This window comes from Streptomyces griseoloalbus (assembly GCA_014650015.1).
Classification (GTDB): Bacteria; Actinomycetota; Actinomycetes; order Streptomycetales; family Streptomycetaceae; genus Streptomyces; species Streptomyces griseoloalbus.
Window position 1 is genome coordinate 231375 of the sequence record BMUD01000007.1, and the last position, 114045, is coordinate 345419.

The window sequence follows — 114045 nt, forward strand, 5'->3', positions numbered from 1 at the left end:
CACCGTCCGCGTCGGGGCCCGCGCCGGACGGGGATGACACGCCACCGTCCGCGTCGGGGCCCGCGCCGGACGGGGATGACACGCCACCGTCCGCGTCGGGGCCCGCGCCGGACGGGGATGACACGCCACCGTCCGCGTCGGGGCCCGCGCCGGACGGGGATGACACGCCACCGTCCGCGTCGGAGCCCGCGCCGGACGGGGACGACACGCCACCGCCCGCCCCCGAGCCCGCGCCGGACGCGGACAGCACGCCACCGCCCGCGTCGGAGCCCGCGCCGGACGCGGACAGCACGCCACCGCCCGCGTCGGAGCCCGTGCCGGACGCGGAGGGTCCGTCCGTCTTCGACGCCGAGGTCCCCGCTCCGTCCCTCGACCCCGACGCGCGGGACGAGGACGAGGACGACTCCGTCGCCGAGGCGGCCCATGCCCGGCGCACGATGATCGGCCGCAGCGCCGAGGAGGTGGACCACGCGCCGCCGCGCGGCCGGTACGCCCCCGTCCCCGCCCCGCAGACCGTCGTGTCCCCCACGCCCCTGCGCTGGGCCGCCCCGGCAGCGGCCCTGGCGGTCGCCTCCGCCGTGGTCGCCATCAGGGCCCTCCGCAGACGCCACTGATCCTCACCACCACGGTCCGGGCCCGCCGTCCCGCCGTCCCGCCGTCCCGTCGTGGCGACGCCCTCTTGATCACACCAGTAGGGTCGTGGCGTGAGTAACGGAGACATCACGCTGACCGCGGGTGACGCGGAGGTGACCGTGCTGCCGGGCAACGGTGGGCGGGTCGGAGGGCTGCGGGTCGGGGGCGTCGAGCTGCTGCGGCAGGGGGACCGGTTCGGGTGCTTCCCGATGGTGCCCTGGTGCGGACGGATCCGTGAGGGCCGGTTCCGGGACGGTGCCGCCGTCCAGCAGATGCCGCTCAACGCCCCGCCGCACGCCATCCACGGCACCGCCCGCGACGCCGCCTGGCGCACCGCCCGCACGAGCACCGACGAGGCCGTGCTCACGTACGACCTCGTCGAGCCGTGGCCGTACCCCGGGCGCGTCACGCAGCAGATCGCGCTGACCGAGAACTCCCTGACGCTGACGATGAGCGTGGAGACGTACGAGTCGTCCTTCCCCGCGCAGATCGGCTGGCACCCCTGGTTCAACCGCTCCCTCGGCGACGGCGAGGACGTGCGGATCGACTTCGCGCCGGCCTGGCAGGAGGAGCGCGGCGAGGACCACCTCCCCACCGGCCACCGGATCGACCCCAAGCCCGGGCCCTGGGACGACTGCTTCGGCATGCCCGACGGCGTCGACGTCACCCTCACCTGGCCGGGACGGCTGGAGCTGAAGGTGACCAGCCGCGAGGAGTGGGTCGTGGTCTACGACGAGCAGCGCGAGGCCGTGTGCGTCGAACCGCAGACCGGCCCGCCCGACGGCCTGAACAGCCACCCGCGCCTGGTCACCCCCCTGGAGCCGCTGGAGGCCTCGACGACCTGGACCTGGACCCGCCTCTAAGCTGGCTGCCATGAGTGACGTCAACGCAGTAATGCCGCCAGGCACACGGGGCGCGCTGCTGCAGCAGATCAAGGACAAGGCCGTGGTGCACGGCAAGGTGACCCTCTCCTCCGGTCTGGAGGCCGACTACTACGTCGACCTGCGCCGCATCACCCTCGACGGCGAGGCCGCCCCGCTGGTCGGCCAGGTGCTGCTCGACCTGACCGACGGGCTGGAGTTCGACGCGGTCGGCGGCCTGACCATGGGCGCCGACCCGGTCGCCGCCGCCATGCTGCACGCCGCCGCCGCGCGCGGCCGCAGGCTCGACGCCTTCGTCGTCCGCAAGGCCGCCAAGGCGCACGGGCTCCAGCGGCGCGTCGAGGGCCCCGGCATCGAGGGCCGCCGGGTCCTCGTCGTCGAGGACACCTCCACCACCGGCGGTTCCCCGCTCACCGCCGTCGAGGCCGTGCGCGAGGCCGGTGCCGAGGTCGTCGCCGTGGCGACCATCGTCGACCGGGCCACCGGCGCCGACGAGAAGATCCGCGAGGGCGCCGGGGTGCCGTACCTCTTCGCCTACTCCAAGGACGAACTCGGCCTCGACTGACGTCCGGCGCGTCCGGCGCCGCGTCGGTCCCGCATCACCCGGCATAACGACTTGAGCTGCGCGGTCGACCAGCCGGACAAGTCTGGGAAGATGGGCCCGACAATGACGTCGCATCCAAGGTTCCAGGTCAGGGCCGACCGTACGCAGCACGCCAACCCGCACGCATAAGGAGCGGACAGATGCCCATCGCAACTCCCGAGGTCTACAACGAGATGCTGGACCGGGCGAAGGCGGGGAAGTTCGCCTACCCGGCCATCAACGTCACCTCGTCCCAGACCCTGCACGCGGCACTGCGCGGCTTCGCCGAGGCGGAGAGCGACGGCATCGTCCAGATCTCGACGGGCGGCGCCGAGTTCCTGGGCGGCCAGCACAGCAAGGACATGGTGACCGGCGCGGTCGCCCTGGCCGAGTTCGCGCACATCGTCGCCGAGAAGTACGACGTCAACATCGCCCTGCACACCGACCACTGCCCGAAGGACAAGCTCGACGGGTACGTGCGTCCGCTGCTCGGGGTCTCCGAGGAGCGCGTCAAGGCCGGCCGCAACCCGCTGTTCCAGTCCCACATGTGGGACGGCTCCGCGGAGACCCTCGCCGACAACCTGTCCATCGCGCAGGAACTCCTCGAGCGCGCCCGCGCCGCGAAGATCATCCTCGAGGTCGAGATCACCCCGACCGGCGGCGAGGAGGACGGCGTCTCGCACGAGATCAACGACTCCCTCTACACCACGGTCGACGACGCCGTCCGCACCGCGGAGGCCCTGGGCCTCGGCGACAAGGGCCGCTACCTGCTGGCCGCGTCCTTCGGCAACGTGCACGGCGTGTACAAGCCGGGCAACGTCGTGCTCCGTCCCGAGCTGCTGAAGGAGCTCAACGAGGGCGTCGCCGCCAAGTACGGCAAGCCGGCCGGCTCCCAGCCGTTCGACTTCGTCTTCCACGGCGGCTCGGGCTCCTCCCCGGAGGAGATCCTCACCGCGCTGGAGAACGGCGTCGTGAAGATGAACATCGACACCGACACCCAGTACGCCTTCACGCGTCCGGTGGCCGACCACATGTTCCGCAACTACGACGGCGTGCTGAAGGTCGACGGCGAGGTCGGCGACAAGAAGACCTACGACCCGCGCACCTGGGGCAAGCTGGCCGAGGCGTCGATGTCGGCCCGCGTCCTGGAGGCCTGCCGGAACCTGCGCTCGACGGGCACCCGGATCAAGTAACCGCCCGCAGCACGGGAGCCCGGTACCGCCCGCGGTGCCGGGCTCTTCCGTATGCTCGCCCCATGCCCGATGTCCGGCTGTCCTCCCCGCAGGGCAAGTGGATCCTGCTCACCACGGTGCTCGGCTCGAGCATGGCGCTGCTCGACTCCACCGTGGTCAACGTCGCCCTCCCGCGCATCGGCCGCGATCTCGACGCCGACCTCGCCGCCCTGCAGTGGACCGTCAACGCCTACATGGTCACGCTGGCCGGGCTCATCCTGCTCGGCGGGGCGCTGGGCGACCGGTTCGGGCGGCGGAAGGTGTTCGTCGTCGGGGTGCTGTGGTTCGCCGCGGCCTCCCTGCTGTGCGGCCTCGCCCCGAACGCCGGCGTCCTCATCGCGTCCCGGGCGCTCCAGGGCGTCGGCGGCGCCCTGCTCACCCCCGGCTCGCTCGCCCTCATCCAGGCCTCCGTCCACCCCGACGACCGGGGCCGCGCGGTCGGCCTGTGGTCCGGCTTCGGCGGGATCGGCGCGGCGGTCGGCCCGTTCGTCGGCGGCTGGCTGGTGGACGGCCCCGGCTGGCGCTGGGTGTTCCTGCTCAACGTGCCGCTCGCCCTGCTGTGCGCGCCCGTCGCCGTGCGCCACGTACCGGAGTCGGTGGGCGAAAGGGCCGAGGGCCGGTTCGACGTCCTCGGTGCCGCGCTCGGCGCGGTCGCCCTCGCGCTGGTGACGTACGCGCTGATCGAGGCCGGTGAGGGCTCCCTGGTCGTCGCGGTGGCCGCGGTCGCCGGGCTGGCCGCCGCCGTCGCCTTCGTCCTCGTGGAGAAGCGCCGCCCCGGCCCGATGATGCCGCTGGACATCTTCGCCTCCCGCCAGTTCACGGCCGTCAACGTGGTCACGCTGTGCGTGTACGCGGCGTTCGGCGGCTTCTTCTTCCTCGCCGCGCTCCAGCTCCAGGTCGTCGTCGGCTGGTCCGCGCTCGCCGCCGGCACGGCCCTGCTGCCCACGACCGCGCTGATGCTGCTGCTCTCCGCCCGCTCCGGCGAGCTCGGCGACCGGATCGGCCCGCGCATCCCGCTCACCGTCGGACCGCTGCTGTGCGCCGCCGGGATGCTGCTCATGCTGCGGGTCGGGCCGGGCGCCTCGTACGCCACCGAGGTGCTGCCCGCGCTGATCGTGCTCGGCTTCGGCATGGTCACCCTGGTGGCGCCGCTGACCGCGACCGTCCTCGCCTCCGTGGACACCGCGCGGGCGGGCCTGGCCAGCGGCATCAACAACGCGGCCGCCCGGGCGGCCGGCCTGGTGGCGGTGGCCGCGCTGCCGCTGCTCGCCGGGATGGGGCCGGAGGCGTACCGGCTGCCGGACGCCTTCGACGACGCGTTCCGGCGGGCGATGACACTGTGCGCGGGCGTCCTGGTGGTGGGAGCGGCCATCGCCTGGGCGACCGTACGCCGTCCCGCACCGGACTGCCGGCACCCGGAGTGCCATACGCACGGGAGCGTGGCCGTGCCACCGCTGGAGGCGGAGACGGAACCGCGGGGGGAGCGCGGGAAGGGGCCGGGGACGGAGACTCCGTGGCCTCCCGGCGCCGAACCACGCTGATGTACGAGACTGGACCCATGTCCATTCACGAGAACCTCCTCGGGGGACCGCCCCCGACCCACCTCCCCGACGACCCCGGGCCGCGCGAGCTGCTCGCCTCGGGCACCACGCCCTCCGACGTCGCCGCGCAGCACCCGACCTCCTCACTGGCCTGGGCCCGGCTGGCCGACGAGGCGTACGAGCGGGGCAGCGTCGTGGAGTCGTACGCGTACGCCCGGACGGGCTACCACCGCGGTCTGGACGCGCTGCGCCGCAACGGCTGGAAGGGCCACGGCCCGGTGCCGTGGGAGCACGAGCCGAACCGCGGCTTCCTGCGCGCCCTGCACGCCCTCGCCCGCGCCGCGCGGACGATCGGCGAGCAGGAGGAGTACGAGCGCTGCTCCCAGTTCCTGAAGGACTCCTCGCCGACGGCGGCCCAGGTCCTCGGCTGAGCCGTTTCCCGTTCCGGGGCCCGCCTGTGACCAGGCGGGCCTTGCGGCGGTGGGGGACGATTGCGCAGGATGCACCGTGGGGACCGGGGCCCCCGTGCCGGTAACGGCAGGGGCGGACCGCTACCCGGAGTACACAGCAGGAGACAGCGATGTCCCACGAGGCTCACGAGCCCGAGACCCCGCATCTCGACTTCCAGGGCACGACCCCTTACGAGGACTACGTCAAGGCCGATGTCCTCACCCACCTCCAGCACACCCTCTCCGACGATCCCGGCGAGATGGTCTTCCTGGTCACCACCCAGGTGATGGAGCTGTGGTTCACCGTCGTCGTCCACGAATGGGAGACCGCGGCGAAGGCGCTGCGCAAGGACGACGTACCGACCGCGGTCGACGCGCTGAAGCGGTCCGTGCGGGAGCTGGAGGCGCTGAACGCCTCCTGGAGGCCGCTGAGCGCTCTGACCCCGGCGCAGTTCAACTCCTACCGCGGTGCCCTCGGCGAGGGGTCCGGTTTCCAGTCGGCGATGTACCGGCGGATGGAGTTCCTGCTCGGCGACAAGTCCGCGTCCATGCTGGTCCCGCACCGGGGCGCGCCGCGGGTGCACGCCGAGCTGGAGAAGGCGCTGCACGAGCCGAGCCTGTACGACGAGGTGCTGCGGTTCCTCGCGCGGCGCGGGCACGCGATCCCGGACGACGTGCTGCGGCGCGACGTGTCGCGGCGGTACGAGCCGTCGCCGGAGGTGGAGACGGTCTGGACGGCCGTCTACTCGGGTGACGAGCGCGGCGAGGTCGCCCGGCTCGGCGAGGCGCTGACCGACGTCGCCGAGCTGGTGTGGCGCTGGCGCAACGACCACCTGGTCGCCACCCGCCGCGCGATGGGCGCCAAGACCGGCACGGGCGGCTCCGCCGGGGTGGCCTGGCTGGAGAAGCGGGCGCAGAAGAGCGTGTTCCCCGAGCTGTGGACGGCGCGGTCCCATGTCTGAACTCGTCGCCAAGGCGGAGAAGCTGGACGGGGCCGACGAACTGGCCGCCAGGCGCGCGCAGTTCGTGCTGGACGAGGCGGTGTATCTCGACGGCAACTCGCTGGGCGCGCTGCCGGCCGCCGTTCCCGGCCGGGTCGAGGACGTGGTGCGCCGGCAGTGGGGCGAGCTGCGCATCCGGTCCTGGACGGAGGGCGGCTGGTGGACGGCGCCGGAGCGGATCGGCGACCGGATCGCGCCGCTGGTCGGTGCGGCGGCCGGGCAGATCGTGGTCGGCGACTCGACCAGCGTCAACGTGTTCAAGGCGCTGGTGGGCGCGGTGCGGCTGGCGCGGCTCGCCGATCCGGACCGGGACGAGATCGTGGTCGACGCGACCACGTTCCCCACCGACGGGTACATCGCCGAGTCCGCCGCGCGGATGACGGGCTGTGCGCTGCGTCCCGTCGCGCCGTCCGGGGTCCCGGGCGTGCTCGGCGACCGTACGGCCGCGGTGCTGCTCAACCACGTCGACTACCGCACCGGACGGCTGCACGACCTGCCGTCGCTCACGGCCGCCGTGCACGCGGTGGGCGCGCTCGTCGTCTGGGACCTGTGCCACAGCGCGGGCGCGCTGCCGGTGGGGCTGGACGAGCACGGCGTGGACCTGGCGGTCGGCTGCACCTACAAGTACCTGAACGGCGGCCCGGGTTCACCGGCGTTCCTCCATGTCCGCGCGGATCTGCAGGACCGCTTCGACTCGCCGCTGCCGGGCTGGAACTCCCATGCGGAGCCCTTCGGCATGCGTCCCGCGTACGAGCCGGCGGCGGGCGCCGTGCGCGGGCGGGTCGGCACCCCGGACATCCTCTCCATGCTCGCCCTGGAGGCGGCGCTGGAGGTGTGGGACGGCGTCACCGTCGACGCGGTCCGGGCCAAGTCCCTCGCGCTGACGGACTTCTTCCTGGAGTGCGTCGAGGAGTACGTCCCCGCGGGCCGGGTCGCGTGCCTGACCCCGCGGGCGCACGGGGAGCGGGGCAGCCAGGTCGCGCTGCGCTGCCCGGATGCCGGGACGGTGATGGAGCGGCTGATCGGGCGCGGTGTCGTCGGGGACTTCCGTCATCCGGACGTGCTGCGCTTCGGCTTCACACCGCTGTACGTCGGCTTCGGTGACGTGGAGCGGGCGGCTCGGGTGCTGGGTGAGGTGCTGGCGGAGAGCGGGGCCTGAGCGGGCGGGTGGCGGTGGGAGGGCGACGGCCCTCCCACCGCCCTCCAGGAGGTTCACCGTGCGTGACATCCGCATGTCCGCGCATGTCACCGTGCTGATACCGTCCCGGCCAACGGCCGAATCCTTCTCGGGTCCGCCAAAAACGTTTCATCGCTGAGAGGTTGAGCATGACGGACGACGTCGCAGCCGCCCGGGCCGCCGCCGAGGAGGAGTCCGCCTTCTCCCACCCGGCCGTCGACCCCGACACCACCGCGGCCTACGGCGACGACCCGGACCAGCTGATCGACTTCTACGCGCCGCGCGGGGAGGGCGGGCCCGGCGGACCGGCGCCCGTGGTCGTCGTCCTGCACGGCGGCGCCTGGCGAGCCCCCTACGGCCGGCGCCACATCAGCCCGTTCGCCGCGTTCCTGGCCGGCCGGGGCTTCGCGGTGGCCAGTGTCGAGTACCGGCGCGGTGCGGGGCGGGGCGGCGGCGATCCGCTCGCCGGGCGGTGGCCCGAGACCTTCGACGACGTCGCCGCCGCGCTGGACGCCCTGCCCGCGCTGGTCCGGGAACACCTCCCGCAGGCCGACCCGCGCCGCGTGGTCGTCACCGGCCACTCGGCCGGCGGACATCTCGCGCTGTGGGCCGCCGCCCGGCATCTCCTCCCCGCCGACGCGCCCTGGCGCACCGACGGGCCCGTGCCGCTGCGCGGTGTGGTCGCCCTCGCCCCGATCGCGGATCTCGCGGTCGCCGTCAAGCTGGACGTGTGCGGCGGCGCGGCCCGCCAACTCCTCGGCGGCGATGACCACGTCGCGGAGCGCCTGCCCTACGCCGACCCCGCGCTGCTGCTGCCCACCGGTATCGCCACCACCCTGGTCCAGGGCCGCACCGACCTCGACGTCCCGCAGGCGGTCGCCGAGTCGTACGCGGACGCGGCGGCGAAGGCCGGCGAGGTGGTGGGGCTGACCCTGCTGGAGGACGTCGGCCACTACCCGCTGATCGACCCGGCGGCGGACGCGTGCGCGGTGGTCGCGGAGGAGATCGCCCAGCTCGCCTGGTGAACTCCCGCCGGGCGGCGGCCCGGTCATACCCCTCATACCTGAGAGCTACCCCGCGGGTGAGTCCCCCGGCGGGACGCGGGTTACGCACGCCGCTCCGTAACTTCCCTGTCCGAGAGCCCGAAAGCCGGGCGGACGGGGAGGGACGACCACCATGGGGCGGCAGCGCGGATCGGTAACACCGAGCGAACACACCGACACCGGCGAGCGTCCGGGGCGGGCCCGTGGGCGGCGGTGGCGGCGTGGGGTGCTCGCGCTGTGCGTCGCCTGCGCGGTGGCCGTGCCGCTGGCCGGGGCGGCCCGGCCCCGGGTTCCCGCGCCGTCGCCCGCCGTACTCGCACCGCCGGCCGCGGCGACCCTCGGTGCGACCTACGCGGCCAACCGGGCCAACGCCGGGCAGGCCGCCCGTATGGCCGCCGAGCACGGCGACCGGGGGCGGGCCGCGGCGGACCGTGGCCTGGCCGACCCCGCCCGGCAGCTGCTGGCCTTCGACGGCCGTGGCGCCGGGCGGGCCACCGAGGTGCTCGGCGATCTGGCGCACGCCGACCGGATCGCCGTCCTCGTCCCCGGCTCCGACACCGGCCTCGACACCTACGGCCGGTTCCGCGCCGCCGCCCTCGCCCTGCACGAGCGGCTGACCCACGAGGCCCCGGCGGGCACCCGCACGGCGGTCGTGGCCTGGCTCGGCTACGAGACCCCCGGCACCGTCAGCACCACCGTCGCCACCACCGGCCGGGCGGAGGAAGCCGCACCCGCGCTGCGCGACGTGGTCGGCGATCTGCGCGCCGTCGTCGGACAGCGGCCCGGTATCTCGCTCCTGTGCCACTCCTACGGTTCCGTCGTCTGCGCCCGGGCCGCCGACGGTCTCGACGTCGACGACATCGCCCTCGTCGGCAGCCCCGGCACCGGTGCCGACACCGCCGCCGACCTGCGCACCCGGGCCAGGATCTGGGCCGCCCGGGGCGCCGACGACTGGGTCGGGAACGTTCCCCACCTCAGCGCCGGCCTCTTCGGCACCACCGTCGGCTTCGGCACCGACCCCCTCTCCCCGGCGTTCGGCGCCCGCGTCTTCGCGGCCGGCGACGGCGGCCACAGCGACTACTTCGCTCCTGGTTCCCCGTCCCTGACCAACCTGACCCGGATCGTCCTCGGCGAGACCCGGGCGGTGACCTCATGAGCCGCCTGCCGGCCGCCATACGCGACACCGCCGCGCGCGTCGACGCGGCCACCCCCGACCGGCGAGACCGTGCCGTGGACGCCCTGCGCGCCGGCGCCATCCTCGGTGTCGTCCTCGGCCACTGGCTGGTGACCGCCCTGGTCGCGGACGGACGCGCCCTGCACACCGCCAGCCCGCTCCAGCACATGCCGTGGCTGGCCCCCGTCTCCTGGGCGTTCCAGACCCTCGCCGTGTTCTTCCTGGTCGGCGGCCATGTGGCGACCCGCTCCCACGCCTCGGCCCGGGCCCGTGGCCTCCCGTACCACCGCTGGCTGCGGGACCGGCTGGCCCGGCTGTTCACCCCGGTCGCCGCCCTCCTCACCCTGTGGACGGTCGTCACCGTCGCGCTGCTGCTGTCCGGGGCCGAGTTCACGACCACCCGCACCCTGGTGAAGCTCGCCCTGTCACCGCTGTGGTTCCTGCTGGTCTTCGCGGTCCTCACCGCCGCGACCCCGCTGCTGGCCCGGCTCCACCCGCTGTGGCCGCTCGCCGTCGTCCTCCACCTCGACCTGCTCCGCTTCGGCCTCGGCGCCCCTGACGCCCTCGGCTGGCTGAATGTGGCGGCCGGCTGGCTGGTGCCGTACGCCCTCGGTGCGGCGTGGACGCGCGGCGAGCTGGAACGCCGCAGGTCCGGCTGGATCCTGCTGCTCTCCGGTACGGCGGCCACGGCCGCGCTCGTCGCCTGGGGCGGCTACCCGGCGTCGATGGTCGGCGTCCCGGGCGCCGGGGTCTCCAACCTCGACCCGCCGACGCTGGCCGCCGTCACCTTCGGCCTCGCCCAGTGCGGGCTCGCGCTGCTGCTGCGGGAGCGGCTGCGCGGCGCGATGCGCGGGCCCCTCGCGTGGGCGGCGGTCGCGCTGGTCAACCTCTCCGCGATGACGATCTTCCTCTGGCACCAGACGGCTCTCATGGCGACCACCGCCATCGGTCTGCTCGCCGGCCGCCTGCCCGGCCTGCACACCGTCCCCGACGGCCTCGGCTGGGTCGCCGCACGGATCGCCTGGCTGCCGGTGCTCGTCCTCGCCCTCGCGGTGTGCTGGGCGGCGTTCCGGTCCTGGGAACGGGGAGGCGGGCGGCGCGGGCGGTCCCGGGTCGTCGCCGCCCACCGTCCGCCGGACCGGGGAGCGACGAAGGGAGTGCGGCATGTCTAGGCTGCACCGCGTGGTGGACAAGGGGGCGGAACCGGTCCGGCGGTGGCTCGGAGTGCTGCGGGACGACCTGTGGACCTGGCGGGCGGACCCGCTGCCGCCGTCGGTGTGGCTGCGCTGGTTCCCGCACGGGATCGTCTGTCTGGCCGCCCTCGGCGTGCTGCTCGGTGACGCGGCCCAGCTCAACGACAACGGCGGGGTCGACCCCGGGTTCGCCTTTCTGATCGCCCTGGTCCACGCCGGTGCGATGGTGTTCGCGCTGTGGCGTCCGATCGCGGCGTGGTGGCTGTCGATGGTCGCCGTACTGGTGGGCGCGTTCGCCGTGCGGGCGGTGATGGTCGCGGGCGGCGACACGTTCACCTGGCCCTGGACGGCCGCCGGGATCATCGCGCACCTGTTCGTCCTGCTGCTGCTCGCGCTGCGGGTCCGTACCCGGGTGTCCGTGGAGGCGCTGGCACTGACCGCGCTCGCCACCTACGTCGTGCAGGGCCCGGTGGGCGCGGTGAACTACCAGCCGACCGGTCAGCTCGCCGTCATCCTGTTCGCGGTCGTCGTGGTCCTCGGCACCGCCCTGCGCGGCCGCCGTGAGGCACGCGCCGAGCTGGAGCAGCAGACCACGCTCACCGCCGAGGAGCGGGCCCGGCGCACCATCCTGGAGGAACGCGGCCGGATCGCACGGGAGTTGCACGACGTGGTGGCCCACCACATGTCGGTGATCTCCATCCAGGCGCAGGTCGCCCCGCACCTGGTCCAGGACCCACCCGAGGAACTGAAGGAGAACCTCGCCGGTATCCGGCAGAACGCGGTCGAGGCGCTGACCGAGCTGCGCCGCGTGCTGGACGTGCTGCGCGCCGAACACCCCGCCGCCGGGGAACCCCCCGACGGCGCCGCCGCCCCGCACGCCCCGCAGCCCACCCTGGACCGGCTGGAGGCGCTGGTGGAGAACACCAGGGCCGCCGGACTGGGCGTGACCACCGAGATCACCGGGGAGCGGCGCCCGCTGCCGCCCGGCGTGGAGCTGTCGGCGTACCGGATCGTGCAGGAGGCGCTGAGCAACGTCCTGCGGCACGCGCCCGGCGCCACCGCCCGTGTCGCCCTCACCTACGATCCCCTGGGGCTGCGGGTGGAGGTCGTCGACACCGGGCCGACCCGCCGGGCCCCCGCGTCCCCCGGCGCCGGGCACGGGCTGCTCGGCATGCGGGAACGGGCGGTGATGCTCGGCGGCACCCTGACGGCCGGCCCCCGGTCCGGCGACGGCTACCGGGTCGACGCCTACCTCCCGGCCGCCTCGCCCACCGGTCCGGCAACCGACCCCGCCCCCGACCCCCAGGACGGCACCCCATGATCCGCGTACTCGTCGCCGACGACCAGCAGATGGTCCGGCAGGGCTTCACCGTGCTGCTCAACACACAGCCCGACATCGAGGTCGTCGGTCAGGCGGTGGACGGACTGGACGCGGTCGCGCAGGTCGCCGAACTCGCCCCGGACGTCGTCCTGATGGACATCCGCATGCCCGAACTCGGCGGTATCGAGGCCACCGGCCGCATCACCACCGCCACCCCGCACATCAAGGTGCTGGTGCTGACCACCTTCGACCTCGACGAGTACGTGTACGAGGCGCTGCGGGCCGGGGCGTCCGGCTTCCTGCTGAAGGACGCCTCCGCCGACCAGCTCGCCGAGGCGGTACGGGTGGTGGCGGCCGGGGACGCCCTGCTCGCGCCCGGCATCACGCGGCGGCTGATCGCCGAGTTCTCCCGGCTGGACGCCCGGCCCCGCCCCCCGCTCAGGGAACGCGTCGGCGGCCTCACCGAGCGCGAGACGGAGGTGCTGGCACTGATCGCCCAGGGCCTGTCGAACGCGGAGATCGCCGTACGGCTGGTGGTGGCCGAGCAGACCGTGAAGACGCACGTCGGCCGCATCCTGGTGAAACTCGGTCTGCGGGACCGCACCCAGGCGGCGGTGTTCGCGTACGAGTCGGGACTGATACGTCCCTCCGGGTACTGAGAGGTCGTCCGGTGTGGCCTGCGTAGTACCTGAGACGGACGCCCCGGAACCCGTCTCAGCGGGGACGACCGCCACCACCCGGTCGGCCTACCGTGTGAGCGTGACCGAGACGACTCACCCGCAGCCGCCGGCCCCGCCGTCCGGCGCCGGGGCCAAGACCTCCCGCAGCCCGGAGTACCGGCTGGCCCAGAACGCCCTGCGCGGACTGCGCCAGGACCTCTTCGAGGACGCCTTCGTCTACCGGCCGCTGCCACGCCGGCGCACGGACGGCCCGGTCGTCCGCAGGCTTCCCGCCCGGCTGCGGTCGGCCGCGGAACACCTCCCGCACGCGGTGGTGGGAGCCATCGCGCTGATCGCCCTGTCGGCCGGCGCGCTGAGCGGTGACAGCGCCGGCGGGGACATGTCGGCCCTGCTGACCGGCCTGCTGTGCGCGCTCCCGGTGCTCGCCACCCTGGTCCGGCCGGTCGGCGCGTTCTGGCTGTCGCTGGCGGTGACTCCCGTGACCGCCGTGCTCAACGGCGGCTGGGGCGACTGGCCGTGGATGCCCGGCGCGTTCACCTGCCATCTGGCGGTGCTGACCGTCGTGGCGATCCGCACCCGGCCCCGTACCGCCGCCTGGATGTGGTTCCTGACCGCCGTGTACGCCTTCCTCGCGGACGTCGTGTTCGGCGGCCCGTACTACTACACGAACAGCGCTCCCATGCTGGTGACCTCGGCCATCGCCCTGCTCGTGGTCTCCGTCTGGCACATCCGCCGCACCGCCGAGCAGGAGGTGACCGCCCAGCAGACGGTCACCGCGCACGAACGCTCCCGGCGCACCCAGCTGGAGGAGCGCACCACCATCGCCCGCGAGCTGCACGACGTGGTCGCCCACCACATGTCGGTGGTCGCCATCCAGGCCGAGGCCGCTCCCTACCGGGTGGAGAACCCGCCGCCCGAGCTGGAGCGTGCCTTCGTCACCATCCGGGAGAACGCGGTGGCCGCCCTCACCGAGCTGCGCCGGATCCTCGGCGTGGTCCGCGCCGAGGACTACGAGGCCCCGGACGCCCCGCAGCCCACCCTCGCCGACCTGGACGCCCTGCTCGTCAACGTGCGGGACGCCGGTCTCGAGGTGGAGAAGGTGGTGACCGGCGCGGTGCGGGAGCTGCCGCAGGGTGTGGAGCTGTCGGCGTACCGGATCGTGCAGGAGGCGCTGAGCAACAGCCTGCGGCACGCGCCCGGCGCGAACGCCCGCGTCGAGATCGGGTACGTCCTCGGCGGCCTCGGCGTGCGCGTAGTGAACGGACCGGCCCCCGAGCCGAGCCTGGTGAAACCCTCGCCCGGTGCCGGTCACGGCATCACCGGCATGCGCGAGCGGGTCACCATGCTGAACGGTGAGATGACGGCCGGCCCGACCGACGACGGCGGCTACGAGATCGCGGTGTTCCTGCCGGTCGCCGCGGCGAACGAAGGTGACGCATGACCATTCGGGTCCTGATCGCGGACGACCAGATGATGGTGCGCGAGGGCTTCTCGGTCCTGCTGAACGCCATGCCCGACATCGAGGTCGTCGGCGAGGCCGTCAACGGCCGGGAGGCGGTGGACCGGGTCCGTGACCTCGCCCCCGACGTCGTCCTGATGGACATCCGCATGCCCGAGCTGAACGGCATCGAGGCGACGCGGGAGGTCGTCGCCGCCGACGGCGCGACGAAGGTGCTGGTGCTGACCACCTTCGACCTCGACGAGTACGTGTACCAGGCGCTGCGCGCGGGCGCCTCCGGCTTTCTCCTCAAGGACGCCTCGGCCCGTCAGCTCGCCGACGGGGTGCGGGTCGTCGCGTCCGGGGAGGCGCTGCTCGCCCCCTCGGTGACCAGGCGCCTGATCACCGAGTTCTCCAAGCTGTCCGAGGCGCCGCGCCTGATGCCGTCCGCGCAGGCCGCGTACGGCGAGCTGACCGAGCGGGAGACGGAGGTGCTGGTGCTGATCGCGCAGGGCCTGTCGAACGCGGAGATCGCCGGGCGGCTGGTGGTCGCCGAGTCGACGATCAAGACGCATGTGAGCCGCATCCTGGTGAAGCTGGGCCTGCGGGACCGCACCCAGGCGGCGGTCTTCGCGTACGAGGCGCGGCTGGTGACGCCGGGCTGACCCTGGTCAGTGGACCGGGTGCCGGGCTACCGTCCGGTCATGGCAGCCCCTACCGACCTCGCGTTCGACCCGTGGGACCCCGCGTTCGTCGCCGACCCCTACCCCGCCTACGCCGAGCTGCGGGAACGGGGCCGGGTGCGGTACTTCGAGCCGACGAACCAGTGGCTGGTCGCGCACCACGCGGACGTCTCGGCGCTGCTGCGCGACCGGCGCCTGGGACGGACGTATCTGCACCGCTTCACCCACGAGGAGTTCGGGCGCACCGCCCCGCCCCCGGAGCACGAGCCGTTCCACACCCTCAACGACCACGGCATGCTCGACCTGGAGCCGCCGGACCACACCCGCATCCGGCGCCTGGTGTCGAAGGCGTTCACCCCGCGCACGGTGGAACGGCTGAGGCCGTACGTCCGGAACCTCGCGGACGATCTGGTCACCGCGCTGGTGGAGGCGGGCGGCGGTGATCTGCTGAAGGACGTCGCCGAGCCGCTGCCGGTCGCGGTGATCGCCGAGATGCTGGGCATCCCGGAGTCCGACCGGGCCCCGCTGCGCCCCTGGTCGGCGGACATCTGCGGAATGTACGAGCTGAACCCGTCGGAGGCGACGGCGGCGAAGGCCGTCAGGGCGTCGGTGGAGTTCTCGGACTATCTGCGCGACCTGATCGCCGAGCGCCGCGAGAACCCGGGCGACGACCTGATCTCGGGCCTGATCGCCGCCCACGACGAGGACGACGACCGGCTCACCGAGCAGGAGATGATCTCCACCTGCGTGCTGCTGCTGAACGCGGGCCACGAGGCGACCGTGAACTCCACGGTCAACGGCTGGTGGGCCCTGTTCCGCAACCCCGGCCAGCTGGCGGCCCTGCGCGCCGACCACTCCCTGATCCCCACGGCGATCGAGGAGCTGATGCGCTACGACACCCCGCTCCAGCTCTTCGAGCGCTGGGTGCTGGACGAGATCGAGATCGACGGCACGGTGATCCCGAGGGGCGCGGAGATCGCGATGCTCTTCGGCTCCGCCAACCACGACCCGGCGGTCTTCGCCGACCCGGCCCGCCTGGACCTGAGCCGCGCCGACAACCCGCACATCTCCTTCAGCGCCGGCATCCACTACTGCATCGGCGCGCCACTGGCCCGTATCGAACTGGCCGCGTCGATGGCGGCGCTGCTGGAGCGGGCCCCGACCCTGCGCCTGGCCGAGGAGCCGAAGAGGAAGCCGAACTTCGTCATCCGGGGGCTGGAGGGGCTGGCCGTGGAACTGGGGTGACCGCTGACAACGGCGATCACGGCGCGGTCATCGGGTGGCCGGTCCGTCAGTGCCGTGGAGTGACGGACCAGCCCCGTCAGGTCGTCATGTCCCTGCGCCGCAGACCGGCCAGTCCCGCCGCGACCAGAGCCGCCGCGAGAGCCGTGAGGATCAACACCGGGGGCCACTCCATGCCGCCGCCCGGAAGCTTCGGCAGATGACCGAAGGGCGACAGGTCCAGCACCGCCGGCGGCACGTCCAGCGCCGGACCGACCCAGCCGATCAGCAGCGCCGCGCCGGCCACCCCCCACGCCGCCGTCGCCGCCCGGGGCGCCACCCCGTACAGCAGGACCGCCAGCCCGCCGATCACCCACACCGCCGGAAGCTGCACCAGACACGCTCCCAGGATCGGGCCCGCCTGCTCGCCGTGGCCGAGGGCCAGGCCCACCCCGGCGAGCAGCATCAGCAGCACCGACCCGCCGAACGCCACCGCCAGATGCCCGGCGGCCCACCGCAGCCGTCCGACCGGTCCCGCGAGGACGGGTTCGGCCCGGCCCGAGGTCTCCTCGCCGTGCAGCCGCAGCACCGACGCCACGATGTACAGGGCGGCCACCAGCCCGAGCATGCCGACCATCGCCGCGAGGAACGCGTCCGTCAGCCCGGACTGTCCGCCCATCCGCTGGAAGATCTCCCGGGCGCTCTCGTTGGCGCCGACCAGATCGGCCGCGCCGTCCGCCATCCCGCCGTACACCAGCCCGGCGAGCAGGAACCCGGTGCTCCAGCCGAGTACACCGCCCCGCTGCAACCGCCAGGCCAGGGCTCCCGCACCGCCCAGCCGTCCGGCGGCCGGTCCGGGCCGGCTCGGCAGGAAGCTCATGCCGAGGTCCCGGCGCCCGGCGAGCGCGTACGCCACCGCGCCCTGGGCGAGCACCGCGCCCGCGAACAGCCCGAGCACCCACCACCGTTCACCGGCGAACGCCCGCAGGTTCTCCAGCCAGCCGATCGGCGACGCCCAGGTCAGCGGAGACGAGCCGTCGTCCGTCGCGGAGTCGCCCGCCGCCCGCAGCACGAACGCCGCCCCGAGCACCGCCGCCGTCAGCCCCCGCGCGAGCCGGGCGCTCTCCGTCAGCTGGGCCACGATCGCCGCCATCGTCGCGAACACCATGCCCACGCCCGCGATGCCGAGTCCGAACGCGAGCGCGCCCGCCGCGCCCTGCCCGGCCAGTCCGGCCGTCACCAGCAGCGCCAGCACCCCGTTGGCGACGGCCGCCGCGAGCAGCGCCGCCGTCAGAGAGGCCCTGCGCCCGACCGCCCCGGACGCCACCAGTTCCTGACGGCCGCTCTCCTCCTCGTCCCGGGTGTGCCGTACGACGACGAGCAGCCCGGTGACGGCGGCCAGCGCCCCCGCGTACACCCCGACCCGCCAGGCGGTCAGCGCGCCGAGGGAGTCGCCGAGGACCGGGCCGACCATCGCGCGCAGGGAGGAGTTGGTGGCCATCCGGCCGACCAGGTCGGCGCGCTCGGCGGGAGTGCCGTACAGCCCCTTGAGCGTGTTCGGCATGGACAGCACCATCAGCGCGTTCACCGCGACCCAGACCGGGATCATCACCCGGTCCCGGCGCAGCGCGAAGCGCAACAGGATCCCGGTGCCCGCGAGTTGGCGTGAGCTCGCGGGCCGTACGGCGAAGGTGGCGGCGCTCATCGGCCGGTCACCCCGCTCTCGGCGGCCTCGTCCTGGTAGTGCCGCAGGAACAGCTCCTCCAGCGTCGGCGGGGTGGACGCCAGCGACCGCACGCCCGACTCGCTCAGCGAACGCAGCACCGCGTCCAGCTTGTCGGTGTCCACCTGGAGCCGCACCCTGCGCCCCCGCACGTCGAGGTCGTGCACGCCGGGCAGCCCGGTGAGCCCGTTCGGCGGACCGGCGAGCTCGGCGCTCACGCTCGTCCGGGTCAGATGCCGCAGCTCGGCGAGCGAACCGCTCTCCACGGTGCGCCCCTTGCGGATGATGCTGACCCTGTCGCACAGCTCCTCCACCTCGCTGAGGATGTGCGAGGACAGCAGCACCGTCCGGCCGCGCTCCTTCTCCTCGGCGACACAGCGCCGGAAGACCGCTTCCATCAGGGGGTCCAGGCCGGACGTCGGCTCGTCCAGGATCAGCAGGTCGACGTCGGAGGCGAACGCGGCCACCAGGGCCACCTTCTGCCGGTTGCCCTTGGAGTAGGTGCGGCCCTTCTTCGTCGGGTCCAGCTCGAACCGCTCGATCAGCTCGGCGCGGCGGGCAGCGTCCAGGCCGCCCCGGAGCCTCCCGTACAGGTCGATGACCTCGCCCCCGGAGAGGTTGCGCCACAGCGTCACGTCACCGGGGACGTAGGCGATACGGCGGTGGATCTCCACGGCGTCGGTCCAGGGGTCGCTGCCGAGCACCCGCGCGGCGCCGGAGTCGGCGCGCAGCAGGCCGAGCAGGACGCGGATGGTGGTGGACTTCCCGGAGCCGTTGGGCCCGAGGAATCCGTGAACCTCGCCGGACCCGACGCTCAGGTCGAGCCCGTCCAGTGCGTGGGTCCGGCCGAAGGACTTGTGGAGTCCGGACACGGTGATGGCCTGGGTCATGCTTCGGAACGTACGCTCCTTTCAGAAATTTGTGAAGTTAAGGAAGCGTATAAAAGGCTGGCTAGACTGATCCATGGTGTGTGAGCAGGGGAGATGATCGGATCATGGCGGAACCGAGCGGGACGGCCCGGGACCCGGAGGCGGTCTCGCGGTTCGTGGAGCACTTCGCGGCCCAGCTGGTGGAGGCCGGGCTGCAGCGGATGCCCGCCCGGGTCTTCGCGGCCCTGCTCGCCTCCGACAAGGGGGTGCTGACCTCCGCCGAGCTGGGTGAACAGCTCAAGATCTCACCGGCCGCGGTCTCCGGTGCGGTGCGCTATCTGGCCCAGGTCCGCATGGTGTCGCGGGAACGGGAGCCCGGATCGCGCCGCGAGCGGTACCGGGTCCACGGCGACCAGTGGTACGAGGCGCTCACCAACCGCGAGGCCATCCTCAAGCGCTGGGAGGACGCCCTCCGGGAGGGCGTGACCAGCCTGGGCGCCGACACCCCGGCGGGCCGCCGGCTGGAGGAGACCCTGGCCTTCTTCGAGTTCGTCGACCAGGAGGTCGCGGCGATGATGGAACGCTGGCGGGCGCATCGGGAGCAGCGGTTCGGGCGCGGGTGAAGGGCGACCGGGGAGCGGGCACTCCCGCGTGACTGATCGGGTACTCAAGTGGTGACTGGTCCGCGTTGAGGGGAGGGCGCATGATGCGGCGAGAAGCCGCCGATTCCCGCGCCGTTCGACTGCCTGCCGGACACGGCCGGGTTCGAGGCCCCCTGACCCGGCGCGTCCGCTACCTCGCCGGCAGGACGAGGCCCCAGGCCGCCTCCCGCACCACCCACGTCCGCGTCCGCACCGGCCCCGAGACGACCGCGTCCGCCCGGTAGCGGAAGTGCGCGCCCGACACGGTCACCGTGCGGCCTTCGGCCGACAGCGGGGACGCCTCCGCGCCGACCGACGCCGGTCGTACCTCCACCCGGGCCGCCCCGGAGACACCGGGCACGACCGAGACGCCCTCCACCGGCTGCCCCAGGTCGACGAGCGTCTTCCCGTCGACCTCCACCCGCAGCCGTGCCGGTCCCGCCTCGGGCGCGGACACGATTCCGGACGGCCGCGCCGGCACCAGGGTCCGCACGAATGACCGGCACGTCCGCAGCCACGGATGCCCCGCCCCGTCGGCCGCCACCTCCCGCAACGGCGTCACGCCCCCGACCGGCGGGATCCGCAGGGTGCCGAGGACCACCCCGTCGCTGTCGTCCACCAGCAGGTCCATCCACCGCTCGGTCCCGTCCAGCACGGCCCGCGCCGCGGCCACCGCCCCCGTCGGCACCCCCAGCGACCGGGCGAGCGACAGCGCGGACCCCACCGGCACCAGCGACAGCGCGCAGTCGGCCAGTTCCCGCTGCCGGTGCAGCAGCCCCACCGCCCGCACCAGGGCCCGGTCGTCGCCGATCACCACCGGCCGTCGCGACCCGCGCCGCACCAGCGCCCGGGCGAACTCCTCGGGACCGTCCGGCAGGCACACCTTCGTACCCGCCGCACCGGCGCCGAGCACGTCTTTCGCGATGCGGACGGACTCGCCGTCCGTCCGACGGGCGACCGGATCGATGACCACCAGGAGCTGATCGGACGTCGCGGAAGTCGCCACCTCGGCCCTGCCTCGCTTCCTCGGGTAGCATCGGTGTGCAAGAGCCCCTTGCGCTATTGCGCCAGGGGCTTCGTCTATTCCGGGGCATCCGGTCCGACGGTTGGCGGCCAACGACGGTCGCGGTGCACGCGGCGGAGATCCTCCGTGTGCGCCCCTGACCTTGGACATGCCCCGCCCGGAAGGGGTGTACGCGCGTGCCCGCACTTGTGCTGCTCGGTGCTCAGTGGGGTGACGAAGGCAAGGGAAAGGCGACGGACCTGCTCGGTGGTTCCGTCGACTATGTGGTGCGCTACCAGGGCGGCAACAACGCCGGCCACACGGTAGTCGTGGGCGACCAGAAGTACGCCCTGCACCTGCTCCCTTCCGGAATCCTGTCTCCCGGCTGCACGCCGGTCATCGGCAACGGTGTCGTCGTCGACCCGTCGGTCCTGCTCTCCGAGCTGAGCGGTCTGAACGAGCGCGGCGTCGACACGTCCAAGCTCCTGATCAGCGGAAACGCTCACATCATCACGCCGTTCAACGTGACGGTGGACAAGGTGACCGAGCGCTTCCTCGGCAAGCGGAAGATCGGCACCACGGGCCGGGGCATCGGCCCGACCTACGCCGACAAGATCAACCGTGTCGGCATCCGCGTCCAGGACCTGTACGACGAGTCGATCCTGACCCAGAAGGTCGAAGCGGCGCTCGACGTCAAGAACCAGATGCTCACCAAGCTCTACAACCGGCGCGCGATCGCCGTGGAGCAGGTCGTCGAGGAGCTGCTCGGCTACGCGGACAAGCTCGCGCCGTACGTCTCCGACACGGTGCTGGTGCTGAACCAGGCGCTGGAGCAGGACAAGGTGGTCCTCTTCGAGGGCGGCCAGGGCACGCTGCTCGACATCGACCACGGCACGTACCCCTTCGTCACCTCGTCGAACCCGACCGCGGGCGGCGCCTGCACCGGTGCCGGCGTGGGCCCGACGAAGATCAGCCGCGTCATCGGCATCCTCAAGGCGTACACGACCCGCGTCGGCGCCGGCCCGTTCCCGACCGAGCTGTTCGACGAGGACGGCGAGGCGCTGCGCCGCATCGGCGGCGAGCGGGGTGTCACCACCGGTCGCGACCGCCGCTGCGGCTGGTTCGACGCGGTGATCGCCCGCTACGCCACCCGCGTCAACGGCCTGACCGACTTCTTCCTCACCAAGCTCGACGTCCTCACCGGGTGGGAGCAGATCCCGGTCTGCGTGGCGTACGAGATCGACGGCAAGCGCGTCGAGGAGCTGCCGTACTCGCAGACGGACTTCCACCACGCGAAGCCCGTCTACGAGATGCTGCCCGGCTGGTCCGAGGACATCTCGAAGGCGAAGTCGTTCTCCGACCTGCCGAAGAACGCCCAGAGCTACGTCAAGGCGCTGGAGGAGATGTCCGGCGCCCCGATCTCCGCGATCGGCGTGGGCCCGGGCCGCGACGAGACGATCGAGATCAACTCGTTCCTCTGAGTTCTCCCTCCGGGGAGCCAGAGATCAGATGGGACGGCCGGTGCGGTGACCTGGGCCGGCCGTCCCGCTCGGGGAGGATCCTCCCTGCACCCGTCATGAAAGAGGCGGGATGCTGCTGAGGTGACGGATATTCCGTGGCACCAGGCGTCGTACTCCGAGCAGGCGGCAAACTGCCTGCAGTCGGCGGCGGTGGACGGGGAGGCGCTGGCCGTCCCGCTCTGGAGTGAGCAGTGGCCGGGTCCGCGTGTGGGCCGCCAACTACCGTTGCCCGGACGCCGCGTACATCGACGCGCTTGCCGACGTGGCCCGGGAGCGCGGGCCGCGTTGGTGGGACGAGTACCGCATCGGACCGGTGCGGCTGGCTGCTCGTTGCGGCATCGCCGCTTCCACCGTCCACCGCATCCTCGTCCGGCACCACCTGCCCACTCCGGCAGTCTGCGACCGGGCCACCGGTGCACCTGTGCGACGCCACGAAAGCTCCCGGGCCGGCGAACTGGTCCACATCGACGTCAAGAAGCTCGGCCGTATCCCCGACGGCGGCGGCCACAGAGTCCTCGGCCGGGCGGCCGGCAGCCCGAACAGGGACCGCCGCAACGGCGCGGGATACGCCTACCTGCACACCGCCCTGGACGACCACACCCGCCTCGCCTACACCGAGGACCTCCGAGGAGAAGGCCGCCACCTGCGCGGCCTTCCTGCTACAAGCAACTGCCTGGTTCGCCCAGCAGGGCGTCATCGTTGAGCGGGTCCTGACCGACAACGCCTGGGCTCACACCAAGAACACCTGGCGTGACACCTGCCGCGAGCTGGGCATCAGCCCCCGGCTGGACGAGGCCCTGGCGGCCGCAGACAATCGGCAAGGTCGAACGCTTCCACCGCACCCTGCTCGAGGAGTGGGCCTACCAGCGGCCCTATACCTCAGACACCGAACGCCGGGCCGCGTTTCCCTACTGGCTGGACTGGTACAACTACCACCGACCCCACACCGGCATCGACGGCAAACCACCCGCCAGCCGCGTCACCAACCTGTCCCCGTGGCAACGATCAGTCGACTGTGACCACTTTCCCGGTGACCGCATCGACGAACACGTCTGAGTTCTTTGTTCCGACCATCCATACAGGAGTCCAGCTACCTTTCACCTGCTGTGCCAGAAGCACGGCGGCGCTTTCCTCTCCATGTGCATCGCGAACAATGGCGCGGGCCTCCTCCTCGGTTACTTCTGGTGCAGGCATTACCGGATCGGAGACGGGACGGTGGGTGAATCCCATGACTCTGCCGGCTCCTGTCACGCTGATGTCCAGGCGCATGGGCATCATCAGGCCGTCGCGATACCGCCGAAAGGTCAATTGGTACAGCGGTTCCTCGTCTCCGATGATGTCCAGGGACACGTCGCTTCCCTTGAGTGATGCGGGAAACCAGTGCTGCGCGAAGGCCTCGCCCTTTTTGCGGATTTCTTTTTGAGTCAGCCCACCGGGTTCCGAATGCATCTGGGAGGACCAGGCTTGCAGAAGCTGTTTGTTCGGCCAAGTTGCGATGAGGTGGCCCTTGTCGGTGGTGACCGTTACCTTGACCTGTGTGTCTGTGTACCGCTCTTCTTTTTGCTGCTGAATTTCGGAGCCCGGGAAAATCTCTTCGAGCACGTGGGCAATCCATGCGTCTGAGCCTTCCATCGCCTTCGCATGGCGCTCGGCGCGTTGCTGCGGTGCCACCGCGTCATCCGGTGTGATGCCGTAGGCAAAGGCCGCGGTGACAAGGGCTCCACCGGCGAGGGCAGTGCCGGCTGCCCAGAGGCTGTCCTTGAAGCGAGGGCGTCGCCACGCCAGGACGACACCCAGTAGGGCGCCCAAGGAGTTGGCGGCAAGATCCGTGACGCTGCACGAGCGGCCGAAGTCGCCTTCCGCCTGGATCAACTCCACGCCGGCCGAGGCCAGCCCAAGGAGGATCGCGATAGTGGCCGGCCGGTTGAAGGTCTTTGTCGCGCAGTATCCGAGAGGGGCGAAAAGCAGGACGTTGAGCCATGCGCTCACCGAGGTCAGGGCGGGCAGGAGTGAGCCGGTGTCACAGAAGCCGCTGACCCCTGCTCCCCCACCAGAGGGGAGCAGGGTGACCGCGATGGCGGCAGCGGTGAAGACTCCCAGTGACAGAGGCCAACCGGCTGGTTTTCCAGCCAGCCGCGCTGCGAGGAGCATGCCACCGCCGAGCAGCGTAGCCAGGAGGAGAAACCAGGGGATCAAGTCCGGGACGGCCTTGATGGATGCCTCGATCACCGTTGGATCTTTCTCGGTCGAATCAGCAGAAGTGCACGGTCGGGGTGTACCAGGGGCCCCCGTTGCTGGCCTTCATCTTGCCGGTGGCCTTGCAGTTATAGGCGTACTTTGCCTTGCTCTGACCGCCGAAGGAGTGGGAGACGGTCTGCCCGGCAGAGACCGACTTGTTGCCGCTGTACCAGGATCCCTCAACCGTCTCCTGGCCGAGCTGAACGGTTACCTTGCTGCCTCCAGTCTTCTTGTACTTGGTGGCGCCGTAGAAAAGGGTGGAGTTTCCGGTCACCTCGGAGCCGTCGAGGGCTTCGTAGTACAAAGTCCCGTTGCTCATCTCCGTTTCGGTGCTGGCAGCCCACGAGATCGAGATCAACTCGTTCCTGTAGGCCCCGCGGACCGAGTGGTGCGCGTCGCGTCCCGGTGACCCTCGTGGTCGCCGGGACGTTTCACGTACCGGGCGGGGGAGGCGCTCCCCATAACGGGCATATGCTGAGATTCGGTGCGTGCATCGACCGGAAGAAGGTGAGTGCGATGCGCGTGTTGCTCATGGCCACCCTGGACACGCAGAGGTCGAACGAGCTCATGAACGACGGGAAGATGCCCGAGGTGATGAAGGGCGTCTTCGACCGGCTCCAGCCGGAAGCCGCCTACTTCGGCCCGGTGCGGGGGCAGCGGACGGTCCTGCTGGTCTTCGACATGACGGACAGCTCGGAACTGCCCCCGGCCGGCGACCCGTTCTTCACCGAGATGAACGCCCGCGTCGAGGTGACCCCGATCATGAACGCGGAGGACCTGCAGAAGGGACTCTCGCAGCTGCGGTGACGCTCAGCTGAAAACGATCATCGACCCCTGCGCCAGACTCCGTGTCGCCGCCGCGTGCAGGCCCAGCCACACATGGCGTTCACGGGCGAAGGGGCTGGGATCGTACGGGGCCGGGACGGCCGGCTCCTCCAGATCCGTCGGGCCGTGCGGGGGCTCGGGCGCCGCCGGGGGGTTCGCCGGGTCGATGCCGAGGGACGGGGCGACCAGCTCCAGTTCCCGCAGCAGCGCGTGGGAGGAACCCAACGGGCCGCCGCCCGCGAGCAGTTCGTCGCTGGAGAGCGGCTGCGGGAAGTCGACGGGGACGTAGGCGCCCGCGTGGTCGTAGTGCCAGACGAGGTGCGACCGCTGCGCCGTGGTCTCGAACATCTCCAGCAACTGCTCGTAGTCGCCGCCCAGTTCGTCCACCGGCGTGACCGGCAGCCCGCACACCTGGAGTAGATACACGCGCCGCAGGAAGTGCAGCGCGTCGTAGTCGAACCCCGCGACCGGGGCCACCTCGCCGGACAGTCCCGGCATGTACTGGTACACCGGCACCGGTGGCAGCCCCGCGTCGGCGAGCACGGTGTTGTACTGCGCGAGTTCCTCGGCGAACGGATTGTCGGGCGTGTGGCACAACACGTCGACGAGCGGTACCAGCCACAGGTCACAGGCCAAAGAGGGCTCCTCACTCAGCACGGTCGTCGGGATGGTCGTCGTGGTCAGGGAAGCGTATCGGCGCCCGGCGGGGGCGACTCCCGTCGTGCAGGTCCCTTACCCATACCACCGGCCGTCAGCCCTTCGACGAGGGAGAGCGAGTGTGTGTTGTACGACTCGACGATCGCGCGGGCGGCATCGGCGTCACGACGCGACAACGCATCGACCAGATCGGTGTGTTCGGACCACAGCAGTCCCCGGAGATCGGGCAGCCGCCGCAGATGCTGCACCACACACACCCACGTCTGGACACGCAGCCGGTGCAGAAAGTCGGTGAGGTACGGGTTGCCGAACACGGACCCGAGTTCGCGCCAGAAGCGCAGGTCGTAGCCGATCAGCACGGTGACCTCCCCGGCGAGGGCCGCGCGCTGCGCCTCCTCGCCGCGTCTGCGCACCCCGGCGAGGGTGGCGGCGATCCGGGGCGTGTCCGGCTGGAGATGGGACATGTGGCCGACGGTCAGCGCGTGGAACATCCCGTCGGTCACCAGGCTGCGGGCCTCGATCATGCCGCGGAAGTCGTCGACGGAGTACTCGTGCACCCGGAAGCCCCGGTGCTGGTCGGCGTCGAGCAGCCCCTGCGCCGACAGGTCGACCAGCGCCTCCCGGACGGGGGTCGCGGACACCCCGTACTGGTCGGCGATCTCCTTGACGGTGAATTCCTGCCCCGGCTGGAGCCGCCCGGCCAGCACCTCGTCACGGAGCGCGTCGGCGATCTGCTGCCGCAGGGTGCTGCGGGTCACGGCGCCGTTGCCGCGGATGCCGGGCATGGTCGGGGCGTCTCCCTCGTCGCGTTCGAGTGACGTGCACACAAAGGTCCACGAGCACGCCACCTTACGCGGTCGGGTGGGTACGGGGCGTTCGGAAAGCGCGAGGGGAGACCCGCCTTGCGCCGTTCCGTCCCGGTCACGCCCTCGCCCCGGGCGGTTACCTCACGTAGCCGTCCGCTACCGAGAGAGCCGAGTCCAGCGCCGCCAGCCCTTCCTTCAGCTCCGCCTCGCTCGCATTGCACGGCGGCACCACATGGGTCCGGTTCATGTTCACGAAGGGCCAGACGCCGGCCTCCTTCGCGGCGGCGGCGAAGGCGGCCATCGGGGCGTTCGCCTCACCGGCCGCGTTGTACGGGACCAGCGGCTCCCGGGTCTCCCGGTCGCGCACCAGCTCCAGCGCCCAGAACATGCCGACGCCGCGGACCTCGCCCACGCAGGGGTGCCGCTCGGCCAGCTCCCGCAGTCCGGGCCCGACGACGGACGCGCCGAGCGTGGCCGCGTTCTCGACGACGCCCTCCTCCGCCATCACCCCGATCGTCGCGACGGCGGCGGCACAGGCCAGCGGATGTCCCGAGTACGTCAGCCCGCCCGGGTACGGCCGCTTCCCGAACGTCTCGGCGATCGCCCCGCAGACGGCGACACCGCCCAGCGGCACATATCCGGAGTTCACGCCCTTCGCGAAGGTCATCAGGTCCGGCACGACGTCGTACAGGCCGGCCGCGAACCACTCACCGGTCCGCCCGAACCCGGCCATGACCTCGTCCAGGACGAAGACGATCCCGTACTTGTCGCACAGCTCCCGCACGCCCGCGAGATAACCGGGCGGCGGCAGCATGATCCCGGCCGTCCCCGGGATGGTCTCCAGGACGATCGCGGCGACGGTCGACGGCCCCTCGAAGGCGATCGTCGTCTCCAGGTGTTCGAGGGCCCGCGCGCACTCCTGCTCCTCGGTCTCGGCGTAGAAGCGCGAGCGGTACAGGAACGGCGCCCAGAAGTGCACCACACCGGCCGTGCCGCTGTCGGAGGCCCAGCGGCGCGGGTCACCGGTGACGTTGATCGCCTGCTGGGTGCCGCCGTGGTAGGAGCGGTAGGCGGAGAGCACCTTGGGCCGCCCGGTGTGCAGCCGCGCCATGCGGAGGGCGTGCTCCACGGCGTCGGCGCCGCCGTTGGTGAAGAAGATCTTGTCCAGGTCCCCGGGGGTCCGCTCGGCGATCAGCCGCGCCGCCTCCGACCGCGCCTCGACGGCGAACGCGGGCGCGAACGTCGTCATCCGCGCCGCCTGCTCCTGGATCGCGGCGACGACCTTCGGGTGCTGGTAGCCGATGTTCGTGAAGACGAGCCCGCTGGTGAAGTCGAGGTAGCGCCGGCCGTCGTAGTCCCAGAAGTAGGACCCCTCCGCCCCGGCGACGGCGAGCGGGTCGATGAGCTCCTGCGCGGACCAGGAGTGGAACACATGCGCACGGTCGGTGGCCTTCACTGCGGCTCCGGCCTCGGGGTTCGGCTGAGGGGTCATGCGACCGAGGGTAGGTCTCGGCGGCGGCGCCGCGACATCGGCGGCCTGTCTGGGGTCGGGGACTTTCCGCGACAGGTTGTCGACAACCGCCGCACCGACCGGACCGAGCGATTGACAGGCTACTGTCGTCATGACAGGATGCTGTCATCCAGGACGAACCCATGAGGGAGCGGTCATGACCCGCAAGCCCGTCCACCTCGTTCTCTTCGACACATTCGCCGACTGGGAGACCGGTCACGCCACCGCGCATCTCGCGCTCGCCGGCTACGAGGTGCTCACCGTCACTCCGGCCGGGGAGCCCGTCACCAGCATCGGCGGGCTCCGTGTGCTGCCCCACCTCACGCTCGCGGACCTGCGGCCCGAGGACAGTTCGCTGCTGATCCTGCCCGGCGGCACCCGCTGGGACGAGGGCGACGACCTCGCACCCCTCGCCCGCACCGCCCGCGCGTTCCTCGACGCCGGTGTGCCCGTCGCCGCGATCTGCGGGGCCACGGCAGGGCTGGCCAGGGAGGGGCTGCTCGACGAGCGGGCGCACACCGGCGCCGCCGCCCCCTACCTCGCCCTGACCGGATACGCGGGCGGCGAGCGGTACGTCGAGGCCGACGCCGTCACCGACGGCGGTCTCGTCACCGCCGGGCCGACCGAGCCGGTCGCCTTCGCCCGCGAGATCCTCCGGCTGCTCGGCGTCCACGACGACAAGGTGACCGACGCGTGGTACCGGCTGTTCCACGACTCGGACCCGGAGGCGTACGTCACGTACGCGACGGCCCTGGCCGCCCGGTGAGCCGGGAGCGTCAGGATCTGCTCAGCCGGGGCGCGCTCGGTACCTTCCGGCTGAACGGCCAGTTCCTCGCGGTCGCCGAGGAACTGGCCCGGCCCGCCGGGATCACCGCCGCCCGGTGGCAGGTGCTCGGCGCGGTCCTCGGCGAGCCGCTGCCGGTCTCCGCGATCGCCAGGGCCATGGGCATCACCCGGCAGAGCGTGCAGCGCATCGCCGATCTGCTGGTGGAGCGCGGCCTCGCCGAGTACCGGCCCAACCCCGCCCACCGCCGCGCCAAACTCCTCGCCCCGACCGAGGAGGGCCGCGCCGCGATCAGCCGCATCGACCCCGGTCACGCGGCCTTCGCCGAGCGGCTGGCACAGGCGTACGAGGAGCAGTACGGGAAGGAGCGCGGGGAGGCCGAACTCGCCCGCGCGGTCCAGGCGCTGGAACGTCTGTCCGAGGTGCTCGACGCCCTCGGAGCGCCTGTTACGGAACCGTAGACAACGCCCAGCTCACCCGGCCCCGGCACCGCACTATCCTCGATCTGTTGCTCACTGCGGGGGGAAGGCGGCGCAGCGATGGAGAAGCTCGGGGCCGGGGATCCACAACTCATCGGTGCCTACCGGCTGCTCGCGCGGCTCGGTGCCGGCGGCATGGGGCAGGTCTACCTCGCCCGCTCCGACCGGGGACGTACCGTCGCCGTGAAGCTGGTCCGCGAGGAGCTGGCCCGGCAGGAGGAGTTCCGGGCGCGCTTCCGCCAGGAGGTGCGGGCGGCGCGGCAGGTCGGCGGCGCCTGGACGGCGCCGGTGCTGGACGCGGACACCGAGGCCCCCGTGCCCTGGGTCGCCACCGGATACGTCGCCGGGCCCAGCCTCCAGCAGGTGGTCGGGCACGACCACGGGGCCCTGCCCGAGCGGTCGGTGCGCATCCTCGCCGCCGGTCTGGCGCACGCGCTGAAGGACATCCACGCCGCCGGGATCATCCACCGGGACCTCAAGCCGTCCAACGTGCTCGTCACCATCGACGGGCCGCGTGTCATCGACTTCGGGATCGCGCGGGCGCTGGAGACGGTGACCGACGGCGGACTCACCCGCACCGGCGCGCTCGTCGGCTCGCCCGGTTTCATGGCGCCCGAGCAGGTGCGCGGCGACCGCATCACGCCCGCCTGCGACGTGTTCTGCCTCGGCTCGGTGCTCGCCTACGCCGCGACCGGCGCGCTCCCCTTCGGCACCGCCAACAGCGGTGTGCACGCCCTGATGTTCCGCATCGCCCAGGAGGAACCCGACCTGGAGCGCGTGCCCGAGGGCCTCGCCGACCTCGTACGGGACTGCCTGAAGAAGGACCCGGCGGTGCGGCCCACGCTCGACCAGGTGCTGGAGCGCACCGGCGCGGAGGACACCGTCGCCGCCGGCCGCTCCCGGGACCCCTGGCTGCCGGGCGCCCTGGTCGCACAGCTCGGCCGCCACGCGGTGCGGTTGCTCGACGCGGAGGACCCGCAGACACCGCAGCGGCCCACGCCCACCGCGGTATCACCGGCCCCCGTCGGCCCGGCGCCGGACGCGGCCCCCGGCCAACCGCCCGCCGCGCCGCCCGCCGCCACCCCCGAACACGCCCGGGCCGCCGACGACTCCGCCGTGCCGCCGCAGCCCTCGACACCTCCCGGAACGCCCGCCCCGCCCCCGCCGGGACAGCCGGGTGTGAACCATCTGCCCACCGTGGTCGTCGGCCGGCACACCCCCACCCCGCCCCCGGCTCCCGCTCCGGGCCCGTACGGACACCCCCAGCACCCCGCGTACGGCTACCCCTACAACGGCTACGGCTCCGGTGGGACCCCGCCGTACGGTCCGCCGCCGTTCGGGCCGAACCCGCCGTACGGACCGGCGCCCGAACCGCGCGGGGACAACCGTTCCAGCGTGCTGCTCGTGGTGATCGCGCTGGTCGTCGCGCTCGCCGCGGGCGGCACCGTGTACGCGCTAATGAGCGGCGGCGACGGCGGCAACCGCGCCGGAGGCGACCCCACCACGCCCCCGGCGCCCACCGCGCCGCAGAGCACCGGCCCCGCCACGCCCGACGCCGGGCAGCCGGCCGAGACACGGCAGCCGAGCACCTCCGCACCCGAGGACGGGACGATCCCGGCGGACTATCTGGGCAGTTGGTCCACCACCATCGACAACGCGAGCGGCGAGCACAGCCGCCGGCTGACCCTCCAGCAGGGCGAGATCGGCGACACGGTCATGTCCCTCGTCGCCGACGGGCCCACCGGGAACGGCACCTACCACTGCGTCTTCGAGGCCGAGCTCACCGCCGTCCCGGGTTCGGGGGCCCGCCTGGAGATCGGCCCGTCCTCCGTGAGGGTCGGACAGCCGCGCAGCGCCTGCACCCCGGGTTCCGCCAGCGACATCACCCTGCTGCCCGACGGCTCCCTGAAGCGCGTGAACTCCAGCAACGGCGAACAGCTCACGTACACGCGGGACTGACCGACGGGCGGGGCCGAGCCGGCGTTCGTCCACGGCCGTTGAACGTTCGGCGAACACCGGTGAACGTCGGTGAACGAGCGCGGGCGACGAGATCCGGCTGAGCGGCGACCCGAGCGACGGCGAGGGCCTCGCCACCCGTGCGAAGGGGCTGCACCGGCTGAACCCCGACGGTGAGCCCCCGTCCGTCGACGCCATCGGGCACGGGACGCGCTCCTGCCCGTACCGGGAGACGGGACGCGCTCCTGCCCGTACCGGGAGGTCGAGTACGCCTACACCTACGGGCGGCCCCCGGCGGACTCGCCGGCGGCGAGTCTCCTGACGTATCCCACGCGCGGCAACGGCCAGGACGTGATCCGCACCCACGGCCATCTGTGCCGGCCCCCAGGGGGGAAGGGAACTGTGCGCGCGGTCCACGCCGTGACGTGACGGTTCACCTCGGCTCCGGCGGGCGCTGCCGCGGCATGTTCGGGCGGGCCGGTCCCGGCGGCGCGGGAAACCGCCCGTGCGGCGCGGAGCCCTCGGGACGCCCCGCGCCCGCCATCGCCGTCTGCACGCCCAGCGGCGCGCCCCCGCTGCGGAACTCCACCATCCAGTCGGCCGTCTCGACCCGCACCAGCTCCGTCACGTCCTCCGAGAAGCGCCGCAGCACGGTCAGGCACCGCTCGGCCGCCTCGCTCGCCGTGCCCTCCGCCGGGCCCAGCACCTCGCGGACACACTCCGACGCCCAGTCGAACTGGAACGCCTGGAGCCGCCGCTGCACGGCCTGCGCGGTCGCCACGTCCCGCATCCAGCCGGACGTCATCCCGAAGAAGCGGTCCCCGGCCACACAGGCCATCCCGAGCAGCAGCGCCAGATACCCCCAGGGCGCGGCCCCGTCGGCCGCCCCGGTCACATCGAGCAGCGGCAGCGCGGCCCCGGTCAGCGCCCCCACGGCCGTCCCGGTCCGCAGCGCCCAGGCGCACCGGCGCTTCCACATCCGGTCCTCGAGGTACCAGGCGGCCGTGTCCAGCGCCCCGCGCTCGGCCCACCGGTACAGCTCGTCCAGCCGGGCCGCCGGCTCGCCCCAGTCCCCGAGCGGGAACTCCCGCCCGGCCGGATCGCCCGGCCGCAGCCCGGCCGCCTCCTCGCCCCGCCCGTCCTGAGGCCGACCCTCGGGCTGCATCTCCGGCTGACCCACCCGGTATCTCCCTACTGAACTGACCCCTGCCGACCCCGACCGATCCCCGCGTACTGTCCGTGTCCTGAGTGTGACGCCCGGTACTCGCGCGTCTGACCCTTCCTACCGCCCAATGGGTGGCGGCGTCGGGGGTTCGGACTCTTTTCCGCCCGGAAGGTGGCCTTGATCAGGTATAGGGCAACAACCGTGACTCACTCGAAAGAGTGCTGGGGCGACGGCTGCTCGGACCACGTAGGCTCATGCCGAACGGCAAAACCCGGACTGACGGACCCGATGGGCCGACGCAATGATCGACCAAGGAGCTGAATCGTGATCCCCGGTGGTGGCCAGCCCAACATGCAGCAGCTGCTCCAGCAGGCCCAGAAGATGCAGCAGGACCTGGCCAAGGCGCAGGAGGAACTGGCGCGTACGGAGGTCGACGGCCAGGCGGGCGGCGGTCTGGTGAGGGCCACCGTCACCGGATCCGGCGAACTGCGGGCCCTGAAGATCGACCCGAAGGCGGTGGACCCGGCGGACACCGAGACCCTCGCCGATCTGATCATCGCGGCGGTCCAGGCGGCCAACGAGAACGCCCAGAGCCTCCAGCAGCAGAAACTCGGCCCGCTCGCCCAGGGGCTGGGCGGCGGCGGCATCCCCGGTCTCCCCTTCTAAGACGGGCCGCGGGCCTTTACCGTACGTACTGAAGGAACACCAGGAAGGACGGCAGTCCGTTGTACGAAGGCGTGGTTCAGGACCTCATCGACGAGCTGGGGCGGCTGCCCGGCGTCGGTCCCAAGAGCGCGCAGCGGATCGCCTTCCACATCCTTCAGGCGGAACCGACGGACGTACGCCGGCTCGCGCACGCGCTCATGGAGGTCAAGGCGAAGGTCCGGTTCTGCGCGACCTGTGGCAACGTCGCGCAGGAGGAACAGTGCTCCATCTGCCGTGACGCCCGCCGCGACCCCGCGGTCATCTGTGTCGTGGAGGAGCCCAAGGACGTCGTGGCCATCGAGCGCACCCGGGAGTTCCGGGGCCGCTACCACGTCCTCGGCGGCGCCATCAGCCCCATCGACGGGGTGGGCCCCGACGACCTGCGCATACGGGAACTCCTGGCCCGGCTCGCCGACGGCACGGTGACGGAGCTGATCCTGGCCACGGACCCGAATCTGGAAGGCGAGGCCACGGCGACGTACCTCGCCCGCATGATCAAGCCCATGGGCCTCAAGGTCACCCGCCTGGCCAGCGGCCTCCCGGTGGGCGGCGACCTGGAATACGCGGACGAGGTGACCCTCGGCCGCGCCTTCGAGGGGAGACGACTCCTAGATGTCTGACGCCACGCTGCACGCGACCCACATGGACCCGGACGACTTCGCGGTCCAGATCGCGGATCAGATCGAGAGCTTCCTGGTCGCCGTCACGGAGGTCGCCAAGGGCGACGAGCCGGACTCGGCGGTCCCCTTCCTCCTGCTGGAGGTCTCCCAGCTCCTGCTGGCCGGCGGGCGGCTCGGCGCGCACGAGGACATCGTCCCCGACGAGCGCTACGAGCCCGACCCGGGCCCGGAGGCCGATGTGGACCAACTCCGGGAGAACCTCGCCCGGTTGCTGGAGCCGATCGACGTCTACTCCGAGGTCTTCGACCCGTACGAGCCCCGCAAGGCGCCCGTTCCGGCCCGTATCTCCGACGACCTGACCGACGTCATCACCGACCTCCGTCACGGCATGGTCCACTACCGCGCCGGCCGCACCTCGGAGGCCCTGTGGTGGTGGCAGTTCTCCTACTTCTCCAACTGGGGCTCCACGGCCTCGGCGAGCCTGCGCGCCCTGCAGTCGGTCGTGGCGCACGTGCGGCTGAACCAGCCCCTGGCCGAACTGGACGGCCTCGACACCGACCAGGGCATGGGCGACGACACCCTGGAATTCGAGGCGGGCAAGGTCATGGCCGAGGAGATCGGCGGGCCGCTGGGGATGCGCCCGGTCCAGTAGGCACCGGTTCGGGCGACGGCGGCCGGCCGCCGAGGCCCGGAGCGAAGGGCTGGACCATGCGCCCGCCGGGCGAGTCCGTCACGGACTCCGGCGGGGAGCATGGTCCAGCACGAGGCCGTTCCCCGCGGGTGAGGCGCCGCGGGGACGGCCGCCGCCGGTTCAGGCGTAGTGGTTGACGCTGACCGGCCACGTGCCGGTGTACGGCGTCCAGCCCTGGAGGGTGGCGGGAACGCCCACCCGCGTGTTGCAGTCGATCACCTGGAAGTGCAGGTGCGGCCCGCTCGACGCGCCCGTGCTGCCCGACCAGCCGACGACCCGGCCCTGCGGGACCCAGGTGCCGGGGTTGTAGAGCGCCCGGTTCAGGTGCGCGTAGTGGGTGCACCTGCCGTTCGAGTGACGGATGATCACCTCGATGCCGTTCTGCCAGTACGGGGACCAGCCGGAGGCGATGATCGTGCCCCCCTGCGAGGCGGAGACCTCGTAGTTCGCGGGAAGCCCGAAGTCCCAGGCGTACTCGTTGTACGGGCCGGTGTGGGAGTAGGTGCCCTCCGGGCCCTGCGTGACCAGGTAGGACTCGCCGGCCGGGTAGGGGAGCTCGTAGTAGTAGTCCGCGGCCGAGGCCGGGGAGGCGCCGGACAGCATGATCCCCGCGGACGCCAGCATCGTGAGCGCCACCGCGGCGAGCCGACGGCGGACCCTTGTCGTTCTCGTCACCACGCATCCCTTCGGAAGAAACGTCTGGAAGAACGTCTGAGGGCTCCATATTCATGTACACGTCAGTAAACGGAACGCGTGCTGCCGCAATAGGTACGCGAGGGTTGGCGGACCGGTCGCGGCGCCCGCGTCGATGCGCGGGCGGTGAGAACTGTGACGCGGGTCGCTTTCCCGAGTGGCCGGCGTCCGGTTGGGCATGAGCCCCTGCGCGAGCGGCCGGACATCTCACCATGCGATATCACGGAGGGGATTTTCGGACGCTCGTTAGACTGAGCCGACCGCAGCGGACACATGTGTGTGCGGACTGTGGAAAACGACGGACTGAGCGAGGAGCGCACGTGGGCCTTGTCGTGCAGAAGTACGGAGGCTCCTCCGTAGCCGATGCCGAGGGCATCAAGCGCGTCGCCAAGCGGATCGTGGAAGCCAAGAAGAACGGCCACCAGGTGGTCGCCGTGGTTTCCGCGATGGGCGACACGACGGACGAGCTGATCGATCTCGCCGAGCAGGTTTCCCCGATCCCTGCCGGGCGCGAGCTCGACATGCTGCTGACCGCCGGAGAGCGGATCTCCATGGCCCTGCTGGCCATGGCGATCAAAAACCTGGGGCACAACGCCCAGAGCTTCACCGGCAGCCAGGCAGGTGTCATCACCGACTCGGTCCACAACAAAGCCCGCATCATCGATGTCACGCCGGGCCGGATCAAGGCCTCGGTGGACGAGGGCAACATCGCCATCGTCGCCGGCTTCCAGGGCGTCAGCCAGGACACCAAGGACATCACCACGCTCGGCCGCGGCGGCTCCGACACCACCGCCGTCGCCCTCGCCGCCGCGCTCGACGCCGAGGTGTGCGAGATCTACACGGACGTCGACGGTGTGTTCACCGCCGACCCGCGCGTGGTGAAGAAGGCCCGGAAGATCGACTGGATCGCGTTCGAGGACATGCTCGAACTGGCGGCCTCCGGGTCCAAGGTGCTGCTCCACCGCTGCGTGGAGTACGCCCGCCGGTACGACATCCCGATCCACGTCCGCTCGTCCTTCAGCGGACTGCAGGGCACGTGGGTCAGCAGCGAGCCGGTCGTCCGAAAGACACAGCAGCAAGGGGACAAGCAGGTGGAGCAGGCTCTCATCTCCGGCGTCGCACACGACACCTCCGAGGCCAAGGTCACGGTCGTCGGTGTGCCGGACAAGCCCGGCGAGGCCGCCGCGATCTTCCGCACGATCGCCGATGCCGAGATCAACATCGACATGGTCGTGCAGAACGTGTCCGCCGCCTCCACGGGCCTGACGGACATCTCCTTCACCCTGCCGAAGACCGAGGGCCGCAAGGCCATCGACGCGCTGGAGAAGAACAAGGGCGCCATCGGCTTCGACTCCCTGCGCTACGACGACCAGATCGGCAAGATCTCCCTGGTCGGCGCCGGTATGAAGACCAACCCGGGCGTCACCGCCGACTTCTTCACGGCGCTCAGCGACGCCGGCGTGAACATCGAGCTGATCTCGACCTCCGAGATCCGCATCTCGGTCGTCACCCGCAAGGACGACGTGCCGGAGGCCGTGCGCGCCGTGCACTCCGCCTTCGGGCTGGACTCCGACAGCGACGAGGCCGTGGTCTACGGAGGCACCGGCCGCTGATGGCCGGAACCGCACGGCCCACAGGGGCCGGACGGCCGACGCTCGCGGTCGTGGGCGCGACCGGTGCCGTCGGCACGGTCATGCTCCAGATCCTGTCCCATCGGGCGGACGTCTGGGGCGAGATCCGGCTGATCGCCTCCCCGCGCTCGGCAGGCCGCAAGCTGGCCGTGCGCGGTGAGGAGGTCGAGGTCGTCGCGCTCACCGAGGAGGCCTTCGACGGGGTCGACGTCGCGATGTTCGACGTGCCCGACGAGGTCGCCGAGCGGTGGGCGCCCGTCGCCGCCGCGCGGGGCGCGGTGGTGGTCGACAACTCCGGCGCGTTCCGCATGGACCCGGACGTGCCGCTGGTCGTCCCGGAGGTCAACCCGCACGCCGTACGCAGGCGTCCGCGCGGAATCGTCGCCAACCCGAACTGCACCACCCTGTCGATGATCGTCGCCCTGGGCGCGCTGCACGCCGAGTTCGGCCTGCGCGAGCTGGTCGTCTCCTCGTACCAGGCGGTCAGCGGCGCCGGACACGCGGGCGTGCGCACCCTGCGCGAGCAGCTGTCCCTGGTCGCCGGCACGGAGCTGGGGACCACCCCCGGTGACGTACGGCGGGCGGTGGGGGACAACACCGGGCCGTTCCCGGAGCCGGTCGCGCTGAACGTCGTACCGTGGGCCGGATCGCTGCGGGAGGACGGCTGGTCCTCGGAGGAGATGAAGGTCCGGGACGAGTCCCGCAAGATCCTGGGCCTGCCCACGCTGCCCGTGGCGGTCACCTGCGTACGCGTCCCGGTGGTCACCACGCACTCGCTCACCGTGCACGCCCGCTTCGAGGGCGAGGTCACCGTCGACAGGGCCCGCGAGATCCTCGCCACCGCGCCCGGTGTCGTCCTGTTCGACAACCCGGCCGCGGGGGAGTTCCCCACCCCCGCCGATGTCGTCGGCACCGATCCGACCTGGGTCGGGCGGGTGCGGCGGGCCCTGGACGATCCCACGGCGCTGGAACTCTTCGTGTGCGGGGACAACCTGCGCAAGGGGGCGGCGCTCAACACCGCGCAGATCGCCGAACTGGTGGCGGTCGAACAGTGAAAAGTTCTGGATCACAGAGGATTCGTTTGTAGGATCTATGTAAGTCGTGAAAGCCGAGTTCTCGGTCCGGGGCCCTTGAAGGGGGCTGTCCGGCGGCCGAGGATGGCACAGAGATCTGCACGAGGATTTATCTCCCCGCCCTCCGCAACCAAGCGGAGGGCGGGGAGCGTCTTTGCGGTCACCCTTTCCGGGGCGTGGGGACGCTGTCTTTCAGACGTGGGGACGTCTGGAACCGGGCGTGGGGACGCCTGTTCATATGGGACACAGGGAAGAGCGGGACGCATGAGGGCAATGGATGTGCTGTCGGTGGTGCCGCCCGACGCGGACGCGCGTCCGGTGGCACCGGCCGCCGCAAAAGAGACGCCCGGCACGTACAACCCTTACGGGGGGAAGCGTGTCCAACTGACGTGGCTGAGGTACTCGACTTCACAGCGCCGCGTGGCACGGCCCTTCGGCCGCCCCGCCAGGCCCTCCGACCCCGCATGTCCGGCGTGTCCGGCGGCATGCCGGTGATCGCGCCCATGCCCGCAGCGCGGCCCGCCCGCATACCCGGTCAGCGCGACGGCGCCGACGACATCGTGGCGGCCGGCACCACCGTCGACCACCTCACCGAGACCTACCGCGCGCACTACCGCTCGCTGCTGGGCCTCGCGGCACTCCTCCTCGACGACACCGCCTCCTGCGAGGACGTCGTCCAGGAGGCGTTCATCCGCGTCCACTCCGCCCGCAAACGCGTCCGGGACCCCGAGAAGACCCTGGCCTACCTGCGTCAGACGGTCGTCAACCTCTCCCGCTCCGCGCTGCGGCGCCGCATCCTCGGCCTCAAGCTGCTCTCCAAGCCCATGCCCGACATGGCGAGCGCGGAGGAGGGCGCCTACGACCTGCTGGAGCGCGACTCCCTCATCAAGGCGATGAAGGGGCTCCAGCGCCGTCAGCGCGAGGTGCTGGTGCTGCGCTACTTCGCGGACATGACCGAGGCCCAGGTCGCCGAGACGCTCGGCATCTCGCTGGGCTCGGTGAAGGCGTACGGCTCACGCGGTATCGCGGCGCTGCGGCTGGCCATGGGGGCGCCGGCATGAGTGAGGGCAAGGACGCGCGGCGCGAGGAGCGCGAGCCGGAGGGCTCGCACTCGTCCGACGCCGTGCGGGAGTCCGCGCGGGGGGCCGAGGGAGGGTCCGCGCCCGAGCCGGGGCCTGAACCCGAGCCGGGGCCTGAACCCGGCCCGGCGCCTGAGCCTGAGCAAAGGCTGGGGCTCGTGGGCGGGTCCGCGCCCGAGACGAGGTCGGGGCCCGTGGGTGGGTCCGCGTCCGAGTCGGGGGCGGGATCCGAAGGCGGGTCCGGGTCCGAGCCCGCGAAGGGACCGGCGCGGTTGCGCGCGCTCGTGACGCCGCACGAGCAGGAACCGAAGCACACGCACACGGGGAACGGAACTGTGAACCACGGCCTGGACGAACAGAGCCCCGAAGGGCTCGACGCGGACGAGCTGGAACTGCGCACCCTGCTGCACCAGGTGGTGCGGGAGGTGGAGCCGACCGACGGCACCCTGGACTACCTGCGCCGGGCCGTCCCCGCCCGCAGGGCACGCAAGCGCCAGGCCCTCGTCGGCGTGGCCGCCGCCGCCCTCTTCATCGGCACCGCCGTCCCCGCCCTCGTCCACGTCTCCACCGCCACCGGCCCCGACGCCCATCCCTCCGCCGTCGGCCACGCCTCGCAGGCGCAGGGCGGCACCGGCGGGGGCAAGGCCCCGGACGGCGGCGAGAGCACCACGGGCAGCTCCTCCGACGAAGTCGAGGGGAAGGACAAGGGCGACAAGAAGGACAAGGACAAGAGCGACGGCGGGAGCACCGGCGCCGGCACGGGCACGACGGAGGGGGCCGGCCCCTCGGCCGGCACCGCGGCCGGCATCCCCGCCTGCACCGCCGCCCAGCTCGGCCCGGCGGTCGCGAGCAGCGCCGCCCCCGACTCCACGGGCGCGGTCTACGGCTCCTTCCGCGTCACCAACGTCTCCACCGCGAGCTGTACCGTCGACGGCGCCGGCTTCGTGACGGTGACCCCGCAGGGCGCGGCCGACGCCACCAGGGTGGGCCAGACACGGCATGTGGCGGGGGACGCGGCGGCCGGTCTGCCCGACCCCTCCCTGGAGGCGGCGCAACTGGCGCTCGAGCCGGGTTCGACGTACGAGGTGCAGTTCGCCTGGGTGCCCTCCGAGCCGTGCCCCACCCCGGGCGGCGACTCGGGCGGCGGCACCGGCGGGCCCTCGCCCGACCCGTCACCCACCGACAACCCGGCCACGCCGGGCGGTGCGTCCGCCGGTACGGACTCCGACAGCTCCATGACCACTCAGCTGGTCATGGAGGACGGTGCGGCCGACGGCAGCGTGGCGGTGACCTACACGGCGTCGACGGGCTCCAGCTCGGCCACCACGACGGTGAGCAACGCCTGCGCGGGCACGGTCTACTGGACGGGTCTGCTGGCCACGATGTGACGCGGCCGGGACCGCCCCGGCGTCAGACGCCGGACGGACTCGACCGCTCGCGCTCCCGCGTCTCCGCCTGCTCCTCCTCGGGGAGCAGGCCCAGCTCCGCGTCGCGGGCGAACTCCAGCTCGCGGCGCAGCAGGCGGAACCACATGAAGACCACGAAGCCGACGAAGGCGAACCACTCGGCGGTGTAGCCGAGGTTCTGGAACGCCTTCAGGTCCAGGCCAGTGCCGCCCGGCGCGGACGCCGGCACCGCCTTCATGCCCGAGTCCCCGCGGTTCAGCGTGACCCAGGCGTCGTAGACGTCGTACGGCACGAGGTTCACCAGGGACGCCCCGCTGATCGCGGCCGTCTGGCCGGCCGGCAGGCCGCCGCGGGCGCTGACGCCGTTGTTGCCCGGTGTCTCGGACGCCTGGAGCGCGCCGGTGACGGTGACCTCACCGGTGGGCGCGGCGGGCACCTTCGCCGGGTCGGGGGCGCCGGGCAGCCAGCCCCGGACGACGGGCAGCGCCCGGCCGCTGTCGGTGCGCAGCAGGGTCAGCACGTAGTAGCCGTCCTTGCCGTCCAGCTTCCGGTCGGGCACGAGCAGCTGTGTGTCGTACCGGCCGCTCGCGGTGGTCTGCTTGCCGGAGGTGGCCTTGGTGACGGGCAGCAGCCCTTCCAGCGGACTGGCCGCCTCCCGCCTGTCCGAGACGACCCGCGCCTCGGCGTCGCGATGGTCGTCGACCCGGTCCTCGAACCGGCCGAGCTGCCACGACCCCATGAAGATGCAGAAGGGGATGGCGAGCAGCACGAAGACGTTGATCCCCCACCAGCGGGGCGTCAGCAGGAACCGGTACACGCCCTCAACGGTACGGGTCCGCAGGCCGTTCCCGTCCCGCGGGGTCGGCCCGCCGCGGGACGGGAACGGCGCGGCCCGATGAGGGGTCCGGTGGCACATCCGATGGAAGTCCGATGGAAGTCCGATGGAGAGTCCGGTGGAAGATCCGGTGGAAGATCCGGTCGGAGTTGTCCACAGGCTGGGGACCTCGGCGGCACGATGGCCGTCGGGACGGGCAGTATGGGGTCATGACTGAGAGCAACAGGTCCGAGGCGCCGGCCCGGCCGGACCGGACCGAGGACATGCCCGACTGGGAGAAGCGCTTCCGGGCGCCCCGGGTGTCCCTGCCCGACTGGGCGCAGGACGCCCCCGACCGCTCCCTGTTCGTGTCGAACGCGACGGGGACGTACGAGCTGTATGCCTGGGACCGGGCGACGGGTGAGCAGCGCCAGGTGACGGACCGGCCCAACGGCACCACGGACGGGGTGCTGTCGCCGGACGGCGAGTGGATCTGGTGGTTCGACGACAAGGACGGCGACGAGTTCGGCGTCTGGCGCCGCCAGCGGTTCTCGGGCGGTGAGGACGAACTCGCCGCGCCGGGCCTGGACCCCTCCTACCCCGCCGGTCTCGCGCTGGGCCGGGACGGCCGCACGGCGGTAGTGGGCCGCTCCACGGACGAGGACGGTACGACGATCCACCTGGCCCGCACCGGCGAGGCGCCGGTGGAGCTGTACCGGCACCGTGAGTCGGCGGGCGTCGGCGACCTCTCGCACGACGGTTCGCTGATCGCCGTGGAGCACACCGAGCACGGTGACGCGATGCACTCCGCGCTGCGGGTGCTGCGCCCCGACGGCACGACGGTCGCCGAACTCGACGACACCGAGGGCGGCACGCGGGAGCTGGGCCTGGAGGTGCTGGGCTTCGCCCCGGTCGCGGGCGACACCCGGCTGCTCATCGGTCATCAGCGGCGCGGACGCTGGGAGCCGATGGTGTGGGACGTGGCGACGGGGGAGGAGACCGACCTCGCGCTGGAGCTGCCCGGCGACGTGAGCGCCGAGTGGTACCCGGACGGCACCGGCCTGCTCATCGCGCACGGCTTCGAGGCGCGCGGCGAGCTGTTCCGCTACGACCTGGCCGAGCGCCGGCTGGTGGAGATCCCCACCCCGCGCGGTGCGGTCTCGGGTGCGACGGTCCGGCCCGACGGCAGTGTGGAGTACCTGTGGTCGTCGGCCGCCGAACCGCCGGCGGTCCGTTCCACGGCGGGCGGTGTCGTCCTCGACCCGCCAGGGATGAAGTCGCCCGGCTCGGTGCCCGTGGAGGACGTGTGGGTGGAGGGCCCCGGCGGCCGTATCCACGCCCTGGTCCAGAAGCCGGCCGGCGCGACCGGTCCGCTCCCGACGGTCTTCGACATCCACGGCGGCCCCACCTGGCACGACAGCGACTCCTTCGCGGCGGGCCCGGCGGCCTGGGTCGACCACGGTTACGCGGTGGTCCGCGTCAACTACCGGGGTTCCACGGGCTACGGCCGGGCCTGGACCGACGCCCTGAAGCACCGGGTGGGCCTGATCGAGCTGGAGGACATCGCCGCGGTCCGCGAGTGGGCGATCGGCTCCGGCCTCGCCGACCCCGCCCGCCTGATCCTCACCGGCGGTTCCTGGGGCGGCTACCTCACCCTGCTCGGCCTGGGCACCCAGCCCGACGCGTGGGCGCTGGGCATCGCGGCGGTTCCGGTCGCCGACTACGTCACGGCGTACCACGACGAGATGGAAGCGCTGAAGGCGATGGACCGCACGCTGCTCGGCGGCACCCCGGAGGAGGTCCCCGACCGTTTCGAGGCGTCCTCCCCGATCACCTACGTCGACCAGGTCAAGGCCCCGGTCTACATCTCGGCAGGCGTCAACGACCCGCGCTGCCCCATCCGCCAGATCGAGAACTACGTCAAACGCCTGGAGTCCCGCGACGCGGTCCACGAGGTCTACCGCTACGAGGCGGGCCACGGCTCCCTGGTGGTCGACGAACGCATCAAGCAGGTACGCCTGGAACTCGACTTCGCAAACCGTCACCTCTCCCCCGCCCCCTGACCGGTGCCGCGGTGCCGCTGTGCCTGCTTACCGCCCGCAGCTGCGGGCAGTCGTGCCGCTGGGTTTGCCTCCCGCCCGGCAGTCGAGGTCCGCGGTGCCGCTGGGTTTGCCTCCCGCCCGGCAGCTGGGGGGTCCGCATCCCGCCCCGCAGTTGGGGGCCGCGGTGCCGCTGTGCCTGCTTACCGCCCGCAGCTGCGGGCAGTCGTGCCGCTGGGGCGGCACGGGTGGGCGCAGCGGCACCCCGCGAACGCGGTGAGTGAAACCCACCCCCAGCGGCCACGCCGTACACCCGTCGATCAGCGGGCCGCGCCCGCCCCCCTGCGCCGCCCCAGCAACTCCGCCAGCCCCCGCCGCGTAGCCGCCAGCACCACCCTGTCCTCCCCGCGGAGCACATACGTGTCGGGCAGGTCCCACACCAGCCCCGCCCCCGGCGCCTCCCCCACCGCCGCGTCCCCACGCCCCGCCGCGTCCCCACGCCCTGCCGTGTCCAGCGCCAGCACCCGCCACGCCCCCGCCCGGAACGCCTCCTCCACGGTCCGGCCCTCCAACTGCGCGAGGCCGCCCACGGACACCGCCGCGAACAGCAGCACCCGCCGCTCGACCGGTATCGCGCCCAGGATCTGCCGCCCCATCATCGCCCCGGCGAACGCGGGCGCCGCCAAGTGGGACACACTCCGGCTCCGGGTCAGCGCACCCGGGTGCGCGGTCCGCAGGGTGCGGTACACCGCCTTCGCGAAGTCGTCGTCGTACAGCCGCAGCACCGCCCGCAGATCGGGCCGCACGGACCGCGCGTACAGCACCGCCTCCAGATTCGTCGTGTCGACGCTGGTCAGCGCGAGCAGCGCATCCGCGCGATGAATCTTCGCGGCCTCCAGAACGCCCTCCTGCGTGACGTCCCCGACCACCACCGGCACCCGTAACCGCCGCGCCGTGGCCATCCCCCGGGCCTCCGGATCGGCCTCGACGCACACCACCGGAATGTGCAGCTCCCGCAGCCGCGTCAGCACCCGCGTCCCGATCTTGCCCAGCCCGAGCAGCACCACGTGCCCGCCCAGCCCGCGCGGCGGCTTCCGCAGCGCCGACGCCGTACGGAACGTCCCCAGCGCCTCCAGCACCGCCGCCAGCAGCACCGGCAGCAGAAGCAACCCCACCAGCCCCGACAGCAGTTGCAGCACCTGCCGCCCGGTGGACTCGTTGTGCGCGGGCTCGTTGATCGCGAAGAGGTCGAGCAGCGTGACGTACGTGGCGTGCAGCGGATGATCCCGGGTCACCAGCGTCAGTGCCACCGCGAGGGCGAACACGGCCGCCAGCAGCCCGGCCAGCGACCACCGCAACCGCCGCGAGAACAGCGACCCGAACGGCGGCACTCCGCCCCGCCGGGCCGGCAGCGGCGGACCGGAGTACGCCACCTGTTCCAGCACCACCGTGCCGCGTCCGGTCGCCGCCGCCACCGCCGCCGCGTCGGGCAGCAGTCGCGGGCCCTGATCGCCGCTGTCCTCCGAACCCTCCGCCCCGGCCGGGTCGTTGCTCGTCGCGGACAGCAACGCCAGTGTGCACAGCCCGGGATCGGCCACCTCGCCGGGACGCGGGGGCCGACGCTCCACCGCCCGCAGCAGCAGCCCTTCCGCGTCGACGACCTTGCTGGTGCCGACGAGCGCGGTGGCGACCAGCGCGGGCGCGGTCGTATCGGCGTCGGACAGCACGGTCGTGGCGATGTCGGCCTCGGCGCCCCCGCGCCCCGACGCCGCGTCTCCCGCCAACTCCGCCGCTTGGTCGAGGAGTTCCTCGATGTGCTGCCCCAGTCGCCGGTTGTAGAGCCGGAGCACGAGCCGCAGCCGGGGGTTGAGCCGGCGGGCGGTCAGGGCGGCACGGATATTGGTTTCGTCGTCGTCGTACACCAGCGCCAGCGCGGCGGCCCGCTCGACACCGACCGCGGCGAGCACGGCCTCCGTCGGCTCGGCGGCCTCCACCACCCGTTCCCCGGCGGCAGCGGCGCCGTCGGGGCCGCCGCTGCCCCGGTTCACGGCGGTCACGACCCGGTCCAGCAGGGCCGCGGAGGCCGCACGGGCCCGCCCGACCATCGGCTGCCGCACGCGACTCCCGGCCGGTGGTACGACGAGGGTGACCTGTTCCCGGTACACACCGCGCAGTTCGGCGGCGAGCCGGTGCGCCAGCCCGTCGTCGCCGCACACCACCATGTGCGTGGACGGGTCGTTGGGCAGGGCCGGATTCGGAAGAAGGCTCACCACAAGGGAAGAGACTGCCTCATCGTGGCGGGTGGTTCCAGGCCGGACCGCGGCCGTGCCTGAACGGCCGCGCTCCGCCCTCCGTACCCAAGGGACAGGGACCGAAGCGACCCCGCCCTCTCTCGCGCGCATCTCCGGAGGTGCACCCGGCCCGTGGCCATCACCAGAACACCCCCGCGCGGAACCGCCGGACCCGAGCCCGAGCCCGAACCCGGACCCGGACCCGGCCACAGTCCATCTCGCGAGGCCGGGGCCGACCGGGAAGCATCCCCCGAGGAGTCCCGTCACCTCACCTCCCCGCTCCTGCTCACCGCGGTCCTGCTTACGGCCGTGATGGTCCAGGACCCGGTCCGCCGCGCCCTGGCCGCCCCGGTGATGCAGAGCTGGATGACGGTGTTCGTGGCGGTGGTCGTCCAGGCCCTCCCCTTCCTGGTGCTCGGCGTCCTGCTGTCGGCGGCGATCGCCGTGTTCGTCCCGCCGTCGTTCTTCGCCCGCGCCCTGCCGAAACGTACGGCGCTGGCCGTACCGGTCGCGGGGGCGGCGGGGGCGGTGCTCCCCGGCTGCGAGTGCGCGTCCGTCCCGGTGGCGGGCGCGCTGGTGCGCAGGGGAGTGGCCCCGGCGGCGGCCCTGGCGTTCCTGCTGTCCGCCCCCGCGATCAACCCGATCGTGCTGACGGCGACGGCGGTCGCCTTCCCGGACGACCCCGAGATGGTCCTCGCCCGTTTCGTCGCGAGCCTGCTGGTGGCGTGCGCGATGGGCTGGCTCTGGCAACGCCTCGGCCGCACGGACTGGCTGCGCCCACCGGCCCGTTCGTCCTACGCCGGACAGAGCAGGGGCGCGGCGTTCTGGGGCTCGGTACGGCACGACGTGATGCACGCGGGCGGCTTCCTCGTGGTCGGCGCGATGGCGGCGGCGACGCTGAAGGCGGTGGTCCCGGAGGAGTGGCTGCGCGCGGCGGCGGGCAACCCGGTGCTGTCGGTGCCGGCGCTCGCGGCCCTGGCCGTCCTGCTGTCGATCTGTTCGGAGGCGGACGCGTTCGTGGCGGCGTCGCTGACCCAGTTCTCGCTGACGGCCCGGCTCACCTTCCTGGTCGTCGGACCCGTGATCGACCTGAAGCTGTTCGCCATGCAGGCGGGCACGTTCGGCCGTGCCTTCGCCCTGCGCTTCGCCCCCGTGACCTTCGCCCTGGCGGTGGCGGTCTCCGCCCTGACGGGAGCGGTGCTGCTGTGAGGCGCGACCCGCGTCGGACCGTCGGCCTCGACCTGAACCGCCAGGCCCAGGCGGCCCTCCTGTTCCTGCTCGGCGCGACCGTGCTGCACGCCGGCCTGACCGACCTCCACCTGCGCTACGTCAAGGCCGGCCTGCGCCCGCTGCTCCTGCTGTCGGGCGCGGTACTGATCGCGACGGCGGCGGCGACGATCCGGTACGCATGGCGCCGCGGGCCCCGGGAGCACGACGCGGAGCGGCACCGGGAACCCCGGATCTCCTGGCTCCTCACCCTCCCCCTCTTCGCGCTGATCCTGGTGGCCCCGCCGGCCCTCGGCTCCTACAGCGCCACCCACACCGGTACGGCCCTGCAGAAGCCCTTCGGCTTCCCGGACCTTCCCGCACGGGGGCCCCTGCGCCTGGGGGTGGGGGAGTACGCGGCCCGCGCGGTCTACGACGACGGCCGCCACCTGCGCGACCGCCCCATCGGCATCACCGGCTTCGTGGCCCTGGACCGCACCGGCACCCCGTATCTGGTCCGCATGACCCTCAACTGCTGTGCCGCGGACGCCCAGCCGGTCAAGATCGCCCTGACCGGCGAGATCCCCCCGGTCCTGCAACCGGACACCTGGCTGGAGATCACCGGCACCTACACCCCACGCCGCACCAGGGATCCCGTCAACGGCGGCCCGGTCCCGTACTTCCGGGTCACGCGCGCCGAACCGGTCCCGCCCCCGCCGGACCCGTACGACGCGACATAGGACGGCCGGGACGCGTACGGCCGGGACGCGTACGGCCAAAACGTGTCCGACTAGGACTGGTACGGCTGCTGCTGGGGGTGCTGACCGTACCCCTGCCCGCCCGGACCGCCGACGGCCTGCGCCTGAAGCTGCTCGGCCTGCTCCTTGGTCACCTTGTGCTCCGCGCCGCAGAAGGTGCACTGCGTCGCGTACTTCGTCGAGACCGGGAACAGCGGCACGAAGAACAGCGTGAACTTCGTGACCCGTTTCCTGAGCGTGTGCGCGGCGGGATTGCCGCACTGGGCGCACACCAGCGTCAGTATCGCGAGCTGGTACAGATACCCCTTGGTACCAAAAATGATCATGTCGTGTTCCTTCCCGAGCCACGGCCCACCGAACCCACCACACCAGACGGTGACGGCGGTCGGCAACGTGACCGGCCACAACACTGCCCCACCCGGCACGAACGCACCAGCCCTCCCGCGTCGGCGCTGGGCAGGCCGCCGGCCATCGGGGTGCTGGTCGTGGTCGTGGCCGGTGCGGGCTTCGGGTCGTACTGGTTCCAGCCGTGGAAGCTCTGGCAGGACGAGACCGTGCGGGAGGCCCTGCCGACGGCGGCCCCCCTCCAGCGCTCCGGCATCCGCGCCGGCCTCCACCTCGACCTCCTCGCCCTCGATCCCGGTGCCGGATCCGCGGACGCCGGCGAGTGGCGAGCTGATCAGTCACGAGCACGCCACCTCGGGCACGGTGAGGCTCGTACGGCTGCCCGATGGGTCCCAGGGAGGCAGCCGTGAGGCACGGTCGGCCGTCCGGTGCGGTCAGCCGCCCGGCGCGGTCCCCGGACAGACCTCCACCGCCATGACCGCCGTGGCCTCCACGAGGGACACCCTCATCTCGCCCGTGTCCGTCTTCAGCACGACCACGCCGCGCTCGACGCGTAGGGGCTCGCCGCACTCCGTGCCCGACGGGGTCTTCACCAGGAGCTGGGGTTTGTCCTTCACCGGCCCGTACCAGGTGAAGGCGACGCCCGCCACCAGCAGCGCGCCGCACGCCATGGTGAGGACCACGCCCCGGCGCATCGCGCGCAGGGCGCGCCCGGCCTCCACGTGGTCCCCGGCGTACCGAGCCGCCACGCCGGCGCCCGACTCCAGCACCAGCGGCGTCGCCACCGGCGTGCCGTGCGCGGCGCGCAGCAGGTACAGCGCGCCCACGGCGCCGCACACCAGGGACAGCAGGAGCATGCCGCCCACCAGCGCGTCGTAGGGGGAGGCGAGCTTGGTGACGTCCGTACGGCCCTTGACCAGGCCGAAGCCGAGCAGGCCGACGAAGAGCCCGGCGAGGCCGTTGCGCCAGGCCAGCGCGGCCTCCCGGACCTTCGGCAGTTCTTCGGCCAGCGCCCGCCGCATCCGGTGGGCCGCCGCACGGTCCGCGGCGATGGCGGGACGGCCGGGGGTGAGCCGCGGGCCGGTCGTCACAGATCCTCCAGCCTCACGTTCCAGTAGGCCCCGCAGCCCTCTTCGTCGGCCGGACGCCCCTCGTGCTCGGTGGTGCAGGTGCACATCACGGCGATCTCCCGCACCCGCGGACCCCGCCGGGGGCCGCGGAACGCCCGGGGCCGGTACGTGAAGGTGAAGGAGCAGCCGCAGCGGGGGCAACTCCCGCTGAGCACCGTCGTGTCGTCGTCCACGGACAGCGCCTGCGCCTCCCGCGTGAAGTCACGCGCGTAGTCGTCGGCGGTCACCTCCCGGTACGCCACACCGGCCCCCGCCGTCGCGTGGTCGGTGTCGGTACTGGTCGAGACGCTCTCCCCCGGCATGCCGGCCTCCTTGTGCGCGCTTGCACGGACGGGGCACAGCATGCCCGGTCCGCCCCTGTCCGGCCGCCCGGTTGCGGCGGTCGCGCGCCCAACACCCGAAAGACGCCCGCGCGGTGACCCACTCGTACCGCGAACAGGGCGCCGCCGGGCGGAGTTGGGGCGAAAACCGGGTGCGGGGGTGACGATGCCGCCGGTCCGGCCCCGCCAAGGGCGCGCAGTGGGCATGATGGCCCGGGGAGGGAACGGAACATGAGTGACGTCACTACCGGACCGCTGCCCGTCCGGGCCGAGGCGGTCCTGTCCCGCACGGAGACCTGCTCGGTGCCCACAGCACCCGAGGAGTACGACGGCCTTCGCGGGCCCGCACTCGACCGCGAGATCGAGGAGATCGACGCCCTCCTGACCGAGGGAGCGGCCACGGCCGACGCGCGCCCCGGGGACCTGGCCGTGGCCGTGGCCCGGCTGGAGGCCAGGCTGGGCGCGCTGCTCGCCATCAGGGCCGTACTCGGCGACGACGAGGCGGACCGCGTCAGGGCGCAGGCCCTGCTGGCGGCGGCACGGCAGAACGACGTGCTGACGGAGCAGGCACGCGTCACCGCGCGAAAGCACCTGATCCTGCTGCTCGCCCGCCGCTTGAGCGGGGTGTCGGGGTTGTTCTCCGACTCCCTGGACGAGGCGACCTTCATCGAGATGATGCGGGTGGGCAGGCCGGGGAGTCACGGCGGCCCCGGGTACGTCGAGGACATCCTGCTGCTGTACCGGCTGGCGCATGAAGCCGGCCTCGGGGACGAGCTTCCGGCCCCGACACGGCGACTCATGGACACCCTCGCCCGGCTCACGACACTCCGGATGGACGACAGGGAGGCGGTGGCCGAGTTCGCGGAGGCGATGCGGGCGAGCTCCGTCCACCTCCCTCCGCAGCTCCGCCATGTCATGGAGAACGCCGCCGCCCTGATGCGAACGAGCGCGGGCTCCCACTCCCTCACCGGGCACGAGCAGTCCGGCTCGCAGGAGGACGGCGACGCCCTCGTACCGGAATTCCTGGCCCTGCTGGAGGCGACGTTCCCCCAGGCCGTGCGGGGCGAGGAAGTCCCCGGCATCATCAGCCGGCTGTCACGGCCCGGCTCCCCGTTGTCGTCCCGCATGGTCGCCGTGATGCTGCGGATCTCGCTGGCCCTGCGCACCAGGGACCGCGGTCACCTGCACACCGCGCTGGAACAGCTCCGGGACGCCGCCCGGACCGGGGAGTTCGAAACCGAGGGGCAGGCCGAGTGGCTCCACGTCACCATGTCGATGCTGCTGGTGCTGGCGGGCGAGACGGGCGGCAGCCTGCTGGACACGGAGGCGGCGGAAGACCTCCTGGCGAGCCTGCCCCCGCTGCCGGCCGACGGGACCGGCAGCCCGCTGCGCGCCCTCGCCGACTGCCTGCGCCTCCAGATGCGTCTCACGCAACTGCGGGAGACGCGCGACCTCGCCGCCACGGACCTGGTCATCGACGAACTCCACGACTACGACTCCGGGGCACTGGCCGCCGAGGGCATGCTGGGGGTCCTGGAGTACACGCTGGGATACGCCTATCTGTCCCGCGCCCAGATGTCCCGCTCGCGCGCGGACATGCACCAGGCCGTCATGCTGATGGAATCCGCCATGGAGAGCCTCGCCGGGACCGTCTCCATGGAGACGCTGAGCGATCTGAACGCGGCCCCCGTGCACGCCCTGTCCGCCATGCTCGGGTCGGACCCCGAACACCTCAGGGAGGGCATCCGGCGCACGCGTACGGCGCTGGGGAAGCCGGGCATCACCTTCGACTTCGAGATCAAGACCCGCGTGGCCCTGGCCATCGGGCTGGACACCCTCTACCTGCGCACCGGTGAACCGGACGCCCTCGACGAATGCGTCGCCGAGCTGGAGACGGCCCGCCGGCTCCTGCCGCCCGAGGGCGCCCCGGACGGACCGAGCGTGTACTGGATGCTCGCCTCCGCGCTGGCCGACCGGGCGACCGCCCGCCCCGGCACCCCGCAGGCCGCACAGGACCTTCCGGCCGCCGTGTCCGCCGCCCGCAAGTCGCTGCGGGCCGCCGCGGACGAGGTCCTGCTCCAGCTTGGTGTGCGGCACGGTCTGCGCGCCGCCCGTCGAGGCGCGGACCACGGCCGCACGGCGGCCTCCTGGGCCCTGGCCGCGGGGCGGGTGGACGAGGCGATCGACTGCCTGGAGGCGGGCCGCTCCCTGGTGCTCGCGGCGGCGGCCGAGTCCAGGAGCGTCGCCGACCGGCTCGAATCCCTGGGCGCCGTGGACCTCGCGGCCCGGTGGCGCGAGGCGATCACGCCCACGGCACCCGGGGCGGGGGGAGCGGTGGCACCCGGGGCGGGGGAAGTGGCGTCGGACGGCGCGGGGGGAGTGGCGTCGGACGGGCCGGGGGGAGTGGCGTCGGACGGCGCGGGGGGAGTGGCGTCGGACGGGCCGGGGGGAGTGGCGTCGGACGGGCCGGGGGGAGTGGCGTCGGACGGGCCGGGGGAAGCGGCGTCGGACGGCGCGGGGGGAGTGGCGTCGGACGGGCCGGGGGAAGCGGCGTCGGACAAGGCGGAAGGTGCCGGTGGGTTCGGGCCGGTGGGCGAGGCCGTGTTCGGGCCGGCCGGGGACGGGCCCCGGCTCCCCGGCGACGTGCGGCGGCAGGCCCTCGACCTGCTGCGCTCGGAACAGCGGGAGACCGACGACCTGACGCCGGCCGACCGGGTGGCCGCCCTGCGGGACGGGCTGGTCCGGGCGGACGTGGACGCTCTCGTCCATCTGCTGCCCGGGGGCGGCACGGACGACGGCGCGGTCCTTCTCCTCACTCCCGAGGGCCCCGCCCGGTCCGTGCCGCTGCCCGCGCTCTCCGCCGAGGGGCGCGCGCCGCTCTCCGCCTTCCTGGAGGCGGACGCGGAACGCAAGCGGGTGGACGCCGACACCGGTTCCTCCCCGCAGGAGGAGCGGCGCGCCGAGACACGGTGGCGGGCGGCGCTCGACGAGGTGTGCGTGTGGGCCGGGGAGGTGCTGGGGCCCGTACTGGACGCGCTGGACGTGTGGCCGCGGGCGCTCGCCGAAGCCGGGCTGGTTCCCGCTCCCGCGGGCGGTGGTCCGGCCCTCCGGGCGGTGCGGCTGGTCCTGGTGCCGTGCGGCACCCTGGGTGTGGTGCCCTGGCCCGCGGCGGTGCTGCGCCCCCCGGCGGAGCTCGGCGGACCCGGGACGGTGCGTGCCCTCGAGGTCTCGGTCATCTCGCACGCGGCCTCGGGCCAGGAGTTCCTGCGGGCGTCGGCCCGGACCCGGATGCCCCCCGGCGAACGTCCCGCGCTGGCCTTCCACGGGGACGACCAACTGGCCTGGGCAGAGGAGGAGATCGAGCTCCTGCACGAGGCCTACTATCCGCACGCCGAGGTCTACCGGGACCAGGACTCGCCCGCCACCCCGGAGACCGTCCTGTCCCTGCTCGGGGGACGCGCCGAGTCCGCCGCGTCCCTGGTCCACCTCTCCTGCCACGGCATCGCGGGCCCCGATCCCACGACCTCCGCCCTCCGGCTGGCGCCCTCCCGGCCGGGCGGCCCCACCGGCGCCGACGACCCGGCCACGGGCGGTGACGACTACGAGCCGCTCACCCTCGCCACCCTGCTGGAAACCCCGCACGACGGTGAGGCCTACCGGTCGCGGGGGCCGCTCGTGGTGTGCGGCGCCTGCGAGACCGACCTCACCACCCGCGACCACGACGAGGCGCTGACCGTGACGTCCGTGCTGGTGCACCGGCTCGCGGCCGACGCCGTCGGCACGCGCTGGGGCGTGGACGACGACGAGTCCGAGATCCTGATGCTGGTCCTGCACGACCGGCTCGCCGCCGGATCGGCGCCGCCGGACGCACTGCGGGCGGCCCAGCGCTGGATGCTCGCCGACCCCGGTGAACGGCCGCCGGTGCGGGCGCTGGAACGGGTCCGCGCCCGCCGCTGGAACAGGGACTTCCGCGCCGCCGACGTCTGGGCGGCCTTCGTCCATCACGGCAACCCCTCGGGAGGTACACCACAGTGACCCCGGAAGACTTGCTGGCGCTGCTGGTGACGCATCGGCAGTCACTGGCCGCCGGCCTGCACGACGAGGAGGACCGGGAGGAGGTGGCCGCCGCGCTGCGCGAGGTGCGCGAGGCGGTGACGGCCGGCCGGTCCGCCTCCCCCGCCGTGCGGCGACTGCGCCGGGCGCTCTCCGCGCTGCCGCCGGAGCACCCGGTGTCCGACGCCCTGGGGAGCCGCCGGTACGCGGCCGACGGCACGGGGGGCCGGGCACTGCCGACCGCCGACGCGATCGGGACGGTGCTGAACCTGCTGGAGACACGGGACGCCACGGCCGTGCCGGACCCCGGACCACCGTTGTCCGGCACGGGTGCCGAACCAGGCCCCGACGCGGCGAAGGTGCCCCCGGTACCGGGCCCCGGGGAGTTGCTGGCGAAGGCCCGGGAGCGGCTGCTCTCCGCTCCCGCGCTGACCGAGCGGGAGCACGCCGCGCTCCTCTCCTCGCACGGGGACCAGCCGGGTCTGATCCGGCTCGCCGATCCCCGGCCGGGCGGCTCCACGGCCCGCTGTCCGCGCTTCCAGTTCCGGCCCGGCACCCTGCAGCCGCTGCCCGTCGTCCTCCGCATCAACGGCCTGCTCCGCGCCGACCTGGACCCGTGGGGCGCGGCCGACTGGTGGCTGGGCGCGAACAGCTGGCTGCACGGCGTTCCCGCGGACCTCCTGGGCACGCTGCCCGACGAGGAGCTGGAAGGGGCCGCGCTCGAACTGGTGGAGGCCGACTGATGGCGCTTCAGGCCCCGCCCGAGGGCGTCGCCATGGACCCCGTACGCACCGTGCTGCCGGCCGGAAGCCTCATCTGGCGCTGCCACGGGCATCGTTACGGCGCGGCGCAGTTCAACCCCCGCCCGGCGCACGAGTTCTTCAAGGGGAACCGCTTCGACGCCACCGAGCGCGACCCCTACCCCTACCTCTACGCCGCGCTGGACCCGGTGGCCGCGCTGGCCGAGGTGTTCCTGCGGTCCGTGGAGTTCGACAGCGGTTCGGGGGTCCGGCTGATTCCGTGGGCGCAGGCCTCCCGGTACCGGCTCTCCGCGCTGCGCACCACCGAGGACATCACGCTCCTCGACCTGACCACGGCCGAGGGACTGGCGTCGGTGTGGCAGGACGAGTGGCTGATCGACTGCGAGGAACGCGAGTACGACAAGACGCGGTACTGGGTGCAGGTGATGCGCCAGCACTGCGCCGACGCGCAGGGGCTGCGGTGGACGTCCAAGAGGTGCCGGCCCCGTGCCGCCGTGCAGTTCTTCGGCGACCGGGGTGCGCCGTGCCCGGCGGATCAGGCGCCGGAGGAGAGCTGGCGGCTGGACTCCCGGGAAGGACTGGAGAGGGCCAACCGGCTGTTGAGCCCCCTGCGGTCGGTGATCTCCGCTCCCCTGAGCTGACCCGCTACACGGTTCGAGCCCGCTGCCCCGGCCCTTGCGGAGGGCCGGGGCAGCGGGCTCCGGTCGTGCGGTCGACCGACGTGCCCCGGGTCAGGCGGAGACCTCGCTGCGGGTCATCGGGAGGAGGGGCCACTTCTGGGACAGCCGCATCGCCGCCTCCGTGACCGCCGGCTCCTTGGCCGTCATGAGGACTCCGTTGAGGTAGCGGTGGGCCGCCGCCTCGTGGAGTTCGCGGGCGGCCCGCACCCTGTCCTCCGCCGCTGCCCTGCGGTCCTCGCGCCGGGCCTCGGCGGTGTCCGCGGTGACCCGCTCGCGCTCCGCCTCGACCAGGCTGAGCTCCCGCCGCCGCGCCAGTTCGCCGCGGCGCTCGATCGCCGTGCGGTAGGCGTCCAGGTACGGGTGCTCCTTGCACAGCGCGAGCAGGAAGCCGATGCCTCCGGAAAGCACGAGGAGGGCGACGAACAGCCAGGTCACCGTCCACGGCTCCAGGTCCAGCCGCTCGATCAGGCTGCCGGCGGCGGCGCTGTCCGTGTCGGCGGGCCGGAAACCGTCCGAGGCCGGCGTGGGCTCCTCGGTCTGCATGACGTACTTGGCGCGGACGACACCGAGCACACCGGTCAGGAAGACCCAGACCCCGAGCAGGGACAGTGCGGGGAACCAGACCGCCCGGAACGAGCCCGTCTCCGGTCGCCGTCGCAGCGTCAGTCCGGCCAGGTGCGGCAGCACCACCATCACGGCTGCCGTGCCCACGGCGAGCACACCGGTCTGAACGTCCACGTTGGCACTGCCGATGCCGTGGAACGGCTGGTAGGCCACCCAGTAGATGGGCAGCTCGACCGCGAGGATCAGGCCCAGCAGACCCCACCTCATCCAGTCGGGGACGGCGGGACGCTTGTGGAGCCCTTCCCACGCGCGGGCCAGTCCGGCGCCCGTGGCCGCGGCGGAGTCGTCGGGGCTCCCGGTCCGGCGCGGTGCCGGTGTCCCGGGGGTGAGGTCGGGCTGTCCCAGGTTCACCCACTGCTGGTCACCGGCGTCCGGGGCCTGCCGGACGCCGCGCGCCGGGCCGTCCTCGTCGTCCGTCCCGCCGGTCGGGTCCCGGTGGGGGTCCTGCCCGCCGCGGCCCTCCAGCGCCCGCTTCTCCATGCGCTCGCGCAGTGAGTCACGGAAGCGGTTCCAGCGGGTCGAACGCATCGCGAGCAGGTCCAGTTGCCGGGTGGTGGTGGCGATCTGCTCGTCGGTCCGGGCCAGTTCCCGGTCGATCAGCTCCACCTCGGCCCGCAGCCGGGCGGCCTCGGCGAGGGCGTGCGCGTCGTCGAGTCTCGCCTGTTCCTCGGCGCGGTGCGTGTCCTCGCCGATGCCCCGGATGACCCGGTCCCGCAGCGACGCCAGTTCGGCGAAGTACGGGATGCGGTCGTCGCTCTGCAGCACCAGGGGATCCAGCGCCCCGCTGCGGGCGGCGTCGTTGCCGCGGCGTTCGGCCTCGTCCAGGAACCGCTGTTCGGCCCGGACGTCCAGCACCGCCGGACGGCTGGGCCGGGGGACCGCGCGGGTGCCGTCCCGCCGCCCCCTCGGCACGCGCTGCCGGTTGCCCTGCCCCTCGGGCCGTGGCGCCGACCGGCGCCACGGCCGCGGGCCGGGCGGCTCACCTGTAGTCGTAGTGGACATGGGCCTTCGCCCTCCCCTCCAGCATCTCGGCCCAGAAGGCCTCGAAGTCCTCGCTCTCGCTGGGCCTGCCGTCGTACTGCATGCCGAGGCCGACCGGGTAGACGTGCATGCCCTTGAGCCCGGGCAGGCCACGCTGTTTCACCAGGGTGTCGATGGCCGTCTCGCGCTTCTGAGCGGTCGACAGGTCCGTCCGGGAGATCTTGAACTCCTTGTCGTACTGCGCGAAGTCGCTCACCACCAGCAGCTTGGCGTCCGGGCCGTCCCCGGGCATGGCCTCGCTGATGCGGTCCAGCGCTCCCCAGACGTCCGACCCGTTCTGGGTCCGCGCGCACTCCAGTTCCTCGAGCGCCTTCTTGCCGGCGGCACCCCGGGCCTTGGAGCGCGCGCTGTCCCGGTTGGTGGTCTCACTGCCGGGCGGGTCCAGATCGACCTGCGTCACCTGGCAGGACGAGGCCTTGGAGGAGCGGGTGACGGGCGCGAACTCCACCGTGCCGCACTTCTGTTCCTCGAGGAACGGCATGAGGCTGCCCTTGAGCTTCGCCTCCGCGTCGAACCCCTTCTCGGTCGCGTCGCCCGACCCGGATCCGTCGACGACGACACCGCACGGGGTGGTGAGCGGATCGGGCTGCGAGGTGCACGAGACCAGCGCGGTCAGCAGCCCCACCGCGGGCGCCAGGGCGGCCACACGGCGGAGTCCGGGCGCCCGCCGGCCGTCACGGACTGAGCGATGCACGGTTCTCTTCCTTCCGGGGGTGACAGGAGTTCCAGGCGGTCCGGGGAGTCCGGGGCTGCCGGGGATGCGGAGGGCTACGGGAAGCCCGTACGCGGCGCCCGGTCCGGGAGGCCGTGGGGCCGCCGGCCGGGGCGGGGAAGCGGAACTCCGTGCCGCGGCACCTATTCGGATGCGGGACATGGTCGTCGGCCTCCGCTCACGCCCGCTGCCCGGCGGTGGCGCCCGGCTGCTGGGTCCGCAGGATGGCCAGTGCCTGGACCACCGCCGGACCGGTCTCGTCCCGGCCGCGCTCCGCGTACCAGGAGTCGGCGTCCAGCCAGTCGTCGATCCGGTGCCAGGTCGGGTCCAGCGCCATCGTGCCCGGCAGCCAGCCGGCCGGGCGGAGTTCGTCCATCCGCGGTTCGGCGTCCGTGACCGTCCGGCGGCGCCCCCGCTGCCAGGCCGCGTCCCAGTAGCAGGCCAGCAACTGGTTCCCCTCGTCGACGAGTTCCTGCGCCCTGGTGCGCTGGAGGTCGGCCGCGTTGCGCCACTCGGCCACCATCCGGCCGTAGCGGGCCAGCGCGGCCGGGGCCGGCCGGCCCCGTTTCGTGTACTGGGTGACGACGCGGACCGATTCCGAGTGGATCGTCGCGACCTGCCCGCTCCTGCCGTGCAGCAGTTCCCGGCGCAGCCGCGAGCAGCCGCGCTCCACCTCGTTCCTGATCCCGACCACGTAGGGCGGCAGCGCCAGGTCCGCCGGTGCGCCGCCGGTTCGGGCGTCGGTCATCAGGGACACCAGATCCGCCGCGTCGAGCCTTCCGTGGAGCCGGGCGCCGGTTCTGGAGAAGAAACCGAGCTTCGCCCTTCGAGGACGGCCCCCCGTCCGACCGGAGAAGTTCGTCATGGAACAGCCTCCAATTTCCGTCCGCGCGGCTCTCCGAGGGAGATCCGCGCATCGAGAGAGTAGCTGAATATCCGACCGGAACGGCGCCGGTTCCAGGCGGAATTGATCATTCCTCGCCGGGGGTCCGGAAAACGACCGGGGTTCGCCCGGGCGACGGCCGGAGCACGGTGAAAGCGCGATTGCGCGGCACGAGTCCGGGCGCCGATACTTCTTACCGGTGTGACGGAGGGGAGCTCATGAAAGCCCGGATCAGCGGCACGCATTTCCCCCTGGGGACCCTCGGGCCGGGACAACGGCTCGGCATCTGGTTCCAGGGCTGCGCGCTGGCCTGCCCGGGCTGCATGTCCCGGCACACCTGGCCACCCGAGGGGGGGACTGCCGAGGACGTCTCCGGTCTGCTGCGGATGTGGGAGGAGGCACTGGGCAGGGGGGCCGAGGGGCTCACCGTGAGCGGCGGTGAGCCCCTCGACCAGCCGGACGCGCTGACCGAACTGCTGCTCGGCGCCGCCCGGATCAGGGACCGGGCCGACGGCGGGGCGGAAGGGGCCGACCTGCTGGTGTACACCGGGTACGAGCCGGACGAGCTCACGGCCGCGAGACGCCGGGCGCTGCGTGGCGCCGACGCGGTGATCACCGGCCGGTTCCGGGTGGAACGGCCGACCCGGCTGGTCTGGCGGGGCTCGGCCAACCAGCGCCTGCGCCCGCTGACGCCCCGGGGCGAGACCCGGTACGCGTCGCACCTGGCGCGGGAGAGCACGGGGGACAGGCTTCAGGCGGTGGTGGAACCGGGGCCGCCCGTCGGGGTGCGGTTCCACGGCGTGCCGCTGCGCGGCGAGCTCAGGGCCGTGGAGCAGGGGCTGCGGGAGGCCGGCGTGACGCTCAGGGACCCGAGTTGGCGTCCCTGAGGAGTCCCGCGTACTCGCGCCTGCGGGTCACCAGCAGCACGGACCAGCTCGGGTCCCGGCGCAGTTCCTCGCGGACCGCCCCGAGCAGGTGGGCGGCGGCGTCGGCGGCGGGGAGGCCGCCGCGCCCGGCGCCCAGCAGCGGGAAGCAGATGCTGGTCAGCGGGAGCGCGAGCGTCTTGCGTTCGGCGCGGGCCAGTTCGAAGGACTGGCGGACCGCCTCGGTCACGGTGCCGGGGGCGACGTGGTAGCGGCTGCCGTGGTCCACGGGGGTGGCCACGGCGGCGTGGTAGACGCGCCGGACGCCCTGCCGGGAGAGGGCCCCGGCCGAGGTGGGCACGACCGTGCCCGGTCGTACGGCGAGGCCGGTTCGGCGGTGGGCGTGCAGCCAGACCGCCAGTTCGCGGGCGAGGACGTCGTCCACCACCTCGCCGTCCGAGCGTTCGGCGGCCGCCCGCCGCAGTACGCCGGAGACGGTGGGCCGGAAGGTCTTGGACATCTCCAGGTAGACGTTCTCGGAGGAGACCAGGATGTCGATGTCCCGTATCTCCTCGATGGGGGTCAGCCGGACCGTGACCCGGCCGGGCACCGGACGGGAGGCGGCCGGCAGCGGGCGGAGGCCTCCCGGGGCCGGGCGGCGACCACTTGGCCCCGGGCGAAGGCCACCCGGGGCGCGGAGGCCACCCGGGGCGCGGAGGTCACCCGGGGCGCGGAGGTCACCCGGGGGGCGGGCGTCACCCGGAACCGGGCCGGTGAGCAGCGTACGGACCGCGGTTCGCGGGTCGGACCGGACGCCGCCGGGGGCGCCGGGGCGGGAATCACCGGGGGCGCCGGACCGGACGTCACCGGGGGCGGCCGGCCGGCCGGAGCGGGCCAGGGCGAGTACCGCCGAGGCCAGGCCGTCGAGTACCTCGTGCTCCTGGCTCTTGCGGAACCGCTCGGTGCTCACCCCGTACACGCCTGCCGCGGCCTTGCGCCGGTCCGAGGCGGGCACGCCGCGGCGGTAGGCGAAGAGGCCGAAGGAGTGCGCGGCGGCGCGGGCCAGCGGATCGCAGTCGTCCGCGTCCCGCAGGTCGCCCCCGCCCAGGCGTCGTACCGCGGCCCCGAGCAGCTCCTCTATGCCCTCGAGTTCGTCGTCGGCGTCCACGCAGAAGCCGGCCGCCACCGCGGCCGCGCGCAGCCCGTCCCGGGAGCAGTGCCGCAGCCGGGGGAACCCGAGCCGTCTCAGGCACTTCAACTCCTCGGTCAGCTCCTGATGCGAAGGCAATGCGTCCATGAGGCGCATGGTAAACCCGTCCTCCCGGCTTAAAAATACGATTATCGGAAAACTGCATTCCGTTGGTGGTGAAGGGGTGAATGATCCACTCGGTAACCCTCCCCAGAACTCGTTCCGCGTTCCGTGCCGTGATCCGGCAAATGCCGTACGGGCACCGGGACCACTCGGATAATCTCTTGATCCCCGCGCCGCTTCACGCTCGCGGGATGGGCATATTCATCGGAAGGTCGGGCCATGTCGACCACTGACCCCACAGATTTCGTACCCCCGGAGGACGACGGTTTCTCGCGGGCCCACCAGGTCGAGACCCGGTCGGTCACCTCGGACGTGCCGCCCGAACTGGCGGACCGCTTCTCCCTGCTCAGGGTGCTCCAGACCGCCGAGCGGCCCTCCCAGGCCGTGGTGCTCAGGGTGCGGGACCTCGGCAGCGAGACCCCCGACGTTCCGCTGGTGCTCAAGTGGTACCACCGCATGCACGCTCCCGGCCCCGAGATCGGCCGGGCCCTGTTCGAGGCCGGCGAGGTCCCGCCCGAGTCCGCCCCGCACCTGGAACGCCTGCTGGAAACCGGACGGGCCGACGGGCATCCGTACCACCTCTACCGGTCGCACGGCGAGACGCACCTCGGTGACTACCAACGGGAGCACCCCGGCCCCATGACCTTCGGCCAACTGGAGCCGGTCGTCGCCCAGTTGTACGCCGCGGTGTCGTTCCTGCACGACGAGGAGATCGTGCACCGGGACATCACCCCGGACAACATCATGATCCAGGCCCATGGGGACAGTCCGGAGATCACGCTGATCGACCTCGGTGCGGCGGTGTACCGGCCGGACGAGTCGACCCGGTACTTCGACTGGCGGGGCAAGCCCCTCTATCTCGCCCCGGAAGCCGCGTCGCGGCTCCAGACCGTCTCCCCGGAGGCGGACTGGTGGTCGGTGGGCATGGTCGCCGCCCAACTGGCCCTGGGCCGACCGCTCCTGGACGAACGGGAGGACAAGGCCGTCATGGAGGCGCTCGCCACCCGGGAGCCCGACGTCCACCGCATCGAGCACCGACGCGTCCGGATGCTCTGCACGGGCCTGCTGACCCGTGACCCGGAGAACCGGTGGGGCGCTCGGCAGGTGCGGGACTGGCTGGACGGCGGGTCCCCGGACACCGCGCCCCGCGGGATCGCGGCCGGGGCCGGGCGGACAACGGCGGACCCCGGCCCCGAGCCGGACCCGATCACCCCGTTCCCCTTCGTCGGCGAGCAGTTCACCCTGCGGGAGCCACTGGCCAGGGCCCTCGACCACTATCACGTCGCCGCCGACCGCATGCTGGGCGACGACGACCGACGGTCCGAACTCGTCCGCTGGCTGGCGCAGTTCGCCGAAGGGGAGAGCGAGACCGAACGGCGCGTCCTCACCGGGCTCCGCGACGCCCTGGAGCGGCCACCCACCCCCGAAGTCACCATCCGGCTGATCAACTGGCTGGGCCCCCGGCTCGAAGCCGGCTGCTGGGGGATGCCGCTCACCGTCGGCGGCATCCGCGACCTGTCCCGGGCCGTCCGGCGAAACGACGGCGCGGCGGTCCAGCTGGCCGAACACCTGCGCAGTCACCCGGGGATCCTGACCGCCCTGGCGCACCGCCCCCTGGGCGAGGGCCTGGACGACGTGGCCGCCCGCTGGCAGTCACTGCGTACCGGGTGGCCCCACCTGGTCCGTGAACTCCTCGCCGGTCCCGACCTGCGGCGGCTGCCCCGGGTGAGGCACGCCCTGCGGCAGACGACCGCCGTGGACACCCTGCTCCTGGAACTGGCCCGTGAACCCGACCGTGTGGAGGCCCGGCTGGCCCACGAGGCCGCGCGGTTCGAGGGCAGCCTCCCCCGGGGGACGGAGGTTCCCTGGTTCAGCCGGCTGCTGCAGCCCGTCGACGACGACGCTCTGCGCCGCCTGCGGCTCGTCGCCGCTCACCGGCTGACGGACCTGGCCGCCCGGGACGCCGACGCCCGCTACGCGAGACACCTGCAGGACGAGGCGGAACGGCAGCTGCGGGAGGACCAGGACGGAGCCATCGCCGTGCTGCAGCGGCTGGACCTGCCCGCCGCCCTGGGCTGGGCGCTGCTCGGAGCCACACTGGTCACCTTCCCCTACAGCTTCCTGATCGGGCTGGCGGACGTGTTCTCCTGGGCCTCCCAGGACCAGGTGGTCGTCGCCTGGCTGTGGAGCCTCGGGCTGACGCCCGCCGTCTTCGCCGCCGAACTGTTCACCGCCAACTGGATTCGCCCGCCCGCCTACCACCCCCGCCATTCCCTGGCGGGCCTGGTCATCGAGCGCGCGGAGCGCCCCGCCTCCCTCGTCCTGTCCCGCAGGTCCCGGTTGTTCCTCGGCGCGCTGCTGCTGCTCGCCGTGGGCGCACTCGTCGTCGGGACGGTGATGTACGTGCCGTGGCTGTGGCCGGCGGTCTCCACGGGCGCGGTGGTGGTGTGGAGCGTCCAGCGGTGCCTGGCCTGGAGCAGGAACGGGCGGGGGCGCCGCGACCGTCCGGCCGCCCCGGGAAGCCGTACCGTACCGCCGCAACGGGGCACGCCCGTGGCGCCCGCACCCTCGACCGGCGACGCGTCGGGGCACCGGATGACAGGAGCCGGCCGGTGAGTGAGGCGTTCGCCCAGTTCCTGGAGACCGGGGTGTCGCCCGGCCTGGACTTCGTCCCGCCGCCCCCGCCTCCGCCGCCGCCCCCGCCCGACCCCAACGACCTCGCCCACACCGGACCGCTGCACCTGGACGGCACGACGGAGGAAGTCGCGGCGCATCTCGGCGAGCTGGCCACCGAAGCCGCCCAGCAGGTGGCCGACGTCGCGCTCCAGGCGCTGGGCACCCTCAGCGGGGCCCTGCTGGCCGGCCGGGCCGCGCTCGCGGCCACCAAGGTGCTGGCCGGTGCGGCCGTCCGCGCGGCCGAGGAACAACGATGCCTGGAACGGCAGGAGAAGGTCTCGGCGGACGCGGCGGAGCAGTGGCGGAACGCGGCCTTCGCCGCCGCCCGCGCCAACGCCCGCCGCAGGGCGCTGGGGGCGCGGATCGCCCGGGCCGCGCGGACGGCGCCCGGTGACCCGCCGCCCCGCCCCGACCTGCCCGGTCCACTCGACCCGGCCGCGGGCCGGCTGGGCGACTTCCGCCGCGAACTGACGCGTTTCGAGCGCGCGTTGGAGGCAGCCGAAAGGACTCAGGCGGCCTGGGAGGCGGAGGCACTCCTCGCCACGCTGGCCGACCCGGTGGGCGGCACGGACGGCGAGGACGGCCCGGACTGGCAGGACATGCTCCGAGCCCGGCGGGACGACATGATCCGGGCCCATCTCGACGCCCAGGAGGCCCCGCCCCCGGTGCCCGAGCCGCCGCGTGCCACCGCTCCGGCGGACGGGACCGCCGTCCGGGACCAGGGCGCCGACATCCTGGCCGCCCTCGACCCCCGGGCCGACGCCGAACTGGTCCGGATGGCCTCGGAGGCGGTGGGCCACGCGGTGGCGCACGCCGCCCGGCCGCAGCGGTCCCGCCGGCACCTGCGCGAGGCGCGGACCTTCGTGACCAACGCCAACCGCAAGGCGTGGAAGCTGCGCCGCGAGGTGGAACAGGCGGCGGTGCGACTCGACTTCCTGACCATGCCCCTGCCCGACGACCAGGATCTCCCCGATCCGGACCCGCAGGCCGTGGCCGCGCTGCGGAAGTGTGTCGACGAGCAGGTCCCGCTCACCGCCGGCGAGCGGGACCTGGTGGAGCGCAGCACGACGGCGCGGTGCGCCGCTCTCGAAGCTCTCTATCTGAGGCGCCAGTGCACCGGCGTCCTGGCCCGGCTGGCCATGGACACCGCCGGCGACCTGCGCGTCGGCCACACCGACGACCATGCGGTGACGCTCGACTGGACGCCCGGGGGCTGGGGTCCGGACCACTGGCTCAGGATGGAGCTGCGGGGGGAGACCGTCCATGTCGTCACCATGCGCCCGGCGACCCGGGGCGAGCGGCGGCCCGAGGATCTGGAGCGGGACGCCCGGCGGTGCGCGGAAGCGGCCGAGCGGCTGGACGAGTTCCGGGCCCTGGCAGCCGAGGCAGGGCTTCCCCTGACCTTCGAGATGCACCGCGGGGAGGTGCTCCCGGGCGCGCCCGTCGAAGCCGCCACGCGCGACCCGCGCGACAAACGCGGCGAACGCGGCGGATCGCCGGTCCCCGGGCCCCGAACGCACCGGACGGTACCCACCCCCGGCCCTACATGACCGCCCCGTCACCCAGCCCCGGCGGTACGTGACCGCCCCGCCCCCCTGCCCCGGCCGTACATGACGGCCCCCGGCCCCCTTCCCCGACCGGCCCGGTCCCGCCCTCCACGGAAGGCTCTCGCCCCATGGATCTGCAGAAGGAAAAGGACGAGGAACTGCCGTTCTTCGTCCAAGAGCTCACGGGCACGCTGAGCGTGCACTCCCAGTACGTCCTGCACGGCAACATCCACGATCTGCACCTGGTGCGCGGCAACGGCCGGGACCGGCACCACCCCCTGCTCGACGTGGTGTGGAACCCCCTGCTGCGGATGGGCTACCAGGTCCTGGTGGGATGCGACCAGATCAACGGCTTCCGGATCCTCTACGCCGCCCCCGAGGTCGAGGAGGCCGCCAGGACCCTGTTGCCGGCACGCCAGTTCCCCGGCGCCGACGCGGCCCAGCAGGAGAAGGTGAGCGCCGAACTGCGCAAGATCGTCTCCGGCTGGGCGGAGGAACGCAGCAGGGCGCGGGGCGACGGTGTGGAACTGCCGCCGCTGCGGGCCGCCCTGGTGGTCGAGCACGCCTCACGGCTGGTCCAGGACGTCACCCGGCTCACCACGGACGAACGGGACTTCTTCCTGTCCTGTCTGCAACTCGCCGACCTGGCGAAGCGGGTACGCGACCCGAGGCGCACGGACGGACGTGACCTGTTCAACCCGGTGATCTGGCTGGCCGAGGGGGAACGCGACCTGCCCAACTGGTTCATCTCCGGGAGCGAACGCATCCGCCCGATCGCGGTTCCGCAGCCCGACGCCGACGAGCGGCGCCGTATGGCCGACCTGCTGCGCCGGGAGTTCAGGGCCCGGCAGCGGAAGACCGGGGCCCCCGCCGGCGACGTCCCCGAGGAGGACAAGGAGACCGTCGAGGCGGTGGCCCGGGCGGCCGGCGGGATGACGCTGAGGGCGATGCGGGAGAGCGTCGACCTGGCGCTGGACCGGGGGCTCGCGTTCCGTTCGATGCCCGACGCGGTCCGGATCTACCGCCTCGGCGTGGAGCGGAATCCCTGGAGCCGGGACGAGGTCCGCAGGCGCATCCTGCGAGGCGAGGACCCGGACAACGAACGCTCCGTCCCCCGAAGGGTGCTGGGCCAGGACGCCGCCGTCGCCAAGACACTCGACATCCTCAAGCGTGCCGCGCTGGGTCTGTCCGGCGCACAGGCGACCAGCCCCGGACACCGGCCGCGCGGTGTCCTGTTCTTCGCCGGTCCGACCGGCACCGGCAAGACCGAACTGGCCAAGGCCGTCGCGGCGGTCCTCTTCGACAACGAACAGGCCTATCTCCGGTTCGACATGAGCGAGTTCTCCTCCTCGCACGCCGCCGACCGGCTGGTCGGGGCGCCTCCCGGTTACGTCGGGTACGAGGCGGGCGGTGAGCTCACCGCGGCGGTGCGACAGGACCCCTTCCGGGTCATCCTCTTCGACGAGATCGAGAAGGCCGACAAGGGGGTGCTGGACAAGTTCCTCCAGGTCCTGGAGGACGGCAGGCTCACCGACGGGCAGGGGGTCACCACCTACTTCAGCGAATGCGTGCTGATCTTCACCTCCAACCTCGGGGTGCAGCGCACCGATCCGCGGACGCAGCAGCGGGAGTGGGTCGTCACGCCGGGCACGGAGTACTCGGAGCTGGAGGCGACGGTCAAGAAGAACGTCAAGGAGCACTTCGAGCAGGTCATCGGCCGGCCCGAGCTGATGAACCGCATCGGCGGCAACGTCGTGGTGTTCGACTTCATCTCCGAGGACGTGGCGAAGAAGATCTTCGACCTCCAGGTGAAGAACATCAGGCGGCAGCTCGCGGCCGAGCACCGCGTCACCCTGGAGATCCACGACGACGCCCGCGCCGCGCTGTTGCGCCGCTGCACCCAGGACCCGTGGACGGGTGGGCGGGGCATCGGCATGGCGCTGGAGACGGACCTGATCAATCCGCTGGCCCGTGCGCTGTTCGCCGCGCCGGGCCTGGGAGCGGGCACCACCGTGGTGGTCGCAGGCGTCAAGGAGCTGCCGGACGGCCAGGTGGAGCTCTTGGTGGACTTCGGGAAGGAGACCGTCGCAGGGTGACGGCGAACGATCGCAACCAGGACGAGGCGAAGCCGGAGTCAGCGTCCGAGTCCGACCACGACGACTTCGAGGACGACGGCTGGGTCTCCCTCTCCGAGCGGCCCCTCACACCTCGCCGGCCCGAGGCCGAGGCCCGGGACCAGGGCGTGGGAGGGTCCCCCGTGCCCCCACCACCGCTCCCGGATGCCTCGCCACCCGGCGGGGAGCCCGACGGTGAGCCCGCCGGTGAGCCCCACGGGGAGTCCGCCGGTGAGTCCCACGGGGAGTCCGCCGGTGAGCCCCAAGGGGAGTCCGACGGCTGGGTCTCCGTCGGCCCCGGGACCCTGTCGCCTCCGCCCCCCGCCCCCGAGCGAACCCCCGCGCGCCCCGCCCGGACGCAGGGGCTGCACATCGCCCTGCACTTCCCCACGTTGGGCGGCCGGCTGCTCCTGAACCGCGGGCAGACGGTACGTCTGGGCCGCAGCAGGAGCTGGGCGACGCCGGAGGCGGCCGAGATCCTGGCGGACGAGTCCACGGTCTCCGGGCAGCACGCCAGTGTCGAGTACGCCGAGGACGGCACGGTGTGGCTGACCGAGGTGGCGGAAGGCTCCACCAACGGCATCCGCGTCAACCACCATCAGGTCCTCACCCCCGGACGCGGCCTGCGGATCCGCACCGGGGACACGGTGTGGCTCGGCCCGCACGTCAACTTCCTGGTGCGCGGCGGCACCCTCCCCGGCACGGACACGGTGGCGGACGACACCGGGCAGGGCCCCGGCGCCTGAGCGGACCGTCCACGCCCGGGCGAGGGAGGCAGGCCGCTCGGTGCGGAGTGTTCTCCGCGCCCCTCGCCCCGGCGGACGAGCCGGCAGACCGCGGCGCTCGCGGCCCGGCCCCGACGGCGATCTCCGAGCAGGACGGACCCGCCCGCCGCACGTCACCGGTCGGCAGCCTCGCGGAGCCGGCGCGCCACCCTCCGCCCGGCACCCACTCCGGAGCCGTCGGTCGGGCCCGGTGCCCGTGCCGCCCGCCCGCGCGACCCGTTCCGGAACGGGGGAGCCTCAGTGCCGCAGCTTCACCTTGCTGAGCGCCGCCACACCAAGGGCGGCGAGTGCGATCTGGATGAGCCACTCGACCCAGTCGACACCCTCGGTGTCGGCGACACCGAGGCCGGACGCGATGCCCGTGCCGATGAACGCGGCGACGATGCCGATCGCGATCGTCCAGAGGACGCCGATGCGCTGGCGTCCGGGGAGGACGAGTCGCCCGAGGACTCCGATCACGATGCCGATGACGATCGCGCTGATGATCCCTGAGATCTCCATGGCCGGGCCGCCCCTCCTCAGTCGTTGGTGACATACGAGTGCCCGTTCGAAAGCGAAGCAGTCCGCGGCGGGCTGTCCGGGTGACGCGCCCCGCCCGTGAGGTGGCTTGGACTACGGCCTGTTGTCCTGCGGCGGCGTGTCGGCCGCTCGCTCGGTCCGTTCGGGTGCGGCGGCGAACGGCCGTTCCGTGCCGGGGGCAGTCGTGCCGAAACCCGGTACGACGGTCTCACCCTGGATGACCCGCGGAGCGGTGTCCGCCGCCGCCCCGTTCTCCTTTGCCTTCTCCCTTTCCTTCTCCTCCTTCATGGCACGGGCCTCGGCCTTGAGGATGCGGGCCGACTTTCCCGCCGACCGGGCCAGTTCCGGGCCCTTCTTGGCGAGGAGGACGGCTATGACGACGATGAGGACGACGACGAGTTCGCTCAGTCCGAACATGGGTGTCCTGCTCTCTTCTCCGGGACCCGGCCTGGACGGCGCGAGCGTGGCGGTGGTGACGCTTACAGGTGCGGTGCGACGGCCGTGAGCAGTCCTGGCGCGGACGGCGGGGCACCGCCGGCGGACTCACTGGGGCCGGTCCGCCGTTCCCTGCCCGGGCCGGCCGACATGACAGGGGTGCTCCTTGCGGGCCGTGGCGGGGTGCGGGGCGGCGGTGCGGACCGCCACGGACGGTGAGCTGCCAAGAGCTGGATCCTCACGGAGGTACCGGCGCAGACGGGGCAGCACGCCCCGTTCGAGCAGGGCCTGTTGCCAGTCCATGCGTGACCGCTGAACACGTGCCGCGTGGGTGGACCCGTCGCTGTCGCGGATCGCCGTTCTCAGCAGCGCGGCGAAGGCGAGGAGGGCGCTGGTGCCCGCGATCAGCGTCAGGACCCATCCGGCGGTGATCAGTGAGCCGGGCAGCGCGCCGTCCACGTCGGTCAGTCGCAGGAGATGGCCGAGGACGAGTAGGGCCGCGGCGGATGCGATGGCCACGAGCGGGGTGAGCACCGTCAGGGCGGGCAGCAAGGTGCCGGCCGTGGGGCGTCGCGGCGGGTCGGGCGGTGCCGACGCGCGCAGGGCGAGGTACGTGCCGTACTCCTCGCGTGCCGACGCGGCCGTCTCGTCGGCGTCCCCGAGCGCCCGGAGGCGCAGGCGCGCGGCGGCCCGGCCGGTGGGGTCGGCGCTCAGGACGTTCTGTATCTCCGCGGTGGTGAAGGCCAGGCGCAGTACGGCCTCGAAGTCCGGCCTGTCCTCCGGGCGAAGGCGCAGTGGGTCGGCCACGTGGTCTCCCGGGCAAGTGGGGTGCTTCGGTGTCGCGGTCGGAGCGGCGCGGCGGCGCGCCGGGCCCGGCCCGCCAGGGGCGGTGCCGGGCGCCGCCGCGGTGGGGTGTGTGTCAGACGCCCACGCCGAAGTCGGCGGCGATCCCGGCCAGCCCGGAGGCGTAACCCTGCCCGACGGCGCGGAACTTCCACTCCGGGCCGTTGCGGTACAGCTCGCCGAAGATCATCGCGGTCTCGGTGGCGGCGTCCTCGGACAGGTCGTAGCGGGCGAGTTCCTGGTGGTCCGCCTGGTTGACGACGCGGATGAAGGCGTTCCGGACCTGGCCGAAGCTCTGGCCGCGGTTCTCGGCGTCGTGGATGGAGACCGGGAACACGATCCTGTCGATCTCGGCGGGTACGGCGGCGAGGTTCACCTTGACGACCTCGTCGTCCCCTTCGCCCTCACCGGTGAGGTTGTCGCCGGTGTGCTCGACCGAGCCGTCGGGGCTGGTGAGGTTGTTGTAGAAGACGAAGTTCCGGTCGGAGGGGACCTTGCCGGAGGTGTCGAGGAGCAGCGCGGAGGCGTCGAGGTCGTAGTCGGTGCCGGTGGTCGTGCGCACGTCCCAGCCCAGGCCGACCAGGACGGCGGTCAGGCCCGGTGCCTCCTTGCTGAGCGAGACGTTGCCGCCCTTGGACAGGGAAACTCCCACTGCGTGCTCCTTCTCGGCGGGTGCGGTCGAGGCCCGGGACGCGGACCCGGGACAAGAATCTACATCACTGTAGAACAATCGGGGGGATGCTGTCTTAACGGCTGGAGGAACACGTCGAGTGGCGTGAGGGCCACGCGGGCGTCTATACGATGTCCGCTCGGGAAACAGGCGGCGGAAGGGAGACAGGGCGTGGCGGAGCAGCAGCGTCCCCGGCGGCGGGGGCAGGGCGAGCTGGAGGCGATGGTCCTGTCGGCGCTGCGGGAGGCGGAGGGACCGGCGACGGCCGGCTGGGTGCAGGAACGCCTGGGTCAGGACCTCGCCTACACCACGGTCATCACCATCCTGACCAGGCTGCTGGCCAAGGGTGCCGTCACCCGGGAGCGCACGGGGCGTTCCTTCGCCTGGACTTCCGCCTCCGGCCAGGCCGGCCTGGCCGCACACAAGATGCGCCGGGTCCTGGACGCGGAGAGGGACCGGGAGGCGGTGCTGGCCAGCTTCGTCACCGGCCTCGGTCCGGACGACGAACGGCTGCTGCGCGAACTGCTGGGTCAGCCCCGGAGCGAAAGGGAAGACTGAGACCTCATGGGGGTGTTCGTCTTTCTGCCGCTGGTGCTGCCCTTGACGGCGTGGCCGATCGCGCGCCTGGCCGAACAGCATCTCCACCCGCGCACCGCGACGCGGATGCTGACCGGCGTCGCTGCGGTGATGGCGGTGTGCAGCACGGTCTGCCTGGGCCTGGTGATGGTGGTCGGCACCGCCCAGCTCCCCGGCAACCCGTTGCCCGACGGCTGGTCCGACCCGGAGGTGCGGGCGGCGGTCCCGTACGACGAGGTCGCCGGCAAGGCGGCCATCCCCGCGCTGTGCGTGGTGCTGGTGGCGTGCGGGCGGACGCTGTGGCGGCACGCCCGGGTGCGCCGTCGTGCCCACCGGGCGCTGGCCGGGCTGCGGGGGACGGAGGTGGCGGTCCTCCCGGACGACATCCCGTACGCGTACGCGTTGCCGGGTGGCCGGCGGGATCGCGTGGTGGTCACCACGGCTCTGCTCGACTGCCTCGAACCGGCCGAACGCCGGGCGTTGTTCGCCCATGAGCGGGCCCATCTGGCCGCCCGCCACCATCGTTTCCTGCTCGCTGTTCAGCTGGCCGCGCGGGCCAATCCCTTCCTGCGGCCGCTGCGGACGGCGGTGGCGTACACGGCGGAGCGGTGGGCGGACGAGGCGGCGGCGCAGGCGGTCGGCAGCCGCCGTGCCGTGGCGCACGCGATCGGCAAGGCGGCCCTGGTCTCCCGGGGCACTCCGGTGGCCACGCTGGCGGGCTTCGCCGCGGCGGGCCCGGTGCCGCGCCGGGTGGCCGCCCTGCTCGGGCCCGCGCCGGCCGTGCGCCGCTGGCCGTCGCTGTTCACGTCGGTGGGCCTGGCGGCGTGGGGCGCTGCCGCGGGGACCGCCGTGTCCGCGATGTCGTCCGCGAACTCCGCCGTGACGATGATCCTCATCCTGTACGCGGCCACCCCTCTGTGACCCGGGCGCGGTGATCCGTCGGGCGTGGCCGGTGAGCAGACGGCTCGTCCGGCGACGAGCCCTTCAAGGGTCGACCGTGGGTCCGGCGGGCCGGCGTCGAAGGGGAGGACGCCGGCCCGCCGGACGGTCCGGGGCGGTCAGAGGTCGAACTCGTGGGGCGGCAGGTCGAGGGCGTAGCACGCCTCGCGGACCACGGCCTGCTCGTCCTTGTCGAAGTCGCCGTCGGCACCGCCGATGACGATGCCGATCTGGATGACGGCCCGCGCCTCGGCGGGCTTCTTCTTCGCCTTGGCGATCTCCTGCATGACACTCACCTTGCCGAAGGCGAAGTCGGCGGTGAGCTTGTCGAGGTTGTCCTCGAAGCGGCGGCGCAGGTCGTCGGCGCCGAAGTTCTGCAGCACCTCATTGGTGGCGATGAGCTGGGCCACGCGCTGCCGCTCGGACGGGTCGACCGTGCCGTCGGCGGCGGCCACCAGGGCGCACATCGCCATGCTCGCGTCGCGGAAGGCGCCGCTCTTCAGGTCGTTCTTCTTCGCCATGAGCTGGGTCTGCATCGTCGATGCGGACTCCTTGAGGCGGTCCCACAGGGCCATGAGAACTCCGTACGTGTCGGGAGGATGCCCGGACCGAGGTGCTCCGGACAGCGATTCTTCTACAGTAATGTAGAAGTCGCCGGCGGGGGGCGGGGAGGGGTGTCCGCCCGCCCCCGCCGGCGCGTCCCTCACCGTCGGCCGGGGCCGGCCGTCAGCCCTCGTCCTCCTCGTCGCCCTCGAAGAAGTCCCCGACCTCGTCGACGACTTCGGCCGCGACCATGCCCCCGACGACGCCGACCGCCAGGCCGGCGGCGCCCGCGGCGACGACGGTACCCATGCCGGGACCGGAACGGTGGTGGTCGTCGTGGTGATGGTCGCCGTGACCGTGGTGCCCGCCGTGTCCGGCGTACGGGTCACCGTGACCGTAGGCGCCGTGCGTGCCGTACGAGGCCCGGTGCTCCACCAACTGACGGACCCAGCCCTCGACTTCCGCGTTCCAGTCGGGGGAGTCGTGGTGGCCGACGGTGAACCGGGTGAGCGCGTCGTGGCCGCCGGAGAGGAAGCCGCCGCGCTTGTCGGCCTCCAGGACCACCTCCATGCCGCCCGGGTGCGCGAGGAAGGTCACCTCGATCTCGTTCACCTGGTGCGCGTACTGCGGCGACGGCGTGATCTCGATCTCCTGGTAGAAGGGCAGCTGCTGCCCCGTGCCGCCGATGTGCCCGTACTCCAGGTCGGCCGACCCGAAACCGAAGCCGAGCCGGCCGAACGCCTCGAGGATCGCCTCCTGGACGGGCAGCGGGCCGACCGTCAGCGGATCGAGATCGCCCTTGTCCTTGGCGCCCGCCACCGACAGTTCGGTGCGCACGCCCAGCACGATGCCCAGCGGCTGCCCGTGCAGTTCCGTGATCGGGGTCTCCCACGGCAGCGTCACGCCGAACGGCACGCTGCGCTCCTCGCCCTCGGCGAGCCGGAAGCCGCCGCCGACGGTGAACCGGTCGAAGGCGACGACACCTTCGCCCTCCCCGTCGTCGTGCTCCACCTCGACCCGGGCCACCAGTTCCAGGGTGATGTACTCGATGTCGAAGTCGGCGTTCCCGCCCCTGAGATGGACCTGGCCGCTGAGCGTGCCGCCGGGCCGGACCGGCGCCGGGTCGAGGACCGTGTCGACGGTGGGTCCGCCCACGCCGAGCGAGCCGAGCAGTCGTTTGAACACCATGGTGGCGTCCACTCCTTTGACGTGCGTGTGTTCCATGAAAGTGGCGCCGCCCGCCGACGGGCGCGCGGCGGCAGTGCGGTTCGCGGGCCGGTCACTGGCCCCTCGGGCGGATCCGTGTCCGCCCGGGCCTTGCCGGCGCTTCGTCCAGGTCGAGCGACGTCATGCGTGTCGTCTCCAAGGCGAGGGGCCTGCCCGGCTCACGCGGGTCTTCTACAGACGAGTAGAAGCATAGGGCGGTCGGAGACGGGGAGGGACACGGCCGGGGCGGGCGCGCCGGGAAAGGCCGAAAACGGGTCCTCGCGCCGGCCGGACGCACCCTGCCGATACCGCTGGGAGCCCTGGACCCGTGAGGACTTTTTGCGCCTCCTTTACAGTTCCTGTAGAGGCAGGACATCCTGTTTCCCCCTTGTCCTCCCCCTGTATGACGAGAAGGAGCGACGGTCTCCCGATGGGTGATCCTCCTAGTAGCAACCGTGCTGTTCCCCGCCGTTCGAGCCGTGCGTGCCCTGCGGCCACAGAGGGAGCGGGGGTGGCGCGGTGACCGAGGTCCTGCTGCTCCTGCTCGCTCTCCTGCTGACCCTGGCCTGTGCGGTGTTCGTCGCGGCCGAGTTCTCGCTGACCACCGTGGAGCGCGGTGAACTGGAGCGTGCCGCCGAGGCCGGCGAGCGCGGCGCTGACGGCGCGCTGAAGGCCGTACGGCGCCTGACCCTCCAGCTCTCCGGCGCGCAGCTGGGCATCACCGTCACCTCGCTGGTGATCGGCATGCTCGCCGAACCGTCCCTGGCGGCTCTGCTGCGCGGACCGCTGCGGGCGGCCGGCCTGGGCGGCGCCGCCTCGTCGGTGGCCACCGTGCTGGGCGTGATGCTGTCCACCGTCGTCCTGATGGTGGTCGGCGAGCTGGTGCCGAAGAACTGGGCGATCTCCCGCCCCCTGGCGGTCGCCAAGGTGGTCGCCGGGCCGCAGCGCGCGTTCACCGCCGCCTTCGGGCCCTTCATCGGGCACCTGAACGGCACCGCGAACCGTTTCGTACGCCGCCTCGGCCTGGAGCCGGCCGAGGAACTGGCCTCCGCGCGCACCGCCGAGGAGCTCGGCGCGCTGGCCCGGCACTCCGCGGCCGAGGGCGCCCTGGAGGCCGACTCCGCCGAGCTGTTCGTGCGGACCCTCCACCTGAGCGAGCTCACCGCCGAGAACGTCATGACCCCGCGGGTCGACGTCAAGGCGCTCGAAGTGCACGCGACGGCCGCCGACGCGGCCAACCTCAGCCACGCCACCGGCCTGTCCCGCTTCCCCGTCTACCGCGACAGCCTCGACGAGGTGGTCGGCACCGTCCACATCCGCGACGTGCTCGCCCTGGAGCCGGGCGAACGGGCCGGCACGCCCGTCACCGACCTGACCACCCCACCCCTGCTGGTCCCCGACAGTCTCACCGCCGACCGGCTGCTGGAGCGGATGCGCGCGCACCGCACCATGGCCGTGGTCATCGACGAGTACGGCGGCACGGCGGGCGTGGCCACCGTCGAGGACATCGTCGAGGAGGTCGTCGGCGAGGTCCGTGACGAGCACGACCCCGTGGAGGCGCCCGACCTGGTCCCCGCCCCGGCGACGCGCGACGGCCGCGCGGTGTGGGAGGCCGACGGCAGCGTCCGCCTCGACCGGCTCACGGACACGGGACTCACCGCGCCGGAAGGCCCGTACGAGACCGTGGCCGGGCTGATCGCCACCCGCCTGTCGCGCATCCCCGCCAAGGGGGACGTCGTGGATCTCGACGGCTGGAGGCTCGAGGTGCTGGAGGTCGAGCACCACCGCGCCGACCGGATCCGCATCACCGAGCCGGCCACCGCGGCGCCCGTCCGGCTCGTGGAGGAGGTCCGATGACCGCGCTGCAACTGGCCATCGGCGCCCTGACGCTGCTGACCAACGCGTTCTTCGTCGGCGCCGAGTTCGCCCTGATCTCGGTACGTCGCAGCCAGATCGAACCGCACGCCCGAGCGGGCGACAAGCGCGCCCGGATGACGCTGTGGGCGCTGCAGCACCTGTCCGCGATGATGGCCACCGCCCAGCTCGGCATCACGGTCTCCTCCCTGGTGCTCGGCGCGGTCGCCGAACCCGCCATCGCACACCTGCTGGAGCCCGCCTTCGAGGCGGCCCACATCCCCCACGGCCTGGTGCACCCGATCGCGTTCGTCATCGCCCTGACCCTCGCCACGTACCTGCACATGCTGATCGGCGAAATGGTCCCGAAGAACATCGCGCTCGCCGCGCCCGTGCCCAGCGCGCTGCTGCTGGGGCCGCCGCTGGTGGCCCTGACCCGGGCGCTGCGGCCGTTCGTCTTCGGCATCAACGCCTTCGCCAACGCCCTGCTGAGGCTGCTGCGCGTGGAGCCGAAGGACGAGGTCGAGTCGGTCTTCACCGACGACCAGCTCGCCCGCATGGTCGTCGACTCCAGCGAGGCCGGCCTGCTGTCGCCCGCCGACGGCGAGCGGCTGCGCGACGCGCTGGAGCTGGGCACCCGGCCGGTCGGGGAGATCCTCGTCCCCACGCAGCGGATGCGCACCGTCGACCACACCGTCACCCCGGCCCGGCTGGAGCGGCTGGCCGCCGAGGCGGGCTTCTCCCGCTTCCCGGTCACCGGCTCCGACGGCGCCCTCCTGGGCTACCTGCACATCAAGGACACCCTCGGCCCGACCGACCGCGACCGGCCCTTCCCGCGCACCGCGCTGCACAAGATCACCCGGGTGCGCATCGACACACCGCTCGACGACACCCTCACCGCCCTGCGCGCCGAGGGCAGCCATCTCGCCGCCGTCGTCGGGGAGAGCGGCAAGGTCATCGGCTTCGTGACCATGGAGGACGTGCTGTCCGAACTGGTCGGCCCGACGGCACCGGCCACCCCATGACCACCGCGCCGCCCCGGGCACACCCCACGCGCTTCCCGCGGCCACGGGCGGCATGAGCGTCCACCACCGAGCGAGCGCCCCGGATTCCCGGGGCGCTCGCACATCGTCAACTACAGTGCTGTAGAAGTTTCTTCCGGGCGGACCGTTCAACGAGCCCCGGTCCGGCCGGACCGGCCGGGACGGACCGTCGCAGGCGCGGAGGAGACAAGGCAGCACGATGCCGCAGCACCACGACCACCTGGCCGTCACCCTCGCCCCGTCCGGGCGTCAGCGCCTCGCGCACCACTGCCGTGGCATCACGGAAGCCCGCTGGTTCGCCCTCACCGTCTTCGCCGTGATTCTCGCCAATGCCGCACTGCTGGGGCTGGAGACGTACTCCGGAGTCGTCACCGAGTGGCACCCCTGGTTACGGCTCGCCGAACAGGCCTGTCTGACCGCGTTCACCGTCGAGATCCTGCTGCGCATGGCCGCACACGCCGACCGCCCGCGGGACTTCTGGAAGGACCCGTGGAACCTCTTCGACCTGGCCGTGGTCCTGTGCACCTTCCTGCCCGTCGTCCGTGAGAACACCACGGTGCTGCGGCTCCTCAGGCTGGCCAGGGTCCTGCGCACCGCCCGCTTCCTGCCCCAGCTGCGCATCGTGCTCGTGGCGGTCGCCCGCAGCCTGCCCGGCACCCTGAGCTTCCTGCTCGTCGGCGCCCTGCTGCTGTACGTGTACGCCATGGTCGGCTGGGTCTTCTTCGGCCACCACGACCCCGGACACTACGGCTCCATCGGCCGCGCCGTCCTCACCCTCTTCCTCCTGATGATGCTCGACGGCATCGGCGACGCGGTCCACGCGGGCCTGGAGATCTCCCGCTGGAGCCTCCTCTACTACGCCTCCTACGTGCTGCTCGCCTCCTTCGTCCTGGTCAACGTCCTCATCGGCGTCGTCCTCACCTCCCTCCACGAGGCCCAGGACATGGATGAGACGGGCGGGACCGGCGGGATCAGGGGGACTGGCAGGACGGGCGGGACTGGCGGGATGAACGGGACCGGCGGGACCGGCGGGACCGGCGGGACTGGCGGGACTGGCGGGACCCGCGGGACTGGCGGGACCGGCGGGACTGGCGAGACCGGCGGGACTGGCGAGACCGGCGGGACTGGCGGGACTGGCGGGATCGGCAGGACGGACGGGACGACCGCGGAGGGGGAGCCGTCACCGGCATGCCGACCGACACCCGACCCGGAGGACCGGCACCTCCTGCTCCGGCGCATCGAAGCGGCCCGCCGCGCCCTGGACGACCTCGAGCGCGACCTCGAACGCGAGCTCGAACGCGAGCTCGAGCGCGACCTCGCCCGGTCCGCCCAGGCCGCTCCGCCGCCGACGGGGGAAAGGGGACGGACCGTGCCGAGCGTGGAGTGACGACCCGCGGGTCCGTCGACGGCCGGCACCTTTGTCGCGGTCCCCGCACGACGCGGGAACCGCAGCAAGCCGGCCCGGTGGACAGAGGATGCCCGGCCGTCTCTCGGCGGGGGCGACGGCGGATTGGCCCTGCTCGCACGAGCTCGTTGGTGCGGCCGACGACCCGTGTGTTGTTCAGTGGCCGATGCTGTCCAGTTCGGCCACGTCCTCGTCGGAGAGGGAGAGGCCGGCGCCTGCGATGTTCTCGCGCAGGTGGGCGGTGGACGAGGTACCGGGGATGAGCAGGATGTTCGGCGAGCGTCGCATCAGCCAGGCCAGCGCGACCGACATCGGCGTCGCCTCCAGCCGGCTCGCGACCTGCGAGAGGGCCTCGGACTGGAGCGGAGTGAAGCCGCCCAGGGGGAAGAACGGCACGTAGGCGATGCCGTCGGCGGCGAGGTGATCGACGAGGTCGTCGTCGTGGCGGTGGGCGAGGTTGTACATGTTCTGCACACACACGATCGGGGCGATGCCGCGTGCCTCGGCGACCTGCTCCGCGGTGACGTTGCTGACGCCGAGGTGGCGGATCAGACCGTCGCGCCGAAGGTCGGCAAGTGTTTCGAACGCTTCGGCGATCGAGCCGGGCCCGGGGCCCTGGGCGTCACCCATGCGCATGTTGACCAGGTCGAGGGCCTCGACACCGAGGGAGTCGAGGTTGTCGTGGACCTGCTTGCGCAGGTCCTCGGGGCGCCGGGCCGTGGGCCAGCCGCCCTGCGCGTCGCGGGTCGCGCCCACCTTGGTGGCGATGAACAGCGACTCCGGGTAGGGGTGCAGCGCTTCGCGGATCAGCTCATTCGTGATGCGCGGTCCGTAGGCGTCGCTGGTGTCGATGTGGGTGATCCCGAGGCCGACCGCCTCGCGCAGGACGGCCAAGGCGCCGTCGTGGTCGGCGGGCGGCCCCATGACCCACGGGCCGGCGAGCTGCATCGCGCCGTAGCCGAACCGGGTGACGGTCGAGTCGCCCAGCATCCAGGTGCCGCCGGGAAGAGGAGGTGTGAAGGTGGTCTCCATCGCATGCCTTTCGTTTCCTGCCAGGGGTGGTGCCTCCCTCCCCCTTGCACCAGCATGGGAGACCTGCTTCCCATCGGGAAGTAGGCACTCTGAAGTGCGTAACTCCCCCAGAGGATGGCGGTGCGAGCAGTGGCAACGACGAAGGCCGACAAAAAGGCGCAGGCCAAGACGGAGTACAACGCGTTCCTGGCGGTGTGCCCCAGCCGTCAGCTCCTCGACCGGATCTCGGACAAGTGGGTCGTCCTGATCCTGTGCGCGCTGGGTGGTGACGCGTCCGGACGACCCGGCGCATCGCCCGCCCCGAAAGCGATGCGCTACTCCGAACTCGCCCGGCTGCTGGCCGGCGTCAGCCAGAAGATGCTGACGCAGACCCTACGAGCCCTCGAACGCGACGGCTTGCTCACCCGCACCGTGACACCCACGGTCCCCGTCACCGTCACCTACGAGCTGACTGACCTCGGCCTCTCACTCCACCACCTGACACGTGGGCTCAGGCAGTGGGCGCAGACACACATGGACGAGGTCCTCACCAGCCGTGAGAAGCACGACGCGGGAGCTTCCTAAGGCCTGTCTGACAATGCGCGTCGTCGCCCGCATGGCGTCGCGAGGCAGGCGGGAATTGTCAGACAGGCCCTGGCCAGGACAGCGTTCCCCGTCTCCCCTGCGGCTGGGATGTACCTGACCGTGAGGGACGCGCAGGGGGCGGATCGAGCCGCTCCTACCGGACCGGACACGCCGCGCTCATCGGTCTGATCGGCGCGCCGGCGAGGAGGGGTCGTCCGGGTGCTCCCTCGTTGCGTCCGGGGAGCGGGCGGCACCGGGGTTCTGGTGGGCAACGTCCGGCCTTGCACCTTCTCCCTCCTGCTCGGCGGCGCGATCCGGACGCGACGGGAGAGGGCGGCGCAGGCTGACGACGATGGATGCGGCCAGCACAACGACGATGACCGCGAGGCTGATCGGTGAGGGGATCTCCGGGATGCCGGGGCTGATCAACTTGTGGGACGCCTGGAAGATGAGCTTCACGCCGATGAAGGCGAGAATGATCGCGAGGCCCTGGTTCAGGTAGTGGAAACGGTCCAGCAGGCCCGCGAGCATGAAGTACAGGGCACGCAGGCCCAGGATGGCGAAGGCGTTGCTGGTGTAGACGATGAAGAGGTCGTCGCTGACGGCGAGAACGGCCGGGACGCTGTCGACGGCGAAGATCAGGTCCGCTGCCTCAATCGCGGCGACCACCGCGAGGAGCGGGGTGGCCGCGCGCTTGCCGGCCTCCTTGACGAAGAACCTCATGCCGGCGTATTCGTCCCGCACCGGAATGATCTTGCGGAGCAGCCGCAGGGCGAAGCTCCTGCCGGGGTCGAAGCTCCCCTCCTCGTTCCTGAGGAGCTTGTAGGTGCTGTAGAAGAGCACGGCGGCGAAGGCGAACAACACCGCGGTGAAGCGGTTGACGACGGCGACCCCGAGGGCGAGGAAGATCCCCCGGAAGACCAGTGCGCCCATCACGCCGAAGAACAGGACCCTGTGCTGATAGGCGCGGGGGACCCGAAAGTAGGCGAAGATCACGGCGAAGACGAAGAGGTTGTCCACCGACAGGCTCTTCTCCAGCAGCCACGCCGTCGTGTATTCGGTGCCGGCCGTCGTGCCCAGAACGAGGAAGACGACGGCGTCGAAGACCAGGGCCAGGCCCACCCACATGGCACTCCAGGTGGCGGCCTCCTTGAAGCCGATGACGTGCGCGGTGCGATGAGCCAGCAGGTCCACCGCCAGCGACACCACCACCGTCGCGGCGAACACTCCCCACAGCCAGAGCGGGACCTCAACCATGCCGGTCACCTCTCCGCGGCCGTACGCCTCCACGCGGGACCCTCTTACAGGAGTCTGCGGCATGCCGCCGCCCCGGGCGACCCCAGCACGCCCAGGCCGACAGTCCCGGCCTGCCGTCCCTCCGCCCGCCGCCCGCGCCCGCCGCCCGCACCGCCCACCCGGACCACGCCGTCCGGTGCCCGTGGATCGCATCCCGCGATCGGATCCCACGCTTCGAGGGCCCCATCGCGGCTGCGCTTGCCGGAATACGGAAGCCACTGCCTCACCCAGACTGCCGTCCGACCTCGTGGTGTTCCCGCTTGCAGCTGATGAAAGCTGGGGCGGAGGAGGCAGGCGATGACAACACGGACCATGGGTACGACGTACGGCACGGGCAGGCCGCCGAGCGAGGGCCGCGCCGGCCGGCTCTCGCCGGGCCGGACGCGGTTCACGGGCGTGCTGCTGATCCTGCTGTCTCTGATCTCGGCAGCAGCCTGTCACTGGGTGTTCGGATGGTGGCTGCCCTCCGACAGCGAGCGCTACCAGGACTACCGCGCGGCCGAGCCGTGCTCCTCCCGTGCGATGGAGCAGGGGCGGACGGACTGCCTGAGTACCTGGCACCTCACCGTGGAGGAGACGGTGAACAGGACCGCCGGGAAGGGCTCCTCCTACAAGGCGACTTTGACGGACCAGGACTCCTGGCGGGGAACCGTTTCCTTCGGCGACCCAGGGCCGCTCCTGGAGCGGCTCGAGTCCGGCGACCGGGTCGAGGCCACCGCCTGGCGCCGCGACATCGTGGTGCTCAGCAAGGACGGAGTACGGCAGAACACCTCGGAGGCGCCCCGTGACGAGCTCCAGATGAACGCTGCCATCGGCGTGCTCGCCGGGCTCGTCGCGGCTCAGGTCTTCGTGTTCGGTACGGTGCGTCTGGTCAGGCCCTGTGATCACGAGCCCTTCACCTGGAATCCGTACGGCAAGCGGCTGCTCCTCACCACCACCGCGATCTGTTTCGGGGTGGGCCTGCCGGCGGTGTGGATCGGTATCCCGTGGTGGACCGTGCCCGCCGTCGCCGTACCCGTGGTGGTGGGCGCAGCGGTGTGGATGGGTCTTCGCCTGAGCCGCAGCGCCGAAGGCGGAGCGTAACGGCCTACCAGGCCCCTGCGCCGAGAACCTCCAGCCCACTCACCTGATCGCGAACTCGATCCCCGCTGCTCCCGGCGCGACGCTCGACGAAGTATGCGGGGGGGCGACCTCGCCGTGGATACGGCCATGTGCCGCCGCTGTGTACTGCGCCGTGTGTCGCACCCGGCTCCCGTCTTGGGAGTCCGACGTCGCTCCAGCGCGGTCGCAGTACACCGCGCGCACAGGTGCCGTGAGTGTCTGCCGTTGGTCACCGCTGCTCGTGCCCGGACAACTCACTCGGCTGTTGAGGAAGGGACGCAGATGGTCCCGAGAAGCATGATGGCGCGCAATTGGCTCCGAGGCGAGAGCGCCCAGATCACGAAGCTCGCGAGCGCCGAGGGACGGGACGACTTCCGTCTGACTCAGAATCGCGCAGGTCTTGGCCGAGCTGGGCCACGCCCGCTCCACGGCGTGTGGGTCGACGGCGGACGGGATGGGAGCTGGGGGGAGTGATGGGTTGTTCCGGGTGGTCTGTGGCGGGAAGGAGGTCGCAGCACAGGTCTCATGGCTCTCAGTGGTGGTCACGCCACTGCTGGAGCGCTTGGAGGCCTTGACCGCAGGTCATCGACCGCCTACGACCGCTGCGGATCAGCGCCGGAGATCCCGTCCATGACCACGGCGCCGGTCCGGATCACGGGCCGGAAGGCGCTCAAGGGCATCGACGGGATCAACGCCGACGAGTGGACGCCCCGGGAGCTCCGGCACGGCTTCGTGTCCCTGCTGCCGGACCCAAAGTGATCTCGCTAGTCGGGCACTCCGGGACGGCCGATATGGGGAGCCGGTAGTCACGCAGACGAAGCAGGTCCCCAGGCTACTCACGTGAGTAGCCTGGGGACCTGGTGTTTCTCTGTCGGGGTGGCGGGATGCGAACCCACGACCTCTTCGTCCCGGATGAGGGTCGGCCGAGATCGACACCGGATGGTTTGGTGTTTCGCCTGGTCAGGGCGTTGGGGTGGGGCGGTCACGGGTGGTGTGGAAGGGACTCGGGGAGCGAGTCGGCTCCCAGATGGCTCCCAGAGCCCGACACGGAGGCGTCGACGTCCCTACGCCCGGCGTGACAGATCATCCACCAGAAGTTCGAGGGTCGCCTCCTCATGGAGCGCGACGCCGAGGGCGATCATGGCGTGGGCGAGATCCGGGTCCCAGTCCGCGTCGACCGGCTGGCCGTCGAGCGCCAGTTGAGGGATGCCCTCAGCCTGGCTGCGAGCGGCCAGATGCTCGTAATCCGCAGTGCCCATGCGCCACGGCCGGGCTTCGTAGCGGCGGATGACCCGATTGGCCAGAGCGATCCCCGGCCAGTCGAAGTCGCCGTGGTACGCGAAGTGGCAGCCCGTGGCGGCGAGGGCGTCCAGAAGCGTGAAGACCACCGTGGCGGCGCTGCCGGAGGTGCACACGAGGGGCTGGACGCACGCCGCGTCCGCCGCGGCTTCCACCACGCGCGGATTCTCACAGATGTGGATGAGCGTCGCGGCGGGGAATTGCAGCCGGAGGTCATGCAGGTCGCGTGGTGTGACGTGGACTTCGGCGTGATGGTCGGCCCGCTCCCGCAGAGCACGCTCCCGCCAGCCCTCGCCGTCGGGCCGCAGCCCGTAGGTCAGCACCGTGCTGGAGACTTCGTCCGGCGTGACGGACACCAGCCGCCACAGAGCGCGTCGGCCGGCCGCGTCGTTCGGGAACTCGGTGCCATGGGCGAGGGCGACCCCGCGTTGGACGAGGCGTGCGAGCCAGGTGCCGTCGTCCAGGCCGTGCGCGGAGCCGGTCGTCATGGCGGCGAGTTCTCCTCGGCCGCGTGTGCCGTTGCGTGCAGGTCCTTCGGGTCCGAGCAGAGCGGTGAGGACCTGGACCGCCTGCTGGAGTGTCCGTATAGCCGCTTCGGGCGTCACTCCTCTCGGAACACCGGCACGGCGCAGCAGGTCGTACCACTGCCGGGGCCACTCCTGGTCGGCGAGCGGGGAGGCGTCCAGTGACGAAGCAAGGGACGACCACACCTGCTCCCGCCGTGCCGCCACGTCCGCGCGGGCGGCACGGCGGTCGGTGAGTGGCGGGCCGATTTCCTCCAGGGTCTGTCTGAGGCCGAGTCCGGCGGCCGAAGCGCGGAGCCGTGCGTCGAGCAGGTCGAGCCGAATGGTCACGGCGGCACCTGTGAGGGGTTTGCCCAGCAGGAGAGACAGGTCGTTGCGTTCCTGGGCGTTCACTGCGGTCAGCCGGAGCGAACCCGTGGCCTGTACGCCGTTGCTCTCCAGGCGTTTACGTGCCCCCTGCCAGAGCCGGGTGAGTCCAGGGCCCGTCAGCCAGTCGCGCGTTGCGGCGGGCAGCCCGCTCATACGGACACCAGACGCCGGTGCAGACCGTTCCAGGTGTAGTGCAGGGTGGCCACCCCGCGTACGTGGGGATCACGGAGGCACTCGTAGATATGCAGGGACGGAACCTCGGGCCAGTTGCCCATGAGCCGCTCGCTGGTGAGGACGAAGTCGAGATCGAGGTCGACGAGGATACGGCCCAGTCGGCTATGGGTGGGTTCGTCGACCTTGGCGAAGGCGTCGTCCAGGAGAATCAGGCGTGGCGCGTGCGGTGCCGACTCGGCGAGGCTGGTGAAGTGGGCGGCAGCCGCGGCAAAGAGCACGAGGTAGGAGAGGACCCGTTGTTCGCCCTGGCTGAGACCGGTCCGGCCGGTCAGTTTCCGACGGCGGCCCGGAGCCGCGTCCTCGACCACGAAGGTGTGGAAGCGGAACCAGTCGCGGTAGTCCAGCGCGGTCCGCAGATGGGCGGCGTAACCGGCTGACGGGTCGGCACGGCGGGCGTCCTCGATCCGGCGTTGCAGCACCTCGCGCAGCTGCTCGGTCTCCTCGCGCGTCCTGAGGCTCGACGGACTGCGCAGCAGCTCGACGGCCGCACGCACATCCGCGTCCACATCCTCGTCCAGCTTCCACAGCAGCTCGACGCCGAGACCGTGGGAGGTGCGCACGGTCCGCAGGGTGTCGTTGAGAGCCGCGACCAGGTTCGCCGCGGTGATGACCTGTGCCGAGAGGTGGTCGCCGAGCTCACCGGTCAGGAACCGCTGGAACACTTCGCGTTCGCGCTCGGTGAGCCGCCCCCGGGCCTCCGCTGCCTGCACCGCGATCCGCTCGCCCACGGCTGCGACGTCATGGGACCCGTGGTCGTCGACCAGGCGGCACACCTTGATCCCGTCGCGCTCCTCCAGTTGCGCATCGAACCCGCCGGCCAGTTGGTCGCGCAGATCGGTGTGACGGTTGAGCAGGGTGCTGTCCGACACCTCGCCCTTCGGGCGGCCGAGGGCCTGCTCCACGGCTTCGGAGAGGGTCCTCAGCGCGCGCAGACGGCTGCGGACGTCCGCGCCGGGATCGTCCGACACGTACTCGGGCAGCGAGGACCGGTCGAGGCCGGCGCCGAACACCACCTCCGGTCGGCCGAGAGCACCGCGAAGAGCGCTGCCGGTGTCGATGACCGTCGTTTCCTGGTCCGCCAGGGTCCCGCGCAGGCGCTTCTCGTCCTCTTCCGCGCGCACGCGCAGGTCGTGGAGGTCGTCGCGGGCTCGTTGCGCCCCGGGCAGGGCGCGGACGGCGTTCGCGATGCGCTGCTTGGCCTCCCGCTCGCGGGAGAGGATCTCCTCCTCGGACGATCCGATGGCCTCCTCGCGGGTGCGCAGGTCCTGCTCAGCGCTGCGCAGCGCGGCGAGGTGGAGCCGGTAGCTCTCGTCCGCGGCCAGGCGATCCTCTCGGGCGCGTCCGTACCGGTCGGCATCGGCCTGGTTTGCGCTGAGCCGCTCGCCCGTACCGCGAACGGCCCTGCGCAGATGCCCGACACCACTGAGCAGGCCGGCCAGCGCGGTGCGCACACGGTCCACAGAGGCGGGGGCGCCGGGCAGGTCGTGGGCGGTGGCGGTGGCATCCGCCTGGGTCCGCGCCGATACCGCCAGGGCGCGGGCTTCCTCGGCCAGCCGCGCCGCCCGGGTCGCCTTGGCGGTCAGGTCGCGCAGCGTCCGCTCGGCTGATCCGGTCCTGCTCCATGCGTCCGCGAGATTCCGTGCCCGGGGAAAATCCCGTTCCGCGAGCGTGAGAGCCCGACGCATGGCATCGGCTACGGCGAGCTCCTCGCGGACATCGGCCAGCCGCTGCTGTGTCTGCGCGATCCGCTCCTCCAACTCGGCGAGGATGCGTCGCCGAGTCTCGGCGCGTACGGCGGCCCCCACGTACTCGGTGTCGCCCTTGTCGTGACGGCCACTGAGTACGCCCAGACGCCAACTGCCGTCGTGGAAAACCGCGTTGTGCGCGGAGGTCTCCTGCGCCGATGCGAGTGCGATGGTGGCCAGGAGACCCCCCACCCGCTCGGAGGTGACGCCGCAACCCGGTTCAGGGGCTGGGCGCAGGGCCGAGGCGAGAGTCGGCCCGTCGGACAGCGCGGGACCCGGCCGGAGAAGGGTGTCCCGGGTGCGCGGATCGAGCAGGACGCCGTCCGCACTCACCCACGCGTCCAGGATCCCGCTCGCCTCCAACGCCCCTTCAAGGCCCGCCCGTTCGGCCGGAGCCAGGTCGTCCGCGAAGTCCACGAGCCGGTAGAAAGGGGCTCCACTGCCCGGCGTCCTCGCGGCGGCGCGATGGTGCGGGGCGGGCGGCTCGGGGTCGGTACGGTGCTCCCAGCCCCGCTTCTGCTTCGCCAGATGGTCGAGTTCCACGCCGAGTCGGCTGACGCCGAGTGCCAGGGCGTCCCGGCGCCCGGTGAGTTCCTCGCCGTACGGTTCCAACGCGGCCTGAGCTGTCCGCCACGCCTGGCTGTCGATGTCGGGCGGCAGCGTGCGGTCCGCGAAGGGCGCGTCGGTGGAGGTCTCGTGGCCGACGGTGGCGTGGACGGCGTCCAGCGAGGGGCAGTCGGGACCCAGCGCAGTCCGCGTGCGGGCCGCCCACTCGGCGACTTGACGGGAGTAGGCGCTGCTCTCCTCGGCGACCTTCTCACGGCTGCCGTCGAGATGGCCGGCGGCGTCTTCCGCCTCGCCTTCAAGCCGTTCCCGCTCGGCATCGGCCTGAGTCGCCGCGGCCCGGGCCTCGTCCGCCCGTGAGATGAGGCGGGTCACCTCCTGAACCATCCGGGTCCGGTTTCTCACTACCGCCTCGGCGTCCTCCAACTGGTTCTGCCAGGACCGCAGCCCTTCCTGCGCCGTGACCGTGTCCACACGGGTCACCGATCGATGCCGTACGGTACGTGTCTCCCCGTCCGGAGTCGTCAGTTCGGTCTCGGTGGCCTGGGCGAGAACCGTGCGCGGCAGAGCCACCGCCTCGCCGAGATGGCCGGTGGGAAGCCCGCCCTTCTCCGCCTGCGTCAGCAGCTCCCGGTGTTCGGTTCCCAGCTCGGCCAGCCGGCTTCCGAGGTGTTCGACACCTTCGGCCAGCCGCTCCGCCGAGCCCTCCTCCGCGTCGTGGGCGTTGCGCAGGGTGGTGAACGCGGCCGCGGCGGCGGTGTGCAGCGCCTCCACCGTGCCGCGGCGCTCCGACAGTTCGCGCAGGCTGTGGTAGGCGTGACTGGCGTGCAGGGCGGCCAGGTCGGTCCGGGCGTCCTGTTCCTCCTCGCGCAGGGTCTCCAGTCGGCCCTCCGACTCCTCCTCCTGCGTCCTCAGGTCGCTCGTCCGCTGTGCGGCGTCTCCGGCCGCCCGGCGCCGCTGAGCGAGGACGCCCAGTTCGTGGCTCACCTTCTGGGCGGAGGTGCGCAGGACCCCGGCCAGGTAGCCGCGGTAACTGGTGAGGAACGTGCGCAAGGCCGCGTCGGTGCGTTCCAGGCGGCCGAGTTCGTCGCGTACGGCGTCGAGGTCGTGGAGGTTGCGCGCCACCTTCTCGACCACGTCCTCGTCGAGCCCCGGCAGGGTCTCGCTCAGCAGGGAGACCAGGCCGCCGTGTTCGATCCGGTCGCCGACCGTCGGGCGCCGCAGCCGGTGGAGGAGCTGGGTGAGGTTGCGGTAGCGCGTCGCATCGGTGATGCCGAACAGTTTCCGGGCCACGCGTGAGCGGTGCTCGACCGCACGGTCGGTCGTGTTGTCGGAGCCGACGATCTCCTTGAGCCGGTCGACCGGCAGCGGCTTACCGGCCTCGACCAGGTGCAGGTCCTCACCGATCCGCAGCGGGGTGACGAAGAACGTCGGCAGCGCCTTCTGCGTCGACTTCGAGGCGCGGATGGCGGCACCGAGCGTCAGGTGGCGGTGACCGCCGTCGTCGGCCGTGCCCCGGAACTCCACCCACAGATACCCGAGACGGTTGGTCTGTTCGAACCCGTCCAGCATCAGCCAGGCGAGCGTGGTGCGGCCGGTGCCGGTCGCGTCCAGTGCCCGTGAGTCGCCGTCCAGAAGATACGGGAGCAGCATCTCCAGGGCCTTGGACTTGCCCGCGCCGTTCTTGCCGCGCAGCAGCAGCCGTCCGTCGCCGAAGGAGAACTCCTGCTCGTCGTACTGCCAGACGTTCTGGATGCCCGCCCGGTGCAGCCGGAAGCGAGTGCCGCTGGTCGTTGCGGGCCCGGCGGTTGTCGCGGGGCCGGAACGCGGCAGCGGAACGAGGCCACGCGCGTCGGTGGTCATAGCGGCAACTCCTCTTGAACGTCCGTGCCTTTCCCGGCTGCGGTGGCCGGGCGCACCGTGACCTGGGTGGCGTAGCGGGCCGCTGCGGCCAGCAGCACCCAGCCGTCGCCGCCCGGCCGTGCGCCATGGACATCGGTCACCGTGCGTCCTTCCGACGCCTCTTCGACGTACCCCTCCGGCAGTCCTTCGCCCTCGGCGCGCAGCCGGTCCGCGCGGGCCATCAGCCGCATGCGGACCAGCAGGTCCAGTACGGCCTCTCGCAGGGAGGGAAGGTCCTCCAGGTAGCCGCGTTGCCAGTTGCTGCGCTGCCCATACTCGGTGATGAGCTCGGCGAGCACCTCGTCCACGAGGCCGTCCGGGACGGCCACCCCGATGACGAGCGTCCCGCCGGTCGCCGGATGCCCCGGTTCCTGCGGCCGAAGCCGTTCCACGAGCCGTTCCGCCAGCAGCAGCGCGGCCTGTGCGACGGTCCCGGTGCCCGGCAGGTGCAGATCCGTGAGCTCTTCCTCGGGGTCAACCAGCGCCACGCCCTCGGCACGGATCTCCATCTCCAGGCCCAGGAGTTCGGAGAAAGCCTGGGCTTCCCGGCGCTGCCGGGTGCGCAGCCAGTCACGCTCGGCGTCGGTCAGCTCGTCGAGGTGGACCACGGGTGTCTCGACGAGCATCCGGCGCACGTAGGTGCGTGGTCCGCCAAAGCCCGGGTCCGCTGCCCGCCGGACCAGGTCGGCGCCGTCCCGTGCCTGGGAGAGCGGGCCGGCGACGACCACGCGTGCCAGCTCCCGATCTATCGTGATCAGGGCTTCTCCGCCCGCCTCCTGCGCAAGCGCGGCCACATGGCCCTCGGTCTCGATGAGCACGCCCCAGTCGACGAGCTGGCGCAGAGCCGCGACCAGGGTCCGCTTCCCGGCCGCGCGGCCCGGTTCCTCCAGCTCGATCCCGGCGTCGGCTGCGGCAGACCTGATATCGGCGACCAGGTGTGACAGCAGCATCTGCGCGGGCGCGGTCACCAGAACGGACAGGGCCAGCGCGAGGCAGGCGTACGTGTGCGGGGTGAACGGGGTGCCGGTGGAGCGCTCCAGCCGATGACCCGAATTCGCCCCCAGCCCCGCCTTGAACAGCCGGGCGTAGGAGCTGTCGACCAGCAGGCGGTAGCCAAGTACCTGCTGGAACCGTTTGCCCAGCCAGTCGGCGTGCCTGCGGATCAGCGGGAAGAGATCGGCGTGGGGGCCGTCCGACGCGATCAGCGGGTGGGCGAGCAGCAACCGGGCGGCGGTGCGGCGCTCGGCTGCCAGGGCTACGTCGTGAGTCGAGGGGAGCGTCATGACACGCTCGCCTCCGCTTCGCCGTCGACCGCGGCGGAGGTGCGACCGATGTCCAGCTCCAGGTCGTCCAGCAGCAGGTCGCCGTCGGCCGAGTACAGCACCGTTCGCGTGCCCGCCGTCCGGCGCACGGTGAGGCGGATACCCAGTTCGGCATCTTCACTGCCGGCCGAGTCGAGGCCGAACCCCGCCGTCCTCTCCCCGTCCGTGCTGACGGGCCTGCTGAGCTGTGCGTTTCCGAGCGCTGTGGCCAGCAGCTCCAGGAGCAGGCCGAGCGCCGCTGACGTGAGGCGTACCTCGGCGAACCGGCCGGACGCGCTGCGCAGTTCGTCGGCTGCCGCTGTTCTGGCCGCTGCCCGCTGACGGGCTGCCTCCCTCAGCAGCTGCTTCTGCGCGGAGTGGTCCTCCACCGCTGAGGCCCGGCCCCGCTGCGCTCGGCTGCCTCTTTCGCGAAGGGCAACCGGTACCTCGACCACCGGACCGGTCCACCAGCTCGTGTAGGCGGGCACCACCTCGTCGGTGGCCGGAGGTATGCCCAGGTGGCGGGCGCCGTACAGCCCGAATGCGGCGACGGCGATGTCGTGTGCGTCCCTCGGCGCCGCTTCGTCGAACCAGCGGGCCAGCCGCAGCAGATCCTTGCGCCGGGACATCTCTCCGGTGGCCGACCGCAGCATCCGCTTGGCGTTGGCCAGCAGCGACTGCAACGCGCGCAGGGTGGCATCGCGTAGCTGGTCGACCTGGCTGCCCTGGCCTTCGGTGTTGCTGAACCAGCCGCGCAGGCCCTCCCAGTCCGCGAATTCGCGGCCCCGGCTGCGCTGGATCCGGACGTCTGGGCGGTTTTCGCCCTGTGCCTGCGCCTGCGCCTGCGTCGAGAGCCCGGTGAGCCCCTGGGCGTGGGAGTCCAGCCGGTCCAGCAGCGCCGGGATATGCGGCCACAGGGTGTCCAACGCCGCCGAGATCCGGGGCGCGCGGAACGCCACGTCGTCGGTGATCGCCTCGACGTAGTCCAGGAGCAGCTCCTTGAAGCCCTGGTACTCGGCGCCGTCCAGGTCGTAGCGGGACAGCACCTGGCCGAGGTAGGCGTAGAAGTCGCGTATGGAGTCCGCGAACTCGGTGAACTGCACGAACAGCGTGCTGATCCGCTCCAGTCCGTCCTGCGGCTCGACGCCGCCCGGCGCGGTGACGAGGTCGGCCAGCTCCCGTAGTCCGCGCTCGACCAGTGCCAGCAGTTCGTTGCTCACCTCGCGGGCGGCGTCGGCTTCGGCCAGGACTCCGTCGGCGTCCCGCTGAATACGTTCGCCCAGTTTCGACAGCTGGTAGCGCGAGCGGGATCGCTGGTACTCGCTGATGCTGGACGCGTTCACCGTGTGGCTGCTGCGGAGCAGGTTTCCCCACTGGACCAGCTGTTCCAGTCGGACCGTGAGGGTGTCGGCGTCGAGTCCTGCGGCGGACGTACCGGCCTGGCGCAGTTTCGCCATGATGTCCGGGACGGCGAGATCCGCCAGCAGCGTTCCGCAGAAGACCCGCATGATCGCGACGTGCTCCAGCCGCTCGGGCGCGCTGAGGTACGTGTACGCGTTCAGCCGCCGCCGCGCCTCCTCGTCGGCGTCCTGAGCTGCGCCGGATGCGGATGCCCCCATGCCCGTGAGGTTACGCGGCGCATACGGGCGCCGCCGATGGGTGGCCGAAAATGGCACGGACGTGTGCCAGCCTGTGGCGATTCCTGTGGCAGCGGCGTGTGCGGCATGGGCGATGGGGGCGGAAGACGGAAGGAGGCACGCGGTGTCGTACGAACCCAAACTCGCCGCGGCTCTTTCCGGTGGAAGCTCAGCAGGCCGACGTCGACGCCCTTCTTGAGGTTGCACGGCCGGTACCGGGTGTGAGGGGTTGCGGTACAGGAAATCGCGGTGAGAACGATCATGGTCGGCTAGTACAGCGTCCTGGGGGATCGCCGGGGTTGGGTGGCTGTCGGCGCTGGCTACGGTCCGGTTCTTCTTCCTCGACGATGACGACCGCGATCTGATCGCGCTGCGTCGTACGGACGCGCACCGGCTGGGCATGGCGGTGCAGATCTGTACGGTCCGCTACGTTGGCCGGTTTCTGGGCGAGGACCCGCTTGCGGTGCCGTGGGAGGTCGTGGAGTACCTGGCCGGGCAGCTCGGCATCGCGGACGCCTCGTGCGTGAAGCGGTACGCCGAGCGGCGCGGACGACGAAGACGAGGAGTGACGGGCGGCGCACCCGGAAACGGTCAGGGCCCCCGTGCCCCGGGGATGGGCTGAACCGTGATGGGCGCTGAGGCTCGTCACTGCCTCGGGGCAGGTGCCAGCTGGGCGAGGTGGCTGTCCAGCACCCGTACGGCCCAGCCGGTGTCCTCGCCCCGGTCCTGCCGGATGAGGTGCAGGGCCAGCCCGTCCACCAGCGCGTGCAGGCGTTGCGTCTCGGCCTCGACCTTTTGTGGTGCGGTACCCAGTGAGCGCACCACTTGTCCGCAGATGTCCTTGAGGGTCTGGTGGACCCTGCGGTGTGTCGCGAACAGCGCCTCGTCGGTCATCGCGGCCGTGCCGAGCGCCACGGCGATCTCCATCTCCAGGCGCCGCGTCTCGTCCAGGGGCAGCAGCTCCAACAGTGTCGACCGCGCCCATCCGCCACCGGGTCCGATGGCGGCGACCCGGCTTGCCAGGCGCTCCGCCACCAGCTCGTAGGCCCTGATCCGCAGGCTGTCTTGGGTGGGGAAGGTGTATCGCAGTGAGCTGGGCGGGAGTCCCGCCTCCGCGGCGACCTTGCGCACGGACAGTGCCGGGATGCCGTCGCGGACCAGCACTCTCCACGCGGCCTCCGCGACCAGGCGGCTGCGTTCATCTGTGTCGATCACCCGAGGCATGGCCCCATTTTGGCACGACTGTGCGAAAACGTGCTAGCGTTTATTTGGCACAGTCGTACGAAAAAGAGAGGAACGTCGTCATGGCGTGGACCGTCTTGATCGCCTCAGGGGTACTGGAGGCCGTCTGGGCCACCGCCCTGGGCATGTCACAGGGGTTCCGGCGCCCCGGGCCGACCCTCGTCTTCCTCGTCACCTCGACCCTGAGCATGGCGGGGCTGTCCTACGCAATGACCTCACTGCCCACCGGCAGCGCGTACGCAGTGTGGGTCGGCATCGGCACCGTCCTCACCGTCGCGGTCGCCGCTGTACGCGGGCAGGAGAAGCTGACGCCGCTGCGCGGGGTCCTGCTGGCCGGCCTGATCGGCTGCGTCATCGGCCTGAAGGCGGTGAGCTGAATGCCCTGGATCATCCTGTTCGCCAGCGCTGTCCTGGAAGCCGTCTGGGCCACCGCCCTCGGCGCCAGCAACGGCTTCACCGAGCTCGTCCCCAGCCTCGTCTTCCTCGTCACGTCCGTGCTCAGCATGATCTGCCTAGCCCACGCCGCAAAGCACATCCCGATCGGCATCGCCTACGCCGTGTGGACCGGCACCGGCGCCGCGCTCACCGTCGCCTGGTCCATGCTGAACGGCGGCGAGGCGGCGAGCGCGCTCAAGGTGCTGTTCCTGGCCGGCATCATCGGCTGCATCGCGGGCCTCAAGCTGTCCAAGGCAAGCACCGCAGAACACACTCCGGGCGCACAGCCCACCGGCGCCGGAATGCCGAAATAGACCTCGCACCCGGCGCGTGTCGCACTGTCGAAGACCCGCCCCGGCCGCCCCGGTCCGCCGCCCTGCCGTCAAACGATGGCGAACTCAAGCGGTCAACGCACCACCGCTGTTCAGAAGGTCAGCGTAGACCTCCTCCGGAGTGCGGTACCCGTGGGTCCTGCGGGGCCGGTGGTTGAGCTCGTGGGCGATGGCGTCCAGGTCGGCCTGGCTGAACGTGCGGAGGTCCGCTCCCTTAAGGGGACCTGCTCGAACAGCGGCAACTGCCGCCAGCCGGGATCCGGGCGCCAGGCCGGTGCGGGCGGCGGCTTGCGCGGGGCTCCCCGCTGTCCTCCGCGCCGAGGGCGTCGGCCTTCTGCGGTAGTGCATCCCGACGAAGAACAGCTGGTGGTGCCGGACTGCGGCGAGCCGATCCCGCACGTCCGTCTCGTCTGCCGGCTGGCCGGCGACGGCCTTCGCGCTGAGGCGGGCCTGGCACCAGCGCAGGCGTCGTTCCACTTCAGTGGCTGGATTCGGCGGCAGCTGGCGCATGTGGCCGCATCGTGACTGCGACCGAACATGTGGCAGGTGGGGCAGAGGCGGCCGCTGAAGTTTCCCCAGGCCAGGCAGCTCTCACAGGAGTCGGTGGGCTTGACGTAGCCCTTCGGGAACCGTGCCACCGACTCACTCCGGCGGCAGCGACCGGCCGCCCCGGCGCTTGGGGACCACCGCTCGTGCGGCGGTCCCCGCACCAACCGCGGCTCGCTCCGTCCCCTCCGCCTGCCCCGGGCGGCGGACCTTCTCCGGCTCGGGGATCAACAGGTCACCGATCTCGCAGCCGAGGACCACGCAGATGACGTCCAGGTCCTCCAGCTTGAGCGAGACCGGCTGTCCGGACCACAGCCCGGACATCTTCCCCGCCGGGATCACCAACCCGTGCTCGGACAGGCTTCGTTGGAGCTCCCCCGCGGTGGCGGCTGGACCTGGACAGATGCAGCGATGCGGCCGGAGTATCCGCCGAGGTCGACGTGGGGGTACTCGTGGGAGCCGTCCGGGAGCCGTTCCCCGAAGTCGGCTCCCAAAACGGGGCCGCACAACAAATCAGGCCCGGCGCTGATCTCTCAGCACCGGGCCTGACCTGGTGTTTCTCTGTCGGGGTGGCGGGATTTGAACCCACGACCTCTTCGTCCCGAACGAAGCGCGCTGCCAAGCTGCGCTACACCCCGATCGTCGCTGCTGTCGCGGCGACGACGTTTACTTTAGCCCACTGGTGGCTAGAGACGAAATCCGGTTTTCGAGCGGCGGCGGACCGGGTTCGGGCGGGTGTGGTCCAGGGCCACGACGAGGACGGCCAGGGCGTAGAAGGCGAGGCCGAGGAGGAGGGCGTTGGCGAGGACGCTCTTGTAGCCGTGCCGGGCGACGTCGAGGAAGGGGTAGAGGTAGCGGGCCGGGGAGCCGGGGAGGAGTTCGCCCCGGGTCAGGGTGAAGGCCAGGTAGGCCAGGGGGTACAGCATCCAGGTCGCGGCCTGGCGGAGGTGGGTGCGGGCCGGCGGGGTGAGGAGGAGCCAGTCCAGTACCGCGGCGAGCGGGAGCACCGTGTGCAGGGTGTGGTCGGCGAGGGTCGCCGGCCACGAGGCGTCGGTGATGCCGGTGGTGCCGCTCGTCAGCGGCAAGCGTGGGAGCACGTGGTGGACCAGGGCCGCCGTGACGACGTACAGCAGGGTCGCTCCCGTGACGCTGCCCGGCAGGGGGTGACGGGCGCTCCAGGCGCGGCGGGCCGACGCGAACATGACCAGGGCCAGCAGGACCGTGCACTGGACCGCGAAGTGGCTCAGCACGCGGGCCGGACTGCCGAGGAGCGCTTCGACCAGCACCGCGCCCGTCGCCAGCAGTGCCAGGACCAGTCGGTACGCCGCTGCCAGCGGGCGGTGTACCGGCGGTACGACGGCTCTGGCGGGGGCGGAGGAGGACAGCAGTGCGGGCGTCATACCCGGAACGGCGGGCAGATCCGGGAGGTCCCTGGGTATCGGGGCGGTCATGCACCCCAGCGTGCGGGGACGGCCCGTGCGGGGCGACGCGGGTGGGCTGAATGGGTCATGCCCGTCCTCTCGCCCCGCTGCGTGCTCAGTCCCGGCCCACCAAGGTCATCAGCGTGGCCTCCGGGGGGCAGGCGAAGCGGATCGGGGTGTAGCGGTTCGTGCCGCAGCCGGCCGAGACGTGGAGGTAGGACGTGCGGCCCTGCGAGGTGTGCGTCGACAGGCCCTTCACGCGGTCCGTGTCCAGGTCGCAGTTGGTGACCAGGGCGCCGTAGAAGGGGATGCAGAGCTGTCCGCCGTGGGTGTGGCCGGCCAGGACCAGGGGGTAGCCGTCGGCGGTGAAGGAGTCCAGGACGCGCAGGTAGGGGGCGTGGACGACGCCCATGGAGAAGTCCGCGGCGTCCGAGGGGCCGCCCGACACCTCGGCGTAGCGGTCGCGCTTGATGTGCGGGTCGTCCAGGCCGGTCAGCTCGATGGACGTGCCCTCGATCTTCAGTGTGCCCCTGGTGTTGGTCAGGTTCAGCCAGCCCGCCGCGTCGAAGCCGTCCCGCAGGTCCTCCCACGGGTTGTGGATCACGTCGACCGCCGGGGGGTTGCCGTTCAGGCCGTGGCGGCCCTGGGCCTTCTCGAACAGGTAGCGGGCCGGGTTGCGCAGCTTGGGGCCGTAGTAGTCGTTGGAGCCGAAGACGTAAGCGCCCGGGAACTCCATCAGGGGGCCGAGTGCGTCCAGGACCTCCGGTACGCCCTCCGGGTCGGACAGGTTGTCACCCGTGTTGATCACGAAGTCGGGGCGCAGGCCCGCAAGCGAGCGCAGCCAGCGCTGTTTCTTGCGCTGGCCGCTCACCAGGTGGATGTCGGAGACCTGCAGCACGCGCAGGGGGCGCATTCCGGAGGGCAGGACGGGGATCGTCACCCGCCGCAGGCGGAAGGAGCGGGCCTCGAAGCCCGCCGCGTACAGCAGTCCGGCGGCACCGGCCGCCGTGATTCCCAGGGGGATTCCGTATCGCGCGCGCATGCGTCCATCGTGTCAGACCCGGAGAGGGCGCAGTGCTCCGAGGGCATCCGGTGGATCACTCCCAACGTCCCTTGCCGCGCCGGGCCTTAAATCAGCAGGCGTGCGTGCTTCGGTACCTGCGACAATCAAGCCATGACCACGCTCAAGTCGAAGCTGCAGGACGACCTCAACTCCGCGATCAAGGAGCGCGACGAGCTCCGCTCCTCGACGCTCCGGCTGACGCTCGCCGCGATCACCAAGGAAGAGGTCGCGGGCAAGGAGAAGCGTGAGCTCTCCGACGACGAGGTGCAGAAGGTGATCACCCGCGAGGCGAAGAAGCGCCGCGAGGCGGCGGACGCCTTCGCGCAGGGTGGCCGCCCCGAGCAGGCCGAGCGGGAGAAGGCGGAGGGCGAGGTGCTCGCCGCGTACCTGCCCAAGCAGCTGTCCGACGACGAGCTGAACGCGATCGTCGCCCAGGCGGTGGAGGAGGCCAAGGCGGCCGGCGCCGAGGGTCCGCGGGCCATGGGTGCCGTGATGAAGATCGTGAACCCGAAGGTGGCCGGGCAGGCGGAGGGCGGCCGGGTCGCGGCGGCGGTGAAGAAGCTGCTGGCGGGCTGATTTCGGCCCGGTGGGCATCACGTAGTCGCGACATCGCACATCGCACATCGCACATCGCACATCGCATATCGCGCATAGCGCCGCGCAAGGCCACCGCGCACGAGGCGGCAGCGCACCTCGCGCTCGCGACCTCGCCACCACGACGGCGAACGGCCCCTCCTTCCCCGTACAGGTCGTACGAGGAAGGAGGGGCCGTATCCGTGCTGTCGCGGGACGGGCCGGGCGGACGGGCCGGACGGACCGTCAGTGCCGCCCGCCGGGACCGTTGCCGTGGCCCTGGATGAAGCCCTCCGGGATGGAGAAGGTCGGGTCCGGCTCGGTGCCGCCCCCGCCGTTGCCGTTGCCGCCGCCCAGGCCGCCGATGAGGCCGCCGTCGCCGTTGTCGCCGTCGTCGTCACCGCCGCCGTCGTCACCGCCGCCGTCTCCGCCGTCGCCGCGGTCACGGTTGGCGTCGGGGATGTTGACGAGGTTGAAGGACGGGGAATCCTTGCCCGACAGGGCGCCGGTCATGGCGTCGCGCCAGATGGGTCCCGGGACCGCGCCGCCGAAGACGAGCGAGTGGTAGGTACCGCCGATCGTGATGTTCTTCATCTCGACCTTCTGCGTGGCGCTGCCCACCCAGACGGCGCCCGACATGTTCGGCGTGTAGCCGACGAACCAGGCGTTCCTGCGCTCGTCCGTCGTACCCGTCTTGCCGGCGTTGTCGCGGTCGCTGAGTCCGGCCTCCTGACCCGTACCCGAGTCGACCACACCTTGCAGGAGGGTGTTCACCGTGTCCGCGGTCTTCTCGCTCATCGCGCGCGAGCACGTCGACTTCGGCACCTCGAGCGACTTCTGCTTGTTGGCGATCTTCTGCGTGATCGACTCGATGGCGACCGGCGTGCAGTACATGCCCCGGGAGGCGAAAGCGGCGTACGCGCTCGCCATCGTCAGGGGCGACAGGCCGGTGGAACCGAGGGTCATCGAGGAGGGGACCTGGGGGATCTTCTTCCCGTTGCCCTGGACGGCGCCGAGCTTGTCGGTCATGTTCACCACGGGACACATGCCGATGTCCTCGATCATCTGCACGAAGTAGGTGTTGACCGACTTGGCCATGGCGTCCTTGAGCGCGTACGGGCCCACCTCGGACTCGTTCTCGTTCGTGAGCTTGTAGTTCGCGTCGTTCACCCAGGGCCGCTCACAGCCGCGTACGGACTGCGGGTAGGGCATCTCGTACGGGGCGGAGTAGGACTGCGTGGGCGGCCTGCCCTCCTCCAGCGCGGCGGCGGCCACGAACGGCTTGAACGTCGAACCGGTCGGGAAGCCGAAGTTGGAGCCGCCCATGGCGGCGTCGACCGAGTAGTTGATCTCCGTCTCGTCCTTGCCGTAGCCGTACGGCTTCGACTGGCCCATCGCGACGATCTTGCCGGTGCCGGGCTCGACCAGCGTGCTCGCCGCGGCGACCGGGTCCGACTGGTAGACGTGGTTCTTCAGCGACTCCTGCACCGACTCCTGCGCCTGCGGGTCGAGCGTCGTACGGATGGTCAGGCCGCCCTGGTTCCAGATCTTCGCCCGGGCCTCCTTGGTCTTGCCGAAGACCGGGTCGCTCAGGAACACCTCGCGCACGTAGTCGCAGAAGAAGCTCGCGTCGTTGACCGCCGTGATGCAGCCGTTCTCCGGCTTGCTGACGTTCAGGCCCAGCGGTGTCCGCGCCGCCTTGGCGGCCTGCTCCCGGGAGATGTCGCCGACCTCGGCCATCCGCTGGATGACGGTGTTGCGCCGCTTCGTCGCCTCCGCCTCGTCGTTGACCGGGTCGTAGCGGCTCGGTGACTGGACGAGGCCGGCGAGGAGGGCGGACTCCTGGAGGTCGAGGTCCTTGGCGGGCTTGGAGAAGTACCGCTGGGCAGCGGCCTCGATGCCGTAGGCCTGCTGGCCGAAGAAGGTGATGTTCAGGTAGTTCTCGAGGATCTTCTTCTTGCCCAGCTCCTCCTCGACCTGGATCGCGTACTTCAGTTCGCGGATCTTGCGGCCGATGGTCTGCTGGGTGGCCTGCGCGACCTTCGTCGGGTCGTCGCCCGCCTCCTCGACGAAGACGTTCTTCACGTACTGCTGCGTGAGGGTGGAGGCGCCCTCGGACACCCCTCCGCTGCGCGCGTTGTTGTTGAGGGCGCGCAGTACGCCCTTCAGGTCGACCGCGCCGTGCTCGTAGAAGCGCGAGTCCTCGATCGCGACGATCGCCTTCTGCATGTACGGCGAGATGTCCTTGAGGTCGACCACCGTACGGTCACGCGAATAGACGGTGGCGATCTGGCCGCCGTCGGCGTCGAGGATGGTGGTGCGCTGGCTCAGTGGCGGGGTCTTCAGGTTGGCCGGGAGCTCGTCGAAGCTCTCGACCGACCCCTTGGCCGCCAGCCCCAGCGCGCCTACGGCGGGCAGCGCGATGCCGGCCATGACGGCCCCTGCGAGGACACTGACACCGAGGAACTTGGCGGCCTGCTGCGTTGACGACAGACCACCGCCCGAGCGCTTCTTTGGCATGGGAGCAGCCTAATCCGTAGTTATGAGCGTTCCGCAGACGCAGGGGCTTCTCGGAGCGTTCGAGTACCAGACCGTGACATCCAGGTGCAGCCGGGCCGTGGAGGCCTCACGTAGATCGGTGCGCGGTCTGGTGCGAGTGGTAGTGGCGGTTACGTGGGCGTCGGACGGATGCCTCACGACCGCCGAGCCTCGACGCCTAGCTGTAGACCGTGCGTCGTCCGGCGCTCGCGTGACCGCCACCATCTTCGTCGGCGCCGGACGGATTCCTGAAGCCAGCCTGGCCCATGAGGCCTCGGCTGAGACCTGGTGCCGTCCGGCGTCCGGCGACCCCCTTCGCCTTGATTACTCGTTGGCTTTGGTGGTGCGAGCCCATCGCACGGTGACCTCTTGATACGCCCGAGCCGTCTGAGCTCCCGTATAGACCGAGGCCCGTGGGGGTGCGCTGGTGCCACGAACGGCTAGTGAGGTGGCGGCCCGGCGCAAGGTGTTCGCGATCAACCCGATGGCCGCCGCCCGATATCGCGACCGGCACAGCGTCTCCCGCAAGAAGTCCGACCCCGGCGACGCGCTGGTCCTCGCGAACATCCTCCGCACCGATATGCACGCCCACCGGTCCCTGCCTGACGACAGCGACCTCGGCCGCGCGATCACCGTTCTCGCCCGTGCCCAGCAGGACTCGCTCTGGAACCGCCAGCAGCTCGCCAACCAGCTCCGTTCCCTGCTGCGCGAGTACTACCCCGCCGCCCTGGCCGCCTTCGCCACCTGGACCAACGGCCTGTGCCGGCCCGAGGCCCGCGAGCTCCTCAAGACCGCCCCGACCCCGGCCCGGGCCGCGCGGCTGACCCGCACCCAGATCCAGGCCGCGCTCAAGCGCTCCGGCCGCCAGCGCGGCATCGAGGCCGAGGCTGACCGCCTCCGCGAGGTATTCCGGGACGAGTGGGCCCACCAACCGCTGCTGGTCGAGGACGGGCTCGGCAAGCAGATGCTCGCCCTCCTCATCCAGTTGGACGCGGCCTGCACCGCGGCCGACCAGCTCGCTGAGGCTGTGGAAGAGGCCTTCCCGCAGCACCCGGACGCCGAGATCCTGCTGAGCTTCCCCGGCCTAGGCATCCAGCTCGCCGCCCGCGTCCTGGCCGAGATTGGCGACGACCGGACCCGCTTTGCCGATGCCCGCGGACTGAAGGCCTACGCCGGCTCCTCGCCCATCACCCGAGCGTCCGGCAAAAAGTCCGCCATCACCAGACGGTGGGTGAAGAACGACCGGCTCAACCACGCCGGCTACCTCTGGGCCTTCGCCTCCCTGCGGGCATCTGTCGGTGCCAACTCCCACTACCGACGCCGACGCGAGCAAGGTGACTGGCACGCGGCCGCCCAGCGCAACCTCTTCAACCGCATGATCGGACAGCTCTACCACTGCCTCCAGAAGCGGGAACTCTACGACGAGCAAGCCGCCTTCCCGGCCGAAGTTCGCGGCCGCCGCCTGACTCGATCACGGCCTGCCATCCTGGCTACCTCACGGATGGGGGAGACATGACCGAGTCGATCGACGGGTGGATCTGGAGCCGCAACCTGCGGCCCTTCTTGGAGTTGTTGTCGCGCTTCGCCGGATACGAGTTCGATGACACCGACTGGCGCACCGTCGAAGCCGCAGTCCACGACACCGCCGACGAGAACACTGACCTCTGGTACGCGCATCCCCTGGTCGGCGTGAATGCCACGCTGGAGGTGAGTCTTGCCCGAGCCGTCGGCGGCGAAGAGATGTCCGTCCGCGTCGCGGGAGCGGAGGCCCCTGAACTCAGGCTGCGGACCGACACCCTGCTGTCTGCCTTTGCTGCCGGCTGACCGCATCCAGAGCGGTCAGCTTGACGGCATGACAACGTGAGGTGTCTACGTTCTCATTTGCCGGACAAGCGTATATGCCTTGGCCTAAGCTGCTCACAACTGTCACAGCAGTGCGGCCACGTATCAATACGTCCGGCGACCCCGAATCGTTCCGGATCCTCTCGACAACTTCTCGATCTTCTTGTTCGAGTCGCGTCGCGGGGTGTTGAGTCCGTGTCCGATACGCCTCGTGTGTCATGCGGTGCGCGTGGTGACGCAACGGAACTGACCTGAAATGCCGGGATTGTCGCGCATGCCGTCCCCTCACTCCCCCGGGTGATCTGCCGCTTACCCATAGTCCGTTCGGACCATTCAAGATTGGGCCCGCTGGGGGTGTTGCGCTGTGCCCACCTTCCGTAACGTCCTCAACTGGCGGCGGTGAATATGCCGCTGCCGCCGTGGGGGAGCCTCGATTCGGGAGAGGACGGCGCCGGTATGGGCTGGGTTACCGACTGGAGTGCGCAGGCTGCCTGCCGCACTACCGATCCGGATGAACTGTTCGTTCAGGGAGCAGCGCAGAACAGGGCCAAGGCGGTGTGCACCGGGTGCCCGGTACGCACCGAGTGCCTGGCCGACGCGCTCGACAACCGCGTCGAGTTCGGTGTGTGGGGAGGCATGACGGAGCGTGAGCGCCGCGCACTGCTGCGCCGGCGGCCGACCGTGACGTCCTGGCGCAGGCTGCTGGAGACCGCGCGCTCGGAGTACGAGCGCGGGACGGGTGTCGTGCCCCTCGACGACGACGAGGTGTATGAGAACTACGCCGCGGTGAGCTGAGGGCCCCCAGGGATTCCTGCCCCGCCGGACTCTCCTGTACGCCAAGCCTTGGGGGCGTCGCGCCCTGTGCGCGCCGTGCTGTGCACACGACGGGTGTGTTCAAGTCCGTGTGCGAAGGGTGTGCACATCGGGAATGTCAGGGCGTTTCGGGCAGCTCCAGCCGGTTGGTCGCGAGCCGGTCGCCGATGGTGCGCAGCCCCACGAGGTCGTGCACATCGCCGGGCAGCGCGGAAACTTCGGTCACCGCCACCTCGGGGTGGAGCGCGGTGAAGCGGTCACGCGTGCGCTGCTCGCGCGAGAGCAGGTGCATGCGCTCGGCGTGCAGCCTCAGCAGGCTCGCGGTGAGCCGGTCGACGGACCGTTCCGAGTCGGGGCCGGAGTCCGTGTCCACGTTCGTGCCGTTGGTGCCGGCGCCTGGGCTTGTGCCGGTGTCGTCCGCGGTGGCGGGGGAGCCTCCGTCGGGAACGTCGTCCACCGGTGTCCCGGGTGCTGGGAGTTCTGAACTGCCGTATGTGTCGGGAGAGTTACGAAGTCCAGCTTTCCCGTCCTCCTGATCCACAATGCGGGAGTCCTCAAGATTTTCCGCAGCGGCGAGCGCCCGCTCGGCCGACAGCCGGTCAGCGCCGCTGCCGTGGACCCGGTTGAGCACCAGACCGGCCAGCGGCATGTCTTCGGCCGCCAGCCGCTCCACGAAGTACGCGGCCTCGCGCAGCGCGTCCCGCTCCGGGGCCGCCACCACCAGGAACGCCGTACCGGGCGCCTGGAGCAGCTTGTACGTGGCGTCCGCGCGCGTACGGAACCCGCCGAACATCGAGTCCATCGCGGCCACGAACGTCTGCACGTCCTTCAGCAGCTGACCACCGAGCACCTTGCCCAGCGCGCCGGTCATCATCGACATGCCGACGTTCAGGAACTTCATCCCCGCGCGGCCGCCGACCTTCGCAGGGGCCAGCAGGACGCGGATGAGCTTGCCGTCGAGGAAGGACCCCAGCCGCTTGGGCGCGTCCAGGAAGTCCAGCGCGGAACGGGAGGGCGGGGTGTCGACCACGATGAGGTCCCACTCGTCCCGGGACCGCAGCTGGCCCAGCTTCTCCATCGCCATGTACTCCTGCGTGCCCGCGAAGCCCGCCGAGAGCGACTGGTAGAAGGGGTTGCCCAGGATCGCGGTGGCCCGCTCGGGGTCCGCGTGCGCCTCGACGATCTCATCGAAGGTGCGCTTCATGTCGAGCATCATGGCGTGCAGTTCGCCACCCGCGGAGTCGTCGATTCCCTTCACCCGGCGCGGTGTGTTGTCGAGCGAGTCGATCCCCATGGACTGGGCGAGCCGGCGGGCCGGGTCGATGGTGAGGACCACCACCTTGCGCCCCCGCTCGGCCGCGCGCAGGCCCAGCGCCGCGGCGGTGGTCGTCTTGCCGACCCCGCCCGAGCCGCAGCACACCACGATCCGGGTGGCCGGGTCCTCGATCAGCGGGTCGATGTCGAGCGTGCGGGTGGGGGAGAGGCGGTGACGGGCCGGGTCGTGTGTCTGCGCCGGTTCCGGACGACTCATGACATCCCCTGCTTCCCCTGTTTCCGGTGCTTCCGGTACTTCCGACTCGTGACGGGGCCGGTACGGCGGTGGCGGTCGTGGTGTGGGTCCGCCACCCGCGCGGGAGCCGGCCGACGGCGGCGTGGTGGGACGGGCCCGGCGTGGTGGGTCCGGGGGCGGGCCGCGCGGGCGCGGTCGGTCATGACACGCCCTGTCCGCGCAGCTCCCTGGCCAGTGCGTACAGGCCGGCCAGGTCCATGCCCGCCGTGAGCAGCGGCAGTTCGTGCAACGGCGCGTCGAGGTCCGCCAGCGCGGCGCGCTGCTCCGTCTCCAGCGTGTACCGCTCGGCGTACTCCTCCGCCTGCGCGAGCAGGGGGTCCACCAGTCGCTCGGCATGTCCACCGCGCCGCGCCCCGCCGAGGCCGGCGGACGACAGTGCCCGCGCGACAGAGGAACGAGGGACCGCCGCGACGAGTTCCAGGCCTGCCGCGTCCAGCACCTGCGGGCGCACCATGTTCACGATGACCCGGCCCACCGGCAGCCGCGCCGAGCGCAGTTCCGCGATGCCGTCCGCGGTCTCCTGGACCGGCATCTCCTCCAGCAGCGTCACCAGGTGCACGGCCGTCTCCGACGACTTCAGCACCCGCATCACCGCCTGGGCCTGATTGTGTATCGGGCCGATCTTGGCGAGTCCGGCGACCTCGTCGTTCACGTTGAGGAAGCGGGTGATGCGGCCGGTCGGCGGGGCGTCCATCACGACGTAGTCGTAGACGAACCGCCCGTTCTTGTCCTTGCGCCGCACCGCCTCGCACGCCTTGCCGGTCAGCAGGACGTCCCGAACACCGGGGGCGATGGTGGTGGCGAAGTCGATCGCGCCGAGCTTCCTCAGGGCCCGGCCGGCGCTGCCGAGCTTGTAGAACATCTGGAGGTAGTCCAGAAGCGCCAGTTCGGGGTCGATGGCGAGCGCGTACACCTCGCCGCCCCCCGGTGCGACGGCGATCTTCCGTTCCTCGTACGGCAGCGCCTCCGTCTCGAAGAGCTGTGCGATGCCCTGCCGGCCCTCGACCTCGACGAGAAGCGTCCGCTTCCCCTCCGTGGCCAGGGCCAGCGCGAGGGCCGCGGCCACCGTGGTCTTGCCGGTTCCGCCCTTGCCACTGACGACCTGGAGCCTGCTCACGTCTTCGAGCCTAATTCCTCGCCGGGTGCCCCGGCGGATCCGGGTGGCAGTTCCCGGCAGTCGAGTCCCGGGCGCCGGGTGGGCAACGCGGTCGTGGTCGGCCGCCGGGACCGGCGACGGCAGCGACTAGAGTCGGCCGCATGACCAAGTGGGAATACGCGACTGTGCCGCTGCTCGTCCACGCAACGAAGCAGATTCTGGACACCTGGGGCGAGGACGGCTGGGAGCTCGTCCAGGTCGTGCCCGGGCCCAACAACCCCGAGCAACTGGTGGCCTACCTGAAGCGGGAGAAGCAGGGATGAGCGCCGTCGAGGCGAAGCTGGCCGAGCTGGGCCTGAGCCTGCCGGAGGTCGTCCCGCCGCTGGCTGCGTACCAGCCGGCCGTGCGGTCGGGGCGGTACGTCTACACCGCCGGCCAGCTGCCCATGGTGGACGGCAAGCTTCCGCTGACCGGCAAGGTCGGCGCGGAGGTCACCCCGGAGGAGGCGAAGGAACTGGCGCGCACCTGTGCGCTGAACGCCCTCGCCGCGGTCAAGTCCGTCGCCGGGGACCTGGACCGGGTGGCGCGCGTGGTGAAGGTCGTCGGCTTCGTGGCCTCCGCGTCCGACTTCACGGGCCAGCCGGCCGTCCTCAACGGCGCGAGCGAGCTGCTGGGTGAGGTGCTCGGCGACAAGGGTGTCCACGCGCGCAGCGCGGTGGGCGTCGCGGTGCTGCCGCTGGACGCACCGGTGGAGGTCGAGATCCAGGTGGAGCTCACGGAGGCGTAGCCCGGACGGCGGCCACGCGGACACGGCCCCGCCTTGCCGGGCACGGTCCGCGGGCCCCTCTCGCGTGGCCGGCTCCGCGTGTGACGCGCGGGGCCCGGCCCGACGGGCGGGCGGGCACGTGCCTGGGGGATCGGTGCCGGGTACCGGCTCGCGCATGCCTGCGGGCAGGGCCGGGCGGCCAGGCAGGGCCTCGGGTTTGCCGTTCCGGAGTCCGGAGGGCCCACGGACACGGGCGAGGCCCGTCGTGGCCCGGCGTCGGCTGGTGCCGGTCCGTCCGCGTGCCGACTGGTCCCGGTCGGTCCGCGTGCCGGCGGGCTCCGGTCGGTCCCGGGGTCCTCACACCGCCCCCTTGGGCACTCGAACATCCGGCCGTCACGGGATAGCCTCCGGCCATGGCGCATGCGCAGGCTGATGGGCAGTGGTACCCGCCGGAGTGGCCGGAGCGGATCCGGGCGCTCGCGGGGGGCGGCCTCACGCCGGTCACACCGAAGCGTGCGGCCACCGTCATGCTGCTCAAGGACACCGGCGACGGTCCCGCCGTGCACATGCTGCGCCGGCGTACGTCCATGGCGTTCGCCGGCGGCGCGTACGCCTACCCCGGCGGCGGCGTCGACCCGCGTGACGACGACCGGCACGTGCGGTGGGCGGGCCCCACGCGCGCGTGGTGGGCGGACCGGCTCGGCGTCGACGAGACGGGCGCCCAGGCGATCGTCTGCGCGGCCGTGCGGGAGACGTACGAGGAGGCCGGCGTCCTGCTGGCCGGACCGACCCCGGACACGGTGGTCGGCGACACCACGGGCGAGGGCTGGGAGGCGGACCGTGCCGCGCTCGTCGCGCGGGAGACGTCCTTCGCGGAGTTCCTGGACCGCCGCGGACTGATGCTGCGCTCGGACCTGCTCGGCGCCTGGACGCGCTGGATCACCCCCGAATTCGAGCCCCGCCGCTACGACACGTGGTTTTTCGTCGCCGCGTTGCCCGAGGGCCAGCGCACCCGCAACGCCTCCACGGAGGCCGACCGCACGGTGTGGATCGCCCCGCGCGAGGCGGCCACCGCGTACGACCGGGGCGAGCTGCTGATGATGCCCCCGACGATCGCGACCCTGCGCCAGCTCACGGCGTACGGGACGGCCGCGGAGGCGCTCGACGCGGCGCCCGCGCGGGATCTCACTCCGGTGCTGGCCACCGCGCGCCTGGTGGAGGGCGAGATCGTGCTCTCCTGGCCGGGACACGACGAGTTCACCCAACACATCCCGACCGGTGGAGGCCCCGCATGACGGACGCAAGCACCCTTCCCGGCCAGCCACGGGGCGGGGTCCTCTCCGGCCCGGCCACCGCACGTGCCGTCAACGTGCTGGCCCCCAACCCCTCGGCGATGACCCTGGACGGCACCAACACCTGGATCCTGTCGGAACCGGACTCCGACCTCGCGGTCGTGGTCGACCCCGGCCCGCTGGACGACGGGCACCTGCGGCATGTCGTCGGCACGGCGGAACAGGCCGGAAAGCGTGTGGCGCTCACCCTGCTGACGCACGGTCACCCCGACCACGCCGAGGGCGCCGCCCGGTTCGCCGAGCTGACCGGCACGAAGGTGCGGGCACTGGACCCGGCGCTGCGGCTCGGGGACGAGGGGCTGGCCGCCGGGGACGTCATCACCGTCGGGGGCCTGGAGCTGAGGGTCGTACCGACCCCGGGCCACACGGCCGACTCCCTGTGCTTCCACCTTCCGGCCGACCGGGCAGTCGTCACCGGAGACACCATCCTGGGCCGCGGTACGACGGTCGTGGCCCATCCCGACGGCCGCCTCGGCGACTACCTGGACACGCTGCGCCGGCTCAGGTCCCTCACGGTCGACGACGGCGTCCACACGGTCCTGCCCGGCCACGGGCCCGTCCTGGAGGACGCCCAGGGCGCCGTCGAGTACTACCTCGCCCATCGCGCCCACCGCCTCGCCCAGGTCGAGACGGCCGTCGAGGACGGGCACCGCACCCCGTCCGAGGTCGTCGCCCACGTCTACGCCGACGTCGACCGCTCCCTGTGGCCCGCCGCCGAACTGTCGGTGCGGGCCCAACTGGAGTACCTGCAGGAGCACGGCCTCATCTAGGACCTGTCGTTCTCCGGGCCCGTCGTTCTCCGGGCCTGTCGTTCTCCGGGCCCGTCGTTCTCCGGGCCCGTCGTTCGGCGCGGGTCAGCGGGAGCGCTTCGCGAGGCGTTCGACGTCCATGAGGATCACCGCGCGGGCCTCCAGGCGGAGCCAGCCGCGCTGGGCGAAGTCCGCCAGGGCCTTGTTGACCGTCTCGCGGGACGCGCCGACCAGTTGGGCCAGCTCCTCCTGCGTGAGGTCGTGCACGACGTGGATGCCCTCCTCGGACTGCACGCCGAAGCGGCGGGAGAGATCCAGCAGGGCGCGGGCGACACGGCCCGGGACGTCCGAGAAGACCAGGTCCGACATCGCGTCGTTGGTCTTGCGCAGGCGGCGCGCGACCGCCCGCAGCAGCGCCGTGGCGACCTCGGGGCGGGCGCTCAGCCAGGGCTGGAGGTCGCCGTGGCCCAGGCCGAGCAGCTTGACCTCGGTGAGTGCCGTGGCGGTCGCGGTGCGCGGACCCGGGTCGAAGAGCGACAGCTCACCGATCAGTTCGCCCGGGCCGACCACGGCGAGCATGTTCTCGCGGCCGTCGGGGGACGTGCGGTGGAGCTTGACCTTGCCCTCGGTGACCACGTAGAGGCGGTCGCCGGGGTCGCCCTCGTGGAACAGGGAGTCGCCCCGTGCCAGGGTCACCTCACTCATGGAGGCGCGAAGCTCCGCGGCCTGCTCGTCATCGAGCGCCGCGAAAAGCGGGTTCCGCCGCAGAACGTCGTCCACGAGTTCTCTCCTTGTCGACCTGCTCAGGGGATCTTGTTCCCCCACGTACCAGGGGACCGTGGTGCCCATTTTGCCGGACGGTCCAAACAGTGTGATCTGTCACAAGGATGCCGTACGGGCCGGTCGGGGTAAGCGGCAGGGGTCCAATTGGACGCCGATCTTCAGGGTCCGGGGCGGATGTCGGTGCAGGGTCGTAGGCTGGCCGGGTGTCCAAATCGCCGGTGAGAGCACAGGCCGAGGGGGCTGCGCGGTGGTAGTGCGGGGTGATTCCGCTGTGGGCGAACAGGGCTCCGACGGCGGTAGGGAAACGGCGAAAGCGACAAAGAAGGCGTCGGTGGAAAAGAAACCGACGGCCCGCGCGAGCAGGGCCGCCTCCGAGGAGAAGAGCGCACCGGCGAAGAAGGCCGCCGCCGGGAAGGCGGCGGCGCCCGCGGGCGGAGCCGCGGCGAAGAAGGCGCCGGACAAGAAGGCGCCGGAGAAGCCGGATAAAAAGCCGCCGGGGAAGGCGCCGGGGAACAAGGCGCCGGCCAAGAAGGCGACCGCGCGGAAGACGGCTGTGAAGAAGACGATCGCGCGGAAGACGACAGCGAAGACGACAGCGAAGGCGACCGCGAAGGCGACCGCGAAGGCGACAGCGGCCGCGAGTGCGCCCGCTGTGGACAGGGCTGCCGCCCTCGTCAAGAAGGCCCCGCCCGCCAAGAAGCCGCTCGTCGCCCCCAAGAAGGCCACCGCGGCCGTGAAGGCCGCCGCGGTGAAGACCGTCGTGAATCCGGCCCAGGACGAGTCGCGTACCGCGCTGGTCCGGCGGGCCCGCCGGATCAATCGCGAGCTCGCCGAGGTGTTCCCGTACGCCCACCCGGAGCTGGACTTCGACAACCCCTTCCAACTCGTCGTCGCCACCGTGCTGTCGGCCCAGACCACCGACCTGCGCGTCAACCAGACGACCCCCGCCCTCTTCGCGAAGTACCCGACCCCCGAGGACCTGGCCGCCGCCAACCCCGAGGAGGTCGAGGAGATCCTGCGCCCGTGCGGGTTCTTCCGGGCCAAGACGCGCTCGGTGATGGGGTTGTCCAGGGTGCTGGTGCAGGAATTCGGCGGCGAGGTGCCGGGCCGGCTCGAGGATCTCGTGAAACTGCCCGGCGTGGGCCGCAAGACCGCCTTCGTCGTGCTCGGCAACGCCTTCGGCCGCCCCGGCATCACCGTCGACACGCACTTCCAGCGCCTCGTGCGCCGCTGGCGCTGGACTGGGGAGACCGACCCCGACAAGATCGAGGCGGCCGTCGGCGCGCTCTTCCCCAAGAGCGACTGGACCGACCTCTCGCACCACGTCATCTGGCACGGCCGCCGGATCTGCCACGCCCGCAAGCCCGCCTGCGGTGCCTGCCCCATCGCGCCGCTCTGCCCGGCGTACGGCGAGGGCGAGACCGACCCGGAGAAGGCGAGGAAGCTGCTGAAGTACGAGAAGGGCGGCCTCCCGGGCCAGCGTCTGAAGCCGCCGCAGGCCTACCTGGACGCCGGGGGCAGGCCCGCCGCGCCGCTGGGGGCCGGATGACGGAGCGGCGTACGCGGCGGCGCGCGGAACGATCGCGGGGCAGCCGGGCGTTGGATTCGGGGAACGTAGCCGGACGGCGGGGGTGGCGATGACGCGGACGAGCGATACCCAGGGCGGCCCGGTGACGCTCAGCAGCAAGGGACTGCCCGACTGGCTGGACCCGGTGGTGCGCGCGGCGGAGACGGTCGCGCCGAAACAGCTGAGCCGCTTCCTGCCCCCGGAGAACGGCACGGGGCGCCAGTCCGCCGTCCTCATCCTCTTCGGCGAGGGCGAGCGCGGCCCGGAGCTGCTGCTCATGGAGCGGGCGAGCTCGCTGCGGTCGCACGCCGGGCAGCCGTCCTTTCCCGGCGGCTCCCTCGACCTGGAGGACGGTGACCCACAGGGCGACGGGCCGCTGCGGGCCGCTCTCCGCGAGGCCGAGGAGGAGACCGGGCTCGACCCGTCCGGCGTCCAGCTCTTCGGCGTCCTGCCGAAGCTCTACATCCCGGTCAGCGGCTTCGTCGTCACACCCGTGCTGGGCTGGTGGCGCGTCCCCAGTCCGGTCGGTGTCGTCGACCCGAACGAGACGGCGCGGGTGTTCACCGTCCCCGTGGCGGATCTCACCCACCCCGACAACCGGGCGACCGCGGTCCACCCCAGCGGTCACGAAGGACCGGCATTCCTGGTCCAGTCGGCTTTGGTGTGGGGCTTCACGGCCGGGGTGATCGACCGGTTGCTGCACTTCGCGGGGTGGGAGCGCCCCTGGGATCGGGACAAGCGGGTCCCGCTGGACTGGCGGTCATGACAGGGTGGGCGCCGTGCTGGGTAGGACGAGGCGAGGCGTGAAGCGGTGAACGTGCTGGACATCCTGTTGCTGGTCGCCGCCGTGTGGTTCGCGATCGTCGGCTACCGCCAGGGCTTCGTCGTCGGCATCCTGTCGGTGATCGGCTTCCTGGGCGGCGGTCTCGCCGCCGTCTACGCGCTGCCCGTCATCTGGGACGCGCTGACCGACGACTCCGAGGTCAGCACGACGGCCGCCGTCGTCGCGGTCGTCGTCGTCATAGTCTGCGCCTCCATCGGCCAGGCGCTGACCACCCACCTCGGCAACAAACTGCGCCGCTACATCACCTGGTCCCCGGCCCGCGCGCTGGACGCCACGGGTGGAGCCCTGGTCAACGTCGTCGCGATGCTCCTGGTCGCGTGGCTGATCGGCTCGGCGCTCGCCGGTACGACGCTGCCGACGCTCGGCAAGGAGGTCCGCAGCTCCAAGGTGCTGCTCGGGGTGTCCCGGGCCCTGCCCGGCCAGGCCGACACCTGGTTCGCCGACTTCTCCTCCGTCCTCGCGCAGAACGGATTCCCCCAGGTCTTCAGCCCGTTCGCCAACGAGCCGATCACCGACGTCCAGCCCCCCGACCCGGCCCTGGCGGGCAGCCCCGTCGCCCTCCGCGCGCAGCGCTCCATCGTCAAGGTCACGGGCACCGCGCCGAGCTGCGGAAAGGTTTTGGAGGGCACCGGTTTCGTCTTCGCCGACCGCCGCGTCATGACCAACGCCCATGTCGTGGGCGGCGTCGACGAGCCGACCGTGCAGATAGGCGGCGAGGGGAAGAAGTACGACGCGACGGTCGTCCTCTACGACTGGGAGCGCGACATCGCCGTCCTCGACGTACCCGATCTGAAAGCGCCCGCGCTGCGGTTCACGACCGAGGACGCGAGCAGCGGTGACAGCGCGATCGTCGCCGGCTTCCCGGAGAACGGGGCGTACGACGTGCGCGCCGCGCGCCTGCGCGGACGCATCACGGCCAACGGCCCCGACATTTACCACCGCGGCACGGTCCGCCGTGACGTGTACTCCCTGTACGCGACGGTCCGTCAGGGCAACTCCGGCGGCCCGCTGCTCACCCCCGAGGGCACGGTCTACGGCGTGGTCTTCGCGAAGTCGCTCGACGACGCCGAGACGGGGTACGCGCTCACCGCGGACGAGATCCAGGAGGACATCGCCAAGGGCCGCAGCGCGAACCAGCAGGTGGACAGCGACAGCTGCGCGCTCTAGGGCCTGTCTGACCATTCGCGTCGTCGCCCGCAGGGCGGCCTCGCGGCGTCAGGTGCGTGCTCTCGGCGTGCCGGGCGTAGAGCCTCGTACTGGATGTACTCGGCTCTGCGCCCGGTGCGGCGAGAGTGCGTGCATGGCGTCGCGAGGCAGGCGGGAATCGTCAGACAGGCCCTAGACGAGACACGGGCCGTCTGCCCGCGAAAGGGTGCAGTCTCCCCGTACGGGCGGGCTGTCCAACCCCTGCGGGCGTGCCGCCTGCCCGTACGAGCGTGCTGTCTGCCCCCCTGCGGGCGTCCTGTCCGCCCCCTGCGGGCGTGCCGTGTGCCCGTACGAGCGTGCCGTCCAGCCGTACGAGGAGGAGTGGTACGGACCGTCAGCCGCGCGGGTGACGCAGGCGGACGGAGACCCAGCGGGCCCGGCGGCGGAGGATGCGCGGGATTCCCACCCTGAGGTCCGTACCTGCCATCTGTGGTGCACCGCCTCGCTGGTGGGAACCCATACCGCCCGCCGAGCGGCGATTGCGGCTTGCGTCACTGTAATCGTGCGTCCAGCCCATACCCCGACGTGTGCCCCCGCCCCATGGTCGGTAATCGCCTCACGGGCCCTCAATTGGCCTATGCGCCAGGCAATTGGCGTTCGTCGGACAAGCGTTCAGGCGCGTGGGCCGGAAGTGGTACCGGGAGCGTTCGATCGGTTACCGATCCGGCTCCGGATCCTTCAGCCAGTTGATCAGTTCTGTCGAGAAAGCGACCGGATCCTCCTCGTGCGGGAAGTGGCCGAGCCCGTCGAACAGCCGCCAGCGGTAGGGCGCTTCGACGTACTCCCCGGATCCGGCGGCACTGCGCGTGCGCACCACGGGGTCCAGTGAGCCGTGCAGATGCAGCGTCGGCACCCGCACCGGCCGCTTCATCCTGCGGTTGAACTGGATGCCGTCCGGGCGGGCCAGGGAACGCACCATCCAGCGGTACGGCTCGATCGAGCAGTGCGCCGTGGACGGGATGCACATGGCCCGCCGGTAGTTCTCCAGCGCCTTCTCGTCCGGCAGGCGGGGCCCGGACCAGTCCCGGATGAGCTTGCCCACCAGCGCCCCGTCGTCCGCGGTGAGCCGGCGCTCCGGGATCCAGGGCCGCTGGATTCCCCAGATGTGGGACATGGCGGCGGACTGCCTGGCGTCGGAGAGCATCGCCGACCGCCAGCGCCGCGGATGCGGCATGGACGCGACCGCCAGCCGCCGTACGAGCTTGGGGCGCATCGCCGCCGCCGTCCACGCCAGATATCCGCCCAGGTCGTGTCCGACCAGCGCGGCGTCCGGTTCGCCGAGGGAGCGGATGACCCCGGTGATGTCGAGCGCGAGGTTGGCCGGGTCGTAACCGCGTGGCGTGCGGTCGCTGCCGCCGACACCCCGCAGGTCCATGGCGACGGCCCGGAACCCGGCGTCGGCGAGCGCCGTCAGCTGGTGCCGCCAGGTCCACCAGAACTGCGGGAAACCGTGCAGCAGGAGCACCAGGGGCCCCTCGCCCAACTCCGCGATGTGGAAGCGGGCGCCGTTGGCGGCGACGTCCCGGTGGATCACCGCGGCGTCGCCGGGGATGTCGAGCCGTACGACCGAAGCGGGTTGCGACCAGGGGGATTGCCCCAACGGGGTGGCGGGGTCCGTCATGAGGACGAGCGTGCCACAGCCTCGATGGCCTGGGGGACCCGGTCCTCCGGCAGCTCGGGACGCGGATGGGGCTTGGCCTTCTGCAGCACGCCCGCCGTCTCCTTCACCGAGGCGGCGACCTTCTGCGGTCCCCGGCCCTTCTTCGCCTTCTTGGCGAAGACGACGCCGATCAGTGCGAGGACCAGCGCGATCAGCACGTTCGCCGCGAAGGAGAGCAGGAAGCAGATCGCGAGGTTCCAGTCGCTCCAGGTGCGGATGCCGTACGCCAGGGCGAAGCTCAGCATCGGCAGGGAGAACAGGAGCAGCAGGCCGGCCGCCAGGAACGCGCCGCCGCTGGTCGCGCCCCGCTTGACGTCCTGCTTGAGCTGCGCCTTCGCCAGCGCGATCTCGTCGTGCACCAGCGCCGACATGTCAGCCGTAGCCGAGGCGAACAGCTGGCCGATGCTGCGTTCGGCGCCGACCGGGCTGCCGTCGGGTGCGCTCATCGCGGTCTCCCTCTTCTGCGTACGTTCTGCGTACGTTCTTCGTGCCTGCGCGTACGGTTCAGTCTGCCGTCTGACGGTCCGGGTCCGGCTGCTTGTGTCCGACGGGTCGTGTCCGACTGCCGATCCCCGTCTTTTGTACCGTCCCGTCAGATCATGCCGGACCGTCGTGGTCCTCGCCTGCCCCGCCCGTCATGTCGGCAAGCGCGTCCCGCTCAGCGGCCTTCTCCCGGGCGAGTCGCCGGTGCTCGGCGGCCTTCCGCTCGTGGATCTCCGCCATGCGCAGGTGGTAGGCCGGGTCGTCCTGCTCATAGACGTCCGGGAC

General features: G+C 72.0%; 102 protein-coding genes, 1 tRNA gene and 8 pseudogenes (1 of these 111 cut by a window edge). 65 read left to right on the top strand and 46 right to left on the bottom strand.

The window, feature by feature from the left end; genetic code table 11:
- On the bottom strand, positions 1-292 hold a 292-nt coding region (locus IE178_RS36925; protein ID WP_438874372.1), incomplete at its 3' end, for a hypothetical protein.
- A 22-nt stretch (positions 293-314) separates the two neighbouring features.
- On the opposite strand from IE178_RS36925, the gene IE178_RS36930 reads away from it, so the two are divergent.
- The 16 genes from IE178_RS36930 to IE178_RS13615 all read left to right on the top strand — a co-directional run bounded on the left by IE178_RS36930 (position 315) and on the right by IE178_RS13615 (position 16274).
- The gene (locus IE178_RS36930) at positions 315-614 is read left to right on the top strand and encodes a hypothetical protein (RefSeq protein WP_438874373.1); all 300 of its coding nucleotides are present in this window, start codon (positions 315-317) and stop codon (positions 612-614) included.
- Positions 615-704: 90 nt separating this feature from the next.
- Entirely contained in the window at positions 705-1496 is a 792-nt protein-coding gene (locus IE178_RS13545; RefSeq protein ID WP_184766166.1) for an aldose epimerase family protein, read from the top strand.
- A 10-nt stretch (positions 1497-1506) separates the two neighbouring features.
- A complete protein-coding gene (pyrE, locus tag IE178_RS13550; protein WP_229876291.1) occupies positions 1507-2079 on the top strand; it encodes an orotate phosphoribosyltransferase in 573 nt (190 codons plus the stop codon).
- 179 nt (positions 2080-2258) lie between these two features.
- Positions 2259-3290 carry a class II fructose-bisphosphate aldolase gene (gene fbaA, locus IE178_RS13555; RefSeq protein ID WP_193512427.1) on the top strand — a complete coding sequence of 344 codons (1032 nt, stop codon included), beginning with the start codon at positions 2259-2261 and terminating at the stop codon, positions 3288-3290.
- A gap of 62 nt (positions 3291-3352) precedes the next feature.
- Entirely contained in the window at positions 3353-4870 is a 1518-nt protein-coding gene (locus tag IE178_RS13560; RefSeq protein WP_193512428.1) for an MFS transporter, read from the top strand.
- A 17-nt stretch (positions 4871-4887) separates the two neighbouring features.
- Complete coding sequence (locus tag IE178_RS13565) at positions 4888-5301, top strand: DUF3151 domain-containing protein (RefSeq protein ID WP_184766163.1); 414 nt, start codon at positions 4888-4890, stop codon at positions 5299-5301.
- A 149-nt stretch (positions 5302-5450) separates the two neighbouring features.
- On the top strand, positions 5451-6281 hold the full coding sequence (locus IE178_RS13570; RefSeq protein ID WP_184766162.1) for a tryptophan 2,3-dioxygenase family protein: 831 nt from the start codon (positions 5451-5453) through the stop codon (positions 6279-6281).
- Positions 6274-7479 carry a kynureninase gene (kynU, locus tag IE178_RS13575; protein ID WP_193512429.1) on the top strand — a complete coding sequence of 402 codons (1206 nt, stop codon included), beginning with the start codon at positions 6274-6276 and terminating at the stop codon, positions 7477-7479. Before IE178_RS13570 ends, kynU begins: the two co-directional genes overlap by 8 nt.
- Positions 7480-7646: 167 nt before the next feature.
- The gene (locus IE178_RS13580; RefSeq protein ID WP_184764910.1) at positions 7647-8522 is read left to right on the top strand and encodes an alpha/beta hydrolase; all 876 of its coding nucleotides are present in this window, start codon (positions 7647-7649) and stop codon (positions 8520-8522) included.
- Between the two features lie 151 nt (positions 8523-8673).
- A complete protein-coding gene (locus IE178_RS13585) occupies positions 8674-9696 on the top strand; it encodes an alpha/beta hydrolase (protein ID WP_193512430.1) in 1023 nt (340 codons plus the stop codon).
- Entirely contained in the window at positions 9693-10886 is a 1194-nt protein-coding gene (locus IE178_RS13590; RefSeq protein WP_193512431.1) for an acyltransferase family protein, read from the top strand. Before IE178_RS13585 ends, IE178_RS13590 begins: the two co-directional genes overlap by 4 nt.
- Positions 10879-12228, top strand: a complete 1350-nt coding sequence (locus tag IE178_RS13595) for a sensor histidine kinase (protein WP_193512432.1) — start codon at positions 10879-10881, stop codon at positions 12226-12228. Before IE178_RS13590 ends, IE178_RS13595 begins: the two co-directional genes overlap by 8 nt.
- Positions 12225-12887: a response regulator gene (locus tag IE178_RS13600; RefSeq protein WP_184764914.1), complete on the top strand. Its 663-nt coding sequence runs from the start codon at positions 12225-12227 to the stop codon at positions 12885-12887. The genes IE178_RS13595 and IE178_RS13600 overlap by 4 nt, the downstream gene beginning before the upstream one ends.
- A gap of 100 nt (positions 12888-12987) precedes the next feature.
- Positions 12988-14349, top strand: a complete 1362-nt coding sequence (locus tag IE178_RS13605) for a sensor histidine kinase (protein WP_438874374.1) — start codon at positions 12988-12990, stop codon at positions 14347-14349.
- The gene (locus tag IE178_RS13610) at positions 14346-15011 is read left to right on the top strand and encodes a response regulator (protein WP_184764916.1); all 666 of its coding nucleotides are present in this window, start codon (positions 14346-14348) and stop codon (positions 15009-15011) included. The genes IE178_RS13605 and IE178_RS13610 overlap by 4 nt, the downstream gene beginning before the upstream one ends.
- Positions 15012-15050: 39 nt before the next feature.
- Positions 15051-16274 carry a cytochrome P450 gene (locus IE178_RS13615; protein ID WP_193512434.1) on the top strand — a complete coding sequence of 408 codons (1224 nt, stop codon included), beginning with the start codon at positions 15051-15053 and terminating at the stop codon, positions 16272-16274.
- 76 nt (positions 16275-16350) lie between these two features.
- On the opposite strand, the gene IE178_RS13620 is transcribed toward IE178_RS13615, so the two are convergent.
- Complete coding sequence (locus IE178_RS13620; RefSeq protein ID WP_193512435.1) at positions 16351-17955, bottom strand: ABC transporter permease; 1605 nt, start codon at positions 17953-17955, stop codon at positions 16351-16353.
- The gene (locus tag IE178_RS13625; RefSeq protein ID WP_193512436.1) at positions 17952-18863 is read right to left on the bottom strand and encodes an ABC transporter ATP-binding protein; all 912 of its coding nucleotides are present in this window, start codon (positions 18861-18863) and stop codon (positions 17952-17954) included. The genes IE178_RS13620 and IE178_RS13625 overlap by 4 nt, the downstream gene beginning before the upstream one ends.
- 104 nt (positions 18864-18967) lie before the next feature.
- Between IE178_RS13625 and IE178_RS13630 the strand changes: the two genes are divergently transcribed.
- Positions 18968-19465 (top strand): GbsR/MarR family transcriptional regulator, encoded by a 498-nt coding sequence (locus IE178_RS13630; RefSeq protein WP_193512437.1) that lies wholly within the window; start codon positions 18968-18970, stop codon positions 19463-19465.
- 169 nt (positions 19466-19634) lie between these two features.
- Here IE178_RS13630 and IE178_RS13635 read toward each other — a convergent pair whose 3' ends face one another.
- Positions 19635-20489, bottom strand: coding sequence for a diacylglycerol kinase family protein (locus tag IE178_RS13635; RefSeq protein WP_318280024.1), 855 nt, complete (start codon positions 20487-20489; stop codon positions 19635-19637).
- A 194-nt stretch (positions 20490-20683) separates the two neighbouring features.
- Here IE178_RS13635 and IE178_RS13640 point away from each other — a divergent pair, with 194 nt between their 5' ends.
- Positions 20684-21967, top strand: a complete 1284-nt coding sequence (locus IE178_RS13640; protein WP_184764922.1) for an adenylosuccinate synthase — start codon at positions 20684-20686, stop codon at positions 21965-21967.
- Positions 21968-22298: 331 nt separating this feature from the next.
- Positions 22299-23062 (top strand): annotated as a pseudogene (locus IE178_RS36935) (IS481 family transposase); the annotation flags it as partial.
- On the opposite strand, the gene IE178_RS13655 reads toward IE178_RS36935, so the two are convergent.
- Together IE178_RS13655 and IE178_RS13660 are read right to left on the bottom strand one after the other, a co-directional pair.
- On the bottom strand, positions 23012-24235 hold the full coding sequence (locus IE178_RS13655; protein WP_193512439.1) for a VanZ family protein: 1224 nt from the start codon (positions 24233-24235) through the stop codon (positions 23012-23014). The pseudogene IE178_RS36935 and the gene IE178_RS13655 overlap by 51 nt on opposite strands.
- 22 nt (positions 24236-24257) lie before the next feature.
- On the bottom strand, positions 24258-24563 hold the full coding sequence (locus IE178_RS13660; protein ID WP_193512440.1) for a hypothetical protein: 306 nt from the start codon (positions 24561-24563) through the stop codon (positions 24258-24260).
- A 197-nt stretch (positions 24564-24760) separates the two neighbouring features.
- On the opposite strand from IE178_RS13660, the gene IE178_RS13665 reads away from it, so the two are divergent.
- Positions 24761-25051 (top strand): hypothetical protein, encoded by a 291-nt coding sequence (locus IE178_RS13665; RefSeq protein ID WP_184764923.1) that lies wholly within the window; start codon positions 24761-24763, stop codon positions 25049-25051.
- A gap of 3 nt (positions 25052-25054) precedes the next feature.
- Here the strand turns inward: IE178_RS13665 and IE178_RS13670 are convergent, their stop codons facing one another.
- The 3 genes from IE178_RS13670 to IE178_RS13680 form a co-directional block, all read right to left on the bottom strand.
- The gene (locus IE178_RS13670) at positions 25055-25705 is read right to left on the bottom strand and encodes a putative DNA-mimic protein (protein WP_184764924.1); all 651 of its coding nucleotides are present in this window, start codon (positions 25703-25705) and stop codon (positions 25055-25057) included.
- Between the two features lie 44 nt (positions 25706-25749).
- Positions 25750-26511, bottom strand: a complete 762-nt coding sequence (locus IE178_RS13675) for a GntR family transcriptional regulator (protein WP_184764925.1) — start codon at positions 26509-26511, stop codon at positions 25750-25752.
- A gap of 157 nt (positions 26512-26668) precedes the next feature.
- The gene (locus IE178_RS13680; protein WP_193512441.1) at positions 26669-28024 is read right to left on the bottom strand and encodes an aspartate aminotransferase family protein; all 1356 of its coding nucleotides are present in this window, start codon (positions 28022-28024) and stop codon (positions 26669-26671) included.
- Positions 28025-28199: 175 nt separating this feature from the next.
- Here IE178_RS13680 and IE178_RS13685 point away from each other — a divergent pair, with 175 nt between their 5' ends.
- From IE178_RS13685 to IE178_RS35915, 4 genes and pseudogenes are all read left to right on the top strand, one after another.
- Positions 28200-28808 carry a type 1 glutamine amidotransferase family protein gene (locus tag IE178_RS13685; protein WP_193512442.1) on the top strand — a complete coding sequence of 203 codons (609 nt, stop codon included), beginning with the start codon at positions 28200-28202 and terminating at the stop codon, positions 28806-28808.
- Entirely contained in the window at positions 28805-29287 is a 483-nt protein-coding gene (locus IE178_RS13690; RefSeq protein ID WP_184764928.1) for a MarR family winged helix-turn-helix transcriptional regulator, read from the top strand. The genes IE178_RS13685 and IE178_RS13690 overlap by 4 nt, the downstream gene beginning before the upstream one ends.
- A gap of 78 nt (positions 29288-29365) precedes the next feature.
- On the top strand, positions 29366-31264 hold the full coding sequence (locus IE178_RS13695; protein ID WP_193512443.1) for a serine/threonine-protein kinase: 1899 nt from the start codon (positions 29366-29368) through the stop codon (positions 31262-31264).
- Positions 31265-31391: 127 nt separating this feature from the next.
- A pseudogene (locus tag IE178_RS35915) lies at positions 31392-31690 on the top strand (hypothetical protein); the annotation flags it as partial.
- Between the two features lie 4 nt (positions 31691-31694).
- On the opposite strand, the gene IE178_RS13700 reads toward IE178_RS35915, so the two are convergent.
- Entirely contained in the window at positions 31695-32441 is a 747-nt protein-coding gene (locus IE178_RS13700; protein WP_184764930.1) for an SLATT domain-containing protein, read from the bottom strand.
- 309 nt (positions 32442-32750) lie between these two features.
- On the opposite strand from IE178_RS13700, the gene IE178_RS13705 reads away from it, so the two are divergent.
- Genes IE178_RS13705 through IE178_RS13715 form a run of 3 tightly spaced genes read left to right on the top strand, consistent with a single transcriptional unit; the run spans position 32751 to position 34403 of the window.
- Positions 32751-33092, top strand: a complete 342-nt coding sequence (locus IE178_RS13705; RefSeq protein ID WP_184764931.1) for a YbaB/EbfC family nucleoid-associated protein — start codon at positions 32751-32753, stop codon at positions 33090-33092.
- A 59-nt stretch (positions 33093-33151) separates the two neighbouring features.
- The gene (gene recR / locus IE178_RS13710) at positions 33152-33751 is read left to right on the top strand and encodes a recombination mediator RecR (protein WP_184764932.1); all 600 of its coding nucleotides are present in this window, start codon (positions 33152-33154) and stop codon (positions 33749-33751) included.
- Positions 33744-34403, top strand: a complete 660-nt coding sequence (locus IE178_RS13715) for a DUF5063 domain-containing protein (RefSeq protein WP_184764933.1) — start codon at positions 33744-33746, stop codon at positions 34401-34403. Before recR ends, IE178_RS13715 begins: the two co-directional genes overlap by 8 nt.
- A gap of 159 nt (positions 34404-34562) precedes the next feature.
- Here IE178_RS13715 and IE178_RS13720 read toward each other — a convergent pair whose 3' ends face one another.
- Positions 34563-35117, bottom strand: coding sequence for a M23 family metallopeptidase (locus IE178_RS13720; RefSeq protein WP_318280026.1), 555 nt, complete (start codon positions 35115-35117; stop codon positions 34563-34565).
- A gap of 338 nt (positions 35118-35455) precedes the next feature.
- Here IE178_RS13720 and IE178_RS13725 point away from each other — a divergent pair, with 338 nt between their 5' ends.
- The 4 genes from IE178_RS13725 (at position 35456) to IE178_RS13740 (ending at position 40306) form a co-directional block, all read left to right on the top strand.
- Positions 35456-36748 carry an aspartate kinase gene (locus IE178_RS13725; RefSeq protein WP_184764934.1) on the top strand — a complete coding sequence of 431 codons (1293 nt, stop codon included), beginning with the start codon at positions 35456-35458 and terminating at the stop codon, positions 36746-36748.
- Positions 36748-37821, top strand: coding sequence for an aspartate-semialdehyde dehydrogenase (locus tag IE178_RS13730; protein WP_193512444.1), 1074 nt, complete (start codon positions 36748-36750; stop codon positions 37819-37821). The genes IE178_RS13725 and IE178_RS13730 overlap by 1 nt, the downstream gene beginning before the upstream one ends.
- 482 nt (positions 37822-38303) lie before the next feature.
- A complete protein-coding gene (locus IE178_RS13735; RefSeq protein ID WP_193512445.1) occupies positions 38304-38900 on the top strand; it encodes a SigE family RNA polymerase sigma factor in 597 nt (198 codons plus the stop codon).
- A 353-nt stretch (positions 38901-39253) separates the two neighbouring features.
- Entirely contained in the window at positions 39254-40306 is a 1053-nt protein-coding gene (locus IE178_RS13740) for a hypothetical protein (protein ID WP_318280027.1), read from the top strand.
- A 22-nt stretch (positions 40307-40328) separates the two neighbouring features.
- Here IE178_RS13740 and IE178_RS13745 read toward each other — a convergent pair whose 3' ends face one another.
- Positions 40329-41141, bottom strand: coding sequence for an SURF1 family protein (locus tag IE178_RS13745; RefSeq protein WP_184764938.1), 813 nt, complete (start codon positions 41139-41141; stop codon positions 40329-40331).
- Positions 41142-41368: 227 nt separating this feature from the next.
- Between IE178_RS13745 and IE178_RS13750 the strand changes: the two genes are divergently transcribed.
- On the top strand, positions 41369-43201 hold the full coding sequence (locus tag IE178_RS13750) for a S9 family peptidase (RefSeq protein WP_184764939.1): 1833 nt from the start codon (positions 41369-41371) through the stop codon (positions 43199-43201).
- 296 nt (positions 43202-43497) lie between these two features.
- Here IE178_RS13750 and IE178_RS13755 read toward each other — a convergent pair whose 3' ends face one another.
- Positions 43498-45399 (bottom strand): NAD-binding protein, encoded by a 1902-nt coding sequence (locus IE178_RS13755; protein ID WP_193512495.1) that lies wholly within the window; start codon positions 45397-45399, stop codon positions 43498-43500.
- Positions 45400-45600: 201 nt separating this feature from the next.
- Between IE178_RS13755 and IE178_RS13760 the strand changes: the two genes are divergently transcribed.
- Positions 45601-46677: a permease gene (locus tag IE178_RS13760; protein ID WP_438874375.1), complete on the top strand. Its 1077-nt coding sequence runs from the start codon at positions 45601-45603 to the stop codon at positions 46675-46677.
- Between the two features lie 32 nt (positions 46678-46709).
- Positions 46710-47414: a TIGR03943 family putative permease subunit gene (locus IE178_RS13765; protein ID WP_193512497.1), complete on the top strand. Its 705-nt coding sequence runs from the start codon at positions 46710-46712 to the stop codon at positions 47412-47414.
- Positions 47415-47464: 50 nt separating this feature from the next.
- On the opposite strand, the gene IE178_RS13770 is transcribed toward IE178_RS13765, so the two are convergent.
- Positions 47465-47758, bottom strand: a complete 294-nt coding sequence (locus IE178_RS13770) for a zinc-ribbon domain-containing protein (RefSeq protein WP_193512447.1) — start codon at positions 47756-47758, stop codon at positions 47465-47467.
- Between the two features lie 153 nt (positions 47759-47911).
- On the opposite strand from IE178_RS13770, the pseudogene IE178_RS13775 reads away from it, so the two are divergent.
- Positions 47912-48170, top strand: a pseudogene (locus IE178_RS13775) (DM13 domain-containing protein); the annotation flags it as partial.
- A gap of 41 nt (positions 48171-48211) precedes the next feature.
- On the opposite strand, the gene IE178_RS13780 reads toward IE178_RS13775, so the two are convergent.
- Both IE178_RS13780 and IE178_RS13785 read right to left on the bottom strand, forming a co-directional pair.
- A complete protein-coding gene (locus IE178_RS13780; RefSeq protein ID WP_193512448.1) occupies positions 48212-48868 on the bottom strand; it encodes a hypothetical protein in 657 nt (218 codons plus the stop codon).
- On the bottom strand, positions 48865-49209 hold the full coding sequence (locus IE178_RS13785; RefSeq protein WP_193512449.1) for a hypothetical protein: 345 nt from the start codon (positions 49207-49209) through the stop codon (positions 48865-48867). The genes IE178_RS13780 and IE178_RS13785 overlap by 4 nt, the downstream gene beginning before the upstream one ends.
- 249 nt (positions 49210-49458) lie before the next feature.
- Here IE178_RS13785 and IE178_RS13790 point away from each other — a divergent pair, with 249 nt between their 5' ends.
- From IE178_RS13790 to IE178_RS13800, 3 genes are read left to right on the top strand one after another with little or no spacing between them, the layout of a single operon-like run.
- Positions 49459-53262 (top strand): CHAT domain-containing protein, encoded by a 3804-nt coding sequence (locus IE178_RS13790; protein WP_193512450.1) that lies wholly within the window; start codon positions 49459-49461, stop codon positions 53260-53262.
- A complete protein-coding gene (locus IE178_RS13795) occupies positions 53259-54023 on the top strand; it encodes a serine/threonine-protein kinase (protein ID WP_184764944.1) in 765 nt (254 codons plus the stop codon). Before IE178_RS13790 ends, IE178_RS13795 begins: the two co-directional genes overlap by 4 nt.
- Positions 54023-54682: an RES family NAD+ phosphorylase gene (locus IE178_RS13800; RefSeq protein ID WP_193512451.1), complete on the top strand. Its 660-nt coding sequence runs from the start codon at positions 54023-54025 to the stop codon at positions 54680-54682. Before IE178_RS13795 ends, IE178_RS13800 begins: the two co-directional genes overlap by 1 nt.
- A 90-nt stretch (positions 54683-54772) precedes the next feature.
- Here the strand turns inward: IE178_RS13800 and IE178_RS13805 are convergent, their stop codons facing one another.
- The 3 genes from IE178_RS13805 to IE178_RS13815 all read right to left on the bottom strand — a co-directional run bounded on the left by IE178_RS13805 (position 54773) and on the right by IE178_RS13815 (position 57846).
- Positions 54773-56347, bottom strand: a complete 1575-nt coding sequence (locus IE178_RS13805; protein WP_193512452.1) for a hypothetical protein — start codon at positions 56345-56347, stop codon at positions 54773-54775.
- Positions 56325-57080, bottom strand: coding sequence for a hypothetical protein (locus tag IE178_RS13810; RefSeq protein ID WP_193512453.1), 756 nt, complete (start codon positions 57078-57080; stop codon positions 56325-56327). The genes IE178_RS13805 and IE178_RS13810 overlap by 23 nt, the downstream gene beginning before the upstream one ends.
- A 196-nt stretch (positions 57081-57276) precedes the next feature.
- Positions 57277-57846, bottom strand: a complete 570-nt coding sequence (locus IE178_RS13815) for a hypothetical protein (protein WP_184764948.1) — start codon at positions 57844-57846, stop codon at positions 57277-57279.
- Positions 57847-58199: 353 nt separating this feature from the next.
- On the opposite strand from IE178_RS13815, the gene IE178_RS13820 reads away from it, so the two are divergent.
- A complete protein-coding gene (locus tag IE178_RS13820) occupies positions 58200-58868 on the top strand; it encodes a 4Fe-4S single cluster domain-containing protein (RefSeq protein ID WP_193512454.1) in 669 nt (222 codons plus the stop codon).
- Here IE178_RS13820 and IE178_RS13825 read toward each other — a convergent pair.
- Entirely contained in the window at positions 58843-60141 is a 1299-nt protein-coding gene (locus IE178_RS13825) for a macro domain-containing protein (RefSeq protein ID WP_193512455.1), read from the bottom strand. The two genes, IE178_RS13820 and IE178_RS13825, sit on opposite strands and share 26 nt — an antisense overlap.
- 234 nt (positions 60142-60375) lie before the next feature.
- Between IE178_RS13825 and IE178_RS13830 the strand changes: the two genes are divergently transcribed.
- From IE178_RS13830 to IE178_RS35920, 4 genes are all read left to right on the top strand, one after another.
- On the top strand, positions 60376-62772 hold the full coding sequence (locus IE178_RS13830; protein ID WP_193512456.1) for a serine/threonine protein kinase: 2397 nt from the start codon (positions 60376-60378) through the stop codon (positions 62770-62772).
- Positions 62769-64382 carry a hypothetical protein gene (locus IE178_RS13835; RefSeq protein WP_193512457.1) on the top strand — a complete coding sequence of 538 codons (1614 nt, stop codon included), beginning with the start codon at positions 62769-62771 and terminating at the stop codon, positions 64380-64382. Before IE178_RS13830 ends, IE178_RS13835 begins: the two co-directional genes overlap by 4 nt.
- Positions 64383-64507: 125 nt before the next feature.
- Positions 64508-66475 carry an AAA family ATPase gene (locus tag IE178_RS13840; RefSeq protein WP_193512458.1) on the top strand — a complete coding sequence of 656 codons (1968 nt, stop codon included), beginning with the start codon at positions 64508-64510 and terminating at the stop codon, positions 66473-66475.
- Complete coding sequence (locus tag IE178_RS35920; RefSeq protein ID WP_318280029.1) at positions 66472-67239, top strand: FHA domain-containing protein; 768 nt, start codon at positions 66472-66474, stop codon at positions 67237-67239. The genes IE178_RS13840 and IE178_RS35920 overlap by 4 nt, the downstream gene beginning before the upstream one ends.
- A 276-nt stretch (positions 67240-67515) precedes the next feature.
- On the opposite strand, the gene IE178_RS13850 is transcribed toward IE178_RS35920, so the two are convergent.
- The 4 genes from IE178_RS13850 to IE178_RS13865 form a co-directional block, all read right to left on the bottom strand.
- Positions 67516-67779, bottom strand: coding sequence for a GlsB/YeaQ/YmgE family stress response membrane protein (locus IE178_RS13850; RefSeq protein ID WP_184764954.1), 264 nt, complete (start codon positions 67777-67779; stop codon positions 67516-67518).
- Between the two features lie 111 nt (positions 67780-67890).
- Complete coding sequence (locus tag IE178_RS13855) at positions 67891-68214, bottom strand: twin-arginine translocase TatA/TatE family subunit (protein WP_193512459.1); 324 nt, start codon at positions 68212-68214, stop codon at positions 67891-67893.
- A gap of 126 nt (positions 68215-68340) precedes the next feature.
- Positions 68341-69039, bottom strand: coding sequence for a hypothetical protein (locus tag IE178_RS13860; protein ID WP_193512460.1), 699 nt, complete (start codon positions 69037-69039; stop codon positions 68341-68343).
- A gap of 112 nt (positions 69040-69151) precedes the next feature.
- Entirely contained in the window at positions 69152-69727 is a 576-nt protein-coding gene (locus tag IE178_RS13865; protein ID WP_184764957.1) for a TerD family protein, read from the bottom strand.
- Between the two features lie 189 nt (positions 69728-69916).
- Between IE178_RS13865 and IE178_RS13870 the strand changes: the two genes are divergently transcribed.
- Both IE178_RS13870 and IE178_RS13875 read left to right on the top strand, forming a co-directional pair.
- Complete coding sequence (locus IE178_RS13870) at positions 69917-70303, top strand: BlaI/MecI/CopY family transcriptional regulator (protein WP_184764958.1); 387 nt, start codon at positions 69917-69919, stop codon at positions 70301-70303.
- 6 nt (positions 70304-70309) lie between these two features.
- Complete coding sequence (locus IE178_RS13875; RefSeq protein WP_184764959.1) at positions 70310-71242, top strand: M56 family metallopeptidase; 933 nt, start codon at positions 70310-70312, stop codon at positions 71240-71242.
- Positions 71243-71379: 137 nt separating this feature from the next.
- Here IE178_RS13875 and IE178_RS13880 read toward each other — a convergent pair whose 3' ends face one another.
- Together IE178_RS13880 and IE178_RS13885 are read right to left on the bottom strand one after the other, a co-directional pair.
- The gene (locus tag IE178_RS13880; protein ID WP_184764960.1) at positions 71380-71835 is read right to left on the bottom strand and encodes a tellurite resistance TerB family protein; all 456 of its coding nucleotides are present in this window, start codon (positions 71833-71835) and stop codon (positions 71380-71382) included.
- A 151-nt stretch (positions 71836-71986) separates the two neighbouring features.
- Entirely contained in the window at positions 71987-72991 is a 1005-nt protein-coding gene (locus IE178_RS13885) for a sporulation protein (protein WP_193512461.1), read from the bottom strand.
- 537 nt (positions 72992-73528) lie between these two features.
- Between IE178_RS13885 and IE178_RS13890 the strand changes: the two genes are divergently transcribed.
- The 3 genes and pseudogenes from IE178_RS13890 to IE178_RS13900 form a co-directional block, all read left to right on the top strand.
- Entirely contained in the window at positions 73529-74866 is a 1338-nt protein-coding gene (locus tag IE178_RS13890; RefSeq protein WP_184764962.1) for a hemolysin family protein, read from the top strand.
- A complete protein-coding gene (locus IE178_RS13895) occupies positions 74863-75888 on the top strand; it encodes a hemolysin family protein (protein ID WP_184764963.1) in 1026 nt (341 codons plus the stop codon). The genes IE178_RS13890 and IE178_RS13895 overlap by 4 nt, the downstream gene beginning before the upstream one ends.
- Before the next feature lie 217 nt (positions 75889-76105).
- Positions 76106-76858 (top strand): annotated as a pseudogene (locus tag IE178_RS13900) (ion transporter); the annotation flags it as partial.
- 609 nt (positions 76859-77467) lie between these two features.
- Here IE178_RS13900 and IE178_RS13905 read toward each other — a convergent pair.
- Positions 77468-78343, bottom strand: coding sequence for an aldo/keto reductase family oxidoreductase (locus IE178_RS13905; RefSeq protein ID WP_193512462.1), 876 nt, complete (start codon positions 78341-78343; stop codon positions 77468-77470).
- Positions 78344-78457: 114 nt separating this feature from the next.
- On the opposite strand from IE178_RS13905, the gene IE178_RS13910 reads away from it, so the two are divergent.
- Entirely contained in the window at positions 78458-78907 is a 450-nt protein-coding gene (locus IE178_RS13910) for a winged helix-turn-helix transcriptional regulator (protein ID WP_193512463.1), read from the top strand.
- Positions 78908-79084: 177 nt separating this feature from the next.
- On the opposite strand, the gene IE178_RS13915 is transcribed toward IE178_RS13910, so the two are convergent.
- Positions 79085-80164: a TerC family protein gene (locus IE178_RS13915; RefSeq protein ID WP_193512464.1), complete on the bottom strand. Its 1080-nt coding sequence runs from the start codon at positions 80162-80164 to the stop codon at positions 79085-79087.
- A gap of 336 nt (positions 80165-80500) precedes the next feature.
- Between IE178_RS13915 and IE178_RS13920 the strand changes: the two genes are divergently transcribed.
- Together IE178_RS13920 and IE178_RS13925 are read left to right on the top strand one after the other, a co-directional pair.
- A complete protein-coding gene (locus IE178_RS13920; RefSeq protein WP_318280030.1) occupies positions 80501-81286 on the top strand; it encodes a hypothetical protein in 786 nt (261 codons plus the stop codon).
- Between the two features lie 648 nt (positions 81287-81934).
- Positions 81935-82092, top strand: a pseudogene (locus tag IE178_RS13925) (site-specific integrase); the annotation flags it as partial.
- 276 nt (positions 82093-82368) lie between these two features.
- On the opposite strand, the gene IE178_RS13930 reads toward IE178_RS13925, so the two are convergent.
- The 4 genes from IE178_RS13930 to IE178_RS13945 are packed head-to-tail and all read right to left on the bottom strand — an operon-like array spanning position 82369 to position 90861.
- A complete protein-coding gene (locus IE178_RS13930) occupies positions 82369-83649 on the bottom strand; it encodes a TIGR02679 family protein (protein WP_193512465.1) in 1281 nt (426 codons plus the stop codon).
- Entirely contained in the window at positions 83646-87902 is a 4257-nt protein-coding gene (locus tag IE178_RS13935) for a TIGR02680 family protein (protein WP_193512466.1), read from the bottom strand. The genes IE178_RS13930 and IE178_RS13935 overlap by 4 nt, the downstream gene beginning before the upstream one ends.
- A complete protein-coding gene (locus tag IE178_RS13940) occupies positions 87899-89224 on the bottom strand; it encodes a TIGR02678 family protein (protein ID WP_193512467.1) in 1326 nt (441 codons plus the stop codon). The genes IE178_RS13935 and IE178_RS13940 overlap by 4 nt, the downstream gene beginning before the upstream one ends.
- Positions 89221-90861 (bottom strand): TIGR02677 family protein, encoded by a 1641-nt coding sequence (locus tag IE178_RS13945; RefSeq protein ID WP_193512468.1) that lies wholly within the window; start codon positions 90859-90861, stop codon positions 89221-89223. The genes IE178_RS13940 and IE178_RS13945 overlap by 4 nt, the downstream gene beginning before the upstream one ends.
- A 346-nt stretch (positions 90862-91207) precedes the next feature.
- Here IE178_RS13945 and IE178_RS13950 point away from each other — a divergent pair.
- Positions 91208-91501, top strand: a pseudogene (locus tag IE178_RS13950) (DUF4158 domain-containing protein); the annotation flags it as partial.
- 23 nt (positions 91502-91524) lie between these two features.
- Here the strand turns inward: IE178_RS13950 and IE178_RS13955 are convergent.
- Positions 91525-92103 carry a TetR/AcrR family transcriptional regulator gene (locus IE178_RS13955; RefSeq protein ID WP_193512469.1) on the bottom strand — a complete coding sequence of 193 codons (579 nt, stop codon included), beginning with the start codon at positions 92101-92103 and terminating at the stop codon, positions 91525-91527.
- 80 nt (positions 92104-92183) lie between these two features.
- Between IE178_RS13955 and IE178_RS13960 the strand changes: the two genes are divergently transcribed.
- Together IE178_RS13960 and IE178_RS13965 are read left to right on the top strand one after the other, a co-directional pair.
- Positions 92184-92498 carry a DMT family transporter gene (locus IE178_RS13960; RefSeq protein WP_184764976.1) on the top strand — a complete coding sequence of 105 codons (315 nt, stop codon included), beginning with the start codon at positions 92184-92186 and terminating at the stop codon, positions 92496-92498.
- Positions 92499-92870 carry a DMT family transporter gene (locus IE178_RS13965; protein ID WP_184764977.1) on the top strand — a complete coding sequence of 124 codons (372 nt, stop codon included), beginning with the start codon at positions 92499-92501 and terminating at the stop codon, positions 92868-92870. It abuts the gene before it with no gap.
- 84 nt (positions 92871-92954) lie between these two features.
- On the opposite strand, the pseudogene IE178_RS35925 reads toward IE178_RS13965, so the two are convergent.
- The 5 genes and pseudogenes from IE178_RS35925 to IE178_RS13985 form a co-directional block, all read right to left on the bottom strand.
- Positions 92955-93104 (bottom strand): annotated as a pseudogene (locus IE178_RS35925) (IS30 family transposase); the annotation flags it as partial.
- A gap of 426 nt (positions 93105-93530) precedes the next feature.
- On the bottom strand, positions 93531-93860 hold the full coding sequence (locus tag IE178_RS13970) for a helix-turn-helix domain-containing protein (protein WP_193512499.1): 330 nt from the start codon (positions 93858-93860) through the stop codon (positions 93531-93533).
- A gap of 138 nt (positions 93861-93998) precedes the next feature.
- Positions 93999-94072 (bottom strand) — tRNA-Pro (locus IE178_RS13975).
- 48 nt (positions 94073-94120) lie between these two features.
- Entirely contained in the window at positions 94121-94885 is a 765-nt protein-coding gene (locus IE178_RS13980; protein WP_193512470.1) for a Pr6Pr family membrane protein, read from the bottom strand.
- Positions 94886-94970: 85 nt separating this feature from the next.
- The gene (locus IE178_RS13985) at positions 94971-95897 is read right to left on the bottom strand and encodes a metallophosphoesterase (protein WP_193512471.1); all 927 of its coding nucleotides are present in this window, start codon (positions 95895-95897) and stop codon (positions 94971-94973) included.
- A 132-nt stretch (positions 95898-96029) separates the two neighbouring features.
- Between IE178_RS13985 and IE178_RS13990 the strand changes: the two genes are divergently transcribed.
- A complete protein-coding gene (locus IE178_RS13990; RefSeq protein ID WP_193512472.1) occupies positions 96030-96494 on the top strand; it encodes a GatB/YqeY domain-containing protein in 465 nt (154 codons plus the stop codon).
- Positions 96495-96737: 243 nt separating this feature from the next.
- Here the strand turns inward: IE178_RS13990 and IE178_RS13995 are convergent, their stop codons facing one another.
- The gene (locus IE178_RS13995) at positions 96738-99011 is read right to left on the bottom strand and encodes a transglycosylase domain-containing protein (RefSeq protein ID WP_193512473.1); all 2274 of its coding nucleotides are present in this window, start codon (positions 99009-99011) and stop codon (positions 96738-96740) included.
- 478 nt (positions 99012-99489) lie between these two features.
- On the opposite strand from IE178_RS13995, the pseudogene IE178_RS14000 reads away from it, so the two are divergent.
- From IE178_RS14000 to wblA, 3 genes and pseudogenes are all read left to right on the top strand, one after another.
- A pseudogene (locus tag IE178_RS14000) lies at positions 99490-100545 on the top strand (IS110 family transposase); the annotation flags it as partial.
- Positions 100542-100853: a hypothetical protein gene (locus IE178_RS14005; protein WP_193512474.1), complete on the top strand. Its 312-nt coding sequence runs from the start codon at positions 100542-100544 to the stop codon at positions 100851-100853. The pseudogene IE178_RS14000 and the gene IE178_RS14005, both read left to right, overlap by 4 nt.
- A gap of 474 nt (positions 100854-101327) precedes the next feature.
- Positions 101328-101666: a transcriptional regulator WblA gene (wblA, locus tag IE178_RS14010; protein WP_031115994.1), complete on the top strand. Its 339-nt coding sequence runs from the start codon at positions 101328-101330 to the stop codon at positions 101664-101666.
- Positions 101667-101802: 136 nt separating this feature from the next.
- Here wblA and bagB read toward each other — a convergent pair whose 3' ends face one another.
- Both bagB and bagA read right to left on the bottom strand, forming a co-directional pair.
- The gene (gene bagB, locus IE178_RS14015; RefSeq protein ID WP_193512475.1) at positions 101803-103215 is read right to left on the bottom strand and encodes an ATPase BagB; all 1413 of its coding nucleotides are present in this window, start codon (positions 103213-103215) and stop codon (positions 101803-101805) included.
- A gap of 178 nt (positions 103216-103393) precedes the next feature.
- On the bottom strand, positions 103394-104371 hold the full coding sequence (gene bagA, locus IE178_RS14020; protein ID WP_184764987.1) for an ATPase BagA: 978 nt from the start codon (positions 104369-104371) through the stop codon (positions 103394-103396).
- 140 nt (positions 104372-104511) lie between these two features.
- Between bagA and sp36 the strand changes: the two genes are divergently transcribed.
- From sp36 to IE178_RS14040, 4 genes are all read left to right on the top strand, one after another.
- On the top strand, positions 104512-104673 hold the full coding sequence (gene sp36 / locus IE178_RS14025; RefSeq protein ID WP_142194045.1) for a Sp36 family protein: 162 nt from the start codon (positions 104512-104514) through the stop codon (positions 104671-104673).
- Complete coding sequence (locus tag IE178_RS14030; RefSeq protein ID WP_184764988.1) at positions 104670-105137, top strand: RidA family protein; 468 nt, start codon at positions 104670-104672, stop codon at positions 105135-105137. Before sp36 ends, IE178_RS14030 begins: the two co-directional genes overlap by 4 nt.
- Positions 105138-105529: 392 nt before the next feature.
- Entirely contained in the window at positions 105530-106411 is an 882-nt protein-coding gene (locus IE178_RS14035) for an NUDIX hydrolase (protein WP_193512476.1), read from the top strand.
- Positions 106408-107238: an MBL fold metallo-hydrolase gene (locus IE178_RS14040; protein ID WP_184764990.1), complete on the top strand. Its 831-nt coding sequence runs from the start codon at positions 106408-106410 to the stop codon at positions 107236-107238. Before IE178_RS14035 ends, IE178_RS14040 begins: the two co-directional genes overlap by 4 nt.
- An 84-nt stretch (positions 107239-107322) precedes the next feature.
- On the opposite strand, the gene IE178_RS14045 is transcribed toward IE178_RS14040, so the two are convergent.
- Positions 107323-107997, bottom strand: a complete 675-nt coding sequence (locus tag IE178_RS14045; RefSeq protein ID WP_184764991.1) for a Crp/Fnr family transcriptional regulator — start codon at positions 107995-107997, stop codon at positions 107323-107325.
- A 334-nt stretch (positions 107998-108331) separates the two neighbouring features.
- Here IE178_RS14045 and nth point away from each other — a divergent pair, with 334 nt between their 5' ends.
- The 3 genes from nth to IE178_RS14060 all read left to right on the top strand — a co-directional run bounded on the left by nth (position 108332) and on the right by IE178_RS14060 (position 111578).
- A complete protein-coding gene (gene nth / locus IE178_RS14050) occupies positions 108332-109549 on the top strand; it encodes an endonuclease III (RefSeq protein WP_318280033.1) in 1218 nt (405 codons plus the stop codon).
- A gap of 88 nt (positions 109550-109637) precedes the next feature.
- On the top strand, positions 109638-110333 hold the full coding sequence (locus tag IE178_RS14055) for an NUDIX hydrolase (protein ID WP_184764992.1): 696 nt from the start codon (positions 109638-109640) through the stop codon (positions 110331-110333).
- Between the two features lie 45 nt (positions 110334-110378).
- Entirely contained in the window at positions 110379-111578 is a 1200-nt protein-coding gene (locus IE178_RS14060; protein WP_184764993.1) for a MarP family serine protease, read from the top strand.
- 373 nt (positions 111579-111951) lie between these two features.
- Here IE178_RS14060 and IE178_RS35930 read toward each other — a convergent pair whose 3' ends face one another.
- From IE178_RS35930 to nhaA, 4 genes are all read right to left on the bottom strand, one after another.
- Positions 111952-112134 carry a hypothetical protein gene (locus tag IE178_RS35930; protein WP_229876306.1) on the bottom strand — a complete coding sequence of 61 codons (183 nt, stop codon included), beginning with the start codon at positions 112132-112134 and terminating at the stop codon, positions 111952-111954.
- A gap of 138 nt (positions 112135-112272) precedes the next feature.
- Positions 112273-113238, bottom strand: coding sequence for an alpha/beta fold hydrolase (locus IE178_RS14065; protein WP_184764994.1), 966 nt, complete (start codon positions 113236-113238; stop codon positions 112273-112275).
- Positions 113235-113723 (bottom strand): phage holin family protein, encoded by a 489-nt coding sequence (locus IE178_RS14070; RefSeq protein WP_184764995.1) that lies wholly within the window; start codon positions 113721-113723, stop codon positions 113235-113237. Before IE178_RS14070 ends, IE178_RS14065 begins: the two co-directional genes overlap by 4 nt.
- Before the next feature lie 151 nt (positions 113724-113874).
- Positions 113875-114045, bottom strand: partial view of a Na+/H+ antiporter NhaA gene (nhaA, locus tag IE178_RS14075; RefSeq protein WP_193512477.1) — the 3' end only. 1266 nt of this gene lie beyond the right edge of the window; 171 of the gene's 1437 nt are visible here — the last part of the coding sequence; the start codon falls outside the window, past its right edge; it ends in the stop codon at positions 113875-113877.

Coding starts and splice junctions, on each gene's coding strand:
- pyrE (WP_229876291.1), top strand. CDS start 1,507: ATGAGTGACGTCAACGCAGTAATGCCGCCAGGCACACGGGGCGCGCTG.
- fbaA (WP_193512427.1), top strand. CDS start 2,259: ATGCCCATCGCAACTCCCGAGGTCTACAACGAGATGCTGGACCGGGCG.
- IE178_RS13560 (WP_193512428.1), top strand. CDS start 3,353: ATGCCCGATGTCCGGCTGTCCTCCCCGCAGGGCAAGTGGATCCTGCTC.
- IE178_RS13565 (WP_184766163.1), top strand. CDS start 4,888: ATGTCCATTCACGAGAACCTCCTCGGGGGACCGCCCCCGACCCACCTC.
- IE178_RS13570 (WP_184766162.1), top strand. CDS start 5,451: ATGTCCCACGAGGCTCACGAGCCCGAGACCCCGCATCTCGACTTCCAG.
- kynU (WP_193512429.1), top strand. CDS start 6,274: ATGTCTGAACTCGTCGCCAAGGCGGAGAAGCTGGACGGGGCCGACGAA.
- IE178_RS13580 (WP_184764910.1), top strand. CDS start 7,647: ATGACGGACGACGTCGCAGCCGCCCGGGCCGCCGCCGAGGAGGAGTCC.
- IE178_RS13585 (WP_193512430.1), top strand. CDS start 8,674: ATGGGGCGGCAGCGCGGATCGGTAACACCGAGCGAACACACCGACACC.
- IE178_RS13590 (WP_193512431.1), top strand. CDS start 9,693: ATGAGCCGCCTGCCGGCCGCCATACGCGACACCGCCGCGCGCGTCGAC.
- IE178_RS13595 (WP_193512432.1), top strand. CDS start 10,879: ATGTCTAGGCTGCACCGCGTGGTGGACAAGGGGGCGGAACCGGTCCGG.
- IE178_RS13600 (WP_184764914.1), top strand. CDS start 12,225: ATGATCCGCGTACTCGTCGCCGACGACCAGCAGATGGTCCGGCAGGGC.
- IE178_RS13610 (WP_184764916.1), top strand. CDS start 14,346: ATGACCATTCGGGTCCTGATCGCGGACGACCAGATGATGGTGCGCGAG.
- IE178_RS13615 (WP_193512434.1), top strand. CDS start 15,051: ATGGCAGCCCCTACCGACCTCGCGTTCGACCCGTGGGACCCCGCGTTC.
- IE178_RS13620 (WP_193512435.1), bottom strand. CDS start 17,955: ATGAGCGCCGCCACCTTCGCCGTACGGCCCGCGAGCTCACGCCAACTC.
- IE178_RS13625 (WP_193512436.1), bottom strand. CDS start 18,863: ATGACCCAGGCCATCACCGTGTCCGGACTCCACAAGTCCTTCGGCCGG.
- IE178_RS13630 (WP_193512437.1), top strand. CDS start 18,968: ATGGCGGAACCGAGCGGGACGGCCCGGGACCCGGAGGCGGTCTCGCGG.
- IE178_RS13660 (WP_193512440.1), bottom strand. CDS start 24,563: ATGAGCAACGGGACTTTGTACTACGAAGCCCTCGACGGCTCCGAGGTG.
- IE178_RS13665 (WP_184764923.1), top strand. CDS start 24,761: ATGCGCGTGTTGCTCATGGCCACCCTGGACACGCAGAGGTCGAACGAG.
- IE178_RS13675 (WP_184764925.1), bottom strand. CDS start 26,511: ATGCCCGGCATCCGCGGCAACGGCGCCGTGACCCGCAGCACCCTGCGG.
- IE178_RS13680 (WP_193512441.1), bottom strand. CDS start 28,024: ATGACCCCTCAGCCGAACCCCGAGGCCGGAGCCGCAGTGAAGGCCACC.
- IE178_RS13685 (WP_193512442.1), top strand. CDS start 28,200: ATGACCCGCAAGCCCGTCCACCTCGTTCTCTTCGACACATTCGCCGAC.
- IE178_RS13695 (WP_193512443.1), top strand. CDS start 29,366: ATGGAGAAGCTCGGGGCCGGGGATCCACAACTCATCGGTGCCTACCGG.
- IE178_RS13715 (WP_184764933.1), top strand. CDS start 33,744: ATGTCTGACGCCACGCTGCACGCGACCCACATGGACCCGGACGACTTC.
- IE178_RS13730 (WP_193512444.1), top strand. CDS start 36,748: ATGGCCGGAACCGCACGGCCCACAGGGGCCGGACGGCCGACGCTCGCG.
- IE178_RS13735 (WP_193512445.1), top strand. CDS start 38,304: ATGTCCGGCGTGTCCGGCGGCATGCCGGTGATCGCGCCCATGCCCGCA.
- IE178_RS13750 (WP_184764939.1), top strand. CDS start 41,369: ATGACTGAGAGCAACAGGTCCGAGGCGCCGGCCCGGCCGGACCGGACC.
- IE178_RS13755 (WP_193512495.1), bottom strand. CDS start 45,399: ATGGTGGTGTGCGGCGACGACGGGCTGGCGCACCGGCTCGCCGCCGAA.
- IE178_RS13770 (WP_193512447.1), bottom strand. CDS start 47,758: ATGATCATTTTTGGTACCAAGGGGTATCTGTACCAGCTCGCGATACTG.
- IE178_RS13785 (WP_193512449.1), bottom strand. CDS start 49,209: ATGCCGGGGGAGAGCGTCTCGACCAGTACCGACACCGACCACGCGACG.
- IE178_RS13790 (WP_193512450.1), top strand. CDS start 49,459: ATGAGTGACGTCACTACCGGACCGCTGCCCGTCCGGGCCGAGGCGGTC.
- IE178_RS13800 (WP_193512451.1), top strand. CDS start 54,023: ATGGCGCTTCAGGCCCCGCCCGAGGGCGTCGCCATGGACCCCGTACGC.
- IE178_RS13805 (WP_193512452.1), bottom strand. CDS start 56,347: ATGTCCACTACGACTACAGGTGAGCCGCCCGGCCCGCGGCCGTGGCGC.
- IE178_RS13815 (WP_184764948.1), bottom strand. CDS start 57,846: ATGACCGACGCCCGAACCGGCGGCGCACCGGCGGACCTGGCGCTGCCG.
- IE178_RS13820 (WP_193512454.1), top strand. CDS start 58,200: ATGAAAGCCCGGATCAGCGGCACGCATTTCCCCCTGGGGACCCTCGGG.
- IE178_RS13825 (WP_193512455.1), bottom strand. CDS start 60,141: ATGGACGCATTGCCTTCGCATCAGGAGCTGACCGAGGAGTTGAAGTGC.
- IE178_RS13830 (WP_193512456.1), top strand. CDS start 60,376: ATGTCGACCACTGACCCCACAGATTTCGTACCCCCGGAGGACGACGGT.
- IE178_RS13840 (WP_193512458.1), top strand. CDS start 64,508: ATGGATCTGCAGAAGGAAAAGGACGAGGAACTGCCGTTCTTCGTCCAA.
- IE178_RS13850 (WP_184764954.1), bottom strand. CDS start 67,779: ATGGAGATCTCAGGGATCATCAGCGCGATCGTCATCGGCATCGTGATC.
- IE178_RS13855 (WP_193512459.1), bottom strand. CDS start 68,214: ATGTTCGGACTGAGCGAACTCGTCGTCGTCCTCATCGTCGTCATAGCC.
- IE178_RS13875 (WP_184764959.1), top strand. CDS start 70,310: ATGGGGGTGTTCGTCTTTCTGCCGCTGGTGCTGCCCTTGACGGCGTGG.
- IE178_RS13880 (WP_184764960.1), bottom strand. CDS start 71,835: ATGGCCCTGTGGGACCGCCTCAAGGAGTCCGCATCGACGATGCAGACC.
- IE178_RS13885 (WP_193512461.1), bottom strand. CDS start 72,991: ATGGTGTTCAAACGACTGCTCGGCTCGCTCGGCGTGGGCGGACCCACC.
- IE178_RS13895 (WP_184764963.1), top strand. CDS start 74,863: ATGACCGCGCTGCAACTGGCCATCGGCGCCCTGACGCTGCTGACCAAC.
- IE178_RS13905 (WP_193512462.1), bottom strand. CDS start 78,343: ATGGAGACCACCTTCACACCTCCTCTTCCCGGCGGCACCTGGATGCTG.
- IE178_RS13910 (WP_193512463.1), top strand. CDS start 78,458: ATGGCGGTGCGAGCAGTGGCAACGACGAAGGCCGACAAAAAGGCGCAG.
- IE178_RS13915 (WP_193512464.1), bottom strand. CDS start 80,164: ATGGTTGAGGTCCCGCTCTGGCTGTGGGGAGTGTTCGCCGCGACGGTG.
- IE178_RS13920 (WP_318280030.1), top strand. CDS start 80,501: ATGACAACACGGACCATGGGTACGACGTACGGCACGGGCAGGCCGCCG.
- IE178_RS13930 (WP_193512465.1), bottom strand. CDS start 83,649: ATGAGCGGGCTGCCCGCCGCAACGCGCGACTGGCTGACGGGCCCTGGA.
- IE178_RS13935 (WP_193512466.1), bottom strand. CDS start 87,902: ATGACCACCGACGCGCGTGGCCTCGTTCCGCTGCCGCGTTCCGGCCCC.
- IE178_RS13940 (WP_193512467.1), bottom strand. CDS start 89,224: ATGACGCTCCCCTCGACTCACGACGTAGCCCTGGCAGCCGAGCGCCGC.
- IE178_RS13945 (WP_193512468.1), bottom strand. CDS start 90,861: ATGGGGGCATCCGCATCCGGCGCAGCTCAGGACGCCGACGAGGAGGCG.
- IE178_RS13955 (WP_193512469.1), bottom strand. CDS start 92,103: ATGCCTCGGGTGATCGACACAGATGAACGCAGCCGCCTGGTCGCGGAG.
- IE178_RS13960 (WP_184764976.1), top strand. CDS start 92,184: ATGGCGTGGACCGTCTTGATCGCCTCAGGGGTACTGGAGGCCGTCTGG.
- IE178_RS13965 (WP_184764977.1), top strand. CDS start 92,499: ATGCCCTGGATCATCCTGTTCGCCAGCGCTGTCCTGGAAGCCGTCTGG.
- IE178_RS13980 (WP_193512470.1), bottom strand. CDS start 94,885: ATGACCGCCCCGATACCCAGGGACCTCCCGGATCTGCCCGCCGTTCCG.
- IE178_RS13985 (WP_193512471.1), bottom strand. CDS start 95,897: ATGCGCGCGCGATACGGAATCCCCCTGGGAATCACGGCGGCCGGTGCC.
- IE178_RS13990 (WP_193512472.1), top strand. CDS start 96,030: ATGACCACGCTCAAGTCGAAGCTGCAGGACGACCTCAACTCCGCGATC.
- IE178_RS13995 (WP_193512473.1), bottom strand. CDS start 99,011: ATGCCAAAGAAGCGCTCGGGCGGTGGTCTGTCGTCAACGCAGCAGGCC.
- IE178_RS14005 (WP_193512474.1), top strand. CDS start 100,542: ATGACCGAGTCGATCGACGGGTGGATCTGGAGCCGCAACCTGCGGCCC.
- wblA (WP_031115994.1), top strand. CDS start 101,328: ATGGGCTGGGTTACCGACTGGAGTGCGCAGGCTGCCTGCCGCACTACC.
- bagB (WP_193512475.1), bottom strand. CDS start 103,215: ATGAGTCGTCCGGAACCGGCGCAGACACACGACCCGGCCCGTCACCGC.
- sp36 (WP_142194045.1), top strand. CDS start 104,512: ATGACCAAGTGGGAATACGCGACTGTGCCGCTGCTCGTCCACGCAACG.
- IE178_RS14030 (WP_184764988.1), top strand. CDS start 104,670: ATGAGCGCCGTCGAGGCGAAGCTGGCCGAGCTGGGCCTGAGCCTGCCG.
- IE178_RS14035 (WP_193512476.1), top strand. CDS start 105,530: ATGGCGCATGCGCAGGCTGATGGGCAGTGGTACCCGCCGGAGTGGCCG.
- IE178_RS14040 (WP_184764990.1), top strand. CDS start 106,408: ATGACGGACGCAAGCACCCTTCCCGGCCAGCCACGGGGCGGGGTCCTC.
- IE178_RS14055 (WP_184764992.1), top strand. CDS start 109,638: ATGACGCGGACGAGCGATACCCAGGGCGGCCCGGTGACGCTCAGCAGC.
- IE178_RS35930 (WP_229876306.1), bottom strand. CDS start 112,134: ATGGGCTGGACGCACGATTACAGTGACGCAAGCCGCAATCGCCGCTCG.
- IE178_RS14065 (WP_184764994.1), bottom strand. CDS start 113,238: ATGACGGACCCCGCCACCCCGTTGGGGCAATCCCCCTGGTCGCAACCC.
- IE178_RS14070 (WP_184764995.1), bottom strand. CDS start 113,723: ATGAGCGCACCCGACGGCAGCCCGGTCGGCGCCGAACGCAGCATCGGC.